This is a genomic window from Pseudoalteromonas sp. HL-AS1, assembly GCF_031198785.1.
GTDB classification, from domain to species: domain Bacteria; phylum Pseudomonadota; class Gammaproteobacteria; order Enterobacterales; family Alteromonadaceae; genus Pseudoalteromonas; species Pseudoalteromonas distincta.
Genome location: NZ_CP133569.1, coordinates 288,357 through 403,699, shown reverse-complemented (window position 1 = coordinate 403,699; position 115,343 = coordinate 288,357). Strand labels below are relative to the sequence as shown.

The 115,343-nt window shown below is 40.5% G+C and carries 89 protein-coding genes, 2 tRNA genes and 6 rRNA genes (2 of these 97 cut by a window edge); 34 read left to right on the top strand and 63 right to left on the bottom strand.

Annotated elements, in window-relative coordinates:
* Both RB214_RS01855 and RB214_RS01850 read right to left on the bottom strand, forming a co-directional pair.
* On the bottom strand, positions 1-431 hold the start of the coding sequence (locus tag RB214_RS01855; RefSeq protein ID WP_165742857.1) for an MJ1255/VC2487 family glycosyltransferase. The gene continues 601 nt to the left of window position 1, outside the view; the window shows 431 of its 1,032 coding nt (coding positions 1-431); the start codon lies at positions 429-431; its stop codon lies beyond the left edge, outside the window.
* Positions 428-967, bottom strand: a complete 540-nt coding sequence (locus tag RB214_RS01850) for a phosphatase PAP2 family protein (protein ID WP_024596307.1) — start codon at positions 965-967, stop codon at positions 428-430. The genes RB214_RS01855 and RB214_RS01850 overlap by 4 nt, the downstream gene beginning before the upstream one ends.
* Positions 968-1,168: 201 nt before the next feature.
* Here RB214_RS01850 and rraA point away from each other — a divergent pair, with 201 nt between their 5' ends.
* On the top strand, positions 1,169-1,666 hold the full coding sequence (gene rraA, locus RB214_RS01845) for a ribonuclease E activity regulator RraA (RefSeq protein ID WP_002959955.1): 498 nt from the start codon (positions 1,169-1,171) through the stop codon (positions 1,664-1,666).
* A gap of 1 nt (position 1,667) precedes the next feature.
* Positions 1,668-2,717 (top strand): formimidoylglutamase, encoded by a 1,050-nt coding sequence (locus tag RB214_RS01840; RefSeq protein ID WP_002959953.1) that lies wholly within the window; start codon positions 1,668-1,670, stop codon positions 2,715-2,717.
* Here the strand turns inward: RB214_RS01840 and RB214_RS01835 are convergent.
* Positions 2,714-4,378, bottom strand: coding sequence for an EAL domain-containing protein (locus RB214_RS01835; RefSeq protein WP_002959950.1), 1,665 nt, complete (start codon positions 4,376-4,378; stop codon positions 2,714-2,716). The genes RB214_RS01840 and RB214_RS01835 overlap by 4 nt on opposite strands.
* A gap of 120 nt (positions 4,379-4,498) precedes the next feature.
* Entirely contained in the window at positions 4,499-5,746 is a 1,248-nt protein-coding gene (gene hutI / locus RB214_RS01830; protein ID WP_002959948.1) for an imidazolonepropionase, read from the bottom strand.
* A gap of 119 nt (positions 5,747-5,865) precedes the next feature.
* Between hutI and hutC the strand changes: the two genes are divergently transcribed.
* From hutC to hutH, 3 genes are all read left to right on the top strand, one after another.
* A complete protein-coding gene (hutC, locus tag RB214_RS01825; RefSeq protein WP_002959947.1) occupies positions 5,866-6,573 on the top strand; it encodes a histidine utilization repressor in 708 nt (235 codons plus the stop codon).
* Positions 6,574-6,639: 66 nt separating this feature from the next.
* A complete protein-coding gene (gene hutU, locus RB214_RS01820; RefSeq protein WP_002959945.1) occupies positions 6,640-8,313 on the top strand; it encodes a urocanate hydratase in 1,674 nt (557 codons plus the stop codon).
* A 2-nt stretch (positions 8,314-8,315) separates the two neighbouring features.
* Complete coding sequence (gene hutH, locus RB214_RS01815) at positions 8,316-9,851, top strand: histidine ammonia-lyase (RefSeq protein WP_002959944.1); 1,536 nt, start codon at positions 8,316-8,318, stop codon at positions 9,849-9,851.
* Here hutH and RB214_RS01810 read toward each other — a convergent pair.
* Positions 9,848-10,618: a hypothetical protein gene (locus tag RB214_RS01810; RefSeq protein ID WP_002959943.1), complete on the bottom strand. Its 771-nt coding sequence runs from the start codon at positions 10,616-10,618 to the stop codon at positions 9,848-9,850. The genes hutH and RB214_RS01810 overlap by 4 nt on opposite strands.
* A 116-nt stretch (positions 10,619-10,734) precedes the next feature.
* On the opposite strand from RB214_RS01810, the gene RB214_RS01805 reads away from it, so the two are divergent.
* The 4 genes from RB214_RS01805 (at position 10,735) to RB214_RS01790 (ending at position 17,432) form a co-directional block, all read left to right on the top strand.
* Positions 10,735-12,762, top strand: coding sequence for a methyl-accepting chemotaxis protein (locus RB214_RS01805; RefSeq protein ID WP_033021078.1), 2,028 nt, complete (start codon positions 10,735-10,737; stop codon positions 12,760-12,762).
* A gap of 371 nt (positions 12,763-13,133) precedes the next feature.
* Positions 13,134-15,842: a preprotein translocase subunit SecA gene (gene secA / locus RB214_RS01800; protein ID WP_002959941.1), complete on the top strand. Its 2,709-nt coding sequence runs from the start codon at positions 13,134-13,136 to the stop codon at positions 15,840-15,842.
* Positions 15,843-15,910: 68 nt separating this feature from the next.
* Entirely contained in the window at positions 15,911-16,309 is a 399-nt protein-coding gene (gene mutT, locus RB214_RS01795; protein ID WP_007582062.1) for an 8-oxo-dGTP diphosphatase MutT, read from the top strand.
* A gap of 22 nt (positions 16,310-16,331) precedes the next feature.
* On the top strand, positions 16,332-17,432 hold the full coding sequence (locus RB214_RS01790) for an aminoglycoside phosphotransferase family protein (protein ID WP_309168125.1): 1,101 nt from the start codon (positions 16,332-16,334) through the stop codon (positions 17,430-17,432).
* Positions 17,433-17,468: 36 nt separating this feature from the next.
* On the opposite strand, the gene RB214_RS01785 is transcribed toward RB214_RS01790, so the two are convergent.
* The 3 genes from RB214_RS01785 to pmbA all read right to left on the bottom strand — a co-directional run bounded on the left by RB214_RS01785 (position 17,469) and on the right by pmbA (position 21,868).
* Positions 17,469-19,544, bottom strand: a complete 2,076-nt coding sequence (locus tag RB214_RS01785) for a M13 family metallopeptidase (protein ID WP_309168123.1) — start codon at positions 19,542-19,544, stop codon at positions 17,469-17,471.
* A 422-nt stretch (positions 19,545-19,966) separates the two neighbouring features.
* Positions 19,967-20,446 (bottom strand): DUF721 domain-containing protein, encoded by a 480-nt coding sequence (locus tag RB214_RS01780; RefSeq protein ID WP_002959934.1) that lies wholly within the window; start codon positions 20,444-20,446, stop codon positions 19,967-19,969.
* A 72-nt stretch (positions 20,447-20,518) separates the two neighbouring features.
* Positions 20,519-21,868 carry a metalloprotease PmbA gene (pmbA, locus tag RB214_RS01775; RefSeq protein WP_309168120.1) on the bottom strand — a complete coding sequence of 450 codons (1,350 nt, stop codon included), beginning with the start codon at positions 21,866-21,868 and terminating at the stop codon, positions 20,519-20,521.
* A gap of 144 nt (positions 21,869-22,012) precedes the next feature.
* Between pmbA and yjgA the strand changes: the two genes are divergently transcribed.
* Together yjgA and hemN are read left to right on the top strand one after the other, a co-directional pair.
* Positions 22,013-22,546, top strand: coding sequence for a ribosome biogenesis factor YjgA (gene yjgA / locus RB214_RS01770; protein ID WP_002959930.1), 534 nt, complete (start codon positions 22,013-22,015; stop codon positions 22,544-22,546).
* A 124-nt stretch (positions 22,547-22,670) separates the two neighbouring features.
* The gene (gene hemN, locus RB214_RS01765; RefSeq protein ID WP_309168118.1) at positions 22,671-24,044 is read left to right on the top strand and encodes an oxygen-independent coproporphyrinogen III oxidase; all 1,374 of its coding nucleotides are present in this window, start codon (positions 22,671-22,673) and stop codon (positions 24,042-24,044) included.
* Positions 24,045-24,120: 76 nt separating this feature from the next.
* On the opposite strand, the gene RB214_RS01760 is transcribed toward hemN, so the two are convergent.
* The 3 genes from RB214_RS01760 to RB214_RS01750 form a co-directional block, all read right to left on the bottom strand.
* Positions 24,121-24,636: a DUF2489 domain-containing protein gene (locus RB214_RS01760; RefSeq protein WP_002959926.1), complete on the bottom strand. Its 516-nt coding sequence runs from the start codon at positions 24,634-24,636 to the stop codon at positions 24,121-24,123.
* Positions 24,637-24,648: 12 nt separating this feature from the next.
* Positions 24,649-25,233, bottom strand: a complete 585-nt coding sequence (gene yihI, locus RB214_RS01755) for a Der GTPase-activating protein YihI (RefSeq protein WP_002959924.1) — start codon at positions 25,231-25,233, stop codon at positions 24,649-24,651.
* 753 nt (positions 25,234-25,986) lie between these two features.
* Positions 25,987-26,619, bottom strand: coding sequence for a cytochrome c (locus tag RB214_RS01750; protein WP_024596955.1), 633 nt, complete (start codon positions 26,617-26,619; stop codon positions 25,987-25,989).
* Positions 26,620-26,900: 281 nt separating this feature from the next.
* Between RB214_RS01750 and yihA the strand changes: the two genes are divergently transcribed.
* On the top strand, positions 26,901-27,569 hold the full coding sequence (gene yihA / locus RB214_RS01745) for a ribosome biogenesis GTP-binding protein YihA/YsxC (protein ID WP_002959920.1): 669 nt from the start codon (positions 26,901-26,903) through the stop codon (positions 27,567-27,569).
* A 9-nt stretch (positions 27,570-27,578) separates the two neighbouring features.
* Here yihA and RB214_RS01740 read toward each other — a convergent pair whose 3' ends face one another.
* The 3 genes from RB214_RS01740 to polA all read right to left on the bottom strand — a co-directional run bounded on the left by RB214_RS01740 (position 27,579) and on the right by polA (position 31,907).
* Positions 27,579-28,097 carry a DUF1285 domain-containing protein gene (locus tag RB214_RS01740; protein ID WP_193225723.1) on the bottom strand — a complete coding sequence of 173 codons (519 nt, stop codon included), beginning with the start codon at positions 28,095-28,097 and terminating at the stop codon, positions 27,579-27,581.
* Entirely contained in the window at positions 28,094-28,681 is a 588-nt protein-coding gene (locus RB214_RS01735; protein ID WP_024605301.1) for a YceI family protein, read from the bottom strand. The genes RB214_RS01740 and RB214_RS01735 overlap by 4 nt, the downstream gene beginning before the upstream one ends.
* A gap of 490 nt (positions 28,682-29,171) precedes the next feature.
* Positions 29,172-31,907, bottom strand: a complete 2,736-nt coding sequence (gene polA / locus RB214_RS01730; RefSeq protein ID WP_309168113.1) for a DNA polymerase I — start codon at positions 31,905-31,907, stop codon at positions 29,172-29,174.
* 524 nt (positions 31,908-32,431) lie between these two features.
* Between polA and elbB the strand changes: the two genes are divergently transcribed.
* From elbB to RB214_RS01715, 3 genes are all read left to right on the top strand, one after another.
* A complete protein-coding gene (gene elbB, locus RB214_RS01725) occupies positions 32,432-33,079 on the top strand; it encodes an isoprenoid biosynthesis glyoxalase ElbB (protein WP_309168111.1) in 648 nt (215 codons plus the stop codon).
* A gap of 233 nt (positions 33,080-33,312) precedes the next feature.
* A complete protein-coding gene (locus tag RB214_RS01720) occupies positions 33,313-33,708 on the top strand; it encodes a cytochrome c5 family protein (RefSeq protein ID WP_002959908.1) in 396 nt (131 codons plus the stop codon).
* 164 nt (positions 33,709-33,872) lie between these two features.
* Entirely contained in the window at positions 33,873-36,437 is a 2,565-nt protein-coding gene (locus tag RB214_RS01715; protein WP_002959907.1) for a diguanylate cyclase domain-containing protein, read from the top strand.
* Between the two features lie 15 nt (positions 36,438-36,452).
* Here the strand turns inward: RB214_RS01715 and rep are convergent, their stop codons facing one another.
* Positions 36,453-38,471, bottom strand: coding sequence for a DNA helicase Rep (gene rep, locus RB214_RS01710; protein ID WP_024605304.1), 2,019 nt, complete (start codon positions 38,469-38,471; stop codon positions 36,453-36,455).
* A 161-nt stretch (positions 38,472-38,632) separates the two neighbouring features.
* Here rep and RB214_RS01705 point away from each other — a divergent pair, with 161 nt between their 5' ends.
* A complete protein-coding gene (locus RB214_RS01705; RefSeq protein ID WP_002959905.1) occupies positions 38,633-38,896 on the top strand; it encodes an accessory factor UbiK family protein in 264 nt (87 codons plus the stop codon).
* Positions 38,897-39,113: 217 nt separating this feature from the next.
* On the opposite strand, the gene RB214_RS01700 is transcribed toward RB214_RS01705, so the two are convergent.
* The 8 genes from RB214_RS01700 to ilvG all read right to left on the bottom strand — a co-directional run bounded on the left by RB214_RS01700 (position 39,114) and on the right by ilvG (position 48,230).
* The gene (locus RB214_RS01700; protein ID WP_290174727.1) at positions 39,114-39,758 is read right to left on the bottom strand and encodes an NAD(P)H-binding protein; all 645 of its coding nucleotides are present in this window, start codon (positions 39,756-39,758) and stop codon (positions 39,114-39,116) included.
* A gap of 4 nt (positions 39,759-39,762) precedes the next feature.
* Positions 39,763-40,425 carry a carbonate dehydratase gene (can, locus tag RB214_RS01695; protein WP_039485938.1) on the bottom strand — a complete coding sequence of 221 codons (663 nt, stop codon included), beginning with the start codon at positions 40,423-40,425 and terminating at the stop codon, positions 39,763-39,765.
* A gap of 29 nt (positions 40,426-40,454) precedes the next feature.
* On the bottom strand, positions 40,455-41,630 hold the full coding sequence (locus RB214_RS01690; protein ID WP_309168103.1) for a methyltransferase: 1,176 nt from the start codon (positions 41,628-41,630) through the stop codon (positions 40,455-40,457).
* A 60-nt stretch (positions 41,631-41,690) separates the two neighbouring features.
* A complete protein-coding gene (locus tag RB214_RS01685; protein WP_052201200.1) occupies positions 41,691-42,725 on the bottom strand; it encodes an ABC transporter substrate-binding protein in 1,035 nt (344 codons plus the stop codon).
* A 97-nt stretch (positions 42,726-42,822) separates the two neighbouring features.
* On the bottom strand, positions 42,823-44,376 hold the full coding sequence (gene ilvA, locus RB214_RS01680) for a threonine ammonia-lyase, biosynthetic (protein WP_039485942.1): 1,554 nt from the start codon (positions 44,374-44,376) through the stop codon (positions 42,823-42,825).
* Between the two features lie 2 nt (positions 44,377-44,378).
* Positions 44,379-46,235 carry a dihydroxy-acid dehydratase gene (gene ilvD / locus RB214_RS01675; protein WP_024596945.1) on the bottom strand — a complete coding sequence of 619 codons (1,857 nt, stop codon included), beginning with the start codon at positions 46,233-46,235 and terminating at the stop codon, positions 44,379-44,381.
* Positions 46,236-46,338: 103 nt separating this feature from the next.
* On the bottom strand, positions 46,339-46,584 hold the full coding sequence (ilvM, locus tag RB214_RS01670; protein ID WP_002959893.1) for an acetolactate synthase 2 small subunit: 246 nt from the start codon (positions 46,582-46,584) through the stop codon (positions 46,339-46,341).
* On the bottom strand, positions 46,581-48,230 hold the full coding sequence (ilvG, locus tag RB214_RS01665; RefSeq protein WP_309168098.1) for an acetolactate synthase 2 catalytic subunit: 1,650 nt from the start codon (positions 48,228-48,230) through the stop codon (positions 46,581-46,583). The genes ilvM and ilvG overlap by 4 nt, the downstream gene beginning before the upstream one ends.
* Before the next feature lie 540 nt (positions 48,231-48,770).
* On the opposite strand from ilvG, the gene RB214_RS01660 reads away from it, so the two are divergent.
* The 6 genes from RB214_RS01660 to RB214_RS01635 all read left to right on the top strand — a co-directional run bounded on the left by RB214_RS01660 (position 48,771) and on the right by RB214_RS01635 (position 55,830).
* The gene (locus tag RB214_RS01660) at positions 48,771-50,441 is read left to right on the top strand and encodes a phosphoethanolamine--lipid A transferase (RefSeq protein ID WP_309168096.1); all 1,671 of its coding nucleotides are present in this window, start codon (positions 48,771-48,773) and stop codon (positions 50,439-50,441) included.
* A complete protein-coding gene (locus RB214_RS01655) occupies positions 50,438-50,809 on the top strand; it encodes a diacylglycerol kinase (RefSeq protein ID WP_309168094.1) in 372 nt (123 codons plus the stop codon). Before RB214_RS01660 ends, RB214_RS01655 begins: the two co-directional genes overlap by 4 nt.
* Positions 50,800-52,746: an LTA synthase family protein gene (locus tag RB214_RS01650; protein WP_309168093.1), complete on the top strand. Its 1,947-nt coding sequence runs from the start codon at positions 50,800-50,802 to the stop codon at positions 52,744-52,746. Before RB214_RS01655 ends, RB214_RS01650 begins: the two co-directional genes overlap by 10 nt.
* Positions 52,747-52,809: 63 nt before the next feature.
* Positions 52,810-53,484, top strand: coding sequence for a response regulator transcription factor (locus RB214_RS01645; protein WP_007377292.1), 675 nt, complete (start codon positions 52,810-52,812; stop codon positions 53,482-53,484).
* Positions 53,465-54,901 (top strand): HAMP domain-containing sensor histidine kinase, encoded by a 1,437-nt coding sequence (locus RB214_RS01640; protein ID WP_309168090.1) that lies wholly within the window; start codon positions 53,465-53,467, stop codon positions 54,899-54,901. The genes RB214_RS01645 and RB214_RS01640 overlap by 20 nt, the downstream gene beginning before the upstream one ends.
* A 50-nt stretch (positions 54,902-54,951) precedes the next feature.
* Complete coding sequence (locus RB214_RS01635) at positions 54,952-55,830, top strand: TraB/GumN family protein (protein ID WP_008137723.1); 879 nt, start codon at positions 54,952-54,954, stop codon at positions 55,828-55,830.
* A 47-nt stretch (positions 55,831-55,877) separates the two neighbouring features.
* Here the strand turns inward: RB214_RS01635 and RB214_RS01630 are convergent, their stop codons facing one another.
* Complete coding sequence (locus RB214_RS01630; protein WP_309168088.1) at positions 55,878-57,287, bottom strand: ATP-binding cassette domain-containing protein; 1,410 nt, start codon at positions 57,285-57,287, stop codon at positions 55,878-55,880.
* Positions 57,288-57,613: 326 nt separating this feature from the next.
* On the opposite strand from RB214_RS01630, the gene RB214_RS01625 reads away from it, so the two are divergent.
* The 3 genes from RB214_RS01625 (at position 57,614) to RB214_RS01615 (ending at position 60,227) form a co-directional block, all read left to right on the top strand.
* Complete coding sequence (locus RB214_RS01625; protein WP_309168086.1) at positions 57,614-58,531, top strand: IS4 family transposase; 918 nt, start codon at positions 57,614-57,616, stop codon at positions 58,529-58,531.
* A 163-nt stretch (positions 58,532-58,694) separates the two neighbouring features.
* Complete coding sequence (locus RB214_RS01620) at positions 58,695-58,886, top strand: hypothetical protein (RefSeq protein WP_309168085.1); 192 nt, start codon at positions 58,695-58,697, stop codon at positions 58,884-58,886.
* 171 nt (positions 58,887-59,057) lie between these two features.
* A complete protein-coding gene (locus RB214_RS01615) occupies positions 59,058-60,227 on the top strand; it encodes an IS4 family transposase (protein WP_309168083.1) in 1,170 nt (389 codons plus the stop codon).
* A gap of 190 nt (positions 60,228-60,417) precedes the next feature.
* On the opposite strand, the gene RB214_RS01610 is transcribed toward RB214_RS01615, so the two are convergent.
* The 8 genes from RB214_RS01610 to RB214_RS01575 form a co-directional block, all read right to left on the bottom strand.
* Complete coding sequence (locus RB214_RS01610; RefSeq protein ID WP_309168081.1) at positions 60,418-62,751, bottom strand: fatty acid cis/trans isomerase; 2,334 nt, start codon at positions 62,749-62,751, stop codon at positions 60,418-60,420.
* On the bottom strand, positions 62,748-63,113 hold the full coding sequence (locus RB214_RS01605; RefSeq protein ID WP_002959878.1) for a hypothetical protein: 366 nt from the start codon (positions 63,111-63,113) through the stop codon (positions 62,748-62,750). The genes RB214_RS01610 and RB214_RS01605 overlap by 4 nt, the downstream gene beginning before the upstream one ends.
* An 88-nt stretch (positions 63,114-63,201) precedes the next feature.
* Positions 63,202-63,996 (bottom strand): VOC family protein, encoded by a 795-nt coding sequence (locus RB214_RS01600; RefSeq protein WP_165742830.1) that lies wholly within the window; start codon positions 63,994-63,996, stop codon positions 63,202-63,204.
* Positions 63,997-64,533: 537 nt separating this feature from the next.
* Positions 64,534-64,648 (bottom strand): 5S ribosomal RNA (gene rrf, locus RB214_RS01595).
* Positions 64,649-64,798: 150 nt separating this feature from the next.
* Positions 64,799-67,688: ribosomal RNA gene (locus RB214_RS01590) — 23S ribosomal RNA — on the bottom strand.
* Positions 67,689-67,993: 305 nt separating this feature from the next.
* Positions 67,994-68,069: transfer RNA gene (locus tag RB214_RS01585), tRNA-Ala, on the bottom strand.
* A 50-nt stretch (positions 68,070-68,119) separates the two neighbouring features.
* A tRNA-Ile gene (locus RB214_RS01580) sits at positions 68,120-68,196 on the bottom strand.
* Between the two features lie 76 nt (positions 68,197-68,272).
* Positions 68,273-69,808 (bottom strand): 16S ribosomal RNA (locus tag RB214_RS01575).
* The 16S, 23S and 5S rRNA genes sit together here with 2 tRNA genes alongside, the layout of an rRNA operon.
* Positions 69,809-70,452: 644 nt before the next feature.
* On the opposite strand from RB214_RS01575, the gene RB214_RS01570 reads away from it, so the two are divergent.
* Positions 70,453-70,932: an RNA-binding protein gene (locus RB214_RS01570; RefSeq protein WP_165744580.1), complete on the top strand. Its 480-nt coding sequence runs from the start codon at positions 70,453-70,455 to the stop codon at positions 70,930-70,932.
* Here the strand turns inward: RB214_RS01570 and murI are convergent.
* Together murI and RB214_RS01560 are read right to left on the bottom strand one after the other, a co-directional pair.
* Complete coding sequence (murI, locus tag RB214_RS01565; protein WP_197099180.1) at positions 70,895-71,695, bottom strand: glutamate racemase; 801 nt, start codon at positions 71,693-71,695, stop codon at positions 70,895-70,897. The genes RB214_RS01570 and murI overlap by 38 nt on opposite strands.
* 65 nt (positions 71,696-71,760) lie before the next feature.
* Positions 71,761-72,900, bottom strand: coding sequence for a DUF5610 domain-containing protein (locus tag RB214_RS01560; RefSeq protein ID WP_182197436.1), 1,140 nt, complete (start codon positions 72,898-72,900; stop codon positions 71,761-71,763).
* A 162-nt stretch (positions 72,901-73,062) separates the two neighbouring features.
* Between RB214_RS01560 and trmA the strand changes: the two genes are divergently transcribed.
* Complete coding sequence (gene trmA, locus RB214_RS01555) at positions 73,063-74,160, top strand: tRNA (uridine(54)-C5)-methyltransferase TrmA (protein ID WP_294120299.1); 1,098 nt, start codon at positions 73,063-73,065, stop codon at positions 74,158-74,160.
* 64 nt (positions 74,161-74,224) lie between these two features.
* Here trmA and RB214_RS01550 read toward each other — a convergent pair whose 3' ends face one another.
* From RB214_RS01550 to ccoG, 4 genes are all read right to left on the bottom strand, one after another.
* Positions 74,225-74,863 (bottom strand): thiol:disulfide interchange protein DsbA/DsbL, encoded by a 639-nt coding sequence (locus RB214_RS01550; RefSeq protein WP_002962055.1) that lies wholly within the window; start codon positions 74,861-74,863, stop codon positions 74,225-74,227.
* Positions 74,864-74,879: 16 nt separating this feature from the next.
* Positions 74,880-75,503 carry a thiol:disulfide interchange protein DsbA/DsbL gene (locus RB214_RS01545; protein WP_002962054.1) on the bottom strand — a complete coding sequence of 208 codons (624 nt, stop codon included), beginning with the start codon at positions 75,501-75,503 and terminating at the stop codon, positions 74,880-74,882.
* A gap of 34 nt (positions 75,504-75,537) precedes the next feature.
* The gene (locus tag RB214_RS01540; protein ID WP_024596396.1) at positions 75,538-76,512 is read right to left on the bottom strand and encodes a serine/threonine protein kinase; all 975 of its coding nucleotides are present in this window, start codon (positions 76,510-76,512) and stop codon (positions 75,538-75,540) included.
* 85 nt (positions 76,513-76,597) lie between these two features.
* A complete protein-coding gene (gene ccoG, locus RB214_RS01535) occupies positions 76,598-78,028 on the bottom strand; it encodes a cytochrome c oxidase accessory protein CcoG (protein ID WP_024605960.1) in 1,431 nt (476 codons plus the stop codon).
* Positions 78,029-78,316: 288 nt separating this feature from the next.
* Here ccoG and RB214_RS01530 point away from each other — a divergent pair, with 288 nt between their 5' ends.
* Entirely contained in the window at positions 78,317-78,676 is a 360-nt protein-coding gene (locus RB214_RS01530) for a hypothetical protein (RefSeq protein WP_002962051.1), read from the top strand.
* A complete protein-coding gene (locus RB214_RS01525) occupies positions 78,676-78,882 on the top strand; it encodes a hypothetical protein (RefSeq protein WP_309168074.1) in 207 nt (68 codons plus the stop codon). The genes RB214_RS01530 and RB214_RS01525 overlap by 1 nt, the downstream gene beginning before the upstream one ends.
* Before the next feature lie 27 nt (positions 78,883-78,909).
* On the opposite strand, the gene RB214_RS01520 is transcribed toward RB214_RS01525, so the two are convergent.
* The 13 genes from RB214_RS01520 to gspC all read right to left on the bottom strand — a co-directional run bounded on the left by RB214_RS01520 (position 78,910) and on the right by gspC (position 90,918).
* Entirely contained in the window at positions 78,910-79,497 is a 588-nt protein-coding gene (locus RB214_RS01520) for a UPF0149 family protein (protein WP_024596395.1), read from the bottom strand.
* A 22-nt stretch (positions 79,498-79,519) separates the two neighbouring features.
* A complete protein-coding gene (locus RB214_RS01515) occupies positions 79,520-80,278 on the bottom strand; it encodes a type II secretion system protein N (protein WP_309168071.1) in 759 nt (252 codons plus the stop codon).
* A gap of 3 nt (positions 80,279-80,281) precedes the next feature.
* Positions 80,282-80,755, bottom strand: a complete 474-nt coding sequence (gene gspM / locus RB214_RS01510; RefSeq protein ID WP_024596393.1) for a type II secretion system protein GspM — start codon at positions 80,753-80,755, stop codon at positions 80,282-80,284.
* Positions 80,752-81,960: a type II secretion system protein GspL gene (gene gspL / locus RB214_RS01505; protein WP_024605963.1), complete on the bottom strand. Its 1,209-nt coding sequence runs from the start codon at positions 81,958-81,960 to the stop codon at positions 80,752-80,754. Before gspL ends, gspM begins: the two co-directional genes overlap by 4 nt.
* The gene (gspK, locus tag RB214_RS01500) at positions 81,957-82,946 is read right to left on the bottom strand and encodes a type II secretion system minor pseudopilin GspK (protein WP_024596391.1); all 990 of its coding nucleotides are present in this window, start codon (positions 82,944-82,946) and stop codon (positions 81,957-81,959) included. The genes gspL and gspK overlap by 4 nt, the downstream gene beginning before the upstream one ends.
* The gene (gene gspJ, locus RB214_RS01495) at positions 82,939-83,577 is read right to left on the bottom strand and encodes a type II secretion system minor pseudopilin GspJ (RefSeq protein WP_165744596.1); all 639 of its coding nucleotides are present in this window, start codon (positions 83,575-83,577) and stop codon (positions 82,939-82,941) included. Before gspJ ends, gspK begins: the two co-directional genes overlap by 8 nt.
* A complete protein-coding gene (gene gspI, locus RB214_RS01490) occupies positions 83,578-83,952 on the bottom strand; it encodes a type II secretion system minor pseudopilin GspI (RefSeq protein ID WP_002962039.1) in 375 nt (124 codons plus the stop codon). It lies immediately after the preceding gene.
* Positions 83,952-84,539: a Tfp pilus assembly protein FimT/FimU gene (locus RB214_RS01485; RefSeq protein ID WP_294120270.1), complete on the bottom strand. Its 588-nt coding sequence runs from the start codon at positions 84,537-84,539 to the stop codon at positions 83,952-83,954. Before RB214_RS01485 ends, gspI begins: the two co-directional genes overlap by 1 nt.
* Before the next feature lie 49 nt (positions 84,540-84,588).
* Complete coding sequence (gene gspG / locus RB214_RS01480) at positions 84,589-85,011, bottom strand: type II secretion system major pseudopilin GspG (protein ID WP_002962036.1); 423 nt, start codon at positions 85,009-85,011, stop codon at positions 84,589-84,591.
* A gap of 82 nt (positions 85,012-85,093) precedes the next feature.
* Positions 85,094-86,329, bottom strand: coding sequence for a type II secretion system inner membrane protein GspF (gene gspF / locus RB214_RS01475; protein ID WP_309168064.1), 1,236 nt, complete (start codon positions 86,327-86,329; stop codon positions 85,094-85,096).
* 2 nt (positions 86,330-86,331) lie between these two features.
* On the bottom strand, positions 86,332-87,897 hold the full coding sequence (gene gspE, locus RB214_RS01470; protein WP_002962032.1) for a type II secretion system ATPase GspE: 1,566 nt from the start codon (positions 87,895-87,897) through the stop codon (positions 86,332-86,334).
* Positions 87,890-89,953, bottom strand: a complete 2,064-nt coding sequence (gene gspD, locus RB214_RS01465) for a type II secretion system secretin GspD (RefSeq protein WP_039488559.1) — start codon at positions 89,951-89,953, stop codon at positions 87,890-87,892. Before gspD ends, gspE begins: the two co-directional genes overlap by 8 nt.
* Before the next feature lie 23 nt (positions 89,954-89,976).
* On the bottom strand, positions 89,977-90,918 hold the full coding sequence (gspC, locus tag RB214_RS01460) for a type II secretion system protein GspC (protein WP_024605968.1): 942 nt from the start codon (positions 90,916-90,918) through the stop codon (positions 89,977-89,979).
* Positions 90,919-91,127: 209 nt separating this feature from the next.
* Here gspC and hslR point away from each other — a divergent pair, with 209 nt between their 5' ends.
* From hslR to RB214_RS01440, 4 genes are all read left to right on the top strand, one after another.
* Entirely contained in the window at positions 91,128-91,550 is a 423-nt protein-coding gene (gene hslR / locus RB214_RS01455) for a ribosome-associated heat shock protein Hsp15 (protein WP_024605969.1), read from the top strand.
* A 12-nt stretch (positions 91,551-91,562) separates the two neighbouring features.
* The gene (gene hslO / locus RB214_RS01450) at positions 91,563-92,408 is read left to right on the top strand and encodes an Hsp33 family molecular chaperone HslO (protein WP_002962025.1); all 846 of its coding nucleotides are present in this window, start codon (positions 91,563-91,565) and stop codon (positions 92,406-92,408) included.
* A 271-nt stretch (positions 92,409-92,679) separates the two neighbouring features.
* Positions 92,680-94,218 carry a phosphoenolpyruvate carboxykinase gene (locus tag RB214_RS01445; RefSeq protein WP_024605970.1) on the top strand — a complete coding sequence of 513 codons (1,539 nt, stop codon included), beginning with the start codon at positions 92,680-92,682 and terminating at the stop codon, positions 94,216-94,218.
* Positions 94,219-94,400: 182 nt separating this feature from the next.
* A complete protein-coding gene (locus RB214_RS01440; RefSeq protein WP_294120242.1) occupies positions 94,401-95,522 on the top strand; it encodes a PepSY domain-containing protein in 1,122 nt (373 codons plus the stop codon).
* Positions 95,523-96,323: 801 nt separating this feature from the next.
* Here RB214_RS01440 and rrf (RB214_RS01435) read toward each other — a convergent pair.
* From rrf (RB214_RS01435) to rph, 6 genes are all read right to left on the bottom strand, one after another.
* Positions 96,324-96,438: ribosomal RNA gene (rrf, locus tag RB214_RS01435) — 5S ribosomal RNA — on the bottom strand.
* Positions 96,439-96,642: 204 nt separating this feature from the next.
* A 23S ribosomal RNA gene (locus tag RB214_RS01430) occupies positions 96,643-99,532 on the bottom strand.
* A gap of 297 nt (positions 99,533-99,829) precedes the next feature.
* Positions 99,830-101,365, bottom strand: a 16S ribosomal RNA gene (locus RB214_RS01425).
* Positions 101,366-101,974: 609 nt separating this feature from the next.
* Positions 101,975-102,355: a diacylglycerol kinase gene (locus tag RB214_RS01420; protein ID WP_002958892.1), complete on the bottom strand. Its 381-nt coding sequence runs from the start codon at positions 102,353-102,355 to the stop codon at positions 101,975-101,977.
* A gap of 56 nt (positions 102,356-102,411) precedes the next feature.
* Positions 102,412-103,056 carry an orotate phosphoribosyltransferase gene (gene pyrE / locus RB214_RS01415; RefSeq protein ID WP_002958891.1) on the bottom strand — a complete coding sequence of 215 codons (645 nt, stop codon included), beginning with the start codon at positions 103,054-103,056 and terminating at the stop codon, positions 102,412-102,414.
* An 18-nt stretch (positions 103,057-103,074) separates the two neighbouring features.
* Entirely contained in the window at positions 103,075-103,788 is a 714-nt protein-coding gene (gene rph, locus RB214_RS01410) for a ribonuclease PH (RefSeq protein WP_002958890.1), read from the bottom strand.
* A gap of 179 nt (positions 103,789-103,967) precedes the next feature.
* Between rph and RB214_RS01405 the strand changes: the two genes are divergently transcribed.
* Positions 103,968-104,828 carry a YicC/YloC family endoribonuclease gene (locus RB214_RS01405; RefSeq protein ID WP_002958889.1) on the top strand — a complete coding sequence of 287 codons (861 nt, stop codon included), beginning with the start codon at positions 103,968-103,970 and terminating at the stop codon, positions 104,826-104,828.
* A 486-nt stretch (positions 104,829-105,314) separates the two neighbouring features.
* Here RB214_RS01405 and tuf read toward each other — a convergent pair whose 3' ends face one another.
* The 6 genes from tuf to rpoB all read right to left on the bottom strand — a co-directional run.
* On the bottom strand, positions 105,315-106,499 hold the full coding sequence (gene tuf, locus RB214_RS01400) for an elongation factor Tu (protein ID WP_024596766.1): 1,185 nt from the start codon (positions 106,497-106,499) through the stop codon (positions 105,315-105,317).
* A 62-nt stretch (positions 106,500-106,561) separates the two neighbouring features.
* Positions 106,562-108,676, bottom strand: a complete 2,115-nt coding sequence (gene fusA / locus RB214_RS01395; RefSeq protein WP_002958887.1) for an elongation factor G — start codon at positions 108,674-108,676, stop codon at positions 106,562-106,564.
* Between the two features lie 27 nt (positions 108,677-108,703).
* The gene (rpsG, locus tag RB214_RS01390; protein ID WP_010555004.1) at positions 108,704-109,174 is read right to left on the bottom strand and encodes a 30S ribosomal protein S7; all 471 of its coding nucleotides are present in this window, start codon (positions 109,172-109,174) and stop codon (positions 108,704-108,706) included.
* Positions 109,175-109,271: 97 nt separating this feature from the next.
* Positions 109,272-109,646, bottom strand: coding sequence for a 30S ribosomal protein S12 (gene rpsL, locus RB214_RS01385; RefSeq protein ID WP_002958885.1), 375 nt, complete (start codon positions 109,644-109,646; stop codon positions 109,272-109,274).
* 194 nt (positions 109,647-109,840) lie between these two features.
* Positions 109,841-114,016, bottom strand: a complete 4,176-nt coding sequence (rpoC, locus tag RB214_RS01380; RefSeq protein ID WP_309168053.1) for a DNA-directed RNA polymerase subunit beta' — start codon at positions 114,014-114,016, stop codon at positions 109,841-109,843.
* A 104-nt stretch (positions 114,017-114,120) separates the two neighbouring features.
* A protein-coding gene (gene rpoB / locus RB214_RS01375) for a DNA-directed RNA polymerase subunit beta (protein ID WP_024597281.1) crosses the window boundary here: on the bottom strand, positions 114,121-115,343 show its 3' end. The gene runs 2,803 nt beyond the window's last position; 1,223 of the gene's 4,026 nt are visible here — the last part of the coding sequence; its start codon lies off the right edge, out of view — the gene reads right to left on this strand; the stop codon is at positions 114,121-114,123.

Sequence of the window (115,343 nt, the reverse complement as noted above, 5' to 3'; positions counted from 1 at the left end):
TTGATAAGTGATTTTCTCAGGACGCCACGACCAAACATAGGTACGTTATCTGACAAAAATGCTGCTTGGTGACTAATGCCAATAACGGGTATACCTGCCCGTTTTGCAGCCCATGCTGTCACAGGCTCAAAGTCGTTAAGTACAAAATCGTACTGTTTTATCTCAAGCGATTTTATATCACTCACCAACTTACAAATTCGCATGTTTTTAAGTGTTTTTAAATTTTTAACTTGCCCATTTTCAGTGCTAAACGACAAACCACGATACGCTTTATAATCTGAGAATTCGTGCATATCAAAGTAATCTTTATTTGCGCGCCCTGAAAACACATAATCAACATCAATACCGAGCTTATTAAAGCAGCTTGCCATAACCCGAGCGCGCGTTATATGACCATTACCGGTACCTTGTACTCCATACAATATTTTCATGCAGGCACCACAAGTGCTAACGCAAATAAACCACAAAAACTACCAATCGTTGCGCCTATTATAATATCAGCAGGAAAGTGCACACCCAATACCACACGAGACATAGCAACGCCGGTAGCCCAACTAAATAGTAGTAATGCATATTCTGGAAAAAAATGGCTTAATATAATTGCCACTAAAAAAGCAGCGGCACTGTGACCCGATGGTAAACTAAATTTATCGCTTGGTACTATATAGGCATTTGTTACTAAGCAGTCGCATGGACGGATCCGAGCAAATCTATTTTTAGCTAGTAGGTAAATAGGTCTTTCTATAGCAAAACCAATTAATATAGTGACAGGCAATAATTGGTGCTGTTCATTATTACTAAGCCACCACACTGCTAAGCATATTAATATATAAAGCCCACCATCACCGCTTTTAGACAAACCAAAGGCCATTGTTTTAAACCACCTCGGTGAATTGCAATTAAACAAAGTTAAAAATAATTGCTCATCTATCTGAGTTACCTTTTTAAGCATATTATTATTCATCACCATCCCTCATTGCATAACATATGAACACCGATTTAGCTTATGTGTTGTAAATAACAATTGAGTGACGCTTTTAATACACTATTATTGCGATTAATGATTTAGCGCTTGTTTTGCCTAAATTTACTGCGATTAAGTCGTTGTTATTGCTTATAAGGAGGGTATACTGAGATATAAATTAATGTACCTTTTGAGGATAAAATAATGGATTACAGCACTTCTGATTTATGCGACCACTTTGCTGACGTGGTTGACGTGCTAGAGCCTATGTTCATCAACTTTGGTGGTCGACACAGCTTTGGTGGCCGCATTAAAACGGTTAAATGTTTTGAAAATAATGAACTCATCCGCGAATTACTTTCTCAAGATGGTACAGACCTAGTACTTCTTATTGATGGTGGCGGCTCAACTCGTCGCGCACTAATCGACATTGAACTGGCTGAGCTAGCACTTGAAAACAACTGGAATGGTATTGTTGTTTACGGCGCAGTACGCCACGTTGATGAGCTTGAAGAGCTTGATTTAGGCATTCAAGCAATTGCTTCAATCCCTGTTGCAGCCGACAGCGAAGGTGCTGGTGAAGATGCTATAGGCGTTAACTTTGCTGGGGTATCATTTTTTGATGACGACTTTATTTATGCTGATAGCACAGGCATTGTTTTATCTGCAGAAGAATTAGAGTTGGAAGTTGTAGAAGTATAACGTGACTTCCCATTTAAAAGTATATGATGAAAGCGCGGTTAGAACACTTTGCTCTACCCGCGCAAATGAGAAAAAAGCATGGCAATCAATGGCCTTGCTCGACACCCAAGTAAACCTGCAACAAGCACTTGTTGACGCTGCTCAATTTGGTATCCGCTATGTACTTCTGGGTATTTGCGAAGATATCGGCCCAAAAGCAAACTTAGGAAATGGCGGTGCAAACGAAGCATGGCCGGCTTTTTTAAAACGCTTTTTAAACCAACCTCACAATCAATTTATTGCCACTCAAAAAGTGCTTTTATTGGGTGAAGTTAATACTGATGATTTAATGGCGCAAAGCAACCAGCTTAATAATCAGCAAGGCCAGCAGTTAACTCAATTACGAGATTTATGCCAACAGCTTGATGAACGCGTAGAGTCGGTATTGAGCCTTATTTTTAAAGCGGGGCTTGAGCCAATCGTTATTGGCGGAGGTCATAACAATTGCTTGGGAATTATCCGTGCCCTGAGTAAGTCAAAAAATACACCTATTAATGCTATCAACTTTGACCCTCATGCCGACTTTAGAGAATGTGAAGGTCGCCATAGCGGCAATGGCTTTCGCTACGCTTATAACGAGCAACATCTAAGTAATTACCACGTTATTGGCTTACATGAGATAAAAAACAATCAAGCAATTATAGATGCAATGAGTGAAGCTAACTTTACGTTTGATAGCTATCAATCAATACAAGTTAAGCGAAAAATTACACTCACTCAGGCAATTGAAAACGCATTAAGTAATTTTAACGATTTACCACTGGGTATTGAAGTTGATTTAGATAGTATTACTTACATGCCGGTTAGTGCGTACACATGTTGCGGATTTAGTGTGAATGACACTGAGCACTTTGTGCACTTAGCAGCAAACCATCGCCACTCTAAGTACTTACATTTATGTGAAGCAGCGCCTAGCCAGCACCCTAGCGGGTTAGATGCTGGTGCTGCCCATGTAGGGCAAGTGATCAGTGCACTTGTGAATAGCTACCTACAAGCCAAAGAAAACACTTAGCGCTGTTGAACTAATCGCCACTCTTTTAGCCAGCTCATTAAACCGATACTACTTAGCGGGTGACCAAAGTAATAACCTTGGGCAGCATAACCTTTTAAGCTTTTTACAAACTTAAGTTGCTCAAGTGTTTCTACCCCTTCAAAAATCACTTTTGTTTTTTGTTGGTTATGCATTTCAACCATTCCGCTAACTAAACTGCGTATATTGTTTTGATTACTAAAGTCAGCAGTAAGTGAAGGTGAAACCTTAATATACTCTACCGCTAGACTTGGTAACTTAGAAAGCAGTACCGGGTTATCACCAAGTCCATCAACACATACTTTTAAGCCTATGTTATTAAGCCTTGCGATCATGCCTCTGCCTTTATCATCTAGTCCCGCAAAAATATGTAAAGGGCATTCAACAATTAAATCGCCAGCTTCCAAGTGATGCTCACTTAAAACAACATCAACAAATTCAATAAACTCTTCGTTAAGCATTTCAGGACCAAATACGTTAATGCTAAGCGGTATAGAAATACCTTCTATTCTAAGCGCCATTGCAAGCTCAGCAGCTCTCTCTATTACAAATTTAGCGAGTGGATAACCAAGCCCTGCAATTCTAATGTCGTCGATAAACCTGTTAGCGGATAAAATCCCTTGCTTAGGGTGCTGCCAACGCAGTAGTAATTCTAAAAACTCAATTTGACCGTTTTCGTTACAAATAATAGGCTGAAAATAAAGCTCTAACTCGCTCGAAAAATCAATATTTGCTAATTCCTTTAGTCGCGCTTGTTGCTCTCGCAATTCAATCATCATTTGTTGATGATAAGGCACAACCTTGCGATCTGGGTGGCTATCGAGTGCTAGGTATGCGTACGATATTAAATTATCAAAGTTGTTATCTTGCTCATTACAATCAACATAACTCGCTCTCGCTTTTACTTCTACAGTGCAGTTAGCAACATTAAATGGCTTAAGCGTTGCACCCAGTATTTGGTCAATAACTAATTCATGTAAGTGTTTTTGATTCGCGAAACTACAAATAAATGCAAAGTTAAGACCCCCTAAATGGGCTAGCTTTTCTTGTCCAGTTAAAGTCACTATTTCGTCACTTGAAAGTAGCTCTTTTATTCGATTAGCCGATTGCGCTAACAGTATATCGCCAAAGTCGCGTCCAATATGCTGGTTAACTTGCTCAAAGCCTTCAAGGCGAATAACGATTAACGCTGCGCTTATTTGTTTGTTGTCGCACCATGCATAGTAACCTTGGCGTAACTGTTTTCTATCTGCAAAAACTGAAAGCGGAGACTCTTCAATAAATGCATCACCTTCAGGTTCTGGCTCTATAACGACTTCTATTTCAGCACTTTCATCATTTAAAAAGCCAACAATAGCTAATAATAATATTGCTAACACAACCCAAAATAGCGGAACTTCCAATAATAAATGAGCTGAAAATAGAACAACAAATAAAAGACCAGCCATTGAGCTGGTAATTATCATGCTCCAATTATTTCGCTCAAATGCTTGCCATAAGTGAAAACAAAACCCAAAGGCTAGTAAAATAGCAAGCCAAGCCGCACCGCTGCTTAAGATAGCTAAACCAACAGCAGCTGTGCATAAATAGCTGAATTTAATACTGGCATTTTTAACAGCAAATAAAGTGGCGATCATCGCCATTAATAGTGCACCACTAAAAAATATTGGGAAATTACTGTCGGTTAGTATGTTCAAATTAACGGCATCCGTATTCGCTAAAAAAGTTTAAACCAAGTTATATGTGGGTAAAAATAATACAAACTAATTAATTCTACCCAAAATCCATAAATTTAACAGTTTATTTACGCCAAATTGGTAACTTAATTGTGATGGATGACTTATTTGCCAATGCGCAATATCAGCTCTTGCGCCAACCTTTAAAATACCACGGTCGTCTAAACCTAGTGCTTTAGCTGCATTTCGAGTAACACCAGCTAATGCTTGCTCGGGTGTTAATCTAAACAATGTGCATGCCATGTTCATCACCAAGTGCACTGAGCACAGCGGTGAAGTACCTGGGTTAAAATCACTCGCAATAGCTATAGGTACTTTATATTGATTAAGTAATTCAATAGGTGGGAATTTAGTTTCTCTTAAAAAATAAAATGCACCTGGCAATAACACCGCTACCGTCCCAGCGTCTGCCATGGCTTTTACACCCTCTTCATCTAGATGCTCAATATGATCCGCCGAAAGGCCATTAAACTGCGCCACCAGCTTAGCACCCTGTTGATTAGATAACTGCTCAGCATGGCATTTTACTGGGAGGTTATGCTTTTTAGCCGCCTGGAAAACACGTTTGGTTTGCGAATAACTAAACCCAACATTTTCACAAAATACATCGACTGCATCAGCAAGATTATTAGCCACTACCTGATCTAGCATGTCAGTACACACTAAATCAATATATTCATCAGCACGGCCTTTGTATTCAGGCGGTAGAGCATGCGCCCCTAAAAAAGTAGTTTTAATATCAATAGGGTGATGTTCACCTAATAAACGAGCGACTTCTAATATTTTTATCTCGTTTTCTGTATCTAGCCCATAACCAGACTTTATTTCAACGGTGGTTACACCTTCTTTTAACAACGTATTTAAGCGATCTTTTGCATCAACAAACAATTGTTCACGGTCGGCTGCTCTTGTGGCTTTAACCGTACTTGCTATGCCACCGCCTTGTGCCGCAATTTGCTCATAGCTTACGCCTTGCAAACGCTGTTCAAACTCTTGCGATCTTGAACCTGCAAATACTAAGTGAGTATGGCAATCTACTAAGCCCGGCGTTAACCACTGTCCTTTTACACTCAATGTCGGCGTTGCAAACACATCAAAACTAGGCAATGTCGATTGCTCTCCAATCCACGCAATTTTACCATTTTTAATGGCTATAGCAGCATTTTCAATTGCGCCATAAGGGGCATTTATATTGCTATCCATAGTGGCAATATTGGCATCAGTTAAAAGTAAGTCGATTTCTTCTAACTCATAATTTTGTGTTGTGCTTTGCATATCGCAGCCCTTTTTACACCGTGAATAATGAAAATATAGTCTAACAACCCATCTTGTATATACAAGGTAATTGTGTCATCTTATTTATATAGTTTATTTTTAATGTAACCATAAATTTAATGACGACACCTAAATTTGCGCAAATAAAACAATTCATTGTTGATAAAATTCGCAGCGGTACGTGGCAAGAAAACCAACGTGTTCCCTCTGAAAACGAACTAAGTAGTCAATTTAGTGTAAGCAGGATGACAGCCCGCAGAGCACTAAGCGAATTAACCGAGGCAGGTATTTTAACCCGCAGCCAAGGGTTAGGTACATTTGTAGCTACATTTAAATCGCAGTCATCGTTACTTGAAATAAAAAATATTGCTGATGAAGTAAAAGAGCGTAACGGCAACTACACCTGTAGTGTACTCATACTCGAATCAATAAATGCAGTCGCACCTATTGCCATTGCACTTGGTGTTGAGGTTGACAGTGTTGTATATCGAAGTGTACTTGTGCATAACGAAAACGACAGCCCTTTGCAGCTAGAAGAGCGTTTTGTAAACCCTGCCCTTGCGACTGGCTACTTACAACAAGACTTTAGCATGCTTACACCTCATGAATATCTATCTAGTGTTGCCCCACTTACCCAAGCAAGGCATACAGTAGAGGCCATTATGCCAAACAGCGAAATGTGCCAATGGTTAAACTTATATAATGAAGAGCCATGCTTACAAGTGATCCGACGCACCTGGTCTGTTAAAGGCATTGTAAGCTTTGCGCGCCTTGTATCACCTGGCAGTAAATATCGCTTAGGTGGCCACTTAACATTTAAAAAATAACAAACAATAGCGCTTACTGCGCTTTTTTTATAACAAATCACCTTGTATATACAACAGGAGCAAAACATGAAAAACCGACTCGACACAAGTCGCGTAATACGTGCACCTCATGGAGATAAAATAAGTGCTAAAAGCTGGCAAACAGAAGCTGCTAAGCGCATGCTAATGAATAACTTAGACCCTGAAGTTGCAGAGCATCCTCATGCACTTGTTGTATATGGTGGTATTGGCCGAGCAGCTCGTGATTGGCCAAGTTATGACAAAATTATAGAAACCCTCGATAGGCTCGAAAGCGACGAAACCCTGCTTGTACAATCAGGAAAACCCGTTGGTGTATTTAAAACCCACAGTAATGCTCCTCGCGTGCTTATTGCTAACTCAAATCTTGTTCCACACTGGGCAAATTGGGAGTACTTTAACGAGCTCGATAAAAAAGGCTTGATGATGTACGGGCAAATGACGGCGGGTTCTTGGATCTATATTGGCTCGCAAGGCATAGTACAAGGAACTTACGAAACCTTTGTAGCTATGGCAAAGCAACATTTTGCAGGTAGCGCTAGTGGTAAATGGGTATTAACAGGTGGTCTTGGTGGTATGGGCGGTGCGCAACCACTTGCAGCTACAATGGCTGGGTTTAGTGCACTGGTTGTTGAATGTGATGAAAGCCGTATCGATTTTCGTATAAAAACAGGCTACGTTGATGTAAAAGCAACAAGCCTTGAACACGCACTGCAATTAATAACCGATGCATGTGTTAAAGGTAAAGCCCTCTCAGTGGGTTTACTAGGTAACGCAGCCGATGTATTTAGTACACTGGTTAAAACAGGCATTACCCCTGATGTAGTCACAGATCAAACATCTGCTCACGATCCATTAAATGGTTACTTACCACAAGGCTGGACAATGGAGTACGCAGCAAAAATGCGTGAGCAAGATCCAAAAGCCGTAGTAAAAGCCGCTAAACAATCAATGGCAGTCCAAGTTAAAGCTATGCTAGCACTACAAAAAGCCGGTGCCGCCACTACTGATTACGGTAATAATATTCGTCAAATGGCGTTTGATGAGGGTGTTACCAACGCGTTTGATTTTCCTGGATTTGTGCCTGCATATATTCGCCCTTTATTTTGTGAAGGGATTGGACCATTTAGATGGGTAGCATTATCAGGCGACCCTGAAGATATATATAAAACCGACGCTAAAGTAAAAGAGCTTCTTCCTGATGATGCACATTTACATAACTGGCTTGATATGGCGCGGGAACGCATACAATTCCAAGGTTTACCTGCACGCATTTGCTGGGTTGGCCTAAAAGATAGAGCACGCCTTGCACTGGCCTTTAATGAAATGGTTAAAAATGGCGAACTTAAAGCCCCTATAGTTATTGGTCGCGATCACCTCGACTCTGGCTCAGTTGCCAGCCCTAACCGCGAAACAGAGAGCATGAAAGATGGCTCAGATGCAGTATCAGATTGGCCATTACTCAACGCACTGCTTAATACCGCAAGTGGCGCTACTTGGGTGTCGCTTCATCATGGTGGCGGTGTAGGAATGGGATTTAGTCAGCACTCTGGTGTAGTTATTGTTGCCGATGGTACTGATGAAGCTAAAGAGCGTATTGCTCGCGTACTGTGGAACGACCCTGCAACAGGTGTAATGCGCCATGCTGATGCCGGATACGACATAGCAAAAAACTGCGCTAAAGAACAAAATTTAGACCTACCTATGTTAAACGAGGAATGATCATGTTCGAACTTACTCTCACACCCGGATCACTTGATTTAAACACACTAAGAAAAATTAATAATTCACCGGTAAAGCTGAGCCTTGCAAAGCATGCCGAGTCGCAAATAGCAGCCAGCGCGCAAACCGTTCAAAATGTTATTAATGAACACCGCACTGTATATGGAATTAACACCGGCTTTGGATTATTAGCCAATACTAAAATTGCCGACGACCAACTTGAATTATTACAGCGCTCCATTGTGCTTTCACACGCTGCGGGTATTGGCGAGTACATGGATGACAGCACAGTAAGGTTAATGATCACCTTAAAAGTAAACTCGCTTTCACGTGGCTATTCGGGCATTCGCCTGCAAGTAATCCAATTTTTTATGCAGCTGCTTAGTAGCGAAGTATATCCATGCGTGCCTAAAAAAGGCTCCGTGGGGGCATCGGGAGATTTAGCTCCTCTTGCGCATATGTGTCTACCTTTATTAGCTGAAGGTCAAATGCGACATAAAGGAGAAATAATTAGCGCAGCACAAGGGTTAAAAATAGCGGGACTTGAACCCCTAACACTTGCAGCCAAAGAAGGCTTAGCATTATTAAATGGCACGCAAGCCTCTACTGCATTTGCACTTCAGGGATTATTTAGAGCCGAAGACTTGTACGCACAAAGCTGTGTTATTGGCTCTATCAGTATAGAAGCTGCCATGGGCAGTCGCGCGCCATTTGATGCACGTATTCATGACATTCGTGGTCAGCAAGGGCAAATTGATACGGCGCACGTATTTAGAGAATTACTCGATACGCACTCACAAATTAGTGACTCACATATTAATTGTGAAAAAGTACAAGACCCATATTGCCTGCGCTGCCAGCCGCAAGTTCTTGGTGCATGTTTAACCCAAATACGTCAAGCCGCCGAAGTACTACTGTGTGAATCAAACGGTGTAACCGATAATCCGCTAGTTTTTGCCGATGTAGGCGACATAATATCGGGCGGAAACTTTCATGCAGAGCCCGTTGCTATGGCCGCCGATAACTTAGCTATCGCAATTGCCGAAATTGGCGCATTAGCAGAAAGGCGAATTGCATTACTTATCGATTCAAACCTATCCAAATTACCGCCATTTTTAGTTGAAAACGGCGGGGTAAATTCAGGATTTATGATTGCCCAAGTTACCGCAGCAGCGCTTGCGTCAGAAAACAAATCATTAGCGCATCCGGCTTCGGTCGATAGCTTGCCTACATCTGCAAATCAAGAAGATCATGTTTCTATGGCAACCTTTGCAGCAAGGCGCTTAGATGAAATGGCCAATAATACCCAAGGTGTTTTGGCAATAGAATGGTTAGCATCGATTCAAGGGCTAGAATTTAGAAAGCCGCTTGAACCATCAAATAAAGTGCAAAGCGCTAAAGCGTTGTTACGCGAGCATGTGAGTTATTATGATAAAGACCGCTACTTTGCTCCCGATATCGAAGCTGCTAACACATTACTAAGTGAAGGTAAGCTATGCGACTTTATAGAGAGCAGTCCCCTGCCTTCAGCATATTAAATACCGTGCTGATAGCTAAACCCTAAGGCTTCAATGGCTGAGCCTAATATTTTTCGCTCAGCCGAATCAGTTCCTGTAAACGTTGGCATTTCACCACCATGTTGCTGACACTTCATCGCGTAGTATTCAGCTTTTGTGGGGTGCGCGGGATTAACCACATTATAAATATTTTGCCCTACTTGCCAGTGCTCTATCACCGCAAAAATAGCATTAATTACATCTTGTTGATGCACCATATTTACCACTTGCTCACTTGATGTATTGAGCTCTTTACCTGCCACAAAACGCCCCGGTTCTCTATTAGGCCCTAGTAAGCCAGCTAAACGAAGTATTTTGCCATCTTGTTCAAGCACTTGCTCTTCAGCTTCGTAAAGCTTTATTTGGCGCTCGTTTGTGCAAGAAATATCGCTACTTTCACTATATACACCAGGCTCTTGATCGTACACCCCGGTTGATGAGCACAATAAAAAGCCCTTTGCGTTTAGCTCCTTTGAAAGCTTAAGCGCTGCGGTGAGTGTTTCAGGATAATTACTTTCACTGTGCCTGCTACGTGGTGGAATAGCACATACCCAATAAGCACCTTGTAAATCAACTTGATGCCTTAATTGTCCATTTTCAAGTGTAAACTGACGCTCAAAGTCAAACTCGTGTATATCTGTTCTATGCGTTCCTTGTACTTGCCAGTCAGCTTTTTGTGCACTTACGCATAAAGCATGTCCTAACCAGCCTGCACCTAATACTACTAATTTATTACTTTTATTTGTCATTTTTGTATAAGCCTTTATTTTAAACGCATAATTAGTTCTTTCTATCTAACTTTATAGAGATTTTAAGTAAGATATGATTAGATATAATTTCATAAATAATAAAAATATGTGTACTCATGCTAAATAATTTATCATTACGGAAGAAAATATTATTATTGATTGGTGGAACAATTACCGTTTTACTAATTATCGCCTCAACATTTTTTGTTAAACACATTGCCAATCTCTCTAGAGAAAACATAGAAAACGAAGCACAAAGTTATTTACAGACCGAGCAACTTTCAATGCAAAGTTACTTCGCGATGTACGGTAAAATGGTATCAACCTTTGTTAATAACCCACATTTAATCAACTTTTTTGAAAATTGGGATACGCGCGATCACGCACTTGAAAGCGCGCCAGGTTACAACGAAGTAAACCAAGACTTTGTGCGTTTAAGCTCAAATGACGAAAACATTTTATCGGCCTTTTTTGCCTCAGCAACCACCGGTGAATACTTTAAAGAAAACGAGCGTACAAGTCACTACAACGGCCAGCCTTATTACGCCTACAAGCGTGGGTGGTGGCAAGAAGCCATGCAAGTTAACAAGCTTTACGTAGGTCCAATCTCTGTTGATTTAACCACAGGCGTAGCATCGGCTGTAGTACAACAACCTGTTTATAACGCTCAGCGAAAACTCATCGGTATGGGCGGTGTTGATTTACAATTAAACAAAATTAACGATATGGTCGAAAATATTCGCTTTAACGGCCAAGGTTATGGATTTTTACTCGATGGTAATCAAAAAGTAGTACATTTTTCAAAGGCCACTGGGCATAAACTTTCAATTACAGATGAAGGTGCAAACGGTAAAGAAGGGCTCGATGCGCTTGAGCAACAATTTACAAATACAGCAGGCTTTAAAGAGTTAAATACACAAATGCGAAATAACCTTGAAGGCAGCCAAATGGTTACTTTTAAAGGTGAGCAGTTTTATGTGGTTTACCATCGTTTGCAGCTAGAGCAGCCTTATATAGATTGGTATGTAGGTCTACTTATCCCAACTACTATGATTGAAGAGCCCGTAAATGCTGCAGTAACCGCTACAACAACGGCGGTAATTATTATCTTAATCATTATATTAGCCATGATTTTATGGGCTACCCACATGATTTCAAAACCCATTACAACGCTTACGCACATTATGCGTGATATAGCATCGGGCGAAGGCGATCTTACTCAAAAAATTGATATTAATAGTCAAGATGAAGTGGGACAGCTGGCCAATCATATGAACACTTTTATTGATAAGTTGCACGCCATGATGCTTGATACCGCAGCGCAAGCAGAACAACTGAGTAATGCAGCGGCCCAGCTAAGAAGTGTTTCTGAGAAAACAAATTCTGAAATTCAGCAAGAGAAGCAGCAAGTTGATAGCGTGAGCGCAGCGGTAACTGAAATGGCGACTACTGTGCTTGAAATATCACGTAACGCACAACACACAAATAACGCAGCTGAAGAAGTACAAGCAATTACAGCTGAAGGAGCTAGCCGTTCTACACAGGCGCAAACAGTAATGACTGAACTGGCATTACATATTGGCGAAGCATCTAAAGTGGTTGCAGGTCTTGAGCAAGAAAGTAATAACATTGGTGCATTAGTCGATGTAATTAATTCCATTGCTGATCAAACCAACTTACTTGCACTTAATGCGGCTATAGAGGCTGCTCGTGCCGGTGAACACGGTAGAGGCTTTGCCGTTGTTGCTGATGAAGTTCGTTCACTTGCAAGTCGCACACAAGAATCAACAGACGATATTCGAAATATGATTTCGCGCTTGCAGCAAATAGCTCAACAAGCCTCAGTAATGATGCAACAAGGACAAGATCAAACCGAGGGCTCAGTGCTTCAAACTAAAGAAGTGCTTAGCTCACTTCACAATATTGCGCAGTCGGTTACTAAAGTACAAGACCAAAGTCATCAAATAGCCACATCTACCGAGGAGCAAACTGTTGTTGCTGAGGATATTAATACGAGCCTTTCGGCAATTAATAACTTAGTGAACAGTACCGCTGACCATGCGCACACCCTCGCTGACGAAGCTCGTGACTTAAGTGATTTAGCTGCGGCGCTTAACAAAACGGTTAATCAATTTAAATTATAAAACATGTATTTAATAGTTGTGTTTAAGCGTAAAACTTAAGCGCAACTATAACCCTTGTTTTTAATTTATTTAGCACCATATCTTTACAGTTCGCTGCTATTTTTACTGTAATTGAGTAATACAAAGTGATTTTTACGAACCAGATCAAATTTTTCGATTTTATACACCGATCTTTTTATTGAGATAGTTTGTTGTTTGGCAGAGTCTGGTATAGTAGCGCACGTAATAAACAGTGCTTTTTGAACAGTTTAATACAAAATTGCTAATTAATATGTTCTAAGTGTTACTTAAAAGCACATATTAATTACCAATTGTTAAAAATGGGTTAGCCGATACTCGGCTGACAAAGAATACATTGTAACGGTTTTATCATGATATCTAATTTATTTACCAAGCTTTTTGGTAGTCGCAATGACCGCACTATTAAAAACTTAAGAAAGACGGTCGCGCTAATCAATGCACTAGAAACGCAACTTGAGGCGCTTTCTGATGAAGATTTAAGAGCTAAAACAGCTGAGTTTAGAGAACGTTACGATAACGGACAAAGCCTTGACGACATTCTACCAGAGGCTTTTGCTGTGGTACGTGAAGCGTCAAAGCGTGTAAATGGCATGCGTCATTTCGACGTGCAGTTATTAGGTGGTATGGTTTTACATCAAGGTCGCATTGCAGAAATGCGTACCGGTGAAGGTAAAACACTTACAGCTACTCTACCAGCTTATCTAAACGGCTTAACAGGCAAAGGTGTTCACGTAATTACCGTGAATGACTACCTTGCTAAACGTGATGCTGAAACCAACCGTGCGTTATTTGAATTTTTAGGCCTTACAGTAGGCTGTAACGTACCAGGTATGATGCCGCAGCAAAAGAAGCTAGCTTATACTGCTGACATTACATACGGTACTAATAACGAATTTGGTTTTGACTACCTTCGTGACAACATGGCTTTTAGCATTGATGAACGAGTTCAACGTCCATTATTTTATGCTGTAGTCGATGAAGTGGATTCAATCTTAATTGATGAAGCACGTACCCCGCTTATTATTTCAGGCCCAGCTGAGGATAGCTCTGAGCTATACACTGAAATAAACACCATCGTTCCTTTACTTGAGCTTCAAGAAAAAGAAGACGAAGAAGGCATTGAAGGTGACGGCGATTACACTATCGATGAAAAATCTAAGCAAGTTCATTTAACAGAACGTGGTCAAATTAAAGTAGAAGAGCTACTTACTGAGCGCGGCTTAATTGAAGAAGGCGATTCGCTTTATTCAGCAGCAAGCATTACGCTACTAAGCCATGTTTATGCCGCTCTTCGTGCTCATAAGCTATACCAAAAAGATGTTGATTACGTTGTAAAAGAAAACGAAGTAATTATTATCGATGAGCATACTGGTCGTTCAATGGAAGGTCGTCGTTGGTCAGAAGGTTTACACCAAGCTGTTGAAGCAAAAGAAGGTGTAAAAATTCAAAACGAGAACCAAACACTTGCCTCTATTACGTTCCAAAACTACTTCCGTTTATACGAAACGTTAGCAGGTATGACAGGTACAGCCGATACTGAAGCATTTGAATTTCAGTCAATCTACGGCCTTGATACCGTTGTTATGCCAACTAATAAACCGATGATTCGTGATGATCGCGCCGATTTAGTTTACCTAACGCAAGAAGAAAAATACGAAGCTATTTTAATTGATATTAAAGACTGCCAAGACCGTGGACAACCGGTGCTTGTTGGTACTATTTCAATTGAAAGCTCTGAGTATTTATCGCAGTTTTTACGCAAGGAAAAAATTAAGCACAACGTACTTAATGCTAAATTTCATGCGCAAGAAGCTGACATCGTTTCAGATGCTGGCCTACCAGGGACAGTAACAATTGCAACAAACATGGCCGGTCGTGGTACCGATATCGTGTTAGGTGGTAACTGGAACAGTGAAGTTGAAAAACTTGAAAATCCAACTGCTGAGCAAATTGCTGAAATTAAAGCAGCTTGGAAAATTCGCCATGATGCAGTAATTGATGCTGGCGGTTTACATATCATTGGTACTGAACGTCACGAATCTCGTCGTATAGATAACCAATTACGTGGTCGTTCTGGTCGTCAAGGTGACGCTGGTTCAAGCCGTTTTTACTTATCGATGGACGATGCGCTAATGCGTATATTTGCCGGTGAGCGTATGACGAACATGATGCGTAAACTCGGTATGCAACGCGGTGAAGCAATTGAACATCCATGGGTAAACCGTGCGATTGAAAATGCACAGCGTAAAGTAGAAGCACGTAACTTCGACGTTCGTAAGCAACTACTTGAGTACGATGATGTAGCAAACGATCAACGTCGTGTTGTTTACTCTCAGCGTAACGAACTACTTGAAGAAGGCGATATTTCAGAAACTATTACTGCAATTCGTGGTGACGTACTTAGCAATACAATTGATCAGTACATTGCACCGCAAAGCCTTGCTGAAATGTGGGACATTCCTGGCCTTGAAGAGCGTTTAAAACAAGACTTCTTAATTGAGTTACCTATTACTCAGTGGTTAGCAGATGACAATAAACTATACGAAGAAAAGCTTCGTGAGCGTATTGAGCAGGCGGTTGAGCAGTCATACAAGCAAAAAGAAGAGCAAGTTGGCGATTCTGTTTTACGTCAATTCGAAAAAGCGATTATGCTACAGAGCCTTGATCAGCATTGGAAAGATCACCTTGCTGCAATGGATCATTTACGCCAAGGTATTCATTTACGTGGTTACGCGCAAAAGAATCCTAAGCAAGAGTACAAGCGTGAATCGTTTGAGCTATTCTCCGAAATGCTTGAAAACTTGAAAGTAGATGTTGTAAGCATTCTAAGTAAAGTACAAGTACGCGCAGAAGAAGATGTTGAAAAAGTAGAAGAGCAACACCGTAAAAGTGAAAATGCTCCTCGCGAATACCAACATGAAGAAGCTGAGCACGTAGGTGGCGAAGCGCCAGAAACAGCGACAGTAATGGCTCGTACAGAACCAAAAGTAGGTCGTAATGACCCTTGTCCTTGTAAATCAGGTCAAAAATTCAAACAGTGTTGCGGTAAATTAAAATAACCCAATATTGTCAGTAGCTTATTAAAAAGCGGCGCTAGCGTCGCTTTTTTTTATGGAGTTTTAAAGTAATGACTATAGAAATTGTACATGTAGCTGTTGGTGTTATTAAGAAAAATAACGCTATATTCATTTGTAAACGTGCAGATGAACAACATCAAGGCGGTTTATGGGAATTTCCTGGTGGTAAAGTTGAAGCTGGAGAAAGTGTGTTTGTTGCACTTAAACGCGAGCTTATTGAAGAAGTTGGACTAACCATTCACAGCTCCAGCCAATTGATGGTGATTGAACATGACTACGGCGATAAATGCGTTAAATTAGATGTACACGTAGTAAGTAACTTTAGCGGTGAGGCACATGGCGCTGAAGGGCAACCTAGCGAATGGGTAGCAATTAGTGAATTAGAAAATTATGACTTTCCTGAAGCGAATGCTGAAATTATCGAAAAAATAGTTGCCCGATACGCATAAAAAAAGAGCATAAGTGAGCACAATGAATATCTCAATACAAAATAAGCTAAGCGAACTGTTAGCACTGCCCCCTGAGCTAACTCAAGTTAGTGCGATTGGAAGCGGCCATATAAATAGTACATGGCTACTTACAAGTATTGATAAACAGTTTATTGTGCAAAAACTAAATACTGAGGTATTTAAAAACCCTGCTCAGTTAGTGAGTAATGCAAAACTAATTGAGCAGCATTTAAATGCTAAACAACTGCAAAATAATTACCCGCTTGAAATAATCAAACATATAGCGACACAAAACGACGAACACTTAATAGAAATTGATAATGCGTATTATCGCGTCCTTAACTATATTAGTGATAGCTACAGCGAAGACGTTGTTAAAAATACCCAGCAGAGCGAGCAAGCGGCTTACGCCTTTGGCGTATTTGCTCATGTATTACAAGATTTTAATGCGCAACAGCTACACACTGTAATTCCTGATTTTCATAACTTAGCGATGCGTTTTGAGCAATTAAATACCGCAATCACTAACAACGTAGTTAATAGAGTAAAGCACTGCGCTGGTGAAATAGAATATTGCTTAACGCAGCAGCATTTAATTACTGAGCTTAGTCAGGTAGCTAAACACATACCCCTTAGAGTGTGTCATAACGATACAAAAATAAATAATATGCTGTTTTGTAATACAACTCACAAAGCAAAAGCAGTTATTGATTTAGACACCTGTATGGCAGGATTTAGGCTTTATGATTTTGGTGACATGGTACGTACATTTTGCTCCCCCGAAGCCGAGGATTCAACAAACTTACACAATGTTGTTATTCGAAAAGATATATTTTCAGCCATTGTTAAAGGCTATATAACACCATTAAAAAGCAGCATGAGTATACTAGAACAAGAGAGCTTATTATTAGGCGCTAAAATAATGCCACTCATGTTAAGTGTGCGCTTTTTAACTGATTACTTAAATAACGATGTGTACTTTAAAGTATCTCATGCAGAGCATAATTTAGAGCGAGCACAAAACCAACTCGCGCTTTATAAAAACATACTGAGTAACGAAGAATGGATGCACGCGTGCTTAGTCGATAAACAAATTCAAGATACAAAAAAACCAGTAAGCTAAAAACTTACTGGTTTTTTGTTATTTATAGTAATGCAATTACCAGATTTTTACGCGGTCTTCTGGTTTGATATACATTTTATCACCTTCTTTTACGTCAAACGCTTCGTAAAACTCAGGCATGTTCGACAAGATACCGATTACACGGTAGTGGCTTGGTGAATGAGGGTCTGTTAATAAACGATTACGTAACTCTTCATCGCGGTAGTTACGACGCCAGATTTGTGACCAACCCATAAAGAAACGTTGATCGCCTGTGTAACCATCTATCACGGGTGCTTTTTTATCACCTAAAGATAGCATATACGCTTTATGCGCAACGGTTAAACCACCTAAGTCACCAATGTTTTCGCCAAGCGTTAGCTCACCATTAACACTTGCATCTTCAAACGGTTTATATTCGTTATACTGTGCAACTAAAGCCGCTGTACGCTCTTCAAATTGCTTAAGGTCAGTCTCACTCCACCAGTTACGTAAGTTACCGTCACCGTCGTATTTAGCACCTTGGTCGTCAAAACCGTGACCCAGCTCATGCCCAATTACCGCGCCAATTGCGCCGTAGTTTACAGCATCATCCGCTTCTAAATTAAAGAATGGTGGTTGTAATATAGCGGCTGGAAATACAATTTCATTGTTTACTGGGTTGTAATACGCATTGACTGTTTGCGGAGTCATGTGCCATTCAGAGCGATCAACTGGTTTACCCAATTTAGCAATCATATCTGCGTATGCCCATTCGCTATAACGGATGTAATTACCTACTAGCTCGTCTGAGTTAATCTCTAGCTCTGAGTAATCTTTCCACGTGTCTGGGTAACCAATCTTAGGCGTAAATTTGTCTAATTTTTCTTTCGCTGCAAGCTTTGTTTCAGGGCTCATCCACTCAAGATTTTCGATAGCAACGCCATAACCTTTAATTACGTTATCAACTAACTCTTCCATGCGTGCTTTAGCTTCTGGCGGAAAGTTATCTTTGACGTATACCTTACCTAAAATTTCACCAAGTACACTGTTAGATGCATCAACCGCTTGCTTCCAAAGAGGTGCTTGTTCTTCTACGCCACGAAGTGTTGTGCTGTAAAAGTCAAAGTTAAGGTTAACTAAATCTTCGCTAAGTAGCTCTGCATAACCACTTACAAAATGAAATTTTAAGTAGTTTTTCCACGTCGCTAAATCAGTATCTTTATAAATAGTAGCAAGTGCTTCTAAGTAGCTTGGTTGACGTACAATAATATCACTTGCACTCACGCCTGCATCTTTAAAGAATGCAGCTAAATCAAGCTCCCCTATCAACTTGCTTGCGTCTGCTACTGTCATCTTGTTATAAGATTTAGTTGCATCACGGCTTTGCACACGGCTCCACTGAGCATCAGCTAGTGTTTTTTCAAATGCAAGTACGCTCTTGGCAGCTTCTGCTGCATTTTTAACGCCTGATTTTGCTAAAACATCTGTGATGTATTGCTCGTAAGAAGCACGAATTTTAGTGAATTTTTCGTCATCATTTAAGTAATAATCACGATCTGGTAAACCAAGACCCGACTGAGATAAATACAATGCGTACTCGCTCGAGTTTTTAGCATCGTTATTTACAAACCAACCAAACGGTAAAGTACCGCCTTGTTTTTGAATTTTAGCCATTAAACCCACTAAGTCAGCTTTAGATTTAACGCTATCAATCGTATCTAATGACGGTTGTAATGGCGTAATACCTAGCTCATTACGCGCAGATTGATTCATGTAGCTTTTATAAAATGCGCCAATTTTATACTCATCACTGCCTTTTTTAGCGGCCTTATTCGCGGCTGCGTTTTCAAGGGCAATTTTCATCGCTTTTTGTGACTCATCATATAGCTGCGAAAAAGAACCGTAGTTAGACTTATCACCTGGTATTTCAGTTTTTGCTAACCACTGTCCATTTACATGATAATAAAAATCGTCTTGTGCGCGTACTGAACTATCCATATTCGCTAGTTCAATACCAAGCTCTAGTGGCTTTTCAGCGGGTGCTGTTACTACAGGAGTATCGGTTACTTTAGCTTCTTGTTGTTTTTCACCACAACCTACTAGACCAAGTGCAAGCGCTATGCTCGCAGCGGCCATTGTTACTTTATTCATAATGGTTCCGTTTGTTAGTTAGAATTAAATCATACCAATCTGCTTATGTATGGGGTCTATTTAACGTTAAGAAAATTACGCTAGAACTAGGCAAAAGTTTTTGTATCTAGTTGTTCTAAATAAAAAAATTTTAACGACGTTATAGTGCAATTTAATTCGTTAAATTGTTCAAAGATTTATGCAGGTTGGTATTACATACCAACTCCATTAAATTCTTGAATATAGCAGGAGTAAAAATAGCACTGCCTGTACGCTTTTACTTAATGGAATGGGTATCAAGGGAGCTTTAAATAATAAAGCACACCACGCAGTATAATAAACCTCATTAGACCAACAATAAAATGGAATATGTAACAAAGTATTTTGAATGCGGTGAGCTGCAAAAATAGCCCTACCAATAACAATATAGTGGATGGCTAAGGCTAACTTTTATTCTTTCCGTGGAGCGCTAAACGCTCTAGTTTTTCTTTTAATGAAGGGGGGGCAGAAGCCGCTATCGCATTTAAGTAATTAGCGGTTTGCTCACTCATTTTCCGTGAGTTGGTAACTGTAGGGCTGCCCGATTTATTCGCGGTACTTAATCGCTGAGTTGCTTGAGGATTTGCAGTTATTTTTATTTGTCCAAGCTCTGCCATTCCAGCTGCTCTAAAGTGTGAAAGCATATCCATTTTTAAATAATTAAGCCTAAGCGCGATAGGCGCAGATACCGCCTCTATCATTAGCGTGCCGTCTCGGTAATTACTAACTCGGCATTTATCACCCAATTTAGGGCCTAAAAAATCTTTTAATAAGGTTTGCTGTGTATCAAGTGCTTGGCTTTTGCCTGCATAAGCCGATAAACGATTATTTAACCCCGCCATAATATCGGTTAGCGGTTTTGGTGCATATCTATCTTTAGCCATTTTACACCTCGTAAAAACTCACTTAGACCCAGAGATAATACTCTGGGTCTAAGTATACACTGCGTATTAATACTACGCGCCGGCTATTTGCATTTGCTCGATTAATACTGAGCCTGTTTGAATACCACCACGGCGTTCTATATCACCACCAATGGCAGAAATACCTTTAAACATGTCTTTTAAATTACCAGCAATAGTAATTTCACTTACCGGATATTGGATTTCACCATTTTCAACCCAAAAACCTGCAGCGCCACGAGAGTAGTCACCCGTTACGGTATTTACGCCCTGCCCCATTAGCTCTGTAACTAATAAGCCGGTGCCCATCGTTTTTAATAGTGCAGTTAAATCGTTATGAGTTTGCTCAACAAGCCAGTTATGTATACCGCCTGCATGCCCTGTTGGGGTCATGTTCATTTTACGCGCGGCATAACTTGCTAATAAATAAGTTTGTAACTCGCCGCCTTGAATTATTTCTCTATCGAATGTTTTAACACCTTCGCTATCAAACGGTGACGATGCCAACCCTTTTAAAATATGTGGGCGCTCAGCAATATTCACACAATTACTAAATACCTGAGTGCCTAAGCTATCAAGTAAAAAACTTGATTTACGATAAAGCGCGCCACCACCAATTGCCGACACCAAGTGACCAAACAATGAATTTGCAATATCGGCTCTAAAAATAACAGGCACTTTCATTGTGCCTAACTTTTGGCTGTTTAATTTAGCTAAGGTTTCAGCTGCCGCTTCAAGACCCACTGCCGCCGCATCATTTAAACCAGCCTGATCGCGAGCAACTGTATAAGCAGAGTCGCGCTGCATGTGTTCGCCATCTTTACCTATTACCATAGTACTAATACTATGACGAGTGCGCGGAAAGCCTGCAATTAAACCGTGGCTGTTACCATAAACACGTAATCCCTGATGCGATGAAAAACTCGCACCATCAGAGTTAACAATCCGCTCGTCTGCATTTAATGCAGCTTGCTCAGCAGCATGACAAAGCTCAATGCCTTCCTCAGGACTTACATCCCAAGGATAATATAAATCTAAATCTTTAGGATTAAATTCAAGTAACTCTTTATCAGCAACGCCGTTAAATGGGTCATCAGATGTAAATTTGGCTATATCAATCGCTTTTTCGACTACCGTGCGCAATGTTTTTGGATTTAAATCAGCCGTTGACGCCGAGCCTTTATTATTACCAACATATACACTAATGCCTAAGCCGCCGTCTTGGTTGAACTCAATGGTTTCTACTTCACCCATTCGTGTACTAACCGATAAACCAGACGTGCTAGACATCGCAGCTTCTGCAGCTGTAGCGCCTAATTTTTTAGCATGTTCGAGTACTTCTGCTACCGCATCTTTAACTTGCGATATTTGAGAATAAATTGGATCGTTTTGTTGGCTTTTCATAAATTAAGTCCTGAGCCTTAGAGGCATAATGCACGCATTTCTTATATTTAAATGCTAACACACTCAATGCATCACATCAGCTAATATTCCTAAGTATCATATTCATGTATAATGGCAAAAGTTATTTTTATTTAAGAGCACCCCATGGCAAAGAAAAAAGGCAAGCCTGCTGAAATTGAAGAAGAAATTGAATATGTATCAAGAACGGAGCTTAAACGCGAAGCGCAAGAGTTTCATCAGTTAGGTACTGAAATTGCCAAAATGGGTAAAAAACAGCGCGAACGCCTGCCATTAAATGACGATTTAAAAGAAGCGATGGTTGTTGCTGATAAAATAAGTAACAAAAGCGACGCGTACCGCCGCCACTTAAATTACATCGCTAAAACACTGCGTACTGTAGAAAACATTGATGATATTAAAGCGATTATCGATGTGATGCTTAATAAAAATAACCAAGCTGAAGTATTGGTCAAAAAAATTGAGCAATTACGTTCAGATTTAATTGAGCAAGGTGATGACCTTATCAATGAGACTATTGAGCAGTTTCCGTCTCTTGATCGTCAACAAATGCGCCAATTAGTTCGTAATGCAGCAAAAGAAGCGAAAGCTGAAAAGCCAGGTAAAGGTTATAAAGAATTATTTCAATACCTTAAAGATGCTCATACTATTACGTATTAATTAGGTCGTATTAAGTTATATTTTATTAAAAAAGGTGCTTCGGCACCTTTTTTGTTATAGATCAAACCGCCTCACTGCGTACTTTTTTATAATCACCCCCTAAATAAATACTTAGGTGCGCGTGATGATTAAACTTCCACAATGGGATGAAACCCTAATAAACAAATATAATGTGTCTGGTCCGCGTTATACCTCTTATCCCACGGCTTTATCACTGCGTGACGGGTACCAGCAACAAGACCTACTAAGCGCTATAGAATCGTCAGCAAGTCGCTCTCTTTCTTTATATATTCACATCCCGTTTTGTAGTCAGCTTTGCTACTACTGTGGCTGTAATAAAATAATTACCCGTCATCAATCTAAGGCAGATACCTATCTCGACTTTTTAGCAAAAGAAATTACTGCCCAAGCGCCTTTATTTAAAAGCTACACGGTTGAGCAATTACATTTAGGTGGCGGTACTCCCACCTTTTTAACCGCAAAACAAATGACCCGTTTAATTAAGCTTTTAGAACAACACTTTAATTTTACACGCACGACAGAGCGCGGTATTGAAATAGACCCACGCTCACTTGCCGATAATATGCTTGTTGATTTAAGAATGCTTGGCTTTAAACGCGTCTCGTTTGGGATTCAAGACTTTAACGATGACGTGCAACTTGCTGTTAATCGCCCGCAAAATGCAGATACCGTTAAGCAATTAATTACACAAGCTCGCGAGCTGGGATTTCAATCTATTAATGCAGATATGATTTACGGGCTTCCTCTGCAAACGCCAGAGAGCTTTAAGAAAACTATAGAGCAACTTATTGAGTTAAGCCCTGACAGAGTATCAGTGTTTAACTACGCGCATTTACCAGAGCGCTTTGCTGCACAGCGTAAGATTAAAGATGCAGATTTACCCAGTGCTCATAATAAGCTCACCATGTTTAAAAATACGCTGGATCAGATGACACAAGCAGGCTATCAATTTATTGGTATGGACCATTTTGCAAAAACTGATAATGAACTAGCTGTTGCGCAAAATGAAGGCAAGTTACATCGTAACTTTCAAGGTTATACAACCCATGGAAATTGTGATTTATTAGGTTTAGGCGTGTCATCAATTTCACAAATTGGCACCGCCATTTTACAAAATCAAAAAGAATTAAAACATTATTACCACAGCGTAGAAACACAAAGCGGCAGTGCTCTTAATAAAGGAATGCACTTAACACATGATGATGTAATTCGGGCTGATGCAATTAAACAGCTCATTTGCCAATTTGAATTAGATATACAAGACTTTAGTGGAAAACACGCGCTTATATTTAATGACTACTTTGAGGATGCATTAGTAGCGCTGGCGCCACTTATAAAAGATGAACTAGTAACTATAATTGATAATAAAATTAGCGTAACACCACGCGGTAACTTATTCATTCGTATTATTTGTATGTGCTTCGATGCTCACTTACAAAAACAAATTAACGCAACGCGCTTTTCAAGAGTGATTTAGCCTGAACTCTGGATAATAAATACATCGACACAAAAAAAGCAGACCTAGGTCTGCTTTTTGTATTTAAGTTGTAGCTTTAATTAAAAACGACTTTATCGCTACCTGGAGCGGCTTTAAACTCGATGATAATTTTAGCGCAATCCGCTTTAACTTCATCTTTAAGTGTTTTTTCAGCTTGCCAGCGAGCCTTATCTAGCTTAAAAATCTCTTTTTTAGAGTATTTTTTACGTGCATCGTGCGTCGGCATTTCTTTAACTACCTGATACATCTTATAAATACCAGGATACTGCGTTGTTAAATCACGCTCGCTTTCAAAGGCATACTGAGACATAAGTACCCAAATGCGTAAACAGCCTTCAGAAAATTCACACTGCTCTTCATTCATTGCACGTGCGATTAAATGAATACTATCGGCTAGTTTTGCGTTTCGCTTTAAACGCGACTTTTCAAGCTTTTGCTTTTGTTCAGCCTGCGTTTTAGCAATTAACTTTTTTTGCGCATTTAACTTATACAACAACTGACCCGCATAAAATGCCAAACCAGCTATGATAGCAGCGCCTAAAAGTAAGGCTAAAATTACCGAGGTACTCATTATTTATCCTTACTATTTGTCGTCTTCATCTAACCATTCGTTGGCTAAATCATCAGATAAGTATTGATCGAAATCAGAATTGCCTTGGCTTTCAAGGTCATCTTCAAACTCGTCTTCGTCCTCATCTTCAATACCAAGAATTTCACATAACGCCTGATGACGGGCAATGCGACTATTAAAGTACTTAGCATCTTTACCTGTTAGCATTTCACCTTTTTCATGACGCTCTACTAATTTAAGTAAACGTTCATCATTCTCAAGTGCTTCTAGCTCTTGTTCAGGTGTAAATTCAGGCTCGATTACTTTTTTCAGCTCAATAGTTGGCTTTAAGTTGCGTTTCATTTCAACTTTAGGCTCTGGCGCGGTTGCGATTAACGGCACAGGCTTTTTACTGCCTACACGCTTATCTTTAGGCGCGTGATTACTATTTTGGCTTTCGCTATCTAGTAAATCTGGCGCATTACGAGAACCGGGCTTTGCGCCTTTGGTTTTTTTAACTCGCTGCTCTTTTAATGCGCGCATTTCTTTAAGCTTATCTTGGCTTAAACGAACAGGTCCGTTTGCTGGGCTTTTGCGTGACTTTTTAGTTCTACTCATATCTTGATCATCTCACTTAAGAGGTTTTGAGCGAAGCGCAAATTAATGGGCATCGCAGTGCTGGCCTAGCCAGAAGAATTCAGTTTGCGCTATAGAGGTTGGGTTTCTCATTTAAAAGCGCCTTAGCTAATTAATCGCTAATTTTAAACGGTGGGTATTGTAACAGGACAAATAAAAAGGCGGTAGAGAAAACATCTCTACCGCCTGCTAATCTGAGCGCCATTATCTGGACACTTCTCCCTTCGACTTTTTTTAGTCTTTATTATTTTTATTATTATCAGTCCGTATTGTTATTATTTTTACGTTCCTTGTTACATTCCATTTTGTTTTTATTATTAAACTTCCATGAGTTTTTTATTATTTTCGGTCATCCTGACACTTTTTTATTATTTCCTTTAGTAGCACCAATCTTGTGCTATGTAGTCATGCCGCGCCACTTTCCTTATAGCTTGTTTCCGTTTTGTTATTGTTCTTTTGCGACAGTGGTTAATTTACTCGTTAATGATTTTGTTACAACTGGTTTATATAACTTTTATTATACTTATTACATTTTAAAACAAAATAAACAATAAAATACAATAGGTTAATGATGAATAAAAAATAAAAAGAAGACTTTTCTCACACTCACGCATGGTCAATGTCTTACATTCAAACGGGTGATATCGTTAATTTTGCACACAAAAAAAGCAGCCAGGGCTGCTTTTTGTAAAACATTGTAGTGTATTTATTATTAATTGCTAAATAAATACGACTTTAGTGTAAACCACCTAAGTACTGAGAAAGTACTTCAATATCTTTATCTGTTAATTTCTTCGCTATATCGCCCATCATGCCATTTAAGTCATTGTGACGAGTTCCATCACGGAATTTTTCAAGTTGAGACTTGATATATCCAGGATGCTGAAAAGAAATTTTTGGAAACTTAGCAAGTGATGAACCGTTACCACGTGGACCATGACATGCTGCACATGAAGGAATCCCACGCTCCGCATCGCCTGCTTTAAAGAGCATTTCGCCAACTTCAACAACATCTTTAGGTGTAGCACCTTCAGTCATGTTCATTGAAGAAAAATAAGCAGCTAGATCTTTCATGTCTTGCTCGCTAAGTGGCATAGCCATAGCGCTCATTACTGGATCCATACGCCCTTCTTTGCCGCCTGACGTCATACCTAATTTTAAATCCTGAAGTTGCTTAAGGATATAATCTGGATGTTGACCTGCAATTTTAGGGTAAATATTAACCGGTGCATTACCGTCTGGGCCGTGACAAGCCGCACACGTTGCTGATTTTTCTTTACCTGCGTTTACATCGCCATCAAATGCTGTTGCGTTGCTTGCTGACAACGCACCAAGCAATATTGTTAAAGATAGTGCTATTTTTTTCATGGTGAATTCTCTGTTTCCGACCCTGTATCATCTACAATCGTGATGTTGTAATACATATATTCTACACGATAATAAATTCTCTGGCACGTTTTCTACACATATTAAGCTTATAATTTACAGGGTTTTGACTTAGATTAAGCTTTAACATGTTTTAAATGTACCATAGGTGCTGTTTTTAGGTGGTTAAATACGCTTTTTAATACATCCTTTATAGTATAAAATACGCGCCCTGAGTGAATTTGGTTTACTCAATGTTATTTTTTTAAGTTTTAGGAGAGCCTGTGCTCAAATCTCGTATCAAATATAATACTGCGTCTTTCGTAACAAGCGCTCCCGACATTACTAAATTACCTGCTGATACGGGAATTGAAGTTGCGTTTGCCGGTCGCTCCAATGCAGGTAAGTCGAGTGCATTAAATGCATTAACCGATCAGAAGCTAGCACGTACAAGTAAAACACCTGGACGTACTCAGCTAATCAATACATTCGATTTAGCGGATGTTGACGATATGCGCCTTATCGATTTACCAGGCTATGGCTTTGCTAAAGTACCAATCGAAATGAAAAAGAAATGGCAAAAGTCGTTAGGTGAATATCTGCAAAAGCGTCAAAGCTTAAAAGGTATTGTTATTTTAATGGATATTCGTCATCCATTAAAAGATTTAGACCGTGATTTAATTAACTGGGCAATTGGTAGTGAAATTCCAGTATTGGCACTATTAACTAAAGCCGACAAACTAAAGCAAGGCCCTCGTAAATCACAAGTACTACAAGTTCGTCGTGAGTTAAGCACGCTGGATGGGGATATTACAGTTCATGCGTTTTCATCATTAAAAGGCACCGGTTTACCAGAAGTAGCTAAAAAGCTAGATGAATGGTTTTTAGGTCCTGTTATTGCTGTACCACCTAGCGATGAAACAATCACAGACGAAACAAACCCAGAGGCTTAAACGCTGGCGTTACGATAAATAAAACTGCTTTCCTGCAGATTTAATAAAATAGCCGAGCTTATCAGACTCGGCTTTTTCAGCCCACTGATAAAATACACTGCGTGAAACTCGCGCACTACAACCATACGGTAGCTTTAAATAAGGCACCTTTGAACCATTGTAGTCTTTTATATGCAGTGGCTGCTGAGCGCTCACTAGCCACTGCCTAGCTAAATTATCAATACAACACAACACTTGCCCTTGCGCTGTATTTTCAAAACGCCAATCAACAATAATAAACGGCGCATCTTCAACCGTTATTGTTATTTTTTCGACAGGGGTTTTTAAATAAAATTGCTCATCTTCTTTACACAATACAGAAGCAAACAGCTTCACCATGGCTGGGCGTGTTATTTCGCTGCCATCGTAAAACCATTTCCCTTCATTATTAATAACAATTGGCAGCTCCCCACAATGGTTAGGCTGCCAACTATCAAAAGGTTTGCTTGGCTCGCTTAATCGCTTGCTAAGCTCACTTAAAGAAATCACTGTTTTTTAAGTGTTATTGCAAATGTAACAGGCACAGCTGTGGCAATTGAAGGCAAGCCCGCTAACTCTTGCAGCTTTTTAACGCCTTCGGTTACACCAAAATCATCACTATTAATAATAATAGGTGTTAATGATGATACCGTTAAATCACCACTTTGCGTGCTGTTAACGAGTACATCAATTGCCAATGGTTTTTTATTACCATGAAAATCAAGCTCAGCTTTAATACCCTTCAATACATATTGACCAGGCTTTTTGATATTACTTAGCTCTTTAGTTAAATTTGCAGTTAAAACAGCATTGGGGAATTTAGCCGCTTCGAATAAAAATGTAGCTAAACGCTCATTACGAATAGGGATTAGAGTTTCGGCTGATGTTAAATCAACATTAACGCTAAACTCACCTTTATCAGAAAGCATACCTTCAAGGTTAGTAAAATGGTGAGCTTCAGCAATCGAATCTTTTTTAATTGAAACAAAGCTTAGTTGGCTTTTATCATTCACTAGCTGCCAATTGGCCTGAGCAACATTAGAAATAACTAAACTTGATAAAGAAAAACCTGCAATAGCTAATGCTTTAAACATAACGCACTCCTTAGTAATAAAATGAAAAGAATAAAAATGATAGCACTTCGATGGTATCACCTGCGATGTACCCAAACCACCTCGAAGTGACGAATGAACAATACAATTGGTATAGCGCAAAAAAGAATTAATTAGATAGGATTTTTAGGCGTAAAACAAAAAACGGCCCACCAAACAAGTTGGTAGGCCGGTATAGCAAACTGGGGAGAAGCTATCAATTTGTTGCACCCTTTCAGATGCATCATCAACAGGATGTCCTACAGGATAGGACAGGCGGGACTTTAACAAAAGCACGCATTAAAATACAATCATATTCCTGTAAAACAGCTCGAATTGACGAACATATAACTATTTAATACAAATAGTTGCTTAAATTAACCTTATTTTAACTAAAGCTTGCATATAGCTAATTAAATAGCTGTTATTCGCCATTTTTATTAAACATAAAAAAAGCGCCAAAAGGCGCTTTAATTAAAATGCTCAAATTGCATTAATGGGCTTGTTCCCAGTTGTCACCTTCGTCGGCTTCAACAATAAGCGGCACATCAAGCGCTGCAGCTTGCGACATCAGCTCACAAATATGCTTTGTGTATTCTGGTGCGCAGTCTGTTTTAATTTCAAATACCAATTCATCGTGTACTTGCATAAGTAACTTAATCGTATTTGGCGCTTGTTCGTGTACCCAGCGGTTAACGCTCAGCATTGCCTTTTTAATAATATCAGCAGCAGTACCTTGCATTGGCGCATTAATAGCAGCACGTTCGGCTCCTTTTCTGCGCGCCCCATTACGTGCGTTTATTTCTGGCAAATGTAGGCGGCGACCAAATATTGTTTCAACATAGCCATTTTCAGCCGCTTTTTCACGTGTTGTTTCCATGTACTCTAATACACCTGGAAAACGCTCAAAGTACTTATCTATGTAATGCTGCGCTTCATGGCGTGGCACATCTAGTTGACGTGCTAAACCAAATGCAGACATACCGTAAATTAAGCCAAAGTTTACTGCTTTCGCCTTGCGGCGCATATCGGTAGTTACATCATCAAGCTCTACACCAAATACTTCCGCGGCAGTTGCACTGTGTACATCTAAGCCGTTAGCAAATGCATTTAATAGACCTTTGTCTTGTGAAAGGTGCGCCATAATACGCAGCTCAATTTGGCTGTAATCGGCAGCGACAATTTTATAACCATCTGCAGCTATAAACGCTTCACGAATTCGACGCCCTTCTTCTGAACGAATAGGAATATTTTGTAAATTAGGATCGGTTGAACTCAAGCGCCCCGTCGCTGTAATTGCCTGATGATAAGACGTATGTACACGCTGGGTTTTCTCATTCACCATTAATGGTAATTTATCGGTATAAGTTGATTTAAGCTTTGATAAACCACGATGCTCTATAATTACTTTAGGTAGTGGATAATCATGAGCAAGCTCTTGCAATACTTCTTCTGCGGTAGAAGGTGCACCTTTAGGTGTTTTTTTGATAATAGGCAGGCCAAGCTTTTCAAACAACAGTACTTGTAGTTGCTTAGGGGAGCTTAAATTAAATGGTTCGCCTGCTATTTCAAATGCTTCTTTTTCAAGCTCAATTAAACGCTCGCCTAAACGCATGCTATGCGCTGCAAGCATATTGCTATCTATTGCAACGCCGGTTCGTTCAATATCAGAAATCACACTAACAAGTGGCATTTCTATATCTTCGAATACAGATTTTAGCTTTTCATCAGCCGCTATTTTTGGCCAAAGCACTTCATGTAGGCGCAAAGTAATATCGGCATCTTCTGCAGCGTAAGGCGCAGCTTTTTCAAGTTCAATTTGGTTAAAGGTAAGTTGCTTTTTACCTTTGCCAGCAATATCTTCAAAGCTAATATTTTTATGACCTAGATATTTAAGTGCTAGCGAGTCCATATCGTGGCGTGTACCCACACTATTAAATACGTATGACTCAAGCATGGTGTCAAACTTAATACCGTTTAGCGCAAAACCTGCATTCGCTAATACACTTTTGTCGTATTTAAGGTTTTGCCCTACTTTAGCTTTATTTTCATCGGCCAAAATTGGACCTAGCTTTTGCATTACAAATTCAAGACTTAATTGCTCAGGCGCACCCGGGTAATCATGCGCTAGAGGTAAATACACAGCTTCACCCGCTTTTACGGCAAAACTCATACCCACTAATTGCGCTTTCATATAATCAAGGCTGGTAGTTTCTGTATCAAATGCAAATAACTCGGCACTATTTAATTGCTCTATTAACGCATCAAATTGCGCTTGCGTTAAAATAGTTTCGTAATGGGCATCTTCTACTTTTGGTAATTCAGTGGCTTCGGTAGGTACAGCTAAATGTGTTTCTGCATCTTTGGGGTTATCTAGTAACTCAGCTAACCAACGACGAAATTCACACTCACCATATAGTGCAATTAATTCGTCTTTATTTGGCTCTTGTAATTTGAACGTATCAAGATCTGATTCGACTTCAACATCGCACTTAATTGTTGCAAGCTCGTAGCTTAAAGGCAGATGATCGAGAGCTGCAGCTAACTTTTCACCTATTTTCCCCTTAATCTCACTTGCGTGATCCATTACACCTTGCAACGAGCCATATTTCTCTAACCACTTAACGGCCGTTTTTGGACCACAGCCTTCAACACCTGGGATATTATCGACCTTATCGCCCATTAGTGCCAAGTAATCGATAATAAGTTCGGGGCCTACACCAAACTTTTCAACTACGGTAACAGGGTCTGAAATACTGTCGGTCATCGTGTTTATTAATGTAACGTGTTCATTTACAAGTTGCGCCATATCTTTATCGCCAGTGGAGACAAGGACATGCCGTTTTTGCTCAGTTGCAATGCGTGCAAATGTGCCAATAACATCATCAGCTTCAACGCCTTCGATACTAATTAGCGGAAAACCCATCGCTTTGATAATGCTATGTATTGGTGCTATTTGCGTACGTAAGTCATCCGGCATCGGCGGGCGATTTGCCTTATATTCGCTATACATATCGTTACGGAACGTTTTGCCTTTAGCGTCAAATATAACCACCATGTGTGAGGGATCATATTGTCTGATCAAGCTTTTAAGCATGTTGATCACGCCATAAATAGCGCCCGTAGCCTCACCTTTAGAATTAGTTAAATGCGGCGGAGAATGATAAGCACGAAATAAATATGACGAGCCATCAACTAAAATAAGTGGGTTTTCGGGGATCTGAGCCATGGTGAATTTGGATCCTAAATGCAAAAAATTAAGGTAATTATAAGCATGCCATAAGGTAGTAAATAAAACGACTGTGAATTACTGTTTATCGTGTTATTAAAACTAGAGCAAGCTGTGGATAAGTGTGTAGATAACAGCCACGAGCTATTCTTCCAAAGCATTATAAAATGCCTAGAAAATACTTTAACTGTATGTTTTAATTTAAAAAAGATAATACGAGGTTCTTTTTTTATTATTTTAAACCAATGTGGAAAAAGGTTTTCTAACGACTGCTTCTGTTGTTATTCACTTTGATTATTCGCGTCCATTTAAATAACCGGAGGAGTATTCTAGCACAATGGATCGAAGATCATAGCGATCCTTTATAATTTTTTTAAAGGCAAAGTGATCGCAAATGGCATAAACCGCAAAACGACTTGCACTGCGAATGATTTTTGTACTAAAAATTTATTTTCGCGAGAAATTTTGAGCATGTTAAACTTCATCCGATCGACTTATAAAAAAGACTTTAGGGGCACAAAAGCATGAAAAACGTAGCTGTAATATTAGCAGGGTCTGGTGTGTACGATGGTAGTGAAATTAATGAAGCAATTTTAACTTTATTACATATAGCCAAAAATGGCGCAACGTATCAGTGTTTTGCACCAGATATTGAACAACTTCATACCATTAACCATTTAACAGGTGAAGTAATGCCTGATAAACGCAATGTATTAACAGAAGCTGCTCGCATTGCACGAGGTGACATTAAATCAATGATTGAACTAGACGTGACTCAGTTTGACGCATTAATTGTACCTGGCGGTTTCGGTGCTGCAAAAAACTTATGCGATTTTGCAATTAAAGGCGCAAAAGCAAATATCAATCAGGACGTCCTTAATGCTTGTAAATCATTTGCAAAAGCAAATAAGCCTGCAGGTTATATGTGTATTGCACCCGCATTGATCCCATTTATTTACGATAACGCCGCACTTACTATTGGTAACGATGCAGAGACAGCACAAGCGCTAAGCACATTAGGCGCTAAACATATAGATTGTGCGGTTGACGGTGTAGTTATCGATGAACCAAATAAGTTAGTTACCACCCCTGCTTACATGTTGGCAGAATCGATTCTTGAAGCCGACGCAGGGATCGCAAAACTAGTTAGTAGCGTATTATCAATAAATTGATTTTGATCTTAGGATCTAAAAAGTTAATTGAATGACTGTTTGCGCTTATTAAATTGCTTAACAAAAAACAGTAAATAATTAAATTTTATTGCGTTAACGCAAAAAGTAGTCAGTTTTATTAATAAAAACGGCTCTTAGCATTTTATAAATTGGCTCAGAGAGTTATAATCGGTTTAATTTCCGTCATCTTTAATCGTGATTGATCACGTTCAAATCGAAGTGAGCAAGGCAAAATGAAAAAATTAACAGCTGCAGCATTATTATTGCTAGCAACCACTGCATACGCACAGCCATATGATAACTCTATGACTGAAGATGCAATTAAAGCACGTCTCGCGCCGGTTGGTGCTGTATACCTTGAAGGCGATAAAGCTGCAGTTGCAGCGGCGCCTACAGGTCCTCGTTCTGGTGAGCAAGTATATCAAGGTGCATGTTTTGCATGTCACGGCACTGGTGCACTAGGCGCGCCTAAATCGGCTGACGATTGGGCTCCACGTATTGCTAAAGGTAAAGATACTTTACTTGAGCATGCGCTAAATGGCTTTAATGCTATGCCTCCAAAAGGCACGTGTATGGATTGTTCTGATGATGAGATTAGTGCTGCTATCGACTTTATGACATCTAAATAAGCTCGATTGAAATATACAAAAAAGGTTTACTTCTGTAAGCCTTTTTTAATGCCTAAAATAGTGTATCTAGCTACTGCTTTAGTAGGAATATCAACTTGACGATAAGCACTAAAAGTGAAAGTATAAGGCTAATAACTATACAATAAAAATAGCCGGTTAGATCATTGGAAGATAAACTATCAGTATCGAGTAAATTGGCGTATCAAAATAAACGCCTTAGAGCGCTTCTCGAAAAATACAAACAATCACATCACTTACAAAATGCCCTGATCCAATTATCAGAGCAGGCAAGTACTGTGGCCGAGCTAACCCTGCTATACCCCGCCATCCATGATATTTTACAAAAGTACGTACCTAGTAAAAGTTTTTATGTGGTGCTGCTAAATCAATACAGCCAATCACTAGAACTTTCTTACTTTTCAGATGAAAAAGATGGTATTGCCGTCGCCCTTAACCAATCAAATAGCTTTGATGAAGGCGCCACGGGTTATGTATTTAAACAGGGTAAAACTACATGTTTTACCAAGCAGCAAATGCAAGATGCTGCAGCAGAAGGTTTATTTAAAGCATTAGGCACTCCTGCCGAACACTGGGTAGGCGTACCGGTTTACCAAGAACACAATATTATCGGTGTATTAGCAGCGCAAAGTTACGATACAAAACAAGGCTATAGCTCACAGCAAATACAATTACTCGAGTTTATGTCGCTTTATTTGGCAACAGCAATAGAGCGTGTAAAAAAACGAGAGCTCCTTGAGTCAGAGGTTAAAATTCGCACCCGCGCACTCACTCAAAGTAACGATGCACTAAACCTTGAAATAGAGCAGCGTAAACGCGCACTTCAACGCCAACAAATTCTATTTAAAATATCTGAGATAGCAACACAAGCTAAAAACCTTGATGACGCTTATTTTAAGATACACGAAATAATAAAAACAATTACCTACGCAGAAAACTTATATATTGCACTTTATGATAAAGAAACAGGGTGGATTAGTTTTCCTTATTGCGTAGATGAATTTAAAGAAAATACACAGCCAAGACGCTTTGCTAAAGGTTATAGCGAACTGGTAATAAGCACCGAAGAAACACAACTAATACACCCATGTAGAGCAAAAGAATTAATAGAAAGCGGTGTGGTACAACGTTCAGCACCTGTGCCAAAAGAGCAAATGGCCACTAGCTGGTTAGGCGCTCCACTTAAAACAGCTCAAGGTGTTATCGGCCTTATTGTTTGCCAAGCCTACGATAACAAACATATTTTCAGCCGAGATGATTGCGAGTTAATTACCTTTGTATCGCATCAAATTGCAGCTGTTTTACAAACAAAGCTCGTCAATCAAGCAATTGCAAAAAGCCATCAAGAACTCGAATTTAGAGTAAACGAAAAAACCAAAGAATTGCGTCAAACTAATCTGCACTTACAAATGCAAATAGATGAGCGAAAAAAAATAGAGCAGCAGCTTTATCATGATGCACATCACGATTCACTTACGAGCTTGCCTAATCGTAGTCTATTTTTAACTCAGCTCGAAAAAACGCTACAACATTATCAACGTTTTCCTGAGCACCACTTTGCTGTTTTGTTTATCGATTTAGATAAATTTAAAGATATTAACGATCAGCTTGGCCACCATGCAGGCGATCAATTTTTAATTAACGTAAGTGAGTTATTTGCCCAATGTATACGCGAGCATGATTTACTAGCACGCTTAGGCGGGGATGAATTTGTTATTTTATTAACCCATTTAACTGAGCCTCAACAAGCAGAAGATGTTGCAAATCGTATTATAGATTTAATGAAAAAACCTTTTTATCTTAAAGGTGAGTCTTTACAAAGTGGCGCAAGTATAGGGATAACCTACTCAAAGAAAAGCTATACGCATACAGATGAAATTATTCGTGATGCCGATGCCGCCATGTATCACGCCAAAAACTCAGGAAAAAATCGTTACGAGTTATTTCATCCGCTATTAACGCAATCAATACCTGCGCAGACTCTAAAAGCACAACATCACCTTGATATATTACCTATGAGTTTTAGAAGCTCAGAAATAATTACGCTTGATGAGCAACAACAGTCTGAATCTTTATTTGAAGCATTTGGTGAACACCCAATACTTGGCTTTACTAGCTTTGATATTTTGAAAAAGTTTGCATCAGATAAAGAGCAGCATCTGCAAGTAGAGTTACAACTATTACAACGCGCCTATGCACAAGCAATTACTGCAAATGTAGCTATGGCATTGGTTCCTTGCTCTGGTTTGCTACTTGAGGAACACGAATTTGTTTTATTTACAGATACGCTAAATAAACAACAAGGACAAAGCCAACTCTGTTTATTATTTGATGAACAAGAAATTCGCCACGCATGTGCAACGCAAATAAAAAACCTCAAAACGCTATCACAACTTGGTTATTCAATTGGTTTAAACAATTTTGCTAAAGACAGGTGCGAACTTAATTTACTAACCGATATTAATTTTGATTATTTACTACTTAGCTCGACCTTTAGTAAACGTGTTTTACAACAAGAAAGTTACGATTTTCAGCTGCAGGGCGTGCTTGCAATTACAAAGCTCAAAGCAATGAAGGTCATTGCTAAAGGCCCATCAATACTTAATTTTAGAGCTTTATTAGATAAACACGGTTTGGCATTTTTTGTAGGTAAACAACACGCTTTAATATGCTCTGAGTTACCTGAAGTGCAAGCAACCCAGTCTTTATAAAGTTAGCCTGAGGTATTACTCAGGCTTTTTAAACATCGCTCGTAAGTTAGCGACTCTTGCTTGGCCTTTTTCCATGCGCTCTGCTTGGGTATTTGGCGCCTTTTTGTTTTCGAACGCAAGATCGTCCTGCGGTAACTCTTGTACAAATCGGCTTAATTCAGTTTGTGAGGTTTCACCAAATTGACGACGTATCTTTGCATAAGTAAGTGTTAACTCCTGCTGAGCACGAGTAATACCAACATAAGCTAAGCGACGTTCTTCATCTACGTTGTCCTCATCAATACTTACCTGATGCGGAAGTAAACCCTCTTCCATACCCACCATAAATACGTATGGGTACTCTAAGCCCTTTGATGCATGTAGTGTTGATAAGTGCACTGCATCGGTTTCATCTTCTTCTTCGTTACGCTCAAGCATATCTCGAAGGGTTAGCTTGCTAACAACCTCGGCTAATGTCATTGGTTCGTTGTCGGCATCACCTGTCAACATATCTGTTATCCAACGATACAGCTCTGATACGTTTTTCATACGCATTTCAGCCGCTTTTGCACTCGGTGACGACTCGTACAAATATGCCTCGTAATTAATATTACGCACTAAGTCTTTAACAGCTTCGAGCGTATCACCGCGTACTGCGTTATCAGATAGCTCAACAACCCAGCGTGCAAACCCAGCAAGCGCATTAAAGCCACGCCCTTTTAGTCTGTAGCCTAAATCGTTATCAAAACAGGTAGCAAACAAGCTCGCGTGCTTTTCATTAGCAAGCGTACCAAGCTTTTCAAGGGTAACCGTACCTATTTCGCGTCGCGGTGTATTTACGATACGTAAAAAAGCATTGTCATCATCTTGATTAACTAGCAAACGTAAATACGCCATAATATCTTTAATTTCTGAGCGAGCGAAAAACGACATACCGCCACTAATTTTATAAGGGATACGGTTACTCATTAGTGATTTTTCAAAGCCACGTGCTTGATGATTACCACGATATAAAATCGCGTAATCTTTATAGCTGGTTCGCTTCATAAACTTATGTGAAATTATTTCAGCAACCACACGCTCAGATTCATGCTCTTCATCGCGGCACCCTATTACTTTAATCGGCTCACCATAACCTAGCTCACTAAATAGCTTTTTCTCTATATCGTGAGGGTTATTGGCAATTAAAATGTTAGCCGCTTTTAGTATTCGCCCTGCACTTCGATAGTTTTGTTCAAGCTTTATAAGTCTAAGCCCTGGGTAGTCTTTACCTAATAACACTAAGTTTTGCGGGCGAGCACCACGCCATGAGTAAATTGATTGATCGTCATCACCTACCACAGTAAAACGGGCACGCTCGCCTACTAGCAATTTAACAAGTTGATATTGGCTTGTATTGGTATCTTGATACTCATCCACCAGCAAGTATTTAAAGCGTTGCTGCCAGCGCTCACGAGATGTGGCGTTATTAGTAAGTAACAAAGTAGGGATCATAATTAAATCATCAAAATCCAGTGCGTTATAAGCACGCAGTTGATTTTGATAACGAGCATACAGCTGTGCAAACAATGCCTTTTGCGCATCACGCGCTTCGCGTATTGCTTGCTCTGGCAGTACTAATTCGTTTTTCCAACTACCAATTTCCATTTTAAGTAGTTTGAGTAAGTCCTTGTCTTTTTTTAGCTCATCTTCGGTGAGTTCACTAAGAAGCTGATTGGTATCTTGATCATCAAATAGCGAAAAGCCGGGTTTAAACCCTAATGTGCTTAACTCTTTTTTTATTATTTCTAAACCGAGTGTATGAAACGTTGATACCCATAAACCTTTAGCGTCTTGCTTACCGAGCGTTTGCAGTACTCGCTCACGCATTTCTTTGGCTGCTTTATTGGTAAAAGTAACGGCGGCAATATTTCGCGCTTTGTACTCACATTTTTTCACTAAATAAGCGATTTTATTCGTAATAACACGGGTTTTACCAGAGCCTGCGCCCGCGAGTACTAAGCAGGGACCACTAATATATTTTACGGCTTCATCTTGTTTAGGATTGAGTTTCATAACGACCAAAGAAATTTAAAAGACACGCAATTTTAACGTAACCATTACAGCGAGCATAGCAATTGCCTTAATTAATTAAGGTAAAGATGATCATGTGTTAAATACCGTGGGTATAAGGTAATATTAGTTATTATCATTTAGGCAATGCCGAAGGGACAAATATGATCAACCCAGCAAAACTTGAAGAAATTGCTAAGCAAATTACTAGCAATATGCCACAAGGTGTAAAAAACCTAGCAGACACACTCGAAGGTAAAACAAAGCAAGTTCTACAAAACAAGCTTGCTGAGATGGACTTTGTGAGCCGTGAAGAATTTGATGTGCAAAGCCAAGTACTTATTCGTACTCGCGAAAAGTTAACCGAACTTGAAGCTAAAGTTTCATTGCTTGAGCAACAACTTAGCGCTAAAACTGACGCTGAATAATTATACCAATTGCATTAAATTAGTGTTCTATTATAGCGATAAGAAAATAGCTCAATAACAAGGCTAAAATTATGGTACATAGTTGTTCTATATAAATAATTTTTAACGTAGTTAGTGAGTTATTTAATACGCTAAAATGATCATTTTTTTAATAAAATTGGTATTAATTTAATGTACAAAAAAGGCAGCTTAGGCTGCCTTTTGCGTTTTACTCAGTTTATTCAAATAGCTCATCAAGTACATAATAAGACAACTTAGCCCGCTGAGCTAAACTCACACTCAGCATTTTTTGCGCAACTTGCTCGCCAGTTATTGGTTTGTAACGCTTTAAAAACGCAAATCGTGTAATAACAGGAAAAATAATACTGCCTATCTTTTCTGCCACTCTAAATTGCTCACGATCACCTAATAATAAAGATGGTTGTAAAATACTTATTTTATCAAAAGGGAGTGCTTTAATATGTTGCTCAAGCTCTCCCTTCATTTTCAAATAAGCACTATTACTGTGTGTATTTGCCCCGCTTGATGACACTAAGCAATAATGCGTAACGCCATTACATGCCGCTAACTGCGCCGCTATAAACTGATAATCAAAATCTACTTTACGCTGAGCGTGTATCGAGCCCGCTCGTTTACGGGTTGTGCCCAAACACGAAAACAATACATCACCTTTAAAAAGCTCAACATATTGAGTTAATTTTTCAAAATCAATAACGTGATTAACTAGCTTTGCATGTGTGACAGGCAGAGCTCGACGGCTTAACGTAACTACTTTTGTATAACGATCGCTATTAAGTAACTTATGGAGCAACTCATTACCGACCAAGCCTGTAGCACCTATTAACACCGCCGTTTTAGTCATGGATTTATTTATTTTCACCCACTTTTTTAAGTACGTACTGTACTGCTTTTTTGTAGCTTTGTGTTTCTTCACTCGCGCACGTTACTACAGATTCTAAATCATGAAGATGGCCGTTTTCTAAACCATAAACCCAACCATGAACGCTTAGTTCTTGGCCTCGCTCCCAGGCATCTTGCACAATGTTAGTACGACACACATTACGTACTTGCTCAATTACATTTAGCTCAATAAGGCGGCTTAAACGTTCGCTTTCTGGCATTGCGTCAAGTTGTTCAAGATGCTTTTCTTTTACATCTCCTACATGGCGTAGCCAATTATCAATAAAGCCAAATTTAGCATTGTTTAAAACGGCTTGTACGCCACCACAACCATAGTGACCGACTACCATTATATGTTTTACTTTTAAAACCTCTACAGCGTACTGCATAACCGATAAGCAGTTATGGTCAGTGTGTACAACCACGTTAGCAACGTTACGATGTACAAATAATTCGCCTGGTAATAAATCAACTATTTGATTTGCAGGTACACGAGAGTCTGAACAACCAATCCATAAATACTCTGGATTTTGTTGCATAGATAAAATTTTAAAAAACTCAGGGTCTGCTTCACTTGTACGAGCAGCCCAACGTTTGTTGTTATCGAATAAATTTTTTAACTTTCTCATTGCATCTCTTATTAAGTCAGGACGGAAATTTAATGGACATTAGCAAGAATCAAAATATTACGAGGCGTTAACTGCTTTTCACAAAACGTTTTAACGCTTACTTGATAACCTTGCTGTTGCAAATATAAAGCACGATCGAGCACAAGCCAAACTTCAATTGCCCTTCTGAACACATGTCGAACCAGTTCAACTCGGTCAGTTATTTTTTTTCGAGCCCCCCCAACCTCTAAATATTTAATATAATCAGTGTCTTGAGGTAATTTTATTGCCTTTTTATCTGCAGCCCATGCACAAAACGATTTAAACGAATCTGAGAATATAGCTTTGTTGACCGAAGGTACGCTTACGTAATATTGCTCGCCAGTGATCGACTTTCTTAGTGCATCAAAACCAAGTCGCCACTCAAGTTCTGTTTTACGTACTTTTTCCAGACGAGAAGGCGCTGTGACAGTTTCTTGTAATGCGAGCTTTAAATCACGATGCGTTAGATTAAGCTCACTTTTATTTGCATCCTCACTCATTGCACGGTACTCATTAGCCGTGAATAAATGGTAGCAACAAGGTGAAAAGCTAATTTGCTGTACTTTCGCTAAACTTGCTTGGCGCATAAATGCTTGGTGTAAGCCACCGCATGCGTGAAGTGCTACAGCATGCATATCTGTATTAAAAAATTGAGTGATATCGTCTTTTAATACATCTGCTTGGCTAAAGTGCATTGCTAAGCCTTGTTGCTGTGCACTTTTTTGTCCTTGTTCGCATAAGCTTTGTTGCAGCTCAATACTATGCACATTACTTGCGCCATTAAACGCAAGCATTCGACCTAAGTGCCCTTTACCCGCGCACCATTCTAAAACAGGTTGTTTGGTATTAGGTAGTGCAGATACAAAATCTTGTAACTGTGCAAACTTACGACCTTTAATGCCGTTACTTATCCAAAATGGATAATCAGCTTGAGAGTGGGCTGAGCTAGGTAACTCGCATAACTTTGCAAGTTCATCAAGTTGGCTTATATGTTGGCTAAAAAATTGGTATAGCTGGTTTTGATCGTTATCAAGAACGCTTACCTGATCATCAGTTAGTTCGCTAAGTATGCCTTGTAGCTCTGGCCAAGGTATAGTGTCAAAATCAAATGCAGTGCACTGCCAATACTGACGATGATGCATTAAAAGTGAATCAAGTGCTAAAAATTGCTCAGCTAAAGTCATAACAGCTTAAAAAATAAAAAAGACAATTAATTATATCAGCTTCGTGAATTACCTAAGCAGTTAATTTTTACTAAAAATCAGCCGTAAATACAAAGGTATTGAAATAATACTTACCAAAATAGCTGCCATGAGCATCCACGATAACTGCATCTTTTCAGGTTCTTGGTATTTATAAATAAAGTGAGATTTTACTTCGTCAAATTCGTTTTGCTGTATGCCATATAAGTCCGCAATTAAGCGCCACTTTGCTATCGACATATGTCCTAAACTGGTGGTGGGTGGGGTTATATAACTTTTTAGTACTTCAGCCTCAAAAGCGAGCTGATAAAAGCTTTTACCCGGTGCATAGTTTTGCTGGGTGACTGCAATGGCTTCATCCATGTTCATCATTGCATAACGCCACCCTTTTAGGCTCGCTTGGTAGAATTTTTCGACCGTTTGAGGATTTTTCTTAAGCATGTTTTCGCTGGTAAATAAAATGTCGCTATATACGTCCATACCATAACGCTGTGGGCAAACAAGTCGATGAGCAACGCCTTGTTGAGTCATATAATAAGGCTCTGTAGTAACATACACTTGCATAGCATCTAGCTTGTTTTCAATCCAAGCCTGGCCTGGGTTTTCGCCATCGTAAACTTTGAGTTTATCGACATCAACGCCACTGCGTTTAAGCATAATAAGTAGTTCGGTGCCATCATTTTTGCTTACCGCAGTGATACGTTTATTAACAAAGTCACGTGGATGAAAAATATCAGACGTGTCTTTAACCATCCAGCAGTAAGGTGAAAATTGCAATAAGGCAGCCATAGCAACAAGAGGTTGGCCATTTATACGTTGCTGTAAAATACCAGAATGCCCTACTCCAAATTGTGCTTCGCCACTGGCGACAGGAGCAAAGGTATCAGGTTTCATTGGATTAGCTTGTTTAATGGTTACATCAAGGCCCGCTTCATTATAAAAGCCTTTTTGCTTTGCCATATAGTAGCCAGCAAACTGAAACTGATGTGTCCATTTTAGCTGTAATGTGACTGATTCTTGCGCCGCGATATGGCTACAAAAAAAGCACAATCCAATGATTAATCCTTTAAATAGCAACTAGGTGTCCTCAAAAAGTATGACGATTACCTGTAACTATATGTAAAACGTGTAATAAAGCAAGCACCCTAGTTAGGTGCCTGCCTTTAAAGAAGGGCTATACTGAGGCGAGTTTTTCGGCTTTTTCTGCTTGGGGCTTTGATGTTAAGAATTGGCTAAAGCACGGATTTTGTGTTTCATCTTGTACACTGTAACCTAAACGGTTTAAGTGCTCGTTAAACATCTCATACTGACTCGGCTCAATAGCAAAACCTGCCAGTACATTCCCCATCGAACCACCGTGATTACGATAATGAAATAAGGTAATGTTCCAATTACTACCTAAAGTATCTAAAAAGCGTGCAAGCGCACCTGGATACTCTGGAAATTCAAAGCGAAGTAAGCGCTCATGTAATTGCTCGGGTGCTTTTCCGCCAACCATATAGCGCACATGTAATTTAGCGAGTTCGTTATCCGACAGATCGCAAAATTGGTAATCATTATTTGTTAGGTCTTGCTTTAGCTCATTAAGCTCTTGCTCGCCTTGGCGCAGGGCAATACCTACAAATATTTGTGCTTCACCAGGTCCTGCATAACGGTAGTTAAACTCAGTAATAGCACGGCCACCTAAAGAAGCGCAAAACTGTTTAAAGCTGCCTTTTTCTTCTTTAATAGTAACCGCTAATAACGCTTCGTTTTTTTCACCCAGCGCAGTGCGCTCTGCAACATAACGCAGGCGATCAAAGTTTAAATTAGCACCGGATAAAACAGCCGCTAAATGTAACCCTTTTAAACCCGACTGCTGGCTCCATTTTTTAAGCCCTGCCGTTGCAAGTGCACCTGAAGGTTCTGCTATTGCACGGGTAGATACAAAAATATCCTGCATGGCAGCACATATTTCGTCGCTGGTGACGGTTATAACTTCATCACAAAACTTTTGCGCTAAGCGAAATGTTTCAGTGCCAATAATTTTAACCGCTACGCCATCAGCAAAACTGCCAACGCGCTCAAGCTCTACCGGTTTACCTGCTTTAAGTGCCGCTTGTAAACATGCACTTTCGTCGGCCTCTACACCAATTACTTTTATATCTGGACGTAGCGATTTAATATAAACCGCCATCCCAGCAAGTAAACCGCCGCCGCCAACAGGAATAAACACCGCATCGAGCTCGTTTAATTGCTGCATAAGCTCACGTGCTACAGTACCTTGACCAACAATGACGTCTGGGTCATCAAATGGTGGAACAAATATACCGTTTCGTTGCTCTGTAAGCTCAAGCGCATGTGCTTTTGCAGCATCAAAATGATGCCCATGTAGCACAACTTCACCGCCAAGCGCACGTACCGCACTTACTTTTATTTCAGGCGTTGTTACTGGCATTACAATTGTAGCTTGATGCCCTAAGTGAGAAGCACTTAGTGCAACCCCTTGAGCGTGATTACCCGCTGAAGCAGTGATAACCACTGAGCCTTTAGGTAATTTATTTAATTTGTTATACGCACCGCGTAATTTAAATGAATACACGGGCTGTTGGTCTTCACGCTTTAACCAAACATGGTTACCTAATTTAGCACCGAGCTCAGCCATTTCGCTGACCTCGGTAACTTTAGCCAAAGGCTCCATGTTTGCTTGAATAATAGCGCGAAAATAATCGAGCTCTTGAGAGACCATAATTAACTAAGCGCCTCCAATTTAGCTAAGTCACGCACTGCGCCTTTATCAGCACTTGTTGCAAGTAATGCATAAGCCTTTAAAGCAGACGATACATAGCGCTCACGATCAACTGGTTTGTAAGCCAGTTTTCCGCGTGCTAATTGTTTTTGTTTACGTGCTTCAAGCTCTTCATCACTTAACGCTAACGTAATTTCACGGGTTGCGATATCAATAATGATTTTGTCGCCATTTTCAACATAAGCAATTGCACCACCACTTGCCGCCTCTGGTGACACATGACCAATTGATAAACCCGAAGTACCACCCGAAAAGCGACCATCAGTAATAAGTGCACATTTTTCAGCTAGTCCTTTTGATTTTAAGTAGCTAGTTGGGTATAGCATTTCTTGCATACCAGGGCCGCCTCTAGGGCCTTCGTAACGAATAACCACGATATCACCGGCTTTTACTTCATCGTTTAAAATACCTTCTACAGAATCATCTTGTGACTCGTACACGACTGCAGTACCTTCAAAATGTAGCATTTCATCAACAACGCCAGCGCTTTTAACAATACAGCCATCAACTGCTAAATTACCCGAAAGTACAGCTAAGCCACCATCTTGACGAAAAGCGTGTTCGACACTTCGGATACACCCATTAACACGGTCGTTATCACCCTCGTCCCAACGACACTCTTGGCTCATTGCTTTAGTGGTACGAATGCCCGCAGGGCCAGCACGGTAAAATTTGCGCGCCGCTTCGTTAGTAGGATCTGTTGCATCCCATTTTTTAACGAGCTCAGCCATAGTTGACCCAGCAACATGATTAACTGACATATCAACTAAGCCTGCTTTGCCAAGTTCACGTACGATTGCCATCATGCCGCCTGCGCGGTGCACATCTTCAATGTGATATTCAGGTGTCGCTGGTGCAACTTTACATAAAAATGGTGTTTTACGAGAGAGCGCATCAATGTGCGACATATCAAAATCAACGCCCGCTTCTTGCGCTGCAGCAAGTAAATGCAATACCGTATTTGACGAGCCACCCATTGCAATATCAACAACCATTGCATTCATAAAGGCTGTTTTGTTAGCAATAGCACGTGGCAATACATCTTGATTATCTTTTTGATAATACTCACGACATAAATCAACAATACGAGCCCCCGCTTCAACATAAAGTTGTTTACGGTCTTTATGAGTCGCAAGCGTGGTACCATTACCCGGAAGTGCTAAACCAATCGCTTCTAACAAACAGTTCATTGAGTTTGCAGTAAACATGCCTGAACAAGAGCCACATGTTGGACACGCAGAACGCTCTACTTGCTCTGAATCTGCATCACTTACCGATTCATCAGCGCCTTTAACCATGGCATCTACTAAATCAAGTTTAATATCGATGTTAGCAAGCTTAGTTTTACCTGCTTCCATTGGACCGCCTGATACAAATATTACCGGAATATTTAAGCGTAGTGCTGCAAGCATCATTCCTGGAGTAATTTTGTCGCAGTTTGAAATACAAATCATCGCATCAGCACAATGACCATTTACCATATATTCAACTGAGTCAGCAATTAAGTCGCGCGAAGGCAGCGAATAAAGCATGCCGCCGTGACCCATTGCAATACCATCATCAATCGCAATAGTATTAAATTCTTTAGGGACGCCACCGGCTTGTGTAATGGTTTCAGCCATAAGTTCACTTAGCTGATTAAGGTGAACATGCCCTGGTACAAATTGTGTAAACGAGTTAACTACGGCAATAATCGGCTTACCAAAATCGGTGTCGGTCATACCTGTTGCGCGCCATAATGCACGAGCGCCTGCGCGTTTACGCCCTTCAGTTGTTGTTGCACTTCTTAATTTAGCCATAGTTACCTCAGTTTTTGCCGCAAAATAAGCGGGCATTCCTCATTCTAAAATTGGTGAGTAACCGAGTGATTCAGTTACTCGTAAATTGTTTTTCAGTTCGTAATTACACAGCCTGTTGTTGCTGTAAATTTTGTAAAGTGACTTCTTTGACATCCACCAGCTTATTTAACTGGCTGGTTAAAAGGTGAATTGGTTTATCACTATCTACCGTCATGTCTACATTATAAAAACCATCGTCCATATTGAGCTGAAAATGCGTAAGGTCAAAACCACGATGACGCACCACTCGTAAAAAGCGCTCTACCGCTATACTTTGGCTTTTTAATGCAATAGTTAGGCTATGTTTCATTTTGCTTTCTCCGTCATCATTTCGTCGTTAGCAGCCCCAGGTGGTACAAGTGGCCAAACATTTTCTTTATCATCAATACAGGCATGTACTATGTACGGACCTTTACTGTTAACTAATTCAGTTATCGCATCATCAACTTGGTTAGCGTGAGTAATTGTTTGCCCTGGGATACCAAATACAGCAGCTAATTGCACAAAGTCTGGGTTATCCGACAGGTTAGTTTCAGAATAACGCCCTTCAAAAAATAGTTCTTGCCATTGGCGAACCATCCCTAAACGCTGGTTATCTAAAATTAATATTTTTACAGGTAAATTGTTACGACGAATAGTGGCCAGCTCTTGAATATTCATCATTATAGAACCATCGCCCGATACAGTGATAACAAAGTCATCAGGGCGTGCTACTTGCGCGCCAATAGCCGCAGGTAGACCAAAGCCCATTGTGCCTGCACCACCACTGCTTAAATGATTACTCGGATGAGTAAACTTCATGTGTTGTGCTACCCACATTTGGTGCTGACCAACATCGCAGCACACAACCCCTGTTTTTGGCATGCGTTGGCTTAGTTGGTTTAATAAGTACGGTGCAAAAACCTTCTCACCTGGGTAGTCGTAACGCCACGCATGCTTAATATTCATTTCTTTATTTGTGTCACACCAAGCTTTAGGTGTTACAAAGCACTCAAGTGCGGGTAACGACGTTTTTAAATCGGCAATTAATGAAGCTTTAGCAGGTTTTCGCTTACCAACTTCAGCAGCATCTATATCTAAATGGATTACTTTAGCTTTAGCTGCAAATTTAGCTAAGTTGCCTGTTACGCGGTCATCAAAGCGTGCCCCGATACATACAAGTACATCACATTCTTGCACTGCGATATTAGCAGCTTGACCACCATGCATACCCAACATACCTAAGTAATGTTCGTAATCTGGTAATACACTGCCTAGCGCTTTAAGTGTTGATACAGCTGGCATCTGAGTTTTATTTAAAAATTGCATTAGTTCGTCTTGCGCATCAGCGGCTTGTACACCACCACCTACATACGCTACAGGCTGTTTAGCCTCACTCAACAATTGATTAGCAATAGCAACTTGCTTTAAATCTAACTCTGGTAAGTATTCATCAGCTGCTAGCCAAGGTTTAAAAGGGACTTGAGCCATTTGAATATCTTTTGGGATATCGACAAGTACAGGGCCTGGGCGGCCGCTTTGCGCTAAATGAATTGCTTCTTGTAATATCTCTGCTAAGTCTTCAGCTCGTTCTACCATGTAGCTGTGCTTAGTACACGAAAGCGACATACCTAGTACATCTATTTCTTGAAACGCATCTGAACCAATAGCTGCAGTAGGCACTTGGCCGGTGATCGCCAATAATGGTACTGAGTCCATCATCGCATCAGCAAGAGCGGTTATTAAATTAGTTGCACCTGGGCCCGATGTTGCAAAGCATACGCCTAATTTACGTGTGCTGCGAGCATAACCAACTGCTGCAAACCCTGCACCTTGCTCATGGCGAGTTAGGTAGTGTTTGACTGGCGCGCCATACAGCGCATCGTAAATTGGCATAATAGCTCCGCCTGGGTAGCCAAATACTTCATTTACGCCGTGTTTGGCCAATAAGTCGATTGTTAGTTCTGCGCCTGTCATTAATAAACCCTCATTCCTCAGTGACAACCCAATTACAAATTTTACCCTTAAAACTAAAAAGCCCTCCGAACGGTTAAGTGCGGAGGGCTTTTTTAATGCTTAAGTTTTTAAAGCACTACGAAGCCCTCGCGGGAATAATCACCACGATAATAATCAGGACTAGGTTAAGTGCGTTTGTAAGCATGTAATTAATACCAAATTTTGTTCAATTATCGCGAAGGTTATTCCTTCGCTCTCTTTTTATATTAGTACCGCGCTAGGCCCTTTAAGTCAACACCAAAGTTAATCTAACAAAAAGACTAAAAGGCAATTTATCAGGTTTTAAAATTCATTATACAAGCTGGTAGTGGTTTTTTTATGCTCTAATTTTAATCTCAGAAATTCACTATTCTTATATCCCTTATTTAAGGTTTGATTAATTTTTGAGAATATTTTTATAAATAAAATTATTTATCACCTTCAGGTAATGCGTAGGTTCTCTTAAGCGACTCTTAAGTGTTGTTGCATAGCATGGCGTTGTTATTTTAAACGAGCCTAAATATGAACATAACTAGCCAAACACCAGCACAAAAAAAGCCAAATCGTAGTAAGCGGTTTTACATTCACTGTAGTGCAAATGCCTTTGTAGTGATGATTGCCTGTTATTACTGTTTAGTTATAAACATTCCTTTTATTCAAGGTTCGTTTAGCGCCATCACCTCCCTTGCATCTTTTTCATGGCTATTTTTACTTTCAGTGCCACTGCTGTTGTTATGCCTTTTAATTATTTTCTTTTCAATAGTGTCGGTTAGGTGGTTACTAAAACCAATTAACTACCTTTTACTGATAATTTCGAGTGCCGTACTTTACGGCTCATTAAATTACGGCGTCGTGTTTGACTATTCAATGATTCAAAACACGTTCGAAACAGATTCAAGCGAAGCACTGAGCTATTTAAATCCGCAGCTCATAGGCTTTCTACTACTGTTTTGTGCGCTACCTGTTTTTATATTAAGCAAAGTAAAAATACATTTTACCCGCCCTCACCAAGAAGCAATTAGTCGTATAAAACTTATTGTAGCGTGCTGTTCACTAATTGCTTTAGTGGTCGTAAACTTTTACGCCGATTACGCAGCCACTGGTCGCAATAACCGCATTTTGAAAAAAGAACTCATCCCATTTCAGTATCTCTCTAGCGGTTATAAATATATGCGCGATCAGCTGCTGTATACCAATATGGAATTTAAAAATATAGATGCAACACCCACTCTCATTACGCCTAACACCACCAGCGTAACAGTTATGGTTGTTGGCGAAACCGCACGAGCAGAAAACTTTTCTTATCAAGGTTATAAGCGCAACACCAACCCTTATACACAAAAGTATAATGTGACGTATTTTAATAATGTGGCGTCTTGTGGCACCGCTACTGCTGTGTCTGTGCCGTGTATGTTTTCACTGCAAACACAAGATAACTTTGATCGATTAGCAGCCGACAACCAACAAAACCTGGTTGACTTAGCACAACAAGCTGGCAGCGACGTACTGTGGGTTGATAACAACAGCGGCTGTAAAAACGTATGCACCCGTGTTGTTAACATTGATATCCCAACCACCCCATCAGCGCTTTGCGATGGAAAATATTGTTTTGATGAAGCACTTCTTGCTCCACTTAAGCGCAAACTCGCTAATTTAAGCCAAGCTAATACCGTTATCGTCCTACACATGATGGGCTCACACGGACCAACCTACTTTAAACGCTACCCAGAAAAATTTAAGCAATTTACGACCACGTGCGACAGAAGCGACATTCAAAACTGCTCACTCGATGAATTAGTTAATACCTACGACAACACAATTGCGTACAGCGACTTTGTTAACGCCCAGGTAATTGAGCAATTAAAAGCGCTGCCAAACAACATAGATAAGCAGTTTTTATATGTCTCTGATCATGGTGAATCACTTGGCGAAGCCGGTGCTTATTTACATGGTTTTCCGTATAGCTTTGCACCTAGCACACAAACGCACGTTCCTCTTTATATATGGGCTGATGAGCATAATCAGCGCATTACTAATACCTGTTTAGCTAATTTAGACACCCGCGCTGCGCGCTCACACAACAATATTTTTCACACCCTTTTAAATTTAATTGGCATTAAAAGCAAAACGTATCAGGCATCGCTCGATTTACTTGCTAACTGCCAAACAACACCAAGCGAAATAAAACTATGAGTAATAAAACCGTTATAAAACGCCAAGGCTTAATGCGCCTTATTTTTACCTTAAGCCATTCTTTTAACGGCTTAAAATGGATGAGTCGATTTGAAGCAGCGTTTCAACAAGAGCTAGCACTGTTTTCATTACTTGGTATGTTTGTGTGGCTACAAGAAATTGCACTAAAGGATAAATTACTGCTTATAGCTAGCCTGCTTTTTGTATTGTTTGCTGAGCTGGTAAATACGGCAGTTGAGGTTGTAGTTGATAGAATTGGCAGTGAATACCATGAGCTTTCGGGGCTAGCTAAAGATATAGCCTCTGCAAGCGTGTTTATAGCTATGCTAATTGCCGCTCTTATTTGGTGGGCTGTGTTATGGGCATAAAGCTAACTTTTATACCTAAAATACAAAATACACTTGGCCCTGTATGGATTTTTGTTGTATTTGCTGTTTTGGCACTTAGCTTTTTAACACTTGCTCGCTTTGGATTAAGTGTATGGCAAGGGGAGCGTGTATTTGGATCGCATGCGTGGTTATCTATATTTATAGGTGGTTTAAGAGTTGATATAGCCACTCTAAGCTACATTATTATGCCCGCATTACTACTTATTTTACTGATGCAAAGCGTAGGGTGGCAAAATAAAGTACGCGGCCTCATTAAAATTTATTTAGTGACGATGTCTGCTTTACTTGTTTTTTTTGAAGTGATTACGCCTACGTTTATAAACGAGTACGATTTACGCCCAAACCGCTTATTTATAGAATATTTAATTTATCCTAAAGAAGTCTCAAAAATGATTTTTTCAGGCTATAAGTTAGAAGTATTTATTGCTGTTATAGCACTTATTTTAAGCTGTAAATTTGCAAGTAAAATATTTAGCAATCAATGGCAAAGCAAGTCATCACTAACAGGTTTAAATCAATCAATTTTAGCGCTTATTTTAGTATGCTTAACTATTTTTGGCGCCCGCAACTCATTAGAGCACAGACCACTTAACCCCGCCATGGTCTCGTTTTCTACCGATCACTTACTTAACGACTTAACCCTTAACTCACTTTATAGCGTCGCGTTTGCAGTTAAGCAACTTTCTAATGAGCAATCGAGCCAAGACTATTACGGTAAAATGCCCACCGATGAATTACTTAGTATTGTGCGTAATAACATGCAAAATACGCAAGCCGCATTTAGCGATGTAACCGCCCCTACAAAAACGTTTCATCGCGCAAGTAATACAGGTAAACCCAAAAATTTAGTCATTATTTTACAAGAAAGTTTAGGTGCTCGTTATGTAGGCACGCTTGGCGGTTTACCGCTTACACCTAATATAGACGCCCTTTATAAACAAGGCTGGGGGTTTGATAATTTATACGCCACGGGCACACGTTCAGTACGTGGAATTGAGGCAGTAATTACAGGGTTTACACCAACGCCTTCGCGTGCAGTTGTTAAGCTTGATAAATCACAACGCGACTTTTTTACCATTGCTGATTTTTTAGCGAAGCAAAATTACAACACGCAGTTCATTTATGGTGGCGAAAGCCATTTTGATAACATGCGCAGCTTCTTTTTAGGCAACGGTTTTAAAAGTATCGTAGATACAAATAACTTTAAAAAAATAGACTTTAATGGCTCGTGGGGCGCATCAGACGAAGACTTGTACGACCAAGCTGACATAGAACTTACTAAGCTTAAAAATCAAAACAAACCCTTTTTTAGCCTTATATTTTCAAGCTCTAATCATAGCCCGTATGACTTTCCTGACGATAAAATAACGCTGTACGATAAACAAAAACAAACCCGTAATAATGCTGCCAAGTATGCCGATTACGCACTAGGCACCTTTATCGAAAAAGCTAAAAAATCGAGCTACTGGGATGATACTGTATTTATAGTTATTGCCGATCACGACTCGCGCGTATCGGGTTCAAATTTAGTACCGGTTGATCACTTTAAAATTCCGGCCGTTATTTTTGGAAAAAGTATTACCCATAAACGAGATAGCCAACTAGCCAGTCAGCTCGATATTCCTGTTACTCTACTGTCTTTAATTGGCGCAAGTGGTAAGCACCCAATGATAGGTCATGATTTATCAAAGCCAATTAGCGACAACAAACAACGCGCAATGATGCAATACGACAAAAACTTTGCCTACATGCACGATAATAAAGTGGTGGTGTTACAACCACAAAAACCAGCAACCACCTATACGTATAGCAATAACCAGCTTGTGCCATGTGAAAACGATGAGCAATTAGTAAAAAAAGCCCTGGCCCATGCGAACTTAGGTAATCTAGCTTATACAAATGGTTGGTATCATTAACCAAGTGACTTGATAATAAAGCCTTGTTAAAGTAACAAGGCTATTTTTATAAACCGAGTAAACATGAAAATCCTCGTTATTGAAGACTCTGAAGCACTAAGACGCAGCTTGCAAGTTGGCCTTAGCAACCTTGGTTTTACCGTAGATGAAACTGGTGATGGCTCAGAAGGGCTGAGTATGGCACTAAGTGGAAACTACGACCTCCTCGTACTTGATTTAATGCTACCGAGCGTTGATGGCATGAGTATTTTACAAGCACTGCGCAGCAGTAATAGCCAAAGCCGTGTGCTAATTTTATCGGCACGAAGTGAGCCTCAAGATAAAATTAACGGCCTTATGAAAGGCGCTGACGATTATTTAACTAAGCCATTTTCGTTTGAAGAACTCCATGCTCGTGTCCTTGCATTACTTCGTCGTGGTTCACTGCAAAATCAACAAAATACCCTTACCGTAGGTGATTGCGTATTAGATCTGTCACTTAAAACTCTTCACTACAAGCAACATGCCATTGAGCTCACGCGCAATGAATATAAAATAATAGAATGCTTATTTAACGCCCCAGAGCGAGTATTGGGGCTTGAGCTTATAAGTGAAGCGGTGGTAGGTCAGTTTGATATGCTCTCTAAGAATGCGCTTGAAGCACACATCTCAACCATACGTAAAAAAGTAAGACAGTTTGATGGCGAGCTCCCAATAAAAAATAAACGTGGATTTGGTTATGTCGCAACAACAAAATAAAAATCACTCAATAAAACGTAAACTCGTTAATAATATTAGCGCTGTGATCTCAGTTATTTTATTCACCATATTTTTAACCGTTGATTTAAGTGTTGATACTTGGGTGGAAGATCAGTTCAATCAGTCTTTAACTAATAAAGCTAACTACTTAAAAACCTTAGTTGAAGATGACAACAACGTGGTTGAATTTGATTTTGCTGGTGAGTTTATGTCGGAGTATGAAGCAGCCGATGCCACGGAGTTTTACCAGTTATGGCATGGCCGTGATGTGTTTGAACGCTCGGACTCATTAGCGCTTTATGAAAATGCTAACCTGCCTTTTTTAGAAATGCCGATAAACGAATCTAAAATTATAGATTACGAGCTTCCTAACGGGCGTGATGGCCGCGCACTTATCAGTCACTTTGTAGCCCAAAAAGATGATAGAAATCCCACTCATTCTGCTGTTTTTAATACCATGACGCTTGCAATCGCAGCGCCGACAGCCGAACTTAATAAAGTACTGATTATTATTGATGTCGTCTTTATTTTAACCTGTGTGCTTGGTGTGTTTGGGGTGCGCTATTTAGTGACACGTATTGTAAATAAAGGCCTACACCCGCTACACAATTTAAACGATCAAATTAAGTTACTCGATATTACCGGTGTTGCGCAAACAATAGAAAGCGACTTTAAAGTAGAAGAAATAGAACCTATACGTAACGAGCTAAATAAGTTTATTACCGTTAATCAGCAACTCTATAGTAATGAAAAACGCCTAACAAGCGATATTGCACATGAGCTAAAAACCCCAATAGCTGAACTCATAAGCCTTTCAGAAGTGGCTATTCGCTACCCTGATGATAAACGTATTAGCGACACCTATACCAGTGATGTACTTAATATTTCACAGCGTATGAAAACAATTGTTAGCAACCTATTACTGTTGCAGCGCTCAAGTAGCAGTACAATGCAATTGAATGCGCAAAATATCATTCTAAATAACTTAGTAAATCAAATTATTGATGAGCTGACCTTTAAACACCCAACTATTAAAACGCGTTTAAATAACGAAATAAGTGACGAGATTACACTTAATGCTGACGAATTTAGTTTAAATACCATTTTGTGTAACTTAATCGATAACGCACTATTTTATGGACTCCCTGAGGCGCCAATTAAATTAACTGCCGTAAATAACAGCACAAACATGACCATCTCTGTTAGTAACAAAGTAAATAAACCACTAAGTGGTCAACAGCTAATTGCTATTTTTGACCCGCTCTATCAGCTAGATTCATCTAGAACTAATAACCAGCGCCATGGTTTAGGATTATCTATTGTGCAGAGCTTATGTAACTTAAATGGCTTTACTATTACGGCCAGTAATACCGAAAACAATACGCTAACGTTTATATTAACGTTACCTCTGAAGTAAATTTAGGTTAGTATTTACACTACTAACCTTCGAGATTTTAAGGACAAACCATGAATGCTCTTACCCGTGTTAGCCACTTTTTTATTGTGGCGTTACTTATAACATTTAGCCTTAACAGCTATGCAGCTCCGGCCTTATATAAAATAGAAAAAAATGGCGTCAGCTCTTACTTATTTGGCACCGTACACGTTGGTGATGCCAGCATGAAAGGCTTACCTAAAAATGTAACCGATGCGATTAGCGCAAGCAAAGAAGTGATTGTTGAAGTTGATATAAGCAAACTTACACCACTTGAAATGCAACAGCGCTCAATGCCATTTATGATGCTAAGTGACGGTAAAACACTGCAAACTGAGCTTTCAAAGCAAAATTATACCAAGCTAAAAGATTACTTTGCTAAAAAGTCGATTGATATTGCTATGTTTAATGGCTTAAAGCCTTGGGCTGTTATGGTGACTATGATGCAAATTGAATTTCAAAATGCAGGATATTCAGATAAAACCGGTATAGACAAGCAAGTGCTTAGTTATGCTAAAGAGCATAATATTAAAATTGGCGAGCTTGAAACCCTAGAGCAACAACTACAAATGTTTGATGGTATGGCGCTACTAAGCAATGAAATGATTGAAGAAACCTTTGAGCAACTAGCCGATATTAATACTTACTTTATCAAGTTAGTTAATGCGTGGAAAAGCGGTGACATGGACACACTAACCGATTACTACAACATGAGTTTTGATGACAGTAATTACGGTGAAATTAGCGAGCAAGTAATGCTAACTAACCGTAATAATAATTGGGTTAAACAACTCACACCGCGTTTAGCAAACGAGCAGCTATTTATTGCTGTAGGCGCTTTGCATTTACCTGAAAAACACGGGTTACTTAAACAACTTCGAGATAAAGGCTTTAGCGTTACTCGTCTTTAAAATAAAAATGGGTTGAGTGAATTCCCACTCAACCTTTCTCTGAGCTTTTAATGAAAGTCTTCCATTTTTAAGTAATTCTCTATTCCTTTAATTTTGTCTGCCGCATGATGATTTACATAAATCACAGTACTTGTATTGGCAGCACAAATTTTCTCTATTAGTAGCAGTACACGTTGCCTGTTTGCTTCATCTAAGCCCAAGCAAGGTTCATCTAAAATAAGTAACGTTGGATGTTTTACCATAGCTCGCACAATTAACAACATACGCTGATCGCCGTACGATAGCTGGGTGAATGAGGTATTTTGTTTATCACTTAAACCAATAAATGCCAGCCACTGCTTAGCAATATTAATTTGTGCGTCGCTCGGTTTTTGATATAAACCTATGCTGTCGTATAATCCTGAAATAACAGTATTTAAAGCCGATATACTTACGCGGTAATCCATATGTAGCGCGTTAGATATAAAACCAATATGCTGTTTTATATCCCAAATACTCTCCCCTGTGCCACGTTTAAAACCGAACACTTCAATGTCATTGTTATAACACTGTGGGTTATCACCTGTTATTAAATTTAATAAGCATGTTTTGCCTGAACCGTTCGCTCCACTAAGCTGCCAATGCTGATGCTTTTTTATAGTCCAATTGAGATTTTTGAATATGCTTACATCACTGTAACTAACTTTAGCATTACTCAATTTAACTAAGGTATTACCGGTGAATGCCTTTTGCTCTTGCTCGGTATCAGGAGATGGCACATCCAATGAGGTATGTTCTAAATGAAGTAATTTTAGTAAGTCACTTAATTGCTCACTGTCTGGCTTTGCCAAAGTATGTAACAAGCAGCCTTGGTTTACATAACCATAGTGAGTAATGAATGAAGGGATTTCGTCTAGGCGGTTTAGCACAAAAACAAAAGTAATCGTGTGGCTAAGCTCTATAAGTATTTTATTAAGCTGCTGGCAAGATTGTACGTCGAGCCCATCAAAAGGCTCGTCAAGCACGGCTAACTCACTATGGGAGCTGAGTGCTTTTATAAGTAAGAGTTTACGAGTTTCACCCGTTGAAAGGTCTCTAAAATGCCTATTTAGTAATGAGCTAAATTTAAATAATTTTATTAGCTGCGCTAATAACTCATCATTATTACTATGCTCTGTAAAAATAAGATCTTTAACGAGGCTGTGCTTTTCATGCGCTAATTCTTGGGCTAGTAACTGTTTATGCGAATCTGAAGACACGAGCATAAGCTTATTAATACTACTTATACGCTGACCACTTTCGCACTTAGCTTCACCGATTAACGCAGCTGTCAGAGCAGATTTACCGGCTCCATTAGCACCTAGAAGCAGCCAATGTTCTCCTAGATTAACTTGCCAATCTAGGTTGCATATATCGTAACGGCTTTTACCTTGCCCTTGTAAGTAACCATTAAATTGCTCAAGCGTAATTGACTGCACTAACTTTTCCTAATAAACCTTAAAACAGCAAGTTAACGTATATTAAAAGTGCTTAGCAAGCTTGTTATCCGCAAAATTAATTTATTTCACTAGGGCGTATTGATCTTTGTGGATTGAAATTTGTTCAATCCAAGGAAGATTAAATCGCGGCGCGAGGTTGGTAACCTAGTGGGCTAAGTCAAAACCGAGTAAAGCTTCCGCGTCCTGCTCACGCCCCTTACCTACATCCATGTCATAGGTAAGATCTTAAGAAATTGAGTTGAAGCTCAATTCATGATCAAATGGTTGTTACCACACAAACCACAGAATCAAGAAAAGAGCTTCAAATGAATGCTAACATTTTTATTAATAAGTTAAAAAGTATCCTAAGTGAAAAAAAACTGAACCGACTTGGTAAACAAGTAGCATTTACTAAAAGAGAAAGAAATATTACCGCATTTCATATGGTTGTTAGTCTTGTTGCTGCGCTTGGGGATAAAAAAACGATCTATTTATCCGAAATATTAAGAGTTTATAACCAGCTAACAGGGCAGTCTATTAAGTATAAGCCTTTTCATAACCAGTTAGTTAAACCTGAACTAGCTGAACTAATGCGAGAGGTAACAAATAGAGTTTTTAATTGTTGGATAAATGATGCGCTTAAGTACACTAAAAAAGATTTGTTCAAGTTTGAGAATATTTTAATTCAGGACGGTAGTTCTATTATGCTTCATCGTTCTTTAAAAGATGTTTTTCCTGGGCGATTTTCAAATACGTGTCCAGCAGCCATTGAATTGCATGCTACTTTAAATTTAACGCAAGGTTGCTTTGAAAAAGCAGGTATAACACCAGACAGTTACTCTGAACGTGAAGAACTTCCAACATTTAAAGAGTTGAAAGGACAGTTGTTACTTGCTGATAGAGGATATTATTCAGGTAGTTATATTCATGAATTAGATAAAGCAGGAGGATTTTACGTATTAAGAGCGAAGGGATTAAAAGCAGTCAGAGTACATAATGCTTTTAAGCAAAATGGACAGGAATTAACAGGAAGTCATTCCCCAAAGTTATGTGAATTGCTTCCCGAATTACCTAAAAATGATCTTATTGATATGAATGTTAGCATAAAAAACAAGCTAACAAGAGTCGTTGGGTATTGGTCAAAAAAAGAAAAACAATATACATTTTTAGTCACTAATTTATCTATTGATGAATTTACAGCGACTGAAATAGGCAAATTATATAGGTTACGCTGGCAGCGTTGAATTACTTTTTAAGGAGTGTAAGTCTTATAATAATTTACGCGGCTTTCAAACATCAAACGCAACCTTACAAGAGGCGCTAATTTATGTAAGTTTAATAGTAACCACGCTTAAAAGATTTTTAACTGGCTGTATTGAAAAGATATTTAAAACTGAAATGTCTACAATGACAGTAGCAAAAACAACGGGTGTTTGGTGGATTGCCATATTAACAGCGATTATTAGGAAGCATAGGAAAGGATTGTTAAATGCAGTTAATGGAGCATTTGACTTTCTGAGGAAAAATGCAGCTAGGGCACACCCCAAACGCGATCGAAAAACAGGAGTATTTCAGTATGGGGTAGAGCCAAATTTTTAAGGCTGTACTTAATGTTTTTCTTAAGTACCTACCTATGACATCCATGTAGGCAACAAAGAGTTAATCGCCCCTAGAAAGAACCCAATGGGCTGACGAATCCCCAAAACGTGACAGGCACAGCAATTTATGATCTTATGTAAATCACCACAACCCACATAAGTCACAACTGTTATGCCAGAGACATCAGTTTGCCATAAGTACTTTAAACATGCATTAGCGCCATTCAATAATGCCAGAGTAAAAACATTACTAAGCTGCAGTAATGCATTAATTTCGGGCAATAAACTTACCTTAACTGAAATCGGCAGAAATTTGTCTGGCGCTGTGGATGTAAAACATAAAATAAAACGCGTTGATCGCTTCTTAAAAAATACTCACCTCTACAATGAAAGGGTCGCTATCTATGAAGCATTAGCTCATCCTATTATTGACTCTTTACCCATGCTTGCAATTGCCGTTGACTGGAGCGGTGCCTGTGGTCACGACTATCACTTACTGCGAGCAAGCTTACTTGTGGATGGGCGCTCTATCGTGATTTATAACATGATTGTTGAGCAGAAGGATTTTGATAGCCCAGCAACCAACAGCCTGTTTTTAGATGAACTTTATGAAGTGCTTGGACGACATCCTAGTGTCTATATTGTAACAGACGGCGGCTTTCTTACGCCTTGGTATAGTAAAGTACGCGAACTTGGTTGGCATATGATAGGTCGATTAAGAGGCTCAAAACTAGCCATGCAATCACAATGGCATACATTAAAACAACTTAGGGCTGGTGCCAGCGATATACCTAAGGCGTTAGGTCAAGCACGACTAACTCAGTCCAGCCCGACAGCATGCGATGCATTTTTACACGTATATCATGGAAAAAATAAAGGAAGAAAAGGAAAAAGCAGATTTACGAAAGATACAAAAATGTATCAAAACTTAGCTAAAGAGCCATGGTTACTCGCGACATCAGACAATACAATGACGAGTAAGCGAGTAGTTGGTTTATATAGTAAAAGAATGCAAATAGAGCAAAATTTCCGCGATGACAAAAGTTTGAGATATGGTTTTTCGTGGCGTTTTAGTAAAAGCACCGGCATAAATAGAATAGGAATATTATGCTTGATAGCCACAATAGCGAGCACTGCGTTATGGTTTATAGGGTGTGAAGCAGAAAAAAGAAAGTGGCATATAAAATTTCAAGCAAATAGCGTTAAGAATCGCCGAGTTCTTTCATTTTTAACCTTAGCCAAGCAAGTCATAAAGCTATGTAAGAGACGTATTACACAAAGCTATATAGAAAAAAGTTTAAAAAACTTTATTTTGAATTACGAAAAAGAGGCCGCTGGATAAAGTGGGGATCCCTCAGCCCATCGGTAACGTGTTCTCACGCTTTTAATAATATTGAACATGTATAAACCAGTTTTTTATATAAGTGTAGACTAATTTTTTAAAACGAAGAATCAGTCAAAATAATTAAGCGAATTATTAATACCCAATAAAAAAGCCCAGCATCAAGCTGGGCCATAGTAGTAAAATTATATTAGCGATTCTCTAATCGATTATAATCGAACATTCCATATTCTATCCCACGATACTTTTTAGCTGTATCGTGCAATATATCGCTGTATTGCCAAAACTGTGGATGAGTACGTCGAATACCAAACTTAGATTTCAAAGCACCATAATCGGCTTCTATTTGCATCATAGGCAATTGCTCGGCAAAAGCATTTACTTGCTGCTCGTTATTTAAATACCAAATAGCTGCGGGGTAATCACCGATAAAGCCAGGAACAATAGTCGCGGTATCTTCTTCATAAGCACGTTGACCATCTTCGTTTAGTAAACTAGAAATATTGTAGTGCGCATTATGGTGAATAATAGTGTAGCCCTTATGGCTATCATCTTTTTGCTTTACAAGTACAAAGGAAAGCTGAGGTAACAAGTTTACCGCTTTTGCTGGCATGTTACTTACTACATTTAACGGCTTTGGTACTTCAGTGTAGTTGTATCTTTCACTTAAAACTGGCGCTAAGGCTTCTTTCATCAAAGTATATAGCTCATGCTGTGGATCATCAGTTTTATAGTTAATACCACTTGGCTGACTAAATTCTCGGTTATTTTTAAAGAACTTAGATAAGTCAGGTGGTGAGTTACGATACCACTGCTTTTTGATTTGATTACGTTTAGCCTCAGGTAACAATGCTAAAAAGTTTTGCTCTCCCTCTAAACGTAAAAAATCCATATATAGGCGTGTCACTAATTGATGGCCTATATTTCCGTACACATCAAAGCCTGCTACAAGCAAATAGTGAATACGCTCAAACAAAGCATAATCTAATATCCAGGTGGTTTTAGGCTCTTGACCAATAAAACCTTTAACTACAGTTGCACTATCAAAATGGCGGAAAATAGTTAGTGCCGCATTTTTATTATGCCCATCACCTTTCCAAAGTAAGCCTGTTGTAAGGTGCTCACCACCTTTGAACATTTTGTTAGCCAACTCTACTTTCGCCTGTAAATACTTTTTCTCGCGAACTGAATATTTAACCCAGCTAGAAATGGGTAAGGCATTACTTTCCTCAGCGGCAGGAAGCTCTAATGCCTCTTCATGTTGCATTAGCATTTCCCCTACAGCCGGAGTCGCTACTTTATTAGGATCAGCAAAAGCCACCCAAAAATGATCGTTTATAACATTTAAAGCAATCTGACCACGACAAACAGGCCCTTTTATAAAGCCCATAATAATTAACTCTGCCTCATCAAGCATAAATTGATACTTAGAATTAATTGGAATAACTTCGAAAGTTTTAAAAGGGTTAGATGCTGCCTTAGCCTCATAACTCGGCATTTGCGTAACCGTATAATCTGGTGCAATAAACTGCTCATATAAACGCAGTAACTTAGCTTCATTAAGCTCAAGAGGTAAATGTGTTTTAGAAAGTATGGTTGTACGCTCTTGCATAAAACGATAATAAACACGGCTAACTTTAGGGTCATCGTATGGGCGACGCGTGTTAATTAACTTTATTTCCTCACCAGGAGGCGTACTTGAGCGAACTAGTTTGAAAAAGCTTTGTGGGTTTTCTGAAGTAAAATAAATATGTGCTAAAAACCAATGCTCATAAATATACCGTGCTGATAACTGATACTTTAAGCTATCTTGATTTAAAAATGCTTCCCAGCCCGCTATTTTATTCTGATCATATTTACTCGGTGGCTGAATATGTGACATTTTACCACCACCTTTAAGCCAGTTCTGTAAATGATTAAACTCTTCACGCGAAACACCAGGTAAACCATAAGGCATGCCGCCATGAGGTTGATCATTTGCCAATTGATCAAACTCACCCATTGTTGCGCAGGTTTGCGAACGCGCTAACGAAAAGTCGAACTCATCATCTAGCACTTCATTTACTGGCAATTCATGGCTTTGCTTTAGCACCAGGCTATTAAATAACACACTGCCCGCTAAGTTAGCTTCTTCACTTTGCACGCGCTCATTTAGCACTGGCGTAAAGTTTTTTTCTCGCCATTGCTGAGTATTAGTTGCATCAAATAATAAACGGCTTGGGGTCGTTGCCAATAAACGAGTTCCATCGTAAACGAGCTCTTTACTCAAACCTCGATCAATACCTTCAGGGGATGAGAGCTTAAGCTGGCATGGTGCATCGTAACAACCATGACAAACTACGCAGCGGGTATCGAGTACAGGTTTTACATTTTGTAAAAAATCAGCACCAGCACCTGTTGTATGAGGCACCATTCTCTCTTGTGTTTGTTCAGGTCCAAAAAGATCATCGTAGTGAGCATTTCCCAAATATGCACAACCACTTAAAATAATGAGTACTATCGTACTTATTAGTATTTTTCTCATTCGTCGTCCTCATCACCTAAATCAAAGGTGGGCATCATATCCATTTGAGGAGAAACGAATGTATTCTGACCTTCAGTATTCAAAACAATACTTAAAAGAGGACCATGCGTTAATGTTATCTGCGCATCGTGCTCTTGATCTAATATAGCTAGGTACAGAGGATTAGTTATAAGCAACTCATAACCGCTAACAGTAATAGCGACACTGCTATCTTCACTTGGGTTCTGGCAAATTTGAGCAAGTAACTCATCATCAAGTCCAATTGATATTTCAAAATCAGGCTGCTCTAAGTCTCTATTACTTAATGATTCATCTAATAGAAATAAAGGGAGGGTTAAATTACTATCTTGTTCAAATTCCATTGCGTTCTCTGCACTTTCTGACGATTTAATTGACGAGTATTATATCAAACTAGCGAGCAAATTAACGCTAAAGCTAATGTAACTGTGTTTAAACGTCATCCATAACAGATTCGATCACCGAAAATGCAGCACCTTGAGGGTCGCATATAACACTAAAACGACCAACATCGGGGATATCTGTTGCAGGAACACATACTTGTCCACCTAAGCTAGCGGCTTTGCTAACAATTACATCGCAACTCTCTACTGCAAAATAAATCATCCAATGAGCAGGGGTATCATCAGGCCATTCACTTGTCATTTCAAGCATACCGGCAATTGGTTGTCCATCGACTAAAAATAAAATGTAGTCCATCCCTTCCATAGGCTTTATTTCGCTTTCCCAGCCTAGTAAAGCACAGTAAAAGTCTCGACTTACTTTACTATCTCTTGTTGCTAACTCATGCCAATAAGGCGTATTTAATTCACCTAAGTGCTTACAACCTGTATGCTCATTCCCCTGCCATAGTGCAACAGTTGCGCCTACTGGATCTTTTAGCATAAGCATGCGACCTGCATTCATAACATCATGAGGGCCGGCAATAACTTCAGCACCCAGTTCTTTTGCTTTTAGCGCACAATCATCAACATTATCGACGGCAATGTAAGCCAACCAATGACTTGGGATACCTGCACTAATTTGCTCTTTAGGCATTTCGTACATTGCAGCGATATCATCACCTTGCTTTTGTAGCATGGTGTAGTATATGTTCTCTCCAATAGGTTGATCGTCATGCCCCCAATCAAATAATGATGTATAAAACGCCTTACCGTCTTTCCAATTGTGCGTACAAAGCTCTGACCAACAAAAAATACCATGCGGATGGTTTTCAACTTTACTCATGATTAAGCCCTTATTATTCTAATTTTACCTAAACGAACTCTGTCACATTTTATAAACGAGATAATGGAACAGACTATAAATTGAGATTAGAGCAATAACTAAGCGGAGTCGATAAAAGAAGGGCAAAAATTCGTTATTCAGGTGTTTCATATTTGAGGTTTTTAACGCAGTTAGGGTCAGATTTAATCCCTCAAATTGATTAAATATTATTGCTGATCGATATAAATTATTTACTAAGAAGTCCTTCGCTCTAGAGGAATACCTAAATCACTTTTCTGCCGATGTAAAAAAGCCCGACTATTTCTAGTCGGGCTCTCTACAATTTGAAGTCGGTGCGCTACGTAGTAGGATGTCGTAGTGCCCACAGCGGTGGGGAGCCACAGTGAAATGCTACACTCTCTTTGTGTCGGGAGTCGCTACGCTCGCCCGACCTACGTGATGGGTGTTGATGTGAGTGTGTGTTAATTGCGCGTATTTTACTTTTCTGCAGACGTAAAAAAGCCCGACTATTTCTAGTCGGGCTCTCTACAATTTTAAGCCTGGTAATGTCCTACTTTCACATAGCAAATGCTACACTATCATCGGCGCTGTTTCGTTTCACTACTGAGTTCGGCATGGAATCAGGTGGGTCCAAAACGCTATTGTCACCAAGCAAATTTGGGCGTTAATTCGTATTTCTACGCATTAACTGAATTTGGAAAATATCTGATAATATTTTTTAAGTCGTTCTAAATAATGTCTACTTTAGTTATATTAACTTCTTCGCTTGTTTCACTATCACATAAAACGCGTTTGGCGTTGTATGGTTAAGCCTCACGGGTAATTAGTACAAGTTAGCTTAATGGCTCACACCACTTCCACATCTTGCCTATCAACGTTGTAGTCTTCAACGGCCCTTCAGAGACTTTAAAAGTCTAGTGAGAACTCATCTCGAGGCCTGCTTCGCGCTTAGATGCTTTCAGCGCTTATCAGTTCCGAACGTAGCTACCGGGCAATGCCATTGGCATGACAACCCGAACACCAGCGGTTCGTTCACTCCGGTCCTCTCGTACTAGGAGCAACCCCTCTCAATTCTCAAACGCCCACGGCAGATAGGGACCGAACTGTCTCACGACGTTCTAAACCCAGCTCGCGTACCACTTTAAATGGCGAACAGCCATACCCTTGGGACCGACTTCAGCCCCAGGATGTGATGAGCCGACATCGAGGTGCCAAACACCGCCGTCGATATGAACTCTTGGGCGGTATCAGCCTGTTATCCCCGGAGTACCTTTTATCCGTTGAGCGATGGCCCTTCCATTCAGAACCACCGGATCACTATGACCTACTTTCGTACCTGCTCGACGTGTCTGTCTCGCAGTTAAGCTGGCTTCTACCATTACACTAACCGTACGATGTCCGACCGTACTTAGCCAACCTTCGTGCTCCTCCGTTACTCTTTAGGAGGAGACCGCCCCAGTCAAACTACCCACCAGGCACTGTCCGTAACCCCGATTCAGGGGCCAACGTTAGAACATCAAAACTACAAGGGTGGTATTTCAAGGACGACTCCACAACAACTAGCGTCGCTGCTTCAAAGTCTCCCACCTATCCTACACATGTAGGTTCAATGTTCAGTGCCAAGCTGTAGTAAAGGTTCACGGGGTCTTTCCGTCTAGCCGCGGGTACACAGCATCTTCACTGCGATTTCAATTTCACTGAGTCTCGGGTGGAGACAGCGTGGCCATGGTTACACCATTCGTGCAGGTCGGAACTTACCCGACAAGGAATTTCGCTACCTTAGGACCGTTATAGTTACGGCCGCCGTTTACCGGGGCTTCGATCAAGAGCTTCTCCCTAAGGATAACCCCATCAATTAACCTTCCGGCACCGGGCAGGTGTCACACCGTATACGTCATCTTGCGATTTTGCACAGTGCTGTGTTTTTAATAAACAGTCCCAGCCACCTGGTCACTGCGGCTCCCGTCCGCTTAGAGAGCAAGTCTCATCACAGATAGGAGCGTACCTTCTCCCGAAGTTACGGTACGATTTTGCCTAGTTCCTTCACCCGAGTTCTCTCAAGCGCCTTAGTATTCTCTACCTGACCACCTGTGTCGGTTTGGGGTACGATTCCATATAATCTGAAGCTTAGAGGCTTTTCCTGGAAGTATGGCATCAGCAACTTCATCACCGTAGTGACTCGTCTCGTGTCTCAGGTTTAATGTTTGTCCGGATTTACCTAAACAAACGCCCTACTCACTTTCACATAGACTACCAACGCTATGCTTGCTTAGCCTGCTCCGTCCCCCCATCGCAATTATATCGAGTACAGAAATATTAATCTGTTTCCCATCGACTACGCCTTTCGGCCTCGCCTTAGGGGTCGACTTACCCTACCCTGATTAACATGGGATAGGAACCCTTGGTCTTCCGGCGTGGGAGTTTTTCACTCCCATTATCGTTACTCATGTCAGCATTCGCACTTCTGATACGTCCAGCATACCTCCCGGTACACCTTCAACCGCTTACAGAACGCTCCCCTACCACTCAGAATAAATTCTGAATCCGCAGCTTCGGTGCATAGTTTAGCCCCGTTACATCTTCCGCGCAGACCGACTCGACCAGTGAGCTATTACGCTTTCTTTAAAGGATGGCTGCTTCTAAGCCAACCTCCTGGCTGTCTGGGCCTTTCCACATCGTTTCCCACTTAACTATGACTTTGGGACCTTAGCTGGCGGTCTGGGTTGTTTCCCTCTTCACGACGGACGTTAGCACCCGCCGTGTGTCTCCCGGATATTACTTTACGGTATTCGGAGTTTGCAAAGGGTTGGTAAGTCGGGATGACCCCCTAGCCTTAACAGTGCTCTACCCCCGTAAGTATTCGTCCGAGGCTCTACCTAAATAGATTTCGGGGAGAACCAGCTATCTCCCGGTTTGATTAGCCTTTCACTCCTAGCCACAGGTCATCCCCTAACTTTTCAACGTTAGTGGGTTCGGTCCTCCAGTTGATGTTACTCAACCTTCAACCTGCCCATGGCTAGATCACCGGGTTTCGGGTCTATACCTTGCAACTAGTCGCCCAGTTAAGACTCGGTTTCCCTACGGCTACCCTATTCGGTTAACCTCGCTACAAAATATAAGTCGCTGACCCATTATACAAAAGGTACGCAGTCACCCAACAAGTGGGCTCCTACTGCTTGTACGTACACGGTTTCAGGTTCTATTTCACTCCCCTCACAGGGGTTCTTTTCGCCTTTCCCTCACGGTACTGGTTCACTATCGGTCAGTTGGGAGTATTTAGCCTTAGATGATGGTCCACCTATATTCAGTCAAAGTTTCACGTGCTCCGACCTACTCGATTTCACTTAAAATGTCTTTTCATGTACGGGACTATCACCCTGTATCGTGGCACTTTCCAGAGCCTTCCATTAACACATAATAAGCTTAAGGGCTGTTCCGATTTCGCTCGCCGCTACTTTCGGAATCTCGGTTGATTTCTTTTCCTACGGGTACTTAGATGTTTCAGTTCTCCGCGTTCGCCTCGTTAACCTATGTATTCAGTTAACGATACCTGCAAGCAGGTGGGTTTCCCCATTCGGAAATCCTAGTCTCAAGCGCTTTTTACTAGCTTGACTAGGCTTATCGCAAGTTAATACGTCCTTCATCGCCTCCAACTGCCAAGGCATCCACCGTGTACGCTTAGTCACTTAACCATACAACCCAAACGGGTCTTTGTTTTGTGACAGTTTAACTTCGCCAGAAGTTAATATTGAATACTAAAGTAGATACCAATCAATCAACTCAAAGAGTTAATTAAATGGCACTGAATGGTACTGCTACCATTCTTTTTTTACTTTTGAAAACTCTTGATAAATACAATGTATCTATCAGAATTTTATTATCAGCTTTTCCAAATTTTTAAAGAGCAAGAGATACAAAAACCTCTCAAAATTAAACACACTCTATTCTCAGGCGGTTAATGGCCCGATAAAGAATATTTATTTTTAAGAAGTAAAAGTGGTGGAGCTAAGCAGGATCGAACTGCTGACCTCCTGCGTGCAAGGCAGGCGCTCTCCCAGCTGAGCTATAGCCCCACATATGCTGGTACTTACTGTTTTAACCATCTTCTTGATTAGACAAGAAGTGGTGGGTCTGAGTAGATTTGAACTACCGACCTCACCCTTATCAGGGGTGCGCTCTAACCAGCTGAGCTACAGACCCAAAACAATAAGTGTTGTTCTCTTTACAATAACAATCATCTGTGTGGACACTACGAACAAATAAGTTCTAAATCGTATAAGGAGGTGATCCAGCCCCAGGTTCCCCTAGGGCTACCTTGTTACGACTTCACCCCAGTCATGAATCACTCCGTGGTAAACGTCCTCCCGAGGGTTAGACTATCTACTTCTGGAGCAACCCACTCCCATGGTGTGACGGGCGGTGTGTACAAGGCCCGGGAACGTATTCACCGCGTCATTCTGATACGCGATTACTAGCGATTCCGACTTCATGGAGTCGAGTTGCAGACTCCAATCCGGACTACGACGCACTTTAAGTGATTCGCTTACTCTCGCGAGTTCGCAGCACTCTGTATGCGCCATTGTAGCACGTGTGTAGCCCTACACGTAAGGGCCATGATGACTTGACGTCGTCCCCACCTTCCTCCGGTTTATCACCGGCAGTCTCCTTAGAGTTCTCAGCATTACCTGCTAGCAACTAAGGATAGGGGTTGCGCTCGTTGCGGGACTTAACCCAACATCTCACAACACGAGCTGACGACAGCCATGCAGCACCTGTATCAGAGTTCCCGAAGGCACCAAACCATCTCTGGTAAGTTCTCTGTATGTCAAGTGTAGGTAAGGTTCTTCGCGTTGCATCGAATTAAACCACATGCTCCACCGCTTGTGCGGGCCCCCGTCAATTCATTTGAGTTTTAACCTTGCGGCCGTACTCCCCAGGCGGTCTACTTAATGCGTTAGCTTTGAAAAACAGAACCGAGGCTCCGAGCTTCTAGTAGACATCGTTTACGGCGTGGACTACCGGGGTATCTAATCCCGTTTGCTCCCCACGCTTTCGTACATGAGCGTCAGTGTTGACCCAGGTGGCTGCCTTCGCCATCGGTATTCCTTCAGATCTCTACGCATTTCACCGCTACACCTGAAATTCTACCACCCTCTATCACACTCTAGTTTGCCAGTTCGAAATGCAGTTCCCAGGTTGAGCCCGGGGCTTTCACATCTCGCTTAACAAACCGCCTGCGTACGCTTTACGCCCAGTAATTCCGATTAACGCTCGCACCCTCCGTATTACCGCGGCTGCTGGCACGGAGTTAGCCGGTGCTTCTTCTGTCAGTAACGTCACAGCTAGCAGGTATTAACTACTAACCTTTCCTCCTGACTGAAAGTGCTTTACAACCCGAAGGCCTTCTTCACACACGCGGCATGGCTGCATCAGGCTTGCGCCCATTGTGCAATATTCCCCACTGCTGCCTCCCGTAGGAGTCTGGGCCGTGTCTCAGTCCCAGTGTGGCTGATCATCCTCTCAAACCAGCTAGGGATCGTCGCCTTGGTGAGCCATTACCTCACCAACTAGCTAATCCCACTTGGGCCAATCTAAAGGCGAGAGCCGAAGCCCCCTTTGGTCCGTAGACATTATGCGGTATTAGCAGTCGTTTCCAACTGTTGTCCCCCACCTCAAGGCATGTTCCCAAGCATTACTCACCCGTCCGCCGCTCGTCAGCAAAGTAGCAAGCTACTCTCTGTTACCGCTCGACTTGCATGTGTTAGGCCTGCCGCCAGCGTTCAATCTGAGCCATGATCAAACTCTTCAATTAAAAAGTTTTATGTCTTTCGACAGCTCAATGAATTCTGAATTTTTTAATATCTTTCGATATTGAATTGACTGTGCCGAATAATTACCGAAATAACTATTCTGTTGGTCACTCAGTTTTCAATTGAGACTCTAATTTGTTTGCCTCATTACTTGTTCAATAAAGAACGAAGTAGCTTGGCTGTTAGAACTCAATCTGTACGAGTGCCCACACAGATGATTGCTTTATATTGTTAAAGAACGTTTTGAGTCGCTTTGGCGCCTCAAGGGATGCGTATAATACATCCTTTATTTTTCGAGTCAACACTTTGTTTTAAACTTTCTTTTTTGAAGATTTAAAACCGAAGTTTTATTTAACTCTCTAAGTAGTTCGCGTCTCGCTAGGCGTTGACGTTTCCCGTCTCAGTGGGGTCGCATTATAGGGAGATCCGAAAACAGATCAACCCTTTTTTTAGATCTTTTTACTGTTCGAACAAAAATAGAACAAAACCACGTAAAACCACATGAAAACCCGTCTAAGATGATGCTTTTTTATGCTCTTATTTATTATTTAATACAAATATCATTGCTATGTTTGATTTAGGCGTTAAGATAGCAAGTTCACAATGTTAAATTAATGTTTATTTCCTGTTTATTGGTAGATCTAAAATGAAATTACCCGATCAAAAATCTTTTATCTTCTCTGTTATTCTTGCTGTAGTTGGTTTTGTTGTTGTTGAGTTTGCTTTAGGCGGCTTAGCTTTAAACCCTGCATTACTATTTGGTGCTGGTTTATTAATAGGTGCGATTGCTATTGCTGCAATATCATCTGATGTGACTGAAGAAGCTGAAGTTAAAACAAAAACGCTTTATGTTGGTAACCTTCCTTATCGTGCAAACGAAGGTGTGGTTCGTGCATTATTTGAAGAACAAGGCAAAGTATTCAATGTTCGTTTATTAAAGGATAAGAATACTGGCAAACGTCGTGGATTTGGTTTTGTTGAAATGGCGCAAGCTGATGCAGACAATGCAATTGATAACTTGAACGATAGCGAGTTCCAACAACGTACTTTAAAGGTACGTGAAGCAAAACAAAAACAAGAAGATGATTCTAATGCTCTACGTACTGAGACGGATCAGTCAGTGTAACTAGCTTTACCGCTAGCTTATTGCTAAACACATCAGCCGTTGCATAATATTGCAGCGGCTTTTTTATGTCTGTTTGTTTATCCACACATAAGTTAAGTTGGTTAAGTAGGAAGTTGACTCTATTTGCTATCGCTACACCTGAATCAAGTAATTTTACATTCCCTTCAAAGTACTGACTAATCGGCCCTGCTAATATCGGAAAGTGCGTACACCCTAGTACAAGTACATCTATAGTTTTATCTATATGTAGTTCATCAAGTACTTGATACAATTTATTTGTATCGAAAGAACCTGTAAAAAAGCATTCCTCAGCTAACGTTACTAATTCAACACTGCTATAAAGGTTAACGATTACATTACGTGCATGTTCAGCAATTAATGTTTTTGTGTATGAACTGGCGACCGTTGCCGGTGTGGCTAACAAGCCAATATGATTTGAGCGTGTTAATTCTGCCGCAGGCTTTATTGCTGGCACAACACCTACAATAGGAATATCCGTAATTTGGCGAACAGCGCTGAGTGCAGATGTAGAAGCGGTGTTACACGCTATTACAATTAAATCGACGTTAAGCGTGTTGGCTTTGATGAAATGAATAAGTGAACATAATCGGTTAATTATAGTTTGTTGGGACTGAGCACCATAAGGTAGTAATGCATTATCCATAAAATAGCTGTACTGAGCATTGGGGATACTTTGCTTGATATGTTCAAGTACAGTAGTTCCACCAATACCTGAATCAAAGACCATTATATGCGCTGACAAACTACCGTTCCTACTTTACTTTAAGATCGGCAGTTTGCCATGAGGTTTTTATAAAAGAAAGTAGTTTAACTTTGCGTGGCTTCTAAATCAGTAAGCCTGTCGGCTGCTGAATTTAACTGATTAAGGTTTTCGAACATAGACTTTGTATAATCTACTAACTTATCTATTTGTTCCTGATCTTGATTTAACCATTGGAGAATGCCAGCTAGCTGATTTTGTAATCCAAGCTCACCCGCTTTTTCAAAAGCATTTTTAAGGTCGTCATTAAAAGGGGCTAACCCCTCTGCTACTTGTTTTTCTGGTGCTGGTTTATATTCTTCATAGCTTTTAACTGTTGCTATTGTTTTTGTTTGGCGTAAATCCATAGAAAAAGCCACCAGCTGATCGCTGTCTAAACTCAGCTCTTGCGCTTGTTCAAATGCTTCATCTAAATCACCACCAAAAAAGGTTTTACTTAAATCTTGTAAGTCTTCCATCATCGCATTAATAGCTTCTTGCTCTTGCTCGTTTAAGTCACCATTTACCGACATCGAAAATGATACCTGTCGAGATTGCGATGATGAGCTTGCAAACGACTCACTATTACTGTTTTGCTGATAGCCACTTGCCGATTGAGATTCAAATGCATCAGCAAAGCTAATACTTACCTCATCGCCTTCTGCGGTAGTGAATTTATACTCTGCATTGCTAGTCATACTGACATATTGAGCCTGGCTTATATTTACGCTGGCAGGTTGTGGGTTAAATAACGACTCTTCAAACTTATCCAGCCCATTGTAAATTCCCTCTTTGGACTTATTAATGCCCTCTTCCATGTCATCATTAAATACGCCAGTACCTTTGAGTTCATCAACAGCGTCATCAATCCCTATTTGGACTCCTTTGCGCGCATCGCCTAGCATATCTTTGAGCTTTTCGTCATCAGCGCCGTTAGCTTTTGCTTTATTTACAGCACTACTTACAAAATCGAGTACGTTTTTTACTATTTCATCAAAATCAAATAGTGGTTTATCTGCTTTTTTTTCTGCGATAGGTAATCCAAGCTGCTCAGCCATTTTATCGCCAAGCACCTTTGCAGCCAACTCTCGGCCTCGTTGTTGATAGCTATCTTGAGGAGACGTAATTGTAGGTTGCTGTATATCAGCTTTATTATTGAATTTATTGATGTTGTTGTTTGGCGTAAAGCCATAATTACCTATTTTCATGATTCGTCTCCTAAGCGTGCGTAGTTTATTATCGGCTATAACAACAAAAACTAAAGTACAATGTTCAATAAAACAGCATAAATGCTAGCCAAAACTAGACAAATACGCAGCGCTCCCTACAATAGCGCCGATAAACAGATCTTAGATAAGGTAGTAGCGTTAATGGCAGTTATTAAAATAGATACCACACAGTACCAAGCGCAGTTAAGTGAAAAAGAGCAGCGTATTAGTGCGCAGTTTCAACGTTTTGGTGTGGAGCAATTAGAAGTATTTAGCTCAGAGCCAACTAACTACCGCCAACGTGCTGAATTTAGAGTATGGCACGACGGTGACGATCTGTTTCACATTATGTTTGATCAACAAACAAAAGAAAAAATCCGTGTTGATACATTTGATCCAGCAGCGCCTCTAGTAGGTGAAATAATGCAGGTGATGATTGAGAATCTTAAGCCTTGTGAAATATTACGCCGTAAGTTATTTCAAATCGATTACCTATCAACGCTAAGCGGTGAAATTTTAGTAAGCTTGCTTTATCACAAACCACTGGATGATGAATGGTTAAGTGAAATTAAAGCACTGAAAGAAAAGCTTAGCAGTAAATACAAAATTGACTTTATAGGCCGTGCTCGCAAACAAAAAGAAGTGCTGGGTGATGACTTTGTAACTGAGCGTTTAACAGTTAATGGTCAAGAGCTTATTTATCAACAAGTAGAAAATAGCTTTACTCAGCCTAATGCAAAAGTAAATATTAATATGCTGGAGTGGGCGCAAGATTTATGTAAACCACTTAAAAATGATTTATTAGAACTGTATTGCGGTAACGGTAACTTTTCAATTGCATTAGCGGGCTGTTTTAATAAAGTATTAGCGACGGAAATATCAAAATCATCTGTTCACTCTGCTCAATACAACATTGCTAAAAACAACGTAGAAAACTTAGATATTATTCGTATGTCGAGTGAAGAGTTTACTCAAGCAATGAATGGCGAGCGTACTTTTTCGCGTTTAGAAGGGATTGATTTAAAAAGCTATGATTGCCAAACCATATTAGTTGATCCACCACGCGCGGGCATGGATGAATTAACGTGTGACTTAGTGGCTAATTACGAAAACATAATTTATATATCCTGTAATCCTGAAACTCTTGAGCGTGACCTTGATCACTTAACACGTACGCATAACGTTAAGCGCTTTGCTATATTTGATCAGTTCCCTTATACGCATCACATTGAGTCGGGCGTTTTCTTACAGCGCAAATAAATACGCTCAGTAAACGTTACCCATAAAAAAGCTCCTTAAGGAGCTTTTTTTGTTTTAGCTAAACTTACTTGTTAGCTAGGTAATTTATTAATTTGCTAATGTCTTCAGGTTTAGTAATACCCGACTCACGACCTAGGTTTAATTTGTACTTACCATTTACAATAAAGGTAGGTACGCCACGTAGTGCGCCTTTTTCTTTAAAGTAGTCTTGATCGCGTTTCATTTTAGAGCTCAGCGTACGTACCGAGAAGCTTTTAAACAGCTTATCAAACTTATCACCATCAACGCCCTGCGCTACAAATATATCTTTTACATCTGCAAGCTCATTAAATTTAGCGCGCTTTGTATGGATATGATTAAAGATTGCAGAAATAATCTGATCTTTTTGTGGAAGCACTTCAGCTGTCGCCAGTGCTTGGCTCATCATCTGTTGGTTTTCTGGGTCACGTACACCTACAAAATCAACATGGCTCTTTTTAAATTTAACGTTTTTATCAAGCTTAGGCTTAAACTCACCAATTAGTGCTTCCATGTTATTACATGCAGGGCAGTAAAATGAGAAGAACTCTTTAACCTCTGGCTTTTTAGTTGCACGCTCAGAAACTACGTCGTAATGCACGCCTTCTTCATACGTTGCTGCAAAGCTTGTTGCTGCCATAGGAAGTAATATTGCAAGCAAACCTGCTTTAACTAATTTAATCATTATTATACTCCGAAATTTATAGTGCTAATAAAAACGCTACTAACTCATCAAGTTCTTTTTGATTTTTGATGGTGTTGAGGTTTATTTTATATTTATCGTTAACAATAAAAGTAGGTACACCTGTAAGTGCGCCTAATTTTGAATATTTATTCTGTTTGTTTTGCATTGCTTGCTCAGCTGAAATAACAGGCATGCTTGCAATCTCTTGATCAAATGTTGCGCTATCAATACCATTTACTTCAAGTAATTTTTTAACGTCTTTCATTTCAGTTAATGGTGCACGTTGAACATGGATACTTTTAAAAATTTGATCGCTAATACTTTGCGCCTGACCATGCTGCTTAGCAATTAAGTAAGCAAAGCTTAAATTACTTTGTGCTTGTGGTGACACGCCACCTAAAAAGTTAACGTGGTTTTTAATAAACTCAGCGCCTTCTGGCAAGCCTTTTTCAATTGCTTTTGCTACTGGTTCAAACTTAAAGCAATGTGGACAGTAAAATGAGAAAAACTCAGTTACTTGCGGTGACTTGCTTTTGTCTACATCTATAACAGTGTATTGATTATCAACTTCAAACTGTGCAGCAAGTGCTGCAAATGGTAAACATAAAAGCAATAAACTCAGTTTTAATTTTTTAAGCATTTGTATCTCGTTGTACTTGTCTTTAAATAAAATATTACGGCAATAACTTTAACGGTGCTTCTTGCAATGCTGCAAGTTGCTCTTTCAGTGCTAAAATTTGTTGCTCCCAGTATTTGTCATCAGCAAACCATGTAAAGTTCCGCACAAAAGCAGGATCACTCCATCGTTTAGCTACCCATCCCATATAATGAATAATACGCATTGCTCGCAGCGGTTCAATTAATTTGAGTTGAGAGTGATCAAAATCACAAAACTCTTCATACGCATTTACAAGGGTGTCTAACTGTAACAGTTGCGTCGCTCTATCGCCACTGAGCATCATCCATAAATCTTGGATTGCAGGACCTTGGCGGCTGTCATCTAAATCAACAAACATTAGCGCATCACCTGCCCATAAAATATTACCAACGTGGCAGTCACCATGTAAGCGAATACTTTGCACATCTTTATACTGCTTTTGCGCCTGCTCTATCACTAAATCTAAAATAGTATAAAAGGCAGTATTTATTCCCATAGGTACTAAGTTACTTTTTTGAAGATGAACTTTGGCTGTATGCAAATACTCCTCGCAGGTAACTGTTGGCCTGTAAGTAAAAGGTTTTGTTTTAGCTACTTGGTGCATACGGCCAATTAAACGCCCCATTACATCAAGCTGATCTAAATTATCAACCTCAAATAAACGCCCGCCTACACTTGGAAACAACACAAACAAATACCCTTCGTGTTCAAACAAGCTTTGCCCATTATATAAAATAGGGGCAACAACGGGTACTTCTGCATCCGCTAGTTCAAATGCAAAGTCATGCTCTTCTTGAATTTGCTCTTTACTCCATCGCTCTGGGCGATAAAACTTCACTACGTAACGCAGGCCATCATCCGCTTTAAATTGGTACACTCTGTTTTCATAGCTATTGAGCGCCAATAAACCAGATTCGGCGTACACACCTACGCTTTCTATTGCATCGAGTATTAGGTCTGGTGTTAAGTCAATAAAACTAAATTTACTCATACTCTTCTTATATAAAATAAAAGCGGGTTATATACCCGCTTTTGTTAATTGCTATATCAACTTACCTAATTAAGGTAAGTTGCGATTATCGCGCTTTAAAAAAGTTACTCGACTGCGATATTGTCTCATCCGGCTCATCTACCGGTGAAAGCACAAAGTTAAACTCAGTCATCGGCGCCTTCAAATCATAAGGGTCCATTACAAGTGACAATGGCACGTTATGAGATTCCCCTGCCTGCACAGTAAATGACTGCTTACCAATATACTTAAAGTTATCTAACCCTTGTACTTTAATATTAAAGGTTTGCTCGTACTGCGCTTTATTAATTACCTTTAATGTATAGGTGTTCTCTACTAAACCATCAAAATCGACACGATATAATTGGTTTCGGTCACGAATAATATCAAAGTCCATTGTTTTACGCAGTGCTATATTAGCGACAAGCGCTCCCGTAAGCACAACAAGTATGACCGTGTAACCAATAATTTTAGCTCGCAGTGGATTCGTTTTATTTTCTGGGGTTTCGAGATTTCGCTCAGTCGTATATGAAATAAGCCCACGCGGATATTCCATTTTATCCATTACGCCATCACACGCATCAATACATGCACCACAGTTGATACACTCAGCTTGTAGCCCATTTCTAATATCAATACCTGTTGGGCACACTTGAACGCACAAGTTACAGTCTATACAGTCGCCTAACTCTAAATCTTTATGGTCTACTTTACGTGAACGAGGACCACGGCTTTCACCTCGGCTTTCGTCGTACGTTACGGTGTATGTGTCTTTATCAAACATAGCTGATTGAAAACGAGAGTAAGGGCAAATGTGTAAACACATAATTTCTCGCATCCAACCGGCATTACCATAGGTACACGCAGCAAAGAAAATAATGCTGACTAGTGCATAACCGCCTATATCAAACGTTACAAAGTCAGGGAGTAACTCCCTTATTGGCGTAAAATAACCCACAAAAGAAATTGCGGTATACAACGAAAACAATACCCAACTAGTATGCTTTGCCGTCTTACGCCAAAACTTATCAAAATTCATGGGTCGTTGATCGAGTTTTTTACGTTGATTAGCCGTGCCTTCAAGCTTTTCTTCGAACCAAATAAAAATAAAAGTCCAAACAGTTTGCGGACATGTGTAGCCACACCACACCCGTCCATAGAAGGTGGTCACTAAAAACAACGCAAATGCTGCCAACATAAAGATAAACGCTAATATAGTAAAATCTTGAGGCCATAGCGTTAAACCAAAAATATTGTATTTTTGACCAATTAGATCAAACAGCACAGCTTGCTGGCCATTAAAATTAATCCAAGGTAGTAACATAAACGCAAGCAGGCCTAAGAAGCCAATGCGCTGTCTAAGTAATTGATGTAGGCCTTTTACAGCACGCACATAAATACGATTTCGGGGATTGAACCTATCATCTTGACGGCTTAAATCCGGTTTTTGGATTTTCACCTCTACAGGGATATTCTTTACTTTAATTTGCTTGTCCATCGAAGTTCCTCAACGCCGCTTGGAAATAAAAATCCAGCAATACTCAAGTACTCTATACTTAAAGTTAGCAAGTTACTTGCTAGGCATATTTACTTTAATAAATTGCCTTCTCGAATACTTTCAGATATTTCAGAAATATCTGACTGCTGTTAACCATTATAACAATGTTGGTTAAAATTACTGGCATAGATTGCTAATAATTTATTCATCCCAGTTACTTGCTTTTAAAATGCAGTTTATTACACTGCATGGTAATTCAACCCTACTTAGATCAAGGTTTACGTATCCATGAAAAAATTTATTATTTTGGTAGTTGTGATCCTTGCCTTTTTTACAATCGATCACCCACTTATAAAAGAACCTCGCGAAAGGTTACTAGGTGAAGGCATCGGCTTTTTAAGTGATGCAAGCAAGGTCAATAGAAGCCCAGCTGCAAATATGGCTAAAAATAGGATCAGCAGTCAACTTAAACTATCTGAATCTGAAGGTGAGTATGTAGAAAAAACGTTTACAACAGATGACTCTGTTCAGTTATTTCACCTACGCTATTGTCGTGAGCGTGACTTAAACCTTTATTTTTATGACGACCGTTTAAATACGGTATGTAAAATAGTGACTGAAGCATTAGAACAAAAGCGAGCAAAGTAGTGGATTTTTCAGGATTAAATAAAAAAGCAAGCGACTCATTTCATAAGCAGCGCAATATGCTCAAGCAATTAGCGCAAGGCAAAACATTAGAGTGTGAGAAGTGTAATGGGGTTTTAACACTTGATTTAGCCACCAGCGAGCCTGGTAAAGGCATAGTAAAGTGCGAACATGGCTGTACGGATATTATATTAGAGCTAGGCACTTAGATTAAACTAAGCGCCTAGTATTAATAATTACTCTTCCCAACTCTCGTCGGTTATCAAGCCGCTATTAATTGCGACCACTTCAATTAGTTCAGCAAACCCTAATGCAAAGTCACCCATAGATTCATACTGATACTGACACAAAGCTTCTATTGTCATGTTATTTTGTTTGGCAATCTGAGCTATTGCTAGCTGGTCGAGTGCAAAAAAGCTTAGTGTGCTTAACGCACTTTCTAGTGCTTGTTTAAAATCAACGTCTAATTGCGGTGCATTTAACAAAGGTTCTGCATAAGCTTTCGTTGCAACTAAGAAGCCTTTACTCCACGACTTACAAAATTCAGCATCAAATGTGTCTGGTAATTTATATCCAGTTTCGAACACCTGCTCACTAATTTTGTGATAAAGCGCCATAAACAAAAAAAGCATTTCTTCATCTAAATCATTAGCTGTGTTTGGCAATATCTGCTCAAGCCACTCATGTACATCTAATGGGTTAGGCGAACAAATTACACCAAATAAATAGCCTTGGCTTTGTACAAGGGTCATTGCTTGAGATTGGGTATTTAAAAATGAGCTGAGCTGCTTTGCGTGCAACTCAGTAAATTGGGGTATTTGCATTAAAACTCTTTATATTAAAACATTAAAAGTTGAGCGGATAGCGACCTTGGTTATCTGGTCGGCCTAAAAACTTAACCGCATCATGTACATCTTTAGGTAAGCTGGCATCTGGTTTTACATAACCTGCCACTCTAAAGTCGAAATTAGCTTTAAGTGTAGCATCTGCCTCAAGGCCAAGCGTATTATCTGGGTCAATTAATATAGCAACATCACCCGACTTACAGCTTAACTTACCAGCTAGAGGACCAATATTAAACCATCCATTTAAACCTTGAACATCAATATTAGGACTCGCTATTTCACCTTTTAGTGAATCACAATAAGGTGCGCCTGAGCTGTATTCATCAAGTTCTAAAATCACACGCCCTTTAGCGGTAACAGGTAGAGGAAGTTGCACACGTTGCATTGCACGTTCTACAGTGGAGCGTACTAGTGCATCAGTCACTATTACTTTTTTATTAAAAAGCCCATAGCTTACATCAGCGTAACCCGAAATATCAGTGCGCTCTCGTGGGTTACCAAATTTTATGTTCGCATTTAGTTTGCCTGTAAATAATTTCCAGCCTGCAATATCCCAGCGCACATTATTTAACTGTTCACCATCAAAACGAACTTGCATCATTTGACCTTGCCAAACAGTGCCTACAGTTTGGCCTACTTCTAATTGCTTTGGAAAGTACGGTTTTGCTATATCTAGTGCAATATGTGCTGGTAATTTAATAATACAAAACACAATAAAACTAATTAAAAAGACAGCCGATAACGTTATTATTTTTTTCATTAATTAATTCTCTAATACTAAACGGCTTACGCGCACATAGCCTGATTTATCATCGCGACTTAAATCTAAATTTTCAATTTTTAAACCATGCTGATTTACTAGCTCATCTAGCCATTCTATTAACTGATTAAACTCTACTGAGTCAAGCGTCAAACGAAGTGAATCACTACTGGGCTGCATTTTACTAATATTGATTTTATAGCGTCCACGAGTAGAGTTTACCACTTGGCTTAAGTTTGTATTGCTAGCAACACTGGTGTTGCCTGCAGCCTTTAGCTTAACAATACTGTCATCAACCCAAGCTAATAGCTCTTGTTGTTTAATTTGAGATTGCTGTGCTTTTTCTATCGCGTTATTTAATGGCCTAAATATCCCCATTACTAAAACAAAGATAATAAACACGCCACCAGCGACCATTACCAATTGTTGTTCTTGCTCTTTAAGCGAACGCCACTGTTTCATTAACTGCTTTTTCATACTGCACCTCGCAGTTTAATTTCGCCTACGACATAATCACCGTCATTATTTAAAGACCCTTGCTCAACAGTTAAACCTTGCTTTTCAAGTATGATTTTTACTTTACCAAAAGTTTGGAAGTCTTTAGCCCGTGCACGAATGCGCAGCTCATTACGACGTTTGTCATAACGAAGTGTTTCAGGTGTAAATTCGCTGACTTGCGAAAATACATCAACCAAATTAGTCGTTAAGTCTAAAAAGCCGGATTCACTTGAGCCTTGTATTTTATCTAACGCGCCTTTAATTTGGCTTTTAATTAGATTAGGGCGAACTTTAGTTCCCGGAAATGCTTTTTGATATCTGTCGACTACTTGAGCTTTAGCTACTTCTACTTGTGTATTAAGTTGGTGTAACTCAATAGCTTTTATTGTAATTGTAGAAACCAATGCAACACTTGCTATAATTGCGGCACCTTTCCAGTAACCCCACCACAAAGCGCTTTGTTTTTTAAGCTGATACATACCTTGGCGTAAGTTAAAATTAACGCTATCTAACTGTTTTGCAAATAATGCTAAAGGTAAGTCGTAATCGCTTGTTTGGGCTTGTAAGTTAACGCTTTCAGGAAACTGATTAGCAGGACTAAAATGTTTAATGTCGGGGTTACCCATGGCTGTTAAATAGCCATTCAACCAACTAGATTCAACCGCACTAATATGCCATTGCCCTTGCTTAAACAACCATTGGTTGTTGAGCTCAATAGCAGTTACGGCACCATCATCTGCAAGCGGTAACAACAAAGCATCGGGTAATATTCTGTATACTGATAGATTATGCTCAGCAAATAATGCGAGCCATTGTTCAAACCATTCACGGTCTGTCATTGCTACACGAATTGCATGTTGCTCACCAAGCATTGTCGGCTGCGCTACTGCTATAAACAGTTCATCTACGTCACATGCTATATCTTCTTCAAGCATGTATGGCAATGCTTGCTCAAGCTTGCGATTCCATTTTGTTGGCAAAGCGACCGTTTTTAATTGCACTTGGTCACTGGGTAATAACACGACAACTTCTCGGGTAAGTGCTTTTTCGCTTAGCTCACTTAAATGCTCTGCATTTGGTAACTCGCCACTGGCTATTATTTCTTGTTCTTGTGGTGAGTAAATTAACCAGTTAAGTAATTCTTGTTCGGTTTGACCCGTGCGGATCAACAGTATTTCTGTCACTGTACGCCTCCAAATTTTCGCGCCAGTATCGTTACGTCGCCGTCTTTAGCGTGCAGTAATGTGGTCATCGAAAAACGCAGGTCGACAAAGTTTGCCTGCGTTTGTAATTTAAAATATTCGCTTTTAATACTAAATAGACTTTTTATTGAGTCAGTATTAGTACCGCCTTGCTGCTTCACCTGTTCAAAAAATTCATCGATGGTGTCAAAGCCAGTTTGCGGTCTTGCGCCTAACACCGCTTCTGCGCCAGATAAGCTTAAGCTTTCTATCAAGGCACTGAGTATGAGCGCTTGCTCTGGCAATAATGTATTTACGTTAATAGATAAAAGCGTACTGCCTGGTATTACACATACATATGGCAATACTTTTTCCATCACTAATGGGTTAAAGCCCTTAACTAAACGCAGCTCCGATGTTGATGCAAATAAACTATTGGCTGTCATATACGGAAAATCTCGTGATAAGTACTCGTCTTCTTCTGCACCTGAGCGATACGTAATACTGTTCTCATCAAGCCAATCAAACACACTATCTGCCATCGTCTCTTCTGATTCGTCAGCAGGTAAATCTTCAATGTTTTCAAGTAATGCAAAGAGTGCTTTATGTGCAGGGTTTGTTTTACTTGCGCTATTTTCTTCTGGCGCTATGGCTAACGCATTTAAATTTAAACATGCTTGTAAATCTGTAATTTTGCCACTTAACGTGCCGTTATCAACAGGGTATGAAGCATCTCCTTGAGTTGCCCACACTTGATCGAGTGTTGTTTTATCGGCATCATCTTTTTTACTTTGTATTAGCCCTTTAATAGCAAGCTCTTCTGCACCGTAGGCGTACCATTTAGCTTGTTGGTGACCTTGCAAGTTTGTACTTTTTTGCACTTGAACCATTAAATTAGCACTCATTTCTACTGCTAAAATAGCCGCTAATGCCACAATAAACAAAACAATAACAAGTGCTGCGCCGCGCGATGATTGCTGCTTAACCATTATTCACATCCGTAGTTTGTGTAGCAACAACTTTGCCTTGCCCAGGAACTAAAAATACACGACGAATTGGCTCTGCTTCTATTTGTTGCAACGTAACAGCAACCGCTTTAGGGAGGGCTTTAATTTCCCACTGTTCTTGCCATTCGTTTTTATCATCTAAAAACTCAAACTTAAGTTCTTCAATATTTTCTAGCACACGTTGAACTCGCGGCTCCATATTATCAAGCTGATCAACATAAACCCGATAAACACGCTCAAGGTTATCGTCAATCACTCTATAACCAACAGCTTGTAGTTCTGAACGTGGCAATAAGTTAATTGGATTTATCCAGCCATCTCGTACAAACGCGATACCATCGTATTGGCTTTCTAAAACGTAACGACCAGCAAGTAAATATTGTTCTTGAACATCACCCGACTCATTGCGAACTGCGCGTTTGGTCATTTGGCTAAAATCTTGATCCATTAATCTAAATGTTGTTTGCAATCCATTTAGCTCAGCAATCTTTTCATCGGAGGCATCTTTTGCTCTTGTTGTCGTCTCGAGTATTTGATGCGTAGCAATAATAACAAAAGCTAAAATACCCAGTGCAACCATAACTTCAAGTAATGTAAACCCGCGCTGCTTCACTTACTTTTTGCCTTTATTTAAATACGTTGATAACTCATATGCTGAATGCTCATATTTTTCATCCGTAAAAACATTTATGGTTAGTTTTACAAAGCTTTTGTCAGCAGTCGCTGTAACTTCTTGCTGCCAAAACCATTCAACACCGCCCATTACTTCGCTGCCTTTAAGGTTATTTTTACCTTGCCATTGTTCGCCTTTAGTACGCTGTTCAATAATAACGTTTTCGGCGACCCAAGATGCATAGGTTTGCTCTTCAATAGTCGTTAAATGGTGTATATGCTCGCTTGTTGCTTGCATTGCAGCTATACCCGCCATGGCACAAATACTTAATGCCACTAACACCTCTAATAAGGTAAACCCTTTAGTGCGCTTCATTATTCTGGCTCTCGGCGAAAGTTTACTGGTGCAGTAAATTCACCTTCAATGTAATACACAGGCTCGCTTTGCTCTTTTAACTCTAATATAAGTTGAAACGCGCTTACCTCACCTGATGATAAAATAAGTACTTGTGGGATTTTTAACTTTTTTAGCTCAAGCAAGCTGTCTTCATCGCCGCCACTCATAAGCTCGCGCCAGTTAGATTGCTCTAAGAGGTTATCTTGCGCCCACGCTAAATCTTCTAAGTTAAGAGTGAGCTTTAATCTTTCATCTAATTCTATTGGTTTAAAAAGATCTTCACGGTCAAAAGTAATCCACTTTTCACCATCGAAAATTAAATACTCTAATGTATTTTCTTCTACTAATAAGCCCAATTCAACTTGGTTTAAAATAGCAAATTCCGATGCCATATTAATGGTGGTATGCAGCCTTAGTGCTTGAGTATCTAACTCCTCCTCAGCACCGCCTTCTAAGCTATATACCACCATTTTGGTGGCAAAAGCGATGATCACTAATACCACTAAAATTTCTATTAGACTAAAGCCTCTGTTTTTTGCATGGCGCTGCTTAAGGCTTGCTTTCATAGCAAGCCTCTAGCATTAACATGTTCATACAGAACGGTGTACTTAGGCATTATTGTTTTTCTTCGTCCCAGTTACCGATATCGTCATCAGTACCTGCTTCACCGTCTGGGCCCATAGAAAAAATATCAAACTTGCCAATTTCACCTGGGCTAATTAACTGATAAGTATTACCCCAAGGATCTTCTGGTAATTCATTAATAAAGCCACCATCAGGGAAACGTTTTGGAACCGGTTCAATGCTTGTTTGGGTAACTAGCGCTTCAAGACCTTGCTCTGTGCTTGGGTAGCTCTTATTTTTAAGCTTGTATAAGCTCATTGCATCTTCTAATTGCTGGATATCTAGATGTGCTTTATCAATAGCAGCCTCTTCTTGCTGACCCATAATGTTAGGTGCAACAATTGACATAATCATCCCGATGATAACCAGTACCACCATCACTTCTAGTAAAGAAAAACCTGATTGTTTATTCACGTAATTACCTCATTATTCTAAAAACATTTAAGTAAAAATGGTTTAGGTAAAACCATTAATATATTTAAAAATTTATTCTAACTTAAAGTCCAACAGCTTTATTCATCGCCATTATTGGCTGCAATATTGCCATTACTATAAATAATACAATAACCGCCATTGAGGCGATCATCGCAGGCTCTAGTAGTTTAAGCGATACATTAACCATGCTCTCAAATTCGCGATCTTGGTTATTTGCAGCACGCTCTAACATTTGCTCTAGTTCACCTGATTTTTCACCACTTGCTATCATATGCAGCATCATTGGTGGAAACAACTTAGTTTGCTGAAGTGCAGCTCTTAAGCTTGCACCCTCACTCACTCTATCGGATGCATCTGCAACCGCTTTTTTAATTTTTTCGTTAATTAATACGCCGCCCGAGATACGCATTCCTTCAAGTAATGGTACCGAGCTTGACGATAAAATACTTAAAGTACGCGCAAAACGTGCGGTGTTAATACCACGAGCCACTTTACCTATGCCTGCCATATGTAGCACTCGGTCATCCCACCAAAAACGTATTTTAGGCTGCTTAAGTGCATACTTAATACCAATGGCTATAGCTGTAATAGCTATTAAACTAATAAACCAATAATTTTGCACAAAATGGCTGCCTGCCATAACCCATTCGGTTGTCCAAGGAAGTACTTGTTTCGTTTTTTCAAACGTTTTTAATATTTTTGGTACTACGGTGCCCAGTAATACCGACACAATACCAATTGCAAATACCACTAATATAATAGGGTAAACCATAGCCTGAGTTATTTGGCTACGCATATGTTGGCGCTGCTCGGTATAGTCGGCTAAACGATTAAGTACTTGGTCAAGGTGACCCGACTTTTCGCCTGCGGCTACCATTGCACGATATAAATCGTCAAAAACATGAGGAAACTCACTAAGACCATCGGCAAGGGTGTAACCTTCAACTACTTTTGAGCGTACCGACATAAGCATCCGCTTTAAACGCGGCTTTTCGCATTGCTCAGCAACTGCCATAACAGCGCCTTCAACAGGAAGTGCCGATTGAATAAGTGTTGCTAATTGCCTTGTAATTAATGCTAGGTCTGAGGTTGAAATTGTCGGCTTAAAAAAGCCACCGAGTAAAGGGGCTTTTTCGCCTTTGACCTGTTTATCACTTTGCGCCGCAGGAACAACTTCAAGCGGCGTTAGTTTTTGATCACGTAAAGTTTGGCGGATTTGTTTAGCTGTATCGGCTTCTAAAATGCCTTTTTTTTCTTTACCTCGGCCATCTAAGGCACGATATTCAAACGCCGCCATAGTTAACCTTCCTCACGGGTAACACGCAATACTTCTTCAAGCGTTGTTTTGCCTGCCAGTACACGGCTACACCCATCTTGGCGAATACTTGGGCTGCGCTTACGAATGTATTTTTCTACGCTTTGCTCGCCTTTACCGTTGTGAATCATTTCGCGTATGGTTTCATCAACTACAAGTAACTCATGAATACCTGTACGACCACGGTAACCATTAAAGTTACACTCTTCACACCCCACAGCTCGATAGATTGTCGGTTGGCTTTCAAAAGGAACCCCTAACAGCTGGCATTCATGCTCATCAGCCGTGTGACCTTCTTTACAGGTATTACATAACGTACGTACTAAACGTTGCGACAACACACCGAGTAACGACGATGAAAGTAAGAAGGGTTCAACACCCATATCTTCCATACGTGTAATTGCACCCGATGCGGTATTTGTATGCAGAGTAGACATAACAAGGTGACCGGTAAGTGACGCTTGAACACCAATTTGCGCAGTTTCAAGGTCGCGTATTTCACCCACCATTACTACATCAGGATCTTGACGTAATATTGCACGTAAACCACGTGCAAATGTCATATCAACTTTTGCATTAACTTGTGTTTGCCCAATGCCTGGAATTTCGTACTCTATCGGATCTTCAACGGTAAGAATATTACGATCGCGTGAGTTAATTTGGCTCATACCAGCGTATAAAGTGGTACTTTTACCAGAGCCCGTAGGCCCTGTTACCAAAATAATGCCGTGGGGTTTACTAATTAAATCTGAAAACAATGCGCGATTTTCTGCGGTCATACCTAAATCTTCAAGGTTTAAGCGCGCGTTATTTTTGTCAAGTAAACGCAGTACTACGCGCTCACCAAAGCTCGATGGCATTGTAGATACACGCACATCAACTGCACGCCCAGCAATACGTAAACTAATACGACCATCTTGTGGAATACGTTTTTCAGCTATATCAAGCTTAGCCATTACTTTAATACGAGATACAAGTAACGATGCAAGTTTACGATTAGGCTTAAGCACTTCTTTAAGCACGCCATCGACCCTAAAGCGAATAACAAGCTCTTGCTCGAAGGTTTCGATATGAATATCAGAAGCCCCTTCTTTAATCGCTTCACTTAGCATGGCATTAATAAGCTTGATGATTGGCGCATCATCGTCACCAGCAAGTAAATCTTCCGTTTGCGGGAGCTCATCAGCAAGCGAGAATAAATCAACCTCGTTGCCAATATCTTCCATCATTTGTTGTGTTTCAGAGCTATCACGTTGGTATGACGCTTCAAGCAATAACTCAAATTTATCATCATCCAATTGCTCAAGTGTAAAACCATGGCCTGCGATACGGCGTACTTCTAATAGTACTTCCACATCTAGCTCACCACGGTAGTAAACTATACGATGATCTTTGTTTTTACCAAGCAACACACCTGCGCGTCTTGCATAGGAAAATGGCAAACGCTTTGCTGGTAACTCAACTAACACATCACTCGTTAATAGCTCATCCTGATTATGCGTTTGAGGATGAACCACATCTTGGTTTATCTCTTGAATCGCATTAGTCATCTTTACGCTCTTGTGCATTTTGTTTACGTAGAGACTCTTCATACGTAGGTGGAAGTACTAGTTCGTCATTCCACTCAGGTAAAATAGGCGTATCTGTCATTGGCATTAACTCAATACCGTCTTCTTTTTGTTTAAACTGCTCACCACGAATAAAGTTATATTTATTAAAGCTTAACTTATTCATGCTTACGCCATCACGAATAATGGTTGGCCGAATAAATACAATAAGATTACGCTTACGACGCGTTGTATTTGTTGATCTAAACAGGTGACCTAAAATAGGGATATCGCCTAATAACGGTACCTTAGAAACACTTTCTTGTACGTCTTCGTCAATTAAACCGCCAAGTACAACCATACCGCCATCATCGGCCATAACCGTTGTTTTAATTGCACGTTTATTAACTGAAATATCAACAGCAGTTGCACCACTTACACTCGATACTTCTTGCTCAATAGTAAGTTGTACTGCAGAGCCATCGTTAATCTGTGGCGTAACTATCAGTTTAATACCGACTTCTTGACGCTCAACTGTTTGAAATGGGTTAGCATTATTACTGCCCGTTTGTGAGCCTGTAATAATAGGCACTTCTTGACCGACTAAAATAGAGGCTTCTTCGTTATCCATTGTAGTAATAGAAGGGGTAGCCAATATATTTGAATTTGTATCAGTGGCAACAGCCTGAATAATTGCGCCCCAATCATTTTTAACAACGCCCAGCGCTAAACCATTAATGCCACTTAGCAATGAAGCAAGCGCATCATAGTCACCCTCAGTCGTTTCGTCATAACTAGTAACGGTTCCAGTTTCTGTACCAATGATAGTTTTAGTTACGGTTGTATCTTGTGCTTGCTCTGCAGCAACAGCTAATGAACCCACGGGAACCGTAGTGCCGTTGTTAAACTGCAACATACCGCCCTGCTCAGAAATCCACTGCAGGCCTAAGTTAACCCCGTCGCCTTCCATTACTTCAATAATAATGGCTTCAACTAGTACTTGGGCACGGCGAATATCAAGGCGTTCAATTACAGATTCAAGTGATCGCATTGTGTCTGGCTGTGCGGTAATAATTAATGAGTTTGAGTCAGGGTGAGACTCTATACTGCTTTCATTATTGCTTCTGCTACGAGTTTTAGTAGTACCGCCTTGTGCATCTTCAACAAGGGACTTACTAACACCCTGCAATACTTTGACCAAATCTTCAGCTTTAGCATAATTTAAGTAAAACACCTTGGTGTTACCTTGGCTTTCTAGCTCACCATCTAAGCGCTTAATGAGCTCAATAGCACGTGTACGTGCTTGGCCTTCACCACTTACAATAACGCTATTAGTTCGGCCATCAGCCACAACTTTTGGAATTAAGAATTCAGGTACACTGCCTTTACCGCTGTCTTTATAAATATTATCTACCACAGAGACAACATCATCTGCCGTCGCATATTTAAGCTTAACGATGTCTACACGCTTGTCACCCGCCTGATCAACAGAGCGAATGATCTCAACTAAGCGATTAACCGATGCTGCATGACCCGTTAGCATCATAACGTTAGCCGCATTAAAGTTGGCAACGTGGCCACCATCTTTTTGATCGCTAAATTGACGAACCAAAGGGCCAAGCTCTTGTACACTTACATTTTTAACACGTACAACACGTGTAATCATCATGTCGCCGCTAGCTTCACTACCTTCGTCAATAAGTGGTACATTTGATTTTTTGGCGTCTGAACTTTTTTCTATCTTAATTATGCCATTGTCCATTTCAACAGCTGAGTAGCCATAAACTTCCAATACATTTAAGAAGAACTGATAATAAAGTGCTTCGTCCATTAACTCATAGCTGCGAACATTTACTTTGCCGCGCACGTTAGGGTCAATAATCACTGTTTTATTAAGGTTTTTACCAACAATATTAATAAACTCGTTGATATCAGTTCCTTTAAAGTTAGCAGCATATTCAACAGCAGAAACAGACAAAGAAATACTTGCCGCCAAAAAAAGTGCTGCGTACTTAGCTAACCCTTTTTTAATTTTTTTGAGGTGTAGCACCTGAACCATTATATTAAAACTCCAAAGCTAAATTATTGCAGACTAAATTGCACATCGATTTGTTCACCATCACGTTCTATAGTGATATTGGCATCTGTACTATTACGCAGCTCGTTGATAGCTGACATAGCCTGTTTTAAATCTGTTAATTGATAGCCATTTATAGAAATAGCCAAATCGTTATTTTTTAATCCCATTTGTTTAAACAGTTCAGGCTCTTTACCTGGACTTAAACGATATCCGATTAGTTCGCCATCATTCATAGCTTGTGAAACACGTATATAGTCAAATAATTTGCCTGGCTCTTCGAGCAGTTCTTCACGTGTTTCTATAATTGCTTCTTTAACGTCTGGATCTGCAGTAGCATCTATTTGTAGTTCACTTGGCTCTACTTTTTGCGGACCCATTTCAGCATCATCACGGGCAGCGAGTACTGGCATAGATACCGTTTTATTAAAATCGAGCCCATCAAGCATCAATGTCTCAAAACGCCCATTAACATTCAAAATAACGCGATCTGGTAATATTTGTGCTACTTCAGCACGCGTGCCTAATACAACTTCTTCAACAAGATAGCTTACTTGCTTACCTTGTGATTCAATAATTGCGATACCTGCTTTATCATCGTTATTAACCGCTACAATACCGGTTAAATTTATACTTAGGCGTGTTTCTGGCGCGTTGTTTATAACCTGCGATTGCTTTGCAGTATTATTGTTGTTTGTTACAGTTTTTTTACCAAATAAGAATTGCTCAACAATATGCTTCGCAGAGTTATTACTCGCACCAGATGTCTGATTAGCATGATGGCTAGGGGTAAGCAGAGTTATCGGTGGTTTTGGCCATAAAAGCCAAACTAGTTTTGATAATAAAAATGCAAGATAAACAACAACTAAGAGTGTCACTAATGCACTTAACTTAGCATGCGGTAAACGAGTTAAAAATTGTTTTAGTTGTTGGATTTGCTGTTCCATAAATAGTGTTCTTATTTTAATTTACTGCGTTAGCGCGTACCCATAGTACCCTTTCATTTTTCTTTCAACAAGCACACTAATATTAAACTTTGTAAACAGATTAAATTAACTTTACATAACCGTATAAAAAGTAAACGGCTATTGTAATACCTTCATCCTACGATGATTTCATGATAAATTTTAAGCTATAAAACGTGGGGAAATGCCTTATGAGTAAAAAAAGTAACGCTAATACCAACCCAGACCATGCGGATGGGTTAAAAGTTCGATTAGATAAATGGTTGTGGGCTGCGCGATTTTATAAAACTCGTGCTATTGCACGTGAAATGGTACAAGGCGGCAAAGTGCATTATAATGGACAACGTACAAAAGCGAGTAAAATAGTAGAAGTTGGCGCAAACATAAAACTTGCACAAGGAGTAGATGAAAAGCTGATAACCATACTCTCAGTGCTTGAAAAACGCCAAAGCGCCCCCATTGCACAGACCATGTATCAAGAATCTGATGCCAGTATTGCTAAACGCGAAGAGAACAGCATCGCACGCAAAAATAACAGCTTTTTTGCCCCCCATCCGGATAAAAAACCGGATAAAAAGCAAAGACGCGAACTTTTAAAAATGAAATCAAGTTAGGTATAGCCGCTCATGCAACAAGATTTACTTCACCGTTATTTATTCAACGAACTAGATGTTCGTGGCGAACTCGTACAAATCGAGAGTGCTTATAATGAAATGATTGCCGACCATAATTACCCAGACCCTGTTAAAGCATTACTTGGTGAGTTACTCGTTGCAACCTGTTTACTTACTGCCACCTTAAAGTTTGAAGGTGAAATTGCTGTACAGCTTCAAGGTGATGGCCCAGTTAAATATGCTGTTATAAATGGTGATGACAAACAAAATATGCGTGGCATTGCACGCCTGCAAAGCGAAATTACGGGCACAACTGTAAAAGAGCTTATTGGCCAAGGCTATATGGTAATCACTATTACCCCTGAAAAAGGTGAGCGCTACCAGGGTATAGTGCCGCTAGAGCATGATACTCTTAGTGAATGTATCGAAAGTTACTTTGAGCAATCTGAGCAGCTAAAAACACGTCTTTGGTTTGCAACTGACACTACTGAAGGTAGCGCAAAAGCATGTGGTCTATTTTTACAAGTGCTTCCAGTTGATAAACAAAAATCAATTGAAGACTTTGCACACCTAGAAGCATTAAGTAACACGATTAAAAATGAAGAGTTGTTACACTTAGATGCGAACACTGTTCTTACACGTCTTTATCACGAAGATAATCCTCGCGTATTTGAACCTCAAGCTATTAAATTCAAATGTGGTTGTAGTCGTGATAAAACAATTACTGCACTTGTTAATATTGGACAAGAAGAACTACTCAAAGATGTAGCTGAGAAAGGGACTGTTAACATTAACTGTCATTACTGTTTAAAAGAGTATGTTTTTAACGAACAAGACATAAAAAGCATTTTCAACTAAATGTTCAGCTTCATTTATATATAGTAATTAAAGCCGCAAAATATGCGGTTTTATATTATAAAAAGATGATACCGGTGTCATGAATTTTGTTAATTTACTGACACCGGTATCATTGAAATTATTCATGTTTTTTAGCAAATATATGTGTTTTTAGAGGCTTTACGGGCTCGAATATCTCAAAACCTTCTGTTACTATAATTTCAGCTTAAGGGCACTGATAACCCCAGAGCTATCCCGTTCAAACTCTCACACATTATAGTTAGGTATAAACATGACTACAGGCGCTACACGTTTTGTCGATTTAACCGCAGCTGAACTTGTCGAGCATGCGATCCGCCGTGGCGAAGGTACTTTAGCCGCAAATGGTGCTTTTGTTGCAATTACAGGAAAACGAACTGGCCGTTCACCAAAAGATCGTTTTATTGTTCAAGAAGCGACAACTCAAGATGACATTCAATGGGGCAACGTTAACCGCCCATTTGATGCAGAAAAATTTGACGCATTATGGGCTCGCGTAGAAGCACATGTTCAAAGTAATGACCACTTCACCTCTCACCTAGAAGTTGGCGCTGACCCTGAGCATTATCTACCTGTAGTCGTAACTACAGAAACAGCGTGGCACCATATTTTTGCCAAAAACATGTTTATCGAACCACAAAACTATAACGCTTCAAACTTACCACAATGGCAAGTAATGAACGTTCCTTCGTTTGTATGCGAGCCGGAACGTGATGGCACAAATAGCGATGGCACCGTTATTATTAACTTTGCACAGCGTAAAGTATTACTAGCAGGTATGCGCTACGCCGGTGAAATGAAAAAATCGATGTTTTCTGTACAAAACTTCCTACTACCAGCAAAAGGTGTATTACCAATGCACTGTTCTGCTAACGTTGGTGAAGCAGGCGATACAGCATTATTCTTCGGTTTATCTGGTACGGGCAAAACAACTCTTTCAGCAGATCCTACTCGCTTTTTAATTGGTGATGACGAACACGGTTGGGCACCTGGAAGCGTGTTTAATATTGAAGGCGGTTGCTATGCTAAATGTATCGACCTGTCACAAAAGAACGAACCTGTAATTTGGAATGCAATTCGCTTTGGTACTATTTTAGAGAATGTAGTGCTAGATGAAAAAGGCGTTCCAGATTTTAACGATACTAGCCTTACTCAAAATAGCCGTGCAGCATATCCACTTGAACATGTTGAAAAACGTAAAATTGAAAACCGCGCAGGCGAACCAAAAGCTGTTGTATTTTTAACTTGTGATGTAAGCGGTGTATTACCACCGGTATCTGTTCTTAGCGAAGAAGCGGCTGCCTTTCACTTCTTAAGTGGATACACAGCTAAAGTTGGCTCAACTGAGATTGGCTCTACTAGCGATATTGAATCAACGTTTTCAACCTGCTTTGGTGCGCCATTCTTCCCACGTCCTGCTGGTGTTTACGCTGAGCTTCTTATGAAGCGTGTACGCGAGTTTGGCGCTAAAGTATACCTTGTAAATACAGGTTGGACTGGCGGTCCTTACGGCACAGGTAAGCGCTTTGATATTCCGACTACTCGCGCAGTAGTTGATGCAATCGTATCTGGTAAATTAGCCGGTGTTGAAACTCAGCACATTGATGTTTTAAACCTAGATGTACCGGTAGCAGTTCCAGGTGTAGATACTAACTTACTTAATCCTATAAATACGTGGGAAGATAAAGCTAAGTACAATGAATATGCAGCAAAACTTGCCGCTGACTTCACTGAAAACTTTGCTAAGTATGACGTATCTGACGATATAAAAAATGCAGGGCCTAAAGCTTAAATAAGCTTCAAGCTTGTATTCTAACGCCAGCCAAGGGCTGGCGTTTTACTTTCTAAATACCTAATTTACTAAGTGCGACAAAATGCCGCACAACTCATATCAAAAACCATATAATATACCGCGTAATTAATCATTCCTTTATACCCAATAAACCTGCATTACTCATTACGGCTATTTAATTAATGACACTAAAGCTTTCATGGCGAAAAACATTCAGGCGGTTACATTTATACTTAGGCCTATCAGTAGGTGTTTTACTTACTATTATCACTCTTTCTGGCTCTATATTAGTTTACTATCCGCAAATAGACTTACTGCTAAATCCAGCAAATGACGCTACTACAAACATAAAAACGCCTAATTGGGATCAAGCATATAATACGCTAAGAGCCAATTTCCCTTCAAAGCAAGGGCCATGGCGATTAGAAAACACAGGTATAAACTCAGTAATTCCCGCGCGATACTACAATCCAATAGAAACAAAAGAGCAAGGCTTTGCCCCCTTAATGGTATGGCTATCTAGCAGTAGTGATAAAGTAATACGTAAAAATTATTGGGGAAAATACTTAGTAACTTGGATGTACAACTTACATTTTTCATTACTAACAGGAGCAACGGGCACTCTCGTCGTTGGCTATATAGGCATAGCCTCAATAGTTCTTCTTATCTCTGGGTTCTTTGCTTGGTTTCCAAAGCCTGGGCAGTGGGTAAAGGCACTAAAATTTAAATCTCGTAGCTCTAAAATAGGTTTGCTATACGACTGGCATAAACTAATTGGTTTAACCTTCTGCATACCGCTACTAGCTTTAACTGTTACAGGTGTTATGCTCGCTATTCCAAAACAAACAGATCCTATATTAACCGCTCTAGTTAGCGATATAAACTCCCCACCAAAAACACAAATTCAACCGAGCAAACAAACCGATATTCCTTTATCACAAGCGGTATTAATAGCTGAAAAAGCATTACCGAATGCGCGTTTAGCTTGGATTGAAACACCATCAAACTTAAATGCTATTTACAGATTAAGATTTCAAACTGTAAACGATCCTTCGTATCGCTTTCCACATAGCTATATAGAGGTTAATGCACTTACAGGAAAGTTAGAGAGCGTGTTTAATATAGATAAGCAAAGTACGACTAGTAAAATAAAAAACTGGATGCACCCTCTACATGACGGCAGCATTGGCGGTAACATTTTAAAAGTCATTTGGGTGTTAAGTGGCTTCGGATCTGCTGCATTGTTCTTTATTGGCGTATATAGGTGGTTAGTTAGAACCAAGAGAATACAAAATAAACTTTAGTTGAAGGAGTACATGAATTGCTTTTCAGTAAGTCTTGTCGATAGTTTTTAATATAAAGTATATGGCCTTCGTTAATCTTAGGATTAAAAATTAATAACGCTCAGTACATATGAAATTAAAGCAGCCCCTAACCGCTTATCTGGCTATAAAACAATTAATGAAGGGTAGTTAATACTGCAAGTTTAGATAGGCACTCCATGAACACTATTATTTAAAAACCTCATGCCCATTAGATTTAAGTTCTATGCGTGAACCTCTATATCAACCTCTGCATAACTACTTTTATTCTCTTCAGTAACCTACCCAAAGCGTATATAAAGGCTTAAAGATCATGTTCAATACTTATCACAAGACCAGATAATTAACGCTTTTATATTAGGTCAGATGTTAAACCAATTGGTATTATTTACCCACAGTACAAATGCTACCACTCATTGTCGAGCGAAGGTTTTTAATGCTTTTGACGTCGGGAGTCGCTACGATCGCCCGACCTACGTGATGGGTGTTGATGTGAGTGTGTGTTAATTGCGCGTATTTTACTTTTCTTCAGACGTAAAAAAGCCCGACTATTTCTAGTCGGGCTCTCTACAATTTGAAGCTTGGTGGTGTCGTAGTGCCCACAGCGGTAGAAAGTCACATAGCAAATGCTACACTCTCTTTGTGTCAGGGCGGCCTTCAATGGGTCTCGCCTTCGAGCTGTTTTGTTTCACTACTGAGTGCGGTTTGGGCTCTTGGCTATTTACTAAATCCCAGACAGCAAAAAACCCGTCACATTGCTGTAACGGGTTTCTTTAATTTGAAGCCTGGTAATGTCCTACTTTCACATAGCAAATGCTACACTATCATCGGCGCTGTTTCGTTTCACTACTGAGTTCGGCATGGAGTCAGGTGGGTCCAAAACGCTATTGTCACCAAGCAAATTGGGTGCAAAGAATCAATGACAAGCACGTAGTGCTACCATTTTCTTTGCGCAAGGTGCCTCAACTTTAACGCTACGCGCTAAGAGTCACCTCTTTAATTTGGAAAATATCTGATAATATTTTTTAAGTCTTTTCAGTAATTTCTACTTTAGTCATATTAACTTCTGTCAAACTGTCGCATAAAACGCGTTTGGCGTTGTATGGTTAAGCCTCACGGGTAATTAGTACAAGTTAGCTTAATGGCTCACACCACTTCCACATCTTGCCTATCAACGTTGTAGTCTTCAACGGCCCTTCAGAGACTTTAAAAGTCTAGTGAGAACTCATCTCGAGGCCTGCTTCGCGCTTAGATGCTTTCAGCGCTTATCAGTTCCGAACGTAGCTACCGGGCAATGCCATTGGCATGACAACCCGAACACCAGCGGTTCGTTCACTCCGGTCCTCTCGTACTAGGAGCAACCCCTCTCAATTCTCAAACGCCCACGGCAGATAGGGACCGAACTGTCTCACGACGTTCTAAACCCAGCTCGCGTACCACTTTAAATGGCGAACAGCCATACCCTTGGGACCGACTTCAGCCCCAGGATGTGATGAGCCGACATCGAGGTGCCAAACACCGCCGTCGATATGAACTCTTGGGCGGTATCAGCCTGTTATCCCCGGAGTACCTTTTATCCGTTGAGCGATGGCCCTTCCATTCAGAACCACCGGATCACTATGACCTACTTTCGTACCTGCTCGACGTGTCTGTCTCGCAGTTAAGCTGGCTTCTACCATTACACTAACCGTACGATGTCCGACCGTACTTAGCCAACCTTCGTGCTCCTCCGTTACTCTTTAGGAGGAGACCGCCCCAGTCAAACTACCCACCAGGCACTGTCCGTAACCCCGATTCAGGGGCCAACGTTAGAACATCAAAACTACAAGGGTGGTATTTCAAGGACGACTCCACAACAACTAGCGTCGCTGCTTCAAAGTCTCCCACCTATCCTACACATGTAGGTTCAATGTTCAGTGCCAAGCTGTAGTAAAGGTTCACGGGGTCTTTCCGTCTAGCCGCGGGTACACAGCATCTTCACTGCGATTTCAATTTCACTGAGTCTCGGGTGGAGACAGCGTGGCCATGGTTACACCATTCGTGCAGGTCGGAACTTACCCGACAAGGAATTTCGCTACCTTAGGACCGTTATAGTTACGGCCGCCGTTTACCGGGGCTTCGATCAAGAGCTCCTCCCTAAGGATAACCCCATCAATTAACCTTCCGGCACCGGGCAGGTGTCACACCGTATACGTCATCTTGCGATTTTGCACAGTGCTGTGTTTTTAATAAACAGTCCCAGCCACCTGGTCACTGCGGCTCCCGTCCGCTTAGAGAGCAAGTCTCATCACAGATAGGAGCGTACCTTCTCCCGAAGTTACGGTACGATTTTGCCTAGTTCCTTCACCCGAGTTCTCTCAAGCGCCTTAGTATTCTCTACCTGACCACCTGTGTCGGTTTGGGGTACGATTCCATATAATCTGAAGCTTAGAGGCTTTTCCTGGAAGTATGGCATCAACAACTTCATCACCGTGGTGACTCGTCTCGTGTCTCAGTCTTAATAGCAACCCGGATTTACCTAAGTCACCAACCTACTCACTTTCACATGGACTACCAACGCCATGCTTGTTTAGCCTGCTCCGTCCCCCCATCGCAATTATATCGAGTACAGAAATATTAATCTGTTTCCCATCGACTACGCCTTTCGGCCTCGCCTTAGGGGTCGACTTACCCTACCCTGATTAACATGGGATAGGAACCCTTGGTCTTCCGGCGTGGGAGTTTTTCACTCCCATTATCGTTACTCATGTCAGCATTCGCACTTCTGATACGTCCAGCATACCTCCCGGTACACCTTCAACCGCTTACAGAACGCTCCCCTACCACTCAGAATAAATTCTGAATCCGCAGCTTCGGTGCATAGTTTAGCCCCGTTACATCTTCCGCGCAGACCGACTCGACCAGTGAGCTATTACGCTTTCTTTAAAGGATGGCTGCTTCTAAGCCAACCTCCTGGCTGTCTGGGCCTTTCCACATCGTTTCCCACTTAACTATGACTTTGGGACCTTAGCTGGCGGTCTGGGTTGTTTCCCTCTTCACGACGGACGTTAGCACCCGCCGTGTGTCTCCCGGATATTACTTTACGGTATTCGGAGTTTGCAAAGGGTTGGTAAGTCGGGATGACCCCCTAGCCTTAACAGTGCTCTACCCCCGTAAGTATTCGTCCGAGGCTCTACCTAAATAGATTTCGGGGAGAACCAGCTATCTCCCGGTTTGATTAGCCTTTCACTCCTAGCCACAGGTCATCCCCTAACTTTTCAACGTTAGTGGGTTCGGTCCTCCAGTTGATGTTACTCAACCTTCAACCTGCCCATGGCTAGATCACCGGGTTTCGGGTCTATACCTTGCAACTAGTCGCCCAGTTAAGACTCGGTTTCCCTACGGCTACCCTATTCGGTTAACCTCGCTACAAAATATAAGTCGCTGACCCATTATACAAAAGGTACGCAGTCACCCAACAAGTGGGCTCCTACTGCTTGTACGTACACGGTTTCAGGTTCTATTTCACTCCCCTCACAGGGGTTCTTTTCGCCTTTCCCTCACGGTACTGGTTCACTATCGGTCAGTTGGGAGTATTTAGCCTTAGATGATGGTCCACCTATATTCAGTCAAAGTTTCACGTGCTCCGACCTACTCGATTTCACTTAAAATGTCTTTTCATGTACGGGACTATCACCCTGTATCGTGGCACTTTCCAGAGCCTTCCATTAACACATAATAAGCTTAAGGGCTGTTCCGATTTCGCTCGCCGCTACTTTCGGAATCTCGGTTGATTTCTTTTCCTACGGGTACTTAGATGTTTCAGTTCTCCGCGTTCGCCTCGTTAACCTATGTATTCAGTTAACGATACCTGCAAGCAGGTGGGTTTCCCCATTCGGAAATCCTAGTCTCAAGCGCTTTTTACTAGCTTGACTAGGCTTATCGCAAGTTAATACGTCCTTCATCGCCTCCAACTGCCAAGGCATCCACCGTGTACGCTTAGTCACTTAACCATACAACCCAAACGGGTCTTTGTTTCGTGACAGTTTAACTTCGCCAGAAGTTAATATTGAATACTAAAGTAGATACCAATCAATCAACGTAAAACGTTAATTAAATGGCACTGAATGGTACTGCTACCATTCTTTTTTTACTTTTGAAAACTCTTGATAAATACAATGTATCTATCAGAATTTTATTATCAGCTTTTCCAAATTTTTAAAGAGCATATTAATTAGTTATCCCGAAGGACACGCACTAATTAACAATCATCTGTGTGGACACTACGAACAAATAAGTTCTAAATCGTATAAGGAGGTGATCCAGCCCCAGGTTCCCCTAGGGCTACCTTGTTACGACTTCACCCCAGTCATGAATCACTCCGTGGTAAACGTCCTCCCGAGGGTTAGACTATCTACTTCTGGAGCAACCCACTCCCATGGTGTGACGGGCGGTGTGTACAAGGCCCGGGAACGTATTCACCGCGTCATTCTGATACGCGATTACTAGCGATTCCGACTTCATGGAGTCGAGTTGCAGACTCCAATCCGGACTACGACGCACTTTAAGTGATTCGCTTACTCTCGCGAGTTCGCAGCACTCTGTATGCGCCATTGTAGCACGTGTGTAGCCCTACACGTAAGGGCCATGATGACTTGACGTCGTCCCCACCTTCCTCCGGTTTATCACCGGCAGTCTCCTTAGAGTTCTCAGCATTACCTGCTAGCAACTAAGGATAGGGGTTGCGCTCGTTGCGGGACTTAACCCAACATCTCACAACACGAGCTGACGACAGCCATGCAGCACCTGTATCAGAGTTCCCGAAGGCACCAAACCATCTCTGGTAAGTTCTCTGTATGTCAAGTGTAGGTAAGGTTCTTCGCGTTGCATCGAATTAAACCACATGCTCCACCGCTTGTGCGGGCCCCCGTCAATTCATTTGAGTTTTAACCTTGCGGCCGTACTCCCCAGGCGGTCTACTTAATGCGTTAGCTTTGAAAAACAGAACCGAGGCTCCGAGCTTCTAGTAGACATCGTTTACGGCGTGGACTACCGGGGTATCTAATCCCGTTTGCTCCCCACGCTTTCGTACATGAGCGTCAGTGTTGACCCAGGTGGCTGCCTTCGCCATCGGTATTCCTTCAGATCTCTACGCATTTCACCGCTACACCTGAAATTCTACCACCCTCTATCACACTCTAGTTTGCCAGTTCGAAATGCAGTTCCCAGGTTGAGCCCGGGGCTTTCACATCTCGCTTAACAAACCGCCTGCGTACGCTTTACGCCCAGTAATTCCGATTAACGCTCGCACCCTCCGTATTACCGCGGCTGCTGGCACGGAGTTAGCCGGTGCTTCTTCTGTCAGTAACGTCACAGCTAGCAGGTATTAACTACTAACCTTTCCTCCTGACTGAAAGTGCTTTACAACCCGAAGGCCTTCTTCACACACGCGGCATGGCTGCATCAGGCTTGCGCCCATTGTGCAATATTCCCCACTGCTGCCTCCCGTAGGAGTCTGGGCCGTGTCTCAGTCCCAGTGTGGCTGATCATCCTCTCAAACCAGCTAGGGATCGTCGCCTTGGTGAGCCATTACCTCACCAACTAGCTAATCCCACTTGGGCCAATCTAAAGGCGAGAGCCGAAGCCCCCTTTGGTCCGTAGACATTATGCGGTATTAGCAGTCGTTTCCAACTGTTGTCCCCCACCTCAAGGCATGTTCCCAAGCATTACTCACCCGTCCGCCGCTCGTCAGCAAAGTAGCAAGCTACTCTCTGTTACCGCTCGACTTGCATGTGTTAGGCCTGCCGCCAGCGTTCAATCTGAGCCATGATCAAACTCTTCAATTAAAAAGTTTTATGTCTTTCGACAGCTCAATGAATTCTGAATTTTTGTTTTTGTTGCCAAAAACGAATTGACTGTGCGTTATTATTTTCACTTTTAAAAAAGTGAAATCAAAACAGCTCAAGGCTGAATCTTTTAATAACATATGGTCACTCAGTTTTAATTGAGACTCTAATTTGTTTGCCTCGCTACCTAAGTAGTTTGGCTGTTAGAACTCAATCTGTACGAGTGCCCACACAGATGATTGCTTTATATTGTTAAAGAACGTTTTGAGTCGCTTTAGCGTCTCAAGGGATGCGAATAATACACCCTTTATTTTTCGAGTCAACACTTTGTTTTAAAATTTCTTTTTAGAAGATTTAAAACCGAAGTTTTATTTAACTCTCTGAGTAGTTCGTGCCTCGCTATGCTTCGTCCGCTGCGCGTCGCCATATCCCGTCTCAGTGGGGTCGCATTATAGGGAGATCCGAAAACAGATCAACCCTTTTTTGAAGAAAACTTGAAATAATGTGCTGTTCGCTGAGTATTTGAGCTAAACGCGTTAAAAACACAACATAACCATCAAATTATTAACAACTAAGGGGGTTTAAACCTATTTTATATTAGAAGTAGAGTTAAACGATCTTCATATAGAGGCTTACGCCCCAGATGATCAATACGATCGTTAATGAAAGTGTTACGGCTGCAGATCCCATATCTTTGGCCCTACCTGACAATACATGTAACTCTGTACTTACTCGATCTGTTAATGCTTCAATGGCGGAGTTTAGTAATTCAACTATTAATATAATAAGCAATGAGCTAATTAGTATTGCCCAGTGCAATAGTGATGAAGCAAGCCAAAATGAAATAGGAAATAATATAAGGCTTAATAGTAGCTCTTGCCTAAATGCTGCTTCTTCTTTAAATGCTGCTTTAAAGCCAAGGTAAGAGCAATAGGTTGCTTTGAAAACACGCTTGAGGCCTAAGCCATTTGGTTTTAATACATCTTTCATTAATAAACTCTATGAATGAAGGTCAAAATAAAGCCCCGCACTGCGAGGCTTTTTATTTATGCTACGCCGTATTGATCACGGTAAGCTTTAACTGAGGCTAAATGCTCATCCATTGTGCCTTGGCTTTCAAGGTAACTGATAAGATCAGCTAATTTTACAATTGAAATCACTTTGGTATTAAAGTCACGCTCAACTTCTTGAATAGCTGATAATTCAGCTTTACCCTTTTCTTGGCGATCTAACGCAATTAAAACACCACTAAGGTCAGCACCATTTTGTGCAATGATTTCCATCGACTCACGAATAGCAGTACCTGCAGTAATTACATCGTCAACTAGCATAATTTTACCATTGAGTTCTGAGCCTACTAATGTACCGCCTTCACCGTGTGCTTTTTTCTCTTTACGATTAAAGCAGTAAGGTACATCTTTATCATGATGATCCGCTAAGGCAACCGCTGTTGTTGTCGCTATTGGAATACCTTTGTACGCAGGACCAAATAATACATCGTACTCTATAGCAGAATCTTCGAGTGCCGATGCATAAAAGCGACCTAAACGCGCTAAGTCTCGACCAGTATTAAACAAACCAGCATTAAAAAAGTAAGGACTTGTGCGTCCAGACTTTAATGTAAACTCACCAAATTTTAACACCTGCTTCTCTAGAGCAAATTCTATAAACTCTTTTTGATAATCTTTCATATCTTGTGGCCTACCTATTTATGCTAATGCTTGCTTTTGTACGTCAATAATTTCGCGAATAGAATGTTTAGCTAAAGTAAGTAACTCATCTAGCTCATCAAACGAGAAAGGTTCGCCTTCAGCTGTACCTTGAATTTCAATAATTTTACCTGTCTCGGTTAAAATTACGTTCATATCAGTCTCTGCTGCTGAATCTTCAATGTATTCTAAATCGCTAATTGCTTGGCCTTTGTAAATACCAACTGAAATAGCTGCAATCATATGTTTAAGTGGGTTTGAATTAATCATACCTTTTGCACGCATATGTGTTAGTGCATCAACAAGTGCAACACATGCACCACTTATAGAAGCAGTACGTGTACCGCCGTCAGCTTGAATAACGTCACAGTCAATGGTAATTGTGTTTTCGCCAAGTGCTTTTAAGTCAACAGCAGCACGAAGTGCACGTGCAATTAAGCGCTGAATTTCCATAGTACGACCGCCCTGCTTACCACGTGCAGCTTCTCGAGCATTACGCGTATGCGTTGCTCGCGGTAACATACCGTATTCAGCATTGATCCAACCTTTACCCTGACCTTTCATGAAACGAGGAACGCCCGATTCAACAGTAGCTGTACAAAGTACTTTGGTGTTACCAAACTCAACAAGTACTGAGCCTTCAGCATGCAAAGTATAATTACGTGTAAATGTAACAGGTCTAATTTGGTTAGGTGTTCTTTCGCTTGGACGCATTGACGATCCTCTTAATTTAGAATTTGCGACATTATAAGTGTATGTGGGTATAGATACCATGTTGATTTAAATAAATAGCTGTATGCAAAATATTCAGTGTATTAAATTTTCCCTAGAGCTTAAGCAGTGTTACGGTATAATCATCATAATATTGTATTTATAAATTTAGGAAAATATCCATGATCCACAGTATGACAGCTTATGCGCGTCGCGAAATAAAAGGCGATTGGGGTACTGGCACTTGGGAAGTTCGCTCAGTAAACCAGCGTTACCTTGAAACATTTATACGCGCACCAGAGCAATTTCGTGGCATGGAGCCAGTTATCCGTGAGCGTTTACGCAAACACTTACAACGCGGTAAAGTTGAGGTCTTTTTAAAGTTTGTGGCAAATCCTGCCCACGTTGGCGAGCTATCAATTAACCAAGCACTTGCTGAACAACTAATAAATAGCGCTAAATGGGTTCAACAACAAAGTAATGGCGATATTAACCCTGTTGATATATTACGTTGGCCTGGCGTTATGGAAGCAGAAGAGCTTGATATGGATAGCGTTAATACAGCATTAATAGCTGGTCTTGATCAAGTAATCGAAGATTTTAAATCTGCACGTGGCGATGAAGGTGCAAACCTTGAAGAAATGATAGCAATACGCCTTGATGCAATTCTAGAGCAAGTAGAAATTGTAGAAACGCATATGCCTGAGATTGCTAAATGGCAGCGTGAAAAACTTGCTCAAAAGCTAGAAGACTTAACAGCAAACATTGACGAGTCACGCCTTGAACAAGAACTAATTTACCTTGCGCAAAAACAAGATGTGGCTGAAGAATTAGATCGCTTAAAGTCTCACGTTAAAGAAACTAAAAAAATCCTTAAAAAAGGAGGTGCATGTGGCCGCCGCTTAGATTTTATGATGCAAGAATTTAATCGTGAAGCTAACACGCTAGCGTCTAAGTCTATCAATAGTGACATCACTACTGCAGCCGTAGAGCTAAAAGTACTAATTGAACAAATGAGAGAACAAATTCAAAATATTGAATAGTTTTCAGCTAAGTATGACACATTCATAACTTATCAAAACCCGAGCTTAGCTCGGGTTTTTAGTAATACCACTAGTAATACCACTAATAATACCACTAATAATACTTTGAGTATTGTTACCAAGTATCTTCACCTAAAGTTAAAGCGGCATCTTAAATCGTACTTTATTTTAGACATTAAAAAGCCCGAGACGAAGCTCAGGCTTTTTGGTAATAATTAGCTAGGCTAATAATTACGCTTTGAACGTTACTAAAACGCACCTACACCTGAAGTAAGAGCACCACCTTCATATGGCACTTTATTTTAGACATTAAAAAACCCGAGCTTAGCTCGGGTTTTTAGTAATACCACTAATGATACTTTGAGTATTGTTACCAAGTATCTTCACCTAAGGTTAAAGCGGCATCTTAAATCGTACTTTATTTTAGACATTAAAAAGCCCGAGACTAAGCTCGGGCTTTTTGGTAATAATTAGCTAGGCTAATAATTACGCTACGATAGTTGCTACAACACCAGCACCTACAGTACGACCACCTTCACGGATAGCAAAACGAAGACCTTCATCCATCGCGATTGGTGCGATTAGAGTTACTGTCATCTTGATGTTATCACCAGGCATTACCATTTCTACGCCTTCTGGTAACTGTACGTCACCAGTTACGTCAGTTGTACGGAAGTAGAACTGTGGACGGTAACCTTTGAAGAATGGAGTATGACGACCACCTTCATCTTTAGAAAGTACGTATACTTCTGAAGTGAATGTAGTATGTGGGTTGATTGAACCAGGCTTAGCTAGTACTTGACCACGTTCAACGTCTTCACGCTTAGTACCACGTAGAAGTGCACCGATGTTTTCGCCAGCACGACCTTCGTCAAGAAGCTTACGGAACATTTCAACACCAGTACAAGTAGAACGAGTTGTATCATTGATACCAACAATTTCTACTTCGTCATTGATGCGGATGATACCAGCTTCAACACGACCAGTTACAACAGTACCACGACCCTGGATTGAGAAAACGTCTTCGATAGGCATGATGAATGGCTTATCGATGTCACGCTCTGGCTCTGGGATGTAAGAGTCAAGTGCGTTTGCAAGCTCAACAATCTTATCTTCCCACTCTTTCTCGCCTTCTAACGCTTTAAGCGCAGAACCAGCGATTAGAGGTAAGTCATCACCAGGGAAATCGTATTCAGAAAGAAGTTCACGAACTTCCATTTCTACTAGTTCAAGTAGCTCTTCGTCATCAACCATGTCACATTTGTTCATGAATACGATGATGTAAGGAACGCCAACCTGACGAGAAAGAAGGATGTGCTCACGCGTTTGTGGCATAGGGCCATCTGTCGCAGCAACTACTAAGATCGCGCCGTCCATTTGAGCAGCACCAGTGATCATGTTTTTAACATAATCGGCGTGACCAGGACAATCTACGTGTGCGTAGTGACGTGTAGGTGTATCGTATTCAACGTGAGACGTTGAAATAGTGATACCACGTTCGCGCTCTTCTGGAGCGTTATCGATTGATGCGAAATCTTTAGCAACACCGCCGTATACTTTTGCAAGTACGTTAGTGATTGCTGCAGTTAGTGTAGTTTTACCGTGGTCAACGTGGCCGATTGTACCAACGTTTACGTGCGGTTTTACGCGTTCAAACTTTTCTTTTGCCATCTTAAAAAATTCCTAATAAAGAAATTAAAGCCTGACTCACTATTGAGCCAGACAAGCTAAAATTATATAACAGCGCGAGCTGAAATTATTGTATCTGCGACATTTTTAGAGGCTTCAGCGTACTTCACAAACTCCATAGAGTATGAGGCACGGCCCTGTGTTGCAGATCGTAAAGCAGTTGCATAACCAAACATTTCAGAAAGAGGAACTTGCGCATTAATTTGCTTAAGTCCACCTAATGCATCTTCCATGCCTTCGATTATGCCGCGGCGACGGTTTAAGTCGCCAACTACATCACCCATATTTGAATCAGGAGTGAGTACTTCAACCTTCATTACTGGCTCTAAAAGTACAGGGTTAGCTTCAAGCGCCCCGTTTTTCATTGCCAGTGAACCTGCTATTTTAAATGCCATTTCATTCGAATCTACATCATGGAATGAACCATCATATAAAGTCGCTTTAACGCCAAGTAATGGGTAGCCTGCCAGTACACCTTGAGACATTTGCTCTTGGATACCTTTGTCTACCGCAGGAACGAATTCTTTAGGAACTGAACCACCTACGGTTTCGTTAACGAACTCGTAAATTGGTGACTCATCATCCGTAATATCCATCGGTTCAAGTTTAATCCAAACGTGTCCATATTGGCCACGACCACCTGACTGACGTATAAACTTCCCTTCAACCTTAACAGTTGAACGAATAGCTTCTCGGTATGAGACCTGCGGCTTACCAACGTTACATTCAACACTGAATTCACGTTTCATACGGTCGACGATGATATCTAGGTGAAGTTCACCCATGCCAGAGATTATAACCTGGCCTGATTCTTCGTCAGTTTGTACGCGAAAAGAAGGATCTTCAGCAGCTAGTTTACCTAGTGCGATACCCATCTTATCTTGGTCAGCTATAGTGCGGGGCTCAACCGCAATAGAGATTACTGGTTCTGGGAATTCCATACGCTCAAGCGTAATAATAGAATTCGGATCACACAGTGTTTCACCTGTTGTTACGTCTTTAAGACCAATAGCTGCCGCGATGTCGCCTGCGAAAACTTCTTTGATCTCTTCACGAGAGTTTGAATGCATCTGTACGATACGGCCAAGTCGCTCACGCTTACTTTTTACTGGATTATATACCGTGTCACCCTGTTTAACAGTACCAGAGTAAACACGGAAAAAGGTCAAGGTTCCAACGAACGGGTCTGTTGCAATCTTAAATGCGAGTGCAGCAAACGGCGCTTTATCATTAGCTGGACGTTCTTCCTCAGTACCATTCTCTAAGATACCTTGGATTTGTTTCACTTGCTCTGGTGACGGCATATATTCAACAACGCCATCAAGCACAGCTTGAACGCCTTTGTTTTTAAATGCGCTACCACAAGTAACTGGAACAATCTCATTTGCTAATGTTCGTTGGCGTAAAGCATTTTTAATTTCTGCTTCACTTAACTCTTCACCTTCTAAGTATTTATCCATTAGTTCTTCTGTTGCTTCAGCAGCGCTTTCAACTAAATGAGCGCGCCATTCTTCAGCTAATTCCAGAAGTTCTGCCGGTATTGCCTCATAAGAGAAAGTCATACCCTGGTCCGCTTCGTTCCAGTTAATCACTTTCATTTTTATAAGGTCAATAACACCTTTAAAGTCGTCCTCAGCGCCTACAGGCAACTGAATTGGAACAGGCGTTGCTCCAAGACGAGATTTCACCTGGCTGACCACTGCTAAGAAGTCTGCGCCCGTGCGATCCATTTTATTTACGAAGATCATTCTCGGAACTTCGTATTTGTTCGCTTGACGCCAAACTGTCTCAGTTTGCGGCTGTACACCAGATGAAGCACAAAGAACAACTACCGCACCATCTAATACGCGTAAAGAACGCTCTACTTCGATAGTGAAATCTACGTGTCCTGGAGTATCAATAATATTGATACGATGGGCGTCAAATTGAGCGTCCATCCCTTTCCAAAAACACGTTGTTGCAGCAGAAGTGATTGTGATACCACGCTCTTGTTCCTGCTCCATCCAATCCATAGTTGCAGCGCCATCATGTACTTCACCGATCTTATGAGAAAGACCTGTGTAGAACAGAACACGTTCTGTTGTGGTGGTTTTGCCTGCATCTACGTGAGCAACAATACCTATATTACGATAGCGCTCAAGTGGAGTTGTACGTGCCATATGATCCTCTTAAAGGTTAAAGACAGATTACCAACGGTAATGAGCGAATGCTTTATTCGCTTCAGCCATACGGTGAACGTCTTCACGTTTCTTAACCGCAGTGCCTTTATTATCAGAAGCGTCAACGATTTCTTGAGCTAAACGTAAGCCCATAGATTTTTCGCCACGCTTACGTGCAGCGTCTACTAACCAACGCATACCTAATGCGTTACGACGAACTGGACGTACTTCAACTGGTACTTGATAAGTTGAACCACCAACACGGCGAGATTTAACCTCTACCTGTGGACGGATGTTATCAAGTGCAGTTTCAAAGATTTCTAGGTGCGACTTGCCTGATTTCTCAGCAGCCACGTCTAGCGCACCATAAACAATTTTTTCAGCAGTAGATTTCTTGCCGTCTAACATCACGATGTTAACGAATTTAGCAAGAAGTTCCGATCCGAACTTAGGATCTGGAAGAATTTTACGTTGACCGATTACGCGTCTTCTAGGCATTTTGTATCTCCGGTTTATTCAGGTTTGCTCTTTCGAGTCAATCACCCAAAACAATAATTATAAATATTTAGTGCTTGGCCTTACTAACGGAATACAATTACCCTTTAGGGCGTTTTGCACCGTATTTAGAACGAGCTTGACGACGATCGCTAACGCCTGCACAGTCAAGTGCACCACGAACAGTGTGAAAACGCACACCTGGTAAATCTTTAACACGACCACCACGGATTAGGATTACACTATGCTCTTGAAGGTTATGACCTTCACCGCCAATGTATGAAGTTACTTCGAAACCGTTAGTTAAACGTACACGTGCTACTTTACGTAACGCCGAGTTTGGTTTCTTAGGTGTAGTTGTATATACGCGAGTACATACACCGCGCTTTTGCGGACACGCTTTTAGTGCAGCTGAGTTACTTTTCGTAACCTTGCTACGGCGTGGCTTACGCACTAGCTGGTTAATAGTTGCCATTTAAATAGCTCCTGAAATTAAAATTACTACTGAAAAAAATAAAAAATCCGCCCTTTATTTACGAGCCTGCATTAAGCACACAAGTAAATGGGTGGCGGAATTTTAATGAGCAAAGTTTAACCTGTCAACCTAAACTAATCGTAAGACAGCATATAACTGCCTTACGATCACTTAATCTATTGATTAAGAACAGTTTATTGATTTCCAGACAAATCAGCATTTAGAGCGTCTGTAAGTGCTTGAGTCGCCTCTTCTGCACTTACTGTTTGCTCTTCTACTACTACTTTGCTTTGTTTACGGCGAGCCATACGGTCTTGATGATACGCAAAACCGGTACCGGCTGGGATCAAACGACCCACAATTACGTTTTCTTTAAGACCGCGAAGCTCATCGCTCTTACCATTCACTGCCGCATCTGTAAGAACACGTGTTGTCTCTTGGAAAGACGCTGCAGAGATGAAAGATTCTGTTGCTAGTGATGCTTTTGTGATACCCATTAACTGGATTTCAAACTTAGCTGGTATCTTACCTTGTTTTTCAAGGTCACGGTTTGCGATATTAACGCGCGCCACTTCGATTTGTTCACCGGCTAAGAAGTCAGTATCACCGCCGTGTATGATGGTACATTTACGAATCATCTGACGGATAATTGTTTCAATGTGCTTGTCATTGATCTTAACGCCTTGCAAACGGTAAACCTCTTGCACTTCGTTAACGATGTAGTTAGCAACATGAGTCACACCGCGTAGGCGTAAGATGTCATGCGGCGATTCAGGACCATCGGCGATAACTTCACCTTTAGACACTTGCTCACCTTCAAACACGTTAAGTTGACGCCACTTAGGAATCATTTCTTCGTAATGATCACCTTCAGCTGGAGTAATAACTAAACGTTTCTTACCTTTAGTCTCTTTACCGAAGCTAATAGTACCTGTGATCTCAGCTAAGATAGCTGGCTCTTTAGGTTTACGCGCTTCAAATAAGTCGGCTACGCGTGGTAGACCACCCGTGATATCACGAGTTTTCGAACCTTCTTGTGGTATACGTGCTAACACGTCACCAGGGTTTGCTGTAACGCCGTCAATAACTTCAATCGTAGTGAATGAAGGAAGACGTGTTTCTTGCAGACCGCGCTCTTCACTTTCAATGATAAGCTTAGGTTCTTTAGTATTTACTTTAGCAAGATCTTTAACAACTACACGGGTTAAACCTGTTAGTTCATCAGTCTGTGCTTCAGTATTTGAGTCATCTATGTCGCTAAACGATACTTTTGACTTATGCTCAAGAACGATTGGGTGACTATGCGGGTCCCAAGTAGCAACGATGTCGTTACCTTGAACTTCAGCATTGTCTTGCACTGTTAATACCGCACCGTAAGGTACTTTATAACGTTCTTTTTCACGACCATAGCTATCAATGATAGTGATCTCAGTAGAACGTGAGGTAATAACAATCTTACCATCTGTATTTAATACATATTTAGCGTTATGAAGTTTTAATGTACCGTTAGTTTTAACTTGTACATTATTTTCAGCTGACGCTCTTGATGCCGCACCACCGATGTGGAATGTACGCATCGTAAGCTGTGTACCCGGCTCACCGATTGACTGCGCCGCGATAACACCTACTGATTCACCCGCGTTGATGATATGACCACGTGCAAGGTCACGACCATAACACTTAGCACATACACCAAAGTCGTTATCACATGTGATAACAGAACGTACGCGAACTTCATCCACTGAGTGCTCTTCTAAAAGGTCACACAGTTTTTCGTCAAGCATGATATTACGCTCAACAAGTACAGTATTAGTACCTGGAATTACAATATCTTCAGCAACAACACGACCAAGAACACGTTCACGAAGTGCTTCTACAACATCACCACCTTCAATAAGCGGTTTCATTGTTAAGCCATCTTCTGTGCCACAATCATCTTCGTTGATTACCAAATCTTGTGCTACGTCTACTAGACGACGCGTTAGGTAACCCGAGTTAGCTGTTTTAAGTGCAGTATCGGCAAGACCTTTACGCGCACCATGCGTTGAGATGAAGTACTGAAGTACGTTTAGACCTTCACGGAAGTTAGCTGTGATTGGCGTCTCGATGATTGAACCATCTGGACGTGCCATTAGACCACGCATACCCGCCAACTGACGAATCTGTGCAGCACTACCACGAGCACCTGAGTCGGCCATCATAAACACTGAGTTAAATGACGGTTGCTCTACTTCTTCACCTTTTGCATTGATAACTGTATCTTTTGACAAGTTAGCCATCATCTCACGTGACAAGTTTTCGTTTACACGTGACCAGATATCGATAACTTTATTGTACTTTTCACCAGCCGTTACAAGACCTGATTGGAATTGTTGGTTGATTTCAGTAACTTCAGCTTCAGCTGATTCAATGATCTGTGCTTTAACCGGTGGGATAACTAAGTCATCAATACCGATAGAAACACCTGATTTCATTGCATAATGGAAACCGGTGTACATAACTTGGTCAGCAAAAACAACAGTGTCTTTAAGACCTAGACGACGGTAACATTCATTCAATAAGCTAGAAATCTGCTTTTTACCTAATGCTTGGTTGATTGACTCAAACGGCATACCTTTAGGTAAAATTAAAGATAGAATTGCACGACCAACAGTTGTATCGATTACAGTAACAGTGTCTTCTACTATGCCGTCTTCGTTTTTAACTGATTGGCTAATACGTACTTTCACGATTGCGTGAAGGTCAGCATTGCCACTGCGGTATGCTTTTTCTGCTTCTTTTGGATCTTTAAATATCGCGCCTTCGCCTTTAGCGTTAATGCGGTCACGAGTCATGTAATAAAGACCCAATACAACATCCTGTGAAGGAACGATGATTGGCTCACCATTCGCAGGAGATAGAATGTTGTTTGTTGACATCATCAATGCACGAGCTTCAAGCTGCGCTTCGATTGTTAACGGTACGTGTACCGCCATTTGGTCACCATCGAAATCGGCGTTGTACGCCGCACATACTAATGGATGCAAATGGATCGCTTTACCTTCGATAAGCACAGGCTCAAACGCTTGGATACCCAAACGGTGAAGTGTTGGTGCACGGTTAAGTAATACTGGATGTTCACGAATTACTTCGTCAAGTACATCCCATACTTCCGGAACTTCACGTTCAACCATCTTCTTAGCTGCTTTGATTGTCGTAGCCATGCCGCGACGCTCTAATTTACCATAGATAAATGGTTTGAATAGCTCAAGTGCCATCTTCTTAGGAAGACCACATTGGTGAAGCTTAAGTGTAGGACCTACTGTGATAACAGAACGGCCTGAATAATCTACACGCTTACCAAGTAGATTCTGACGGAAACGACCTTGCTTACCCTTGATCATATCAGCAAGAGATTTAAGAGGACGTTTGTTAGAACCTGTAATTGCACGACCACGACGACCGTTATCAAGTAGCGCATCTACCGCTTCTTGTAACATACGTTTTTCGTTGCGTACAATAATGTCTGGTGCTGCTAAATCTAGTAGACGCTTAAGACGGTTATTACGGTTAATAACACGACGGTAAAGGTCATTTAGATCAGATGTCGCAAAACGACCACCGTCTAATGGTACTAATGGGCGTAGATCTGGTGGCAATACTGGAAGTACTGTCATGATCATCCACTCAGGGTTATTGCCTGATTGGTGGAACGATTCCATTAACTTAAGACGTTTAGTGATTTTTTTACGCTTAGTTTCAGAGTTAATTGTTGGTAACTCTTCACGCATCTCAGCAATTAATTGAGCAAGATCGAGTTCACGAAGCAAGTCTAAAACTGCTTCAGCACCCATCTTCGCTTCAAATTCATCACCGTGCTCTTCTAGTGAATCTAAGTATTCTTCTTCACCTAATAGTTGACCACGCTCAAGCGTTGTCATACCAGGCTCAGTTACTACGAATGATTCGAAGTAAAGAACACGTTCAATATCACGAAGCGTCATATCTAGCATTAAGCCAATACGTGACGGTAATGATTTTAAAAACCATATATGTGCAACTGGGCTCGCAAGGTCGATATGACCCATACGATCGCGTCGCACTTTAGTGAGTGTTACTTCAACGCCACACTTTTCACAGATCACACCACGGTGTTTAAGGCGTTTATATTTACCACATAAACACTCATAATCTTTCACTGGGCCGAAAATACGGGCACAGAATAAGCCGTCGCGCTCAGGCTTGAAAGTACGGTAGTTAATAGTCTCAGGTTTCTTTACTTCACCGTATGACCATGAACGAACCATGTCTGGTGAAGCAAGACCAATGCGAATTGCATCGAATTCTTCGGTCTTATTTTGTTGCTTCAGAAACTTAAGTAAGTCTTTCACCTTAGCTCTCCTGTCGGAGTTAATCTTGAGGACGGATAGTCTCGTCCCTACATTCTATTCAGCCGTAACAGATGCTGCAGCGTTAACTGCAGCATCTAATTGGCTTAATTTTCTTCCAACTCGATGTTGATACCCAGTGAGCGGATTTCTTTCAACAATACGTTGAACGATTCTGGCATACCTGGTTCCATTTTATGGTTACCATCAACGATGTTTTTATACATCTTAGTACGACCGTTCACGTCATCCGATTTCACTGTTAGCATTTCTTGTAGAGTGTAAGCAGCACCGTAAGCTTCAAGTGCCCATACTTCCATCTCACCAAAACGCTGGCCACCGAACTGTGCTTTACCACCCAGCGGCTGCTGAGTAACAAGGCTGTAAGAACCAGTAGAACGTGCGTGCATCTTATCGTCAACCAAGTGGTTAAGTTTAAGCATATACATGTAACCAACAGTTACTTGACGTTCAAACTGATCGCCAGTACGGCCATCATAAAGTGTAACCTGACCACTTCGAGGATATCCACCAAGCTCAAGCATGTCTTTGATTTCGCTTTCTTTCGCGCCATCAAATGCAGGAGTAGCTATTGGTAAACCACCTTTTAAGTTTTCAGCTAGACGACGAATTTCGTCATCAGTGAAGCTAGCAATGTCTACAACTTGGCGAGATTCACCAATTTCGTAAGCTTGCTTGATGAATTCACGTAGCTCATGAAGCTCACGTTGTTCTTTCATCATCTCTTCAATACGTTCACCGATACCACGTGCAGCAAGACCCATATGTGTTTCAAGGATCTGACCGATGTTCATACGCGATGGTACACCTAGTGGATTCAATACGATATCTACCGTACGACCTTTGTCATCGTAAGGCATATCTTCTACTGGTACGATAGTCGAGATAACACCTTTGTTACCGTGACGACCCGCCATTTTATCACCCGGTTGGATACGACGTTTAACAGCTAGGTATACTTTAACAATCTTAAGTACGCCTGGTGCTAAATCATCACCTTGGGTAATTTTACGACGTTTGTTTTCAAACTTTTTATCGTATTCAGCTTTAAGCTCATCGTACTGTGCAGCTAGTTGCTCAAGCTCAGCTTGCTTGTCTTCTTCAGCAAGGCTTTGCGTAAGTACTTTTTCAGCATTAAGAGATGCAAGTTTTTCTTCATCAAAACCAGCAGCTATAAGTAGCTTACGTGCACGGTCTAAAACGCCTGCTTCTAAAATACGGAACTCTTCGTTGAAGTCTTTCTTCGCTTCGCGAAGCTGCATATCTTCAACTTCTAACGCACGTTTATCTTTTTCAACACCATCACGGG

Coding starts and splice junctions, on each gene's coding strand:
- rraA (WP_002959955.1), top strand. CDS start 1,169: ATGGATTACAGCACTTCTGATTTATGCGACCACTTTGCTGACGTGGTT.
- RB214_RS01835 (WP_002959950.1), bottom strand. CDS start 4,378: ATGGCGATGATCGCCACTTTATTTGCTGTTAAAAATGCCAGTATTAAA.
- hutI (WP_002959948.1), bottom strand. CDS start 5,746: ATGCAAAGCACAACACAAAATTATGAGTTAGAAGAAATCGACTTACTT.
- hutC (WP_002959947.1), top strand. CDS start 5,866: ATGACGACACCTAAATTTGCGCAAATAAAACAATTCATTGTTGATAAA.
- hutU (WP_002959945.1), top strand. CDS start 6,640: ATGAAAAACCGACTCGACACAAGTCGCGTAATACGTGCACCTCATGGA.
- hutH (WP_002959944.1), top strand. CDS start 8,316: ATGTTCGAACTTACTCTCACACCCGGATCACTTGATTTAAACACACTA.
- RB214_RS01810 (WP_002959943.1), bottom strand. CDS start 10,618: ATGACAAATAAAAGTAATAAATTAGTAGTATTAGGTGCAGGCTGGTTA.
- RB214_RS01805 (WP_033021078.1), top strand. CDS start 10,735: ATGCTAAATAATTTATCATTACGGAAGAAAATATTATTATTGATTGGT.
- secA (WP_002959941.1), top strand. CDS start 13,134: ATGATATCTAATTTATTTACCAAGCTTTTTGGTAGTCGCAATGACCGC.
- mutT (WP_007582062.1), top strand. CDS start 15,911: ATGACTATAGAAATTGTACATGTAGCTGTTGGTGTTATTAAGAAAAAT.
- RB214_RS01790 (WP_309168125.1), top strand. CDS start 16,332: ATGAATATCTCAATACAAAATAAGCTAAGCGAACTGTTAGCACTGCCC.
- RB214_RS01785 (WP_309168123.1), bottom strand. CDS start 19,544: ATGAATAAAGTAACAATGGCCGCTGCGAGCATAGCGCTTGCACTTGGT.
- RB214_RS01780 (WP_002959934.1), bottom strand. CDS start 20,446: ATGGCTAAAGATAGATATGCACCAAAACCGCTAACCGATATTATGGCG.
- pmbA (WP_309168120.1), bottom strand. CDS start 21,868: ATGAAAAGCCAACAAAACGATCCAATTTATTCTCAAATATCGCAAGTT.
- yjgA (WP_002959930.1), top strand. CDS start 22,013: ATGGCAAAGAAAAAAGGCAAGCCTGCTGAAATTGAAGAAGAAATTGAA.
- hemN (WP_309168118.1), top strand. CDS start 22,671: ATGATTAAACTTCCACAATGGGATGAAACCCTAATAAACAAATATAAT.
- RB214_RS01760 (WP_002959926.1), bottom strand. CDS start 24,636: ATGAGTACCTCGGTAATTTTAGCCTTACTTTTAGGCGCTGCTATCATA.
- yihI (WP_002959924.1), bottom strand. CDS start 25,233: ATGAGTAGAACTAAAAAGTCACGCAAAAGCCCAGCAAACGGACCTGTT.
- RB214_RS01750 (WP_024596955.1), bottom strand. CDS start 26,619: ATGAAAAAAATAGCACTATCTTTAACAATATTGCTTGGTGCGTTGTCA.
- RB214_RS01735 (WP_024605301.1), bottom strand. CDS start 28,681: ATGTTTAAAGCATTAGCTATTGCAGGTTTTTCTTTATCAAGTTTAGTT.
- polA (WP_309168113.1), bottom strand. CDS start 31,907: ATGGCTCAGATCCCCGAAAACCCACTTATTTTAGTTGATGGCTCGTCA.
- elbB (WP_309168111.1), top strand. CDS start 32,432: ATGAAAAACGTAGCTGTAATATTAGCAGGGTCTGGTGTGTACGATGGT.
- RB214_RS01720 (WP_002959908.1), top strand. CDS start 33,313: ATGAAAAAATTAACAGCTGCAGCATTATTATTGCTAGCAACCACTGCA.
- rep (WP_024605304.1), bottom strand. CDS start 38,471: ATGAAACTCAATCCTAAACAAGATGAAGCCGTAAAATATATTAGTGGT.
- RB214_RS01705 (WP_002959905.1), top strand. CDS start 38,633: ATGATCAACCCAGCAAAACTTGAAGAAATTGCTAAGCAAATTACTAGC.
- RB214_RS01700 (WP_290174727.1), bottom strand. CDS start 39,758: ATGACTAAAACGGCGGTGTTAATAGGTGCTACAGGCTTGGTCGGTAAT.
- can (WP_039485938.1), bottom strand. CDS start 40,425: ATGAGAAAGTTAAAAAATTTATTCGATAACAACAAACGTTGGGCTGCT.
- RB214_RS01690 (WP_309168103.1), bottom strand. CDS start 41,630: ATGACTTTAGCTGAGCAATTTTTAGCACTTGATTCACTTTTAATGCAT.
- ilvA (WP_039485942.1), bottom strand. CDS start 44,376: ATGGTCTCTCAAGAGCTCGATTATTTTCGCGCTATTATTCAAGCAAAC.
- ilvD (WP_024596945.1), bottom strand. CDS start 46,235: ATGGCTAAATTAAGAAGTGCAACAACAACTGAAGGGCGTAAACGCGCA.
- ilvM (WP_002959893.1), bottom strand. CDS start 46,584: ATGAAACATAGCCTAACTATTGCATTAAAAAGCCAAAGTATAGCGGTA.
- ilvG (WP_309168098.1), bottom strand. CDS start 48,230: ATGACAGGCGCAGAACTAACAATCGACTTATTGGCCAAACACGGCGTA.
- RB214_RS01660 (WP_309168096.1), top strand. CDS start 48,771: ATGAACATAACTAGCCAAACACCAGCACAAAAAAAGCCAAATCGTAGT.
- RB214_RS01655 (WP_309168094.1), top strand. CDS start 50,438: ATGAGTAATAAAACCGTTATAAAACGCCAAGGCTTAATGCGCCTTATT.
- RB214_RS01650 (WP_309168093.1), top strand. CDS start 50,800: ATGGGCATAAAGCTAACTTTTATACCTAAAATACAAAATACACTTGGC.
- RB214_RS01645 (WP_007377292.1), top strand. CDS start 52,810: ATGAAAATCCTCGTTATTGAAGACTCTGAAGCACTAAGACGCAGCTTG.
- RB214_RS01640 (WP_309168090.1), top strand. CDS start 53,465: ATGTCGCAACAACAAAATAAAAATCACTCAATAAAACGTAAACTCGTT.
- RB214_RS01635 (WP_008137723.1), top strand. CDS start 54,952: ATGAATGCTCTTACCCGTGTTAGCCACTTTTTTATTGTGGCGTTACTT.
- RB214_RS01625 (WP_309168086.1), top strand. CDS start 57,614: ATGAATGCTAACATTTTTATTAATAAGTTAAAAAGTATCCTAAGTGAA.
- RB214_RS01620 (WP_309168085.1), top strand. CDS start 58,695: ATGACAGTAGCAAAAACAACGGGTGTTTGGTGGATTGCCATATTAACA.
- RB214_RS01615 (WP_309168083.1), top strand. CDS start 59,058: ATGCCAGAGACATCAGTTTGCCATAAGTACTTTAAACATGCATTAGCG.
- RB214_RS01610 (WP_309168081.1), bottom strand. CDS start 62,751: ATGAGAAAAATACTAATAAGTACGATAGTACTCATTATTTTAAGTGGT.
- RB214_RS01605 (WP_002959878.1), bottom strand. CDS start 63,113: ATGGAATTTGAACAAGATAGTAATTTAACCCTCCCTTTATTTCTATTA.
- RB214_RS01600 (WP_165742830.1), bottom strand. CDS start 63,996: ATGAGTAAAGTTGAAAACCATCCGCATGGTATTTTTTGTTGGTCAGAG.
- RB214_RS01570 (WP_165744580.1), top strand. CDS start 70,453: ATGAAATTACCCGATCAAAAATCTTTTATCTTCTCTGTTATTCTTGCT.
- RB214_RS01560 (WP_182197436.1), bottom strand. CDS start 72,900: ATGAAAATAGGTAATTATGGCTTTACGCCAAACAACAACATCAATAAA.
- trmA (WP_294120299.1), top strand. CDS start 73,063: ATGGCAGTTATTAAAATAGATACCACACAGTACCAAGCGCAGTTAAGT.
- RB214_RS01550 (WP_002962055.1), bottom strand. CDS start 74,863: ATGATTAAATTAGTTAAAGCAGGTTTGCTTGCAATATTACTTCCTATG.
- RB214_RS01545 (WP_002962054.1), bottom strand. CDS start 75,503: ATGCTTAAAAAATTAAAACTGAGTTTATTGCTTTTATGTTTACCATTT.
- RB214_RS01540 (WP_024596396.1), bottom strand. CDS start 76,512: ATGAGTAAATTTAGTTTTATTGACTTAACACCAGACCTAATACTCGAT.
- ccoG (WP_024605960.1), bottom strand. CDS start 78,028: ATGGACAAGCAAATTAAAGTAAAGAATATCCCTGTAGAGGTGAAAATC.
- RB214_RS01530 (WP_002962051.1), top strand. CDS start 78,317: ATGAAAAAATTTATTATTTTGGTAGTTGTGATCCTTGCCTTTTTTACA.
- RB214_RS01520 (WP_024596395.1), bottom strand. CDS start 79,497: ATGCAAATACCCCAATTTACTGAGTTGCACGCAAAGCAGCTCAGCTCA.
- RB214_RS01515 (WP_309168071.1), bottom strand. CDS start 80,278: ATGAAAAAAATAATAACGTTATCGGCTGTCTTTTTAATTAGTTTTATT.
- gspM (WP_024596393.1), bottom strand. CDS start 80,755: ATGAAAAAGCAGTTAATGAAACAGTGGCGTTCGCTTAAAGAGCAAGAA.
- gspK (WP_024596391.1), bottom strand. CDS start 82,946: ATGGTTAAGCAGCAATCATCGCGCGGCGCAGCACTTGTTATTGTTTTG.
- gspI (WP_002962039.1), bottom strand. CDS start 83,952: ATGAAGCGCACTAAAGGGTTTACCTTATTAGAGGTGTTAGTGGCATTA.
- RB214_RS01485 (WP_294120270.1), bottom strand. CDS start 84,539: ATGAAAGCAAGCCTTAAGCAGCGCCATGCAAAAAACAGAGGCTTTAGT.
- gspF (WP_309168064.1), bottom strand. CDS start 86,329: ATGGCGGCGTTTGAATATCGTGCCTTAGATGGCCGAGGTAAAGAAAAA.
- gspE (WP_002962032.1), bottom strand. CDS start 87,897: ATGACTAATGCGATTCAAGAGATAAACCAAGATGTGGTTCATCCTCAA.
- gspD (WP_039488559.1), bottom strand. CDS start 89,953: ATGGTTCAGGTGCTACACCTCAAAAAAATTAAAAAAGGGTTAGCTAAG.
- gspC (WP_024605968.1), bottom strand. CDS start 90,918: ATGGAACAGCAAATCCAACAACTAAAACAATTTTTAACTCGTTTACCG.
- hslR (WP_024605969.1), top strand. CDS start 91,128: ATGAGTAAAAAAAGTAACGCTAATACCAACCCAGACCATGCGGATGGG.
- hslO (WP_002962025.1), top strand. CDS start 91,563: ATGCAACAAGATTTACTTCACCGTTATTTATTCAACGAACTAGATGTT.
- RB214_RS01445 (WP_024605970.1), top strand. CDS start 92,680: ATGACTACAGGCGCTACACGTTTTGTCGATTTAACCGCAGCTGAACTT.
- RB214_RS01440 (WP_294120242.1), top strand. CDS start 94,401: ATGACACTAAAGCTTTCATGGCGAAAAACATTCAGGCGGTTACATTTA.
- RB214_RS01420 (WP_002958892.1), bottom strand. CDS start 102,355: ATGAAAGATGTATTAAAACCAAATGGCTTAGGCCTCAAGCGTGTTTTC.
- pyrE (WP_002958891.1), bottom strand. CDS start 103,056: ATGAAAGATTATCAAAAAGAGTTTATAGAATTTGCTCTAGAGAAGCAG.
- rph (WP_002958890.1), bottom strand. CDS start 103,788: ATGCGTCCAAGCGAAAGAACACCTAACCAAATTAGACCTGTTACATTT.
- RB214_RS01405 (WP_002958889.1), top strand. CDS start 103,968: ATGATCCACAGTATGACAGCTTATGCGCGTCGCGAAATAAAAGGCGAT.
- tuf (WP_024596766.1), bottom strand. CDS start 106,499: ATGGCAAAAGAAAAGTTTGAACGCGTAAAACCGCACGTAAACGTTGGT.
- fusA (WP_002958887.1), bottom strand. CDS start 108,676: ATGGCACGTACAACTCCACTTGAGCGCTATCGTAATATAGGTATTGTT.
- rpsG (WP_010555004.1), bottom strand. CDS start 109,174: ATGCCTAGAAGACGCGTAATCGGTCAACGTAAAATTCTTCCAGATCCT.
- rpsL (WP_002958885.1), bottom strand. CDS start 109,646: ATGGCAACTATTAACCAGCTAGTGCGTAAGCCACGCCGTAGCAAGGTT.